The sequence below is a fragment of the Thalassospira sp. genome (genome assembly GCF_030690045.1).
Classification (GTDB): domain Bacteria; phylum Pseudomonadota; class Alphaproteobacteria; order Rhodospirillales; family Thalassospiraceae; genus Thalassospira.
This window is the reverse complement of the sequence record NZ_JAUYHK010000011.1, coordinates 171907-287249: the sequence shown is the minus strand read 5'-3', so window position 1 is coordinate 287249 and position 115343 is coordinate 171907. Positions and strand designations below refer to the sequence as shown.

Here is a 115343-nt window from a genome sequence, read left to right as displayed (position 1 = left end):
CCCTTTTCGGCAATGATGGTATCGCCTGTTATCGGGTTCTGTATCCAGGCGGCAACAGTTTCACCGCCCTGATAAAGGGCCACCATGCAGCGAAAGGGTTGTCGGTGATGGGCAAAGTTTTTGGTGCCATCGACCGGATCAATGATCCAGATCGGCGCATTTTGCGCAAAGGCGCGTTTTTGCAAACCATGATCATGATGGGCGGCTTCCTCGCCCAATGCGATGCTGCCAGGCAAAAGAGCGCATAACCGTTCGGTTAAAATCCGTTCGGCTTCGGTATCGGCAATCGTCACCAGATCATTGGCATCAATTTTGGTGTTGATATCGGCGGCTTCGAGCAACCCAAAGCGCGAGGCGATTTCCTGTTGAGCGACGTCATGGATAATGGCAGTAACTTTATCGATATCCAGAATCATAACGCAGGAAAGCCCCTTTGTGCGCGTGGGTTAAAGTGTATGCGGGTCCAGTTTGGTTCGGCGACACCAGTCTTCAAACCGGGTGATCCGAGCTTCTTCGAGGCGAATATGAACGGTAATCCCGTCTTCATCCTCGTGACGATGCAGAATCTCGCCCTGCTGATATAATTCGGCCAAAGCCTTGCCATTGGCAAAGGGCACAGAAACCGAAAAAACCGGCATTTCCGATGTCAGACGCTGTTCGATCAGTTTTAACAGGCTGTCGCAATTTTCACCGGTCACCGCCGAAATCGCGATGGTGTTCAGATGACGTACGCTGTGTTCCTTAATGGCAATCCGCCCTTCTGCATCCAGAAGGTCGCATTTGTTCAGAGCTTCGACCAGTTCCTCACCATCAATCGCCTGTTGCAAGCCCAGTTCCTTGAGGACTTCGAGAACGTCCTGTTTCTGGGCCGATGTTTCGGGCGAATGTACATCTCGGACATGAATGATCAGGTCGGCTTCCAGAACTTCTTCCAAAGTGGCGCGAAATGCGGCGACCAGATCATGTGGAAGGTCTGAAACAAACCCCACGGTGTCGGATAAAATCACCCTGCGCCCGCCCGGCAGTTCAAGCCCGCGCATCGTTGGGTCAAGGGTGGCAAACAGCATGTCTTCGGCAAAGACATCCGATGCCGTCAGGCGGTTAAACAGCGTTGATTTGCCTGAATTGGTATAACCGACAAGGGCGACAATCGGATAAGGTACGCGCCGCCGCGCCTGCCGGTGCAGGTCGCGGGTCCGTTTGACCTCGTCCAGTTCACGGCGCAATTTGGTCAGTTTGTCACTGATCAGGCGGCGGTCGATTTCGATCTGACGTTCGCCGGGACCGGCCAAAAAGCCGCGCCCGCCGCGTTGGCGTTCAAGGTGGGTCCATGTCCTTACCAGCCGGGATTTCTGATAGCTCAGCAAGGCCAGTTGAACCTGCAAACGACCTTCTCGCGTTCGCGCCCGGTCGGCAAAGATTTCAAGAATCAGGCCGGTACGGTCAATAACCTTGCATTCCCATTCACGTTCCAGATTGCGTTGCTGGATCGGGGTAAGCTGACCATTGACCACCACCAGATCGGCCTCTTCGGCCTTGATTTGGTCATGCAGCCGTTCGACCACGCCTGAACCAAACAGCGTCGCCGGGCGGATTTTGGCAATTGGCACAATATCGGCACCAACAACATCAAACTCCAGCGCACCGGTCAGACTGACTGCTTCGTCAAGACGTGATTGGGAATCGCGCCAGGATGCTGTCGCATCCGCACGTTTGGGTTCCGGGTGAAAAACCAGGACCCGGGGGCGTTCGTCATTGCCGTCCGCCCCCGTCGTCAGGGATTCGTTAGCTATTTTCTTCGTCCGTTGCAGGCTGGCTCGGATCAAACAGTTTAATCGGCGTCGTCGGCATCACTGTCGAGATCGCATGTTTGTAAACAAGCTGTGTGTGGGCATCGCGCCGCAGCAAAACAGAGAAATTGTCAAACCAGGTAATGATACCCTGCAATTTGACTCCGTTGACCAGAAACACGGTAACCGGCGTTTTGTTTTTACGGCAATAATTCAGGAATACGTCCTGAACATTTTGTGATTTTTCCGCCATTGGTTAGACCTAGCCTTCTTTTATGAGCGTTTTTTTGGTTTCGGGCGATCACGGAAATTCAGAACCGGTGACCGCAATTAGGCCTGAAACGATTCTGGTCCCACCTTATTTGTGACCTGATGGAACTATAAGGCTTTCCTGAAGCTTTTTACAACCCCTACAAGCGCTTCGCAATCACGGAAATGCCAATCGGGGGTCAGCAATGCAGAAACGCTGGTCTCGCCGTGGCCTGTCAGGTCTTCGCCAATCAGAATGGCCGTCGCCCCGACATTACGTGCGCATTGAATATCCACGACACTGTCGCCGACAAACCACATATTGGGATGCGGCAGCGCAACAGAACCACCCAGCGCCAGATGCACAGGATCGACGGCCGGTTTGTCATTTGCCGCATCGGTCGCCCCGACAATACCACCAAAAAAATGATCCCATTCCAGATGGCTGATCTCGGCGCGCAGGAAATCACCATTCTTGTTACTGACGACTCCCAGATAAATGCCCGACTCCTTTAACGCCGACAATAACTCGAACGCTGCGGGCAAGGGGGTGAGGCTTTCAAGATGAATGGCGTTGAAATGTGCATAGAATCTATCCCGCGCCAGTTCCCAGCGGTCGCCAAACAATTCCGGAAAACTGTCGCGCAAGGACCGCGCCACCCGGCTTTTGGTTTCGGCCATATCCCAGATATCGCGCCCGAAATCCGTAAAGGTCAGGTTCAGCGCGGTTTGAATGGTACCCCAACTGTCAACAAGGGTATTATCCCAGTCAAACAGGATGGCATCGGGGCGTGCCGGATGGGTTTGTGTCATAGCCGGTTACCGCCCTGCCCGCGTGGTTGCGGCAATTTGATCCATTGCATCGAAATAGGCAAGTCGCAGGGTTTTCGATACCGGGCCAATTTCGCCATTCCCAATCGCCACATCGTCAATTTGCGAAATTGGCATGACAAAGGTACTGGCGCTGGAAAGAAAGGCTTCTTTCGCCTGTTTTGCTTCGGTCACGCTAAAGGCGCGCTCTTCAAGCCGGAAACCGTTTTTATCGGCAAAATCCAGCAACGCCATACGCGTCACTCCGCGCAGAATATTGTGATCGGACTGACGGGTGACAATCACATTATCCCGGGTGACAATCCACGCATTCGATGATGATCCTTCGGTGACATATCCATCATCATCAACCTGCCATGCTTCATAGGCACCGGCTTCTCTGGCTTTTTGCTTGGCAAGGGCGGCAGGCAGCAACGCCACAGTTTTTATGTCGCGACGTGCCCAACGCTGATCGGGGGTGATGATCACCCGAACGGTTTTGACCTCGCGTCCCGGAAATGTTTTGTTGCGAGCCGTAATTACCAAAGTCGGCATGGCCGCATGGGGGAACGGAAAATCACGCGGTGCAACCCCGCGTGTGACCTGCAAATAAACCAGTCCTTCGGTTACAAGGTTCCGGCGCACCATCCGGCGCAAAATCTGCACCAGTGCCGCACGGGCAACCGGCATTTCAATGCGCAATTCCCCCAAGGAACGCTCCAGACGGTCCAAATGGCCTGCTTCGTCAATCAGAACGCCTTTGTATACTGCGAAAACTTCATAAACGCCATCGGCGAACTGAAAACCGCGATCCTCGACATGGACAGAGGCGTCGGCATGGGGAATGTAACGGCCATTGACATAAGCGATGCGCGACATTGTGTAACCTTTGGCGTCTTTTCCGGGGATAAACGTTATAAAGCAGCGATATCAGAAATATTCCAGCCGGACAGCAAACATCTTTTCAACTTTTTTGATTTGTTCGGACCCGGCAAAAACCACGATACGGTCATTGGCCTCGATCACGGTGTTGGCGCGTGGCATGACAACCACGCCGTCGCGCAAAATCGCCCCAAACACCACCCCGGCCGGCATGGCAATATCCTTGATTGCCTTGCCGACAATCGGCGCTGTTTCCAGAGCTTCTGCCTCCAGAACCTCGCCGAACCCTTCGGACAGGCTATGAACGGCACGAATACGACCGCGCCGCACATGTTGCAGGATGGTCGATACCGTCGTCATACGCGGGCTGATCACAACATCGATGCCCAGTTCGGATACCAGCGAATTATACGTGCTTTTATTGACCAGCGTCAGCGCCCGTGGGCAGCCATATCGTTTGGCCAGCAAGGATGCCAGAATGTTGGTTTCGTCGTCATTGGTCACGGCGACCACGGCCTCGGCATTGCCGACATTGGCTTCTTCCAGCAATTCCGGGTCCAGAACATCGCCCAGCAAGACCACGCTTTTCTTGGGTAGCTTCTGAGCGACATAGCGGGCACGTTCCGGGTCCTGTTCGATCAGGCGGGTGGTTACACCGGGGAAGTTATTGTTGATTTCCTCGGCCAGAAACAGGGCAATATTGCCGCCGCCAAAAATGACAATACGGCGGGCTTCCGGGTCGTCATGGCCAAAGGCCGACATCGCCCGTCCGACCTGATCGCTTGATACCGCCAGATAAACCAGATCCCCGGCCAGCATCTGGTCATCCCCCTTGGGATAAACCGGTTTGTCATTGCGAATCATGCCCAGAATGGAAATATTCAGGTCCGGGAACAACTGATGCAACTGGCGCAATGGCGTATTGATCACCGGGCAATCTTCGTTACAGCGCAACCCCAGAATTTTAACCATGTCATCGGCAAAGGGGATCATGTCAAACGCGCCGGGGGCCTGAAGGCGGCGGGCAACGGCACGCGCCACTTCCATTTCCGGCGAAATCACTACATCAATTGGCAATTTGTCGCGACCAAAAAGCCCGGCCCATTCCGGTTGCAAATAGGTCTGGCTACGAATACGGGCAATTTTGGTCGGCACATTAAACAGCGAATGCGCGACCTGACAGGCTGCCATATTCACTTCGTCGGCAAAAGTCACGGCAATCAGCATGTCGGCTTCTTCGGCACCGGCCTGCTGTAAAATATCGGGATGCGATCCGAAACCGATGATCCCCTTGACCTCAAGCGTATCGGAAATCTTGCGGATCAGTTCTTCGGACTGGTCAATAACTGTCACATCATTCTGTTCGGCAGCAAGATATTTGGCAATGTGGAAGCCCACCTGCCCTGCGCCGCAAATAATGACCTTCATAGATAATTCTCCTGTTCAAAAGGACCCGGTTGTCCGCGTATCGCCTAATCTGTCAGGCGGTCGCCATTGATTCCGAGGCTTTTGAGTTTCCGGTGCAGGGCGGACCGTTCCATGCCGATAAAACTGGCGGTTTTGGAAATATTGCCACCAAAACGATCCACCTGTGTTTGAAGATATTCACGTTCAAATAATTCCCGCGCCTCGCGCAGGGGCAAGGCCATGATTTCGCTGGTTTTATCGAAATTCAGCGATTCCGGCACATCCGAAAACAGTTCGGATGGCAACATCTTGCCACTGATCAGGTCATTGCTGCCGCCCGGTGCCATGATCATCAGGCGTTCAATGATGTTTTTAAGTTGCCGGACATTACCCGGCCATTCATAGGCATGCAGGGCTGCCATCGCCTCACCCGACAAGTGGCGTTTGGGCATGCCGGTTGCCTCGGCATAGCGCAGCAGGAAATATTCCGTCAGTTCAGGAATATCATCACGGCGATGATGCAGCGGCGGCACGTCAATCGGCACAACGTTCAGGCGGTAATACAAATCCTGCCTGAATTCCTGGGCTGCGATTTTTTCTTCCAGATTGCGCGATGTTGTGGCAATCACCCGGACATCGACACTGACCGGCACCGATCCGCCAACCCGCTCGAAAGTCTGATCCTGCAAAACACGGACAATTTTCCCCTGGGTTTCCAGTGGCATATCGCCAACTTCATCTAGCAATAATGTCCCGCCATGCGCCAGTTCCATTACCCCGGTTCGCGCTTCGCGCGTTGCACTGGCAACGGCCCCAAACAGGGATTCTTCCATGGTGTCGGGGGCAATATTGGCGCAATTGAGCACCACAAACGGGCCTTCGGAACGGGCCGAATGACGATGGATCAACCGCGCAATCACTTCCTTGCCCGATCCGGCCGGGCCGGAAATCATGATACGGCTACCGGTGCGCGCCACCCGATCAATGGCCTGGCGCAACGTATTGATGCTGGTCGATTTTCCCACCAGTTCGACATCGCCCCCTGCCCGCATCGTCAGTTCGCGATTCTCGCGGCGCAGACGCGCATCTTCAATCGCCCGTTCAACAACAAGCAGTAACCGTTCGGTATTAAACGGTTTTTCGATGAAGTCATAAGCACCGTTGCGCGATGCTTCCAGCGCGGTTTCGATATTGCCGTGGCCGGAAATCATCACAACCGGTACTTCGGGATGTTCGCGCTGAATCAGTTTCAGCGTTTCAATTCCGTCATGGTCGCTGTTTTCCATCCAGATATCGAGAACGACCAAAGTCGGCCGCCGTGCGGCGACTTCGGACAGCGTCTGCTGGCTGGATTTCGCCTGACGGGTCTTGTATCCCTCATCTTCAAGAATACCGGAAATCAAAGCCCGGATGTCTTCTTCGTCATCGACGATCAGAATGTCGTGCGCCATATTTCGCTCAAAGACCTTGGTTTCGGTGTTGCATCAGCAGACGTGATCAGGAAACCTGATTTTCAGGAGGAGCCTCTTCCGTCACAGGATAACAGGGAAAAGCCAGCGTGACTTTCGCCCCGCCTTTTTGCGCGTCGGCAAGTATAAGCTCTCCGCCGTGGTCTTCCATGATTTTCTTGACGATAGCAAGGCCAAGCCCGGTTCCCTTGCTGCGTGTTGTGATATAGGGCTCGGTCAGGCGTTCGCGGTTTTCAGACGGTAATCCCTTGCCGTTATCTTCAACAATAATAAAAACGCGATGGCGATCCATATCGGTTGACAGACGCATATCAATCTCGCCATCGGCAAGATTTTCGGTATTTTCATCGCGCCCTTCAATCGCCTCGGCGGCATTTTTCAGGATATTGGTCAGGCATTGTGTCACTTGTCGGGCATCGCACTGCACGGTGGTTTCGCTACCATCCTCGATGGTGAAATCATAATGGATGTCGGCATGCGCCTGTTTTTGCAGGAAAATGGCACTTTTGGCCAGCATCACCAGATTTTCATCGCGCATCGTCGGGCTGGGCATCCGGGCAAAGGACGAAAATTCATCAACCATCCGTCCGATGTCGGCAACCTGACGGATGATCGTATCGGTGCAAATCTGGAAAACTTCCGGATTGCTGGTGATTTCCTTCAGATATTTGCGTTTGAGTCGTTCCGCCGACAACTGGATCGGGGTTAGAGGATTTTTGATTTCATGGGCAATGCGCCGTGCCACATCGGCCCATGCCGCCATGCGTTGGGCATTTTGCAGTTCGGTCACATCATCAAATGTCACGACATAGCCAAATACTGTCCGGTCTGCGGCACGTTCGACCGTCACCCGAACCAACAGCATCAAATTCAAGCCGTCACGGTGAATTTCGATCTGGCGCGGTTTGGATCTGTCGCCGTCTTTCAGCCCGTCGTCAAATAATTGCGAAAATTCCGGGATGACTTCACAAACCGGATGTCCGATGGCCTCTTCCAGATTAATCCCCAAAAGTTCCGACGCACTGCGATTGGGCAAATTGATATGGCAATCGGCATCAAGCCCAACCACGCCGGCAGTCACCCCGCCCAGAATTGCTTCGGTAAAACGGCGGCGTTCATCATTCAGGCGGTTGGCGTCAATCAGTTCGCGGCGTTGGGTGTCCAGTTGCGATGTCATCCGGTTAAAGGCCAGACTCAGGGCGGCCAGTTCATCGCCCTGCTCGCCCACTGGCACCCGGATGGATAAATCGCCATCCCGGATTTTTTCTGCCCCGATGATCAGTTCTGAAATCGGCTGTACCAGCCGGGTTGCCACCGTCAGACCCAGCATCACCGCCGCCAGCAACAAAACAACTGAAATGATCACGAAAATCATCACAAAGGTAATGACGATACTGGAACGTTCGCCTTCCAGATTTTTATAGGCGGTTACCGCCTTGCGGGCACGGTCGATGCGATTCAGGACATTGGCATCGACAAACCGCCCGACCAGCAAAAATCCATCCAGAAAATGATCCAGTCGGACCACAGCCCGAATGCGGTCTTCGGTATCGCCCAGCATCAGAACCACATCATCCATGCGGGCGCGATCAAAAACCTCGACCGGGACCGGGGCGATTTCCGGATCATAGGAAAAACTGAAATCCGACTGGCCGATGACCGCCCCGCTGCCATCCAGAATAAGGGCTTCGGGCAGGCCGCGGGCTTCGGCCTGGGCGGTCAGTATCCGGTCAATCCGGTTGGGATCGGTGGCAAAACTGATACCCAGACGTTGCAGATCGCTGGCCGTTGCCAGCGCATCGGCACGGATCAGTTCCTGATGTTCCTGCAAATAGGCATCGGCGATCACCATGCTTTCTTCGACCGCAGTCCGAATGCGGTCGCTAAACCAGCCCTGAATGCCGAAATGCAGGAAAAGCGCCGAAAAAACCGCTACGATAATCGCCGGTGTTACCGCAACAAGGCTAAACAGCATTACCATACGGGTATGCAATTTGGCTCCGGCAGTACCCCGTCGTCTTTCGACCCAGATTTCCACCAGCTTGCGGGCGACAAGCATCGCAAGTGCCAGCAGCAAAACCAGATCAATATTCAAAAGAACAATGATCGTTCTGGGGTCCGGATGTAAGGGCGCGGTTCCCGTCATCGCCAGATAGGTTGCGATCACCGATATCAGCGCCGCAGACATCAGGAAAAAGGCCAGTTTGCGCGATTGGCTCAGCCGGGACAGCGCACGCACAAAACGGGATTGCAGCCAGCCGGAATCGGGCTGACGCTGTGTCGCGTTCATTTTGCGCCCCGTACCACTTCCAGCCCCAGATCACGGATTTTCTTGCGCAGGGTATTGCGGTTCAGCCCCAGAACCTCGGCCGCCTTGACCTGATTACCCCGCGTTGCTTCCAGCGTCACCGCCAGCAAGGGACGCTCCATTTCGCGCAGGATGCGGTCGTAAAGGCCGCTGGACGGCATATCATCGTCATGGGCGTCATAATATTCACGGACATGGCGTTCGATGGATTCCGCAAGGGATTGCGCCTCGCCCACCGGAGCGGAATCGGTTGCACCGGTTTCCGAAAATTCGGTTTCGATGACATCAACACCAATCACGTCATGCGAATAAAGTGCGGTCAGACGCCGCACCAGATTCTCCAGTTCGCGAATATTCCCCGGCCAGCGATGGGCCTTTAACCGTGCAATCGCCTCGCTTGACAGGGTTTTGCGTGGCAATCCTTCGTCACTGGCCTGTGACAGGAAATGATTGACCAGTTCGGGGATATCTTCCAGCCGTTCCCGCAGGCTGGGCAAACGGATAGGTACAACATTCAGGCGATAGAACAAATCCTCACGGAAAGTGCCTTCGCGGATCAGCTTGCGCAAATCACGGTGGGTTGCCGCCACAATACGCACATTGACGCGGATCGGGGTCCGTCCGCCCACACGGGTATATTCGCCTTCCTGCAATACCCGCAACAGCCGGGTTTGCGCTTCTAAAGGCATGTCGCCGATTTCATCAAGAAACAACGTGCCGCCTTCGGCCTGTTCAAACCGGCCAACCTTGCGTTCATTGGCTCCGGTAAACGCGCCCTTTTCATGGCCGAACAATTCGCTTTCGATCAGTTCACGCGGAATGGCCGCCATATTGATCGCCACAAACGGGCCATGACGGCGGGTGCCGTATTCATGCAGCGCACGCGCCACGAGTTCCTTGCCCGTACCGCTTTCGCCGGTGACCATCACCGTCAGATCGGTGTTCATCAACCGCGCCAGCGCCCGGTAAATTTCCTGCATCGCCGCCGACCGACCAATCAATGGCAGACGGTCATCGCCTTCCTCGCCGGTGCTTTTGGCTGCTTCGATATGCTGCGGTGTTTCAAGCGCACGATCAACAATGCTGATTAATTCATTAAGATCAAAAGGTTTTGGCAGATACTCAAAGGCCCCGCGCTGGGCAGCCTTGACCGCCGTCATCAGGGTGTTTTGGGCGCTCATGACAATAACCCGCAAATCAGGGCGCAATTTGCGAATGCGCGGCACCATATCAAGGCCATTTTCATCGGGCATCATGACGTCAGTAATCACCAGATCACCATCGCCATCAGCAATCCAGTCCCACAGGGTCTTGCCCTGTCCGGTGCTGCGCACTTCATGGCCCTGTCGTGACAGGGCCTGCGTCAATACGGTGCGGATTGCACGATCATCATCAGCAACAAGAATGCGGGCCGGGCTCGGGCTCATACGGTTTCTTCCTTATTTGTCGGCATGTCGGCAATGCTGGCCTGTTCGGCAATCACACGGTTATAGATAGGCAACATGATCTGGAATTCCGCCCCGCCACCGGGGGCATCCTTGACTTCGATAACGCCGCCATGATCGCTGATGATCTTGGCAACCAGTGCCAGACCAAGGCCCGATCCGGTCGGTTTGGTCGTCACAAACGGGTCAAACAGGCTTTCGCGCATATCGACCGGAATGCCGGGACCATTATCACGCACCGTAACCACCAATGGCAAATGCACGCGGGTATCCCCACCGGCAACGGCCAAGCGCACCCCATGCTGATAGCGGGTGGCAATCACAATATGACCGCCTTCCCCCTCAATGGCTTCACCGGCATTTTTAAACAGGTTGATAAACACCTGAACCAACTGGTCACGATTGCCAAATACCGGCGGCAAGGACGGGTCATAAATTTCTTCAAATACCACATGACGGCCAAAACCGTTTTCAGCCAGACGCCGCACATGTTCAAGTACGGTATGAATATTAACCGCACCGCGTTCCAGCGGTTTGTCGGAAAAAATATCCATCCGGTCTACCAGATCGACAATCCGGTCGGCCTCGTCACAAATCAGACGGGTCAGAACCCGGTCATCCTCGGTCGCGGTCTGTTCCAAAAGCTGTGCCGCGCCCCGAATACCCGACAGCGGGTTTTTGATTTCATGGGCCAGAATGGCGGCCATCGCACTGACCGACCGTGCTGAATTGCGGCTTAGCAACTGATTATCGATTTTATGGGCAATCGAGCGGCGATCAAAACTCATCACCGCCGAACCCGGTTCGTCTGGCATTGATCCCACTGTCAGATTGACGGAATGATGGCCGATTTTGGGGCTTTCTATCAGCAAATCATGATCGGCGACCATTGTCGCTTCGTCAATCGCCTGGGTCAGCAATGAGAAAACCGGACTGTCGGCAGGAATGAAATCCGACAGATTGCTACGGCATAAAACGGCGGCGCTGGTATTGAACAACTGTTCTGTCGCCTGATTGACAAAACGGATTTTTCCGTCCCGATCCGCAACAACAACCGCACTGGCGATTGCGTTCAGGATCCCTGTCGGATCGACACCGCTACTTTTGCCAAAGCCCAGTCTCATAGAAATTTCCCCGATTTATGTTCTGTTTGCTGAATGGAAGAAGACGAATTCAGGCGGCCTGATAGTGGTCTGATGCCTGAACCAGCGGTTCATAGAAAGTCCGAATGGCGTTTTTGACCTCTTCCGGTTCTTCAAGGACATTCACAATTCGGCGGAACTCTGTGGCGTCGCGCAGCCCATTGCAATACCACGATAAATGTTTGCGGGCGATCCGGCTGCCCTGTCGGTCGCCATGATGATCGATCATCGCATCATAATGACGCAAGATCGTCTCAAGCTGGCAGGTCATATCGGGGGCAGGCAATTTCTGGCCGGTGCGCAAATAATGCGATACCTGCGTCAGGAACCATGGGCGCCCTTGTGCTCCACGCCCGATCATCACTCCATCCGCACCGGACCGACGCAATAATTCGGCGGCATCTTCCTCGGTTTTGACATCGCCATTGCCAATCACCGGAATCGATACGGCATTTTTAACCTCGGCAATCGCGTCCCAGTCCGCACCCCCCTTGTAAAACTGGCAACGGGTCCGTCCATGAATGGTCAGCATTTGGATACCCAGATCTTCGGCGATTTTTGCCAGTTTGGGTGCATTGCGGTGATCATCGTCCCAGCCCAGCCGCATTTTCAGCGTCACCGGCACCGAAACAGCCCGGACCGTTGCCGCAATAATGTTGGCAGCCAGGGATTCCTGCCGCATCAGGGCCGATCCAGCATAGCCCTTGGTCACTTTTTTCGCCGGGCAGCCCATATTGATGTCAATGATCATGGCACCACGGTCTTCGTTCATTCTGGCGGCTTCGGCCATTTCGTCGGGATCGGTCCCGGCCAGTTGCACGGAAAGTGGGCTTTCGGCTGCACAATCGCCATGCATCTTGCGCACTTCCTTCTGGTGGCGTTGCAGGCGTGTCATGGCATCTGACGCAATCATTTCAGACACAACAAGATGCCCGCCAAAACGGCGGACCTGTTGACGAAATGGAAGGTCAGTGACACCAGACATCGGAGCCAGAATCACATTTTCCGGCACACACACCGAACCGATCTGCAAGGACATGGAGGAAACTCTTTTGCCTAAAACTTGGGCAGGTTAATGAATGTCTGCGCCAAGTGCAACAACTCTGCGCTTTTTGGCAACTTTGGTCTTAGAGGGATGCGTAAATCACGTCCCGACCAGATAGGCCGATACCAGCCGGACCCCCGGAAAGGCCAGCGTCAGCAACAAATACGCGCCCAGAACAAACCGCACGGCCATCCGGCCCCGCAAGGTTGATCTTTCATGAATCAGGATCAGGGCGCAAATCACCGCAAAGCCCAGCAAGGTCAGCATCATCTTGTGATCCACCGACCACAATGGCACCCCGTCCATCTGGCGCAAGGCAAATCCGGTAATGATGCCCGCCACCAAAATCCATGCCGACCATTTAAGGAAACTGACCAGCATCTGTTCGCTATCGCGCAAGGGTGGCAACCGGCGGCTCCAACGGTTTGGCTTGCGATTCTTAAGGGCATATTCCTGTATGACATAGCCCATCGCCGCAATCGCCGCCAACGTCACCAGCGCATACGTAACAAGCGAGGTGCCGATATGCACCCAAAGCCATGTCGAATAAAAAGACTCGTCACTTGCCGGGGCCGGAATGCGACTGTCGAATGCCCCGAAAACAGCGGCAATAACGCCCAGCAATAACAAATAAGACCCGATATAACCCGACAATCGCCAGATCTGGTGTTTGCCATCGCATCCGGCCAAACCGCCAAAAATCAGAACAACGGCAAGTTCCGACCAATGCAGGGCGGCACTGAAACCCCGCGACTGTGCCGCCTCGCCGCTTAACCCCAAAACCGCAATTGTCCCCAGAATGGCCGTACCAACCGAGGCAAACATCCAGATATCGCGTTGCGGGTCTTTGCGCAGGATTTGGGTGGCAAGGGGCAACAGGCTGAGGATATGAATGACGGTGGCAAGCATACAGGTTTTCCGATCTGTTATCGGCGCAGGGTGAAAAGATAGGGGCAAAACGCATTGCCATCTTGGCAAAGCCCGCATGGAAAGATAGCCTGCGGCGCACTTTGGACAAGTCACGGCATCATGTTTATGACCAAAAAAATATCGGTTGTCATCGTTGCAGCAGGCAGCGGTAGCAGATTTGGCGATCCAAGACCAAAACAATATCACGAAATTGGCGGCAAAAGCCTGCTGCGCCACTGTGTTGAACGGTTCATGGCATTCTGCCCGCAAGGTAATATTCAGGTGGTCATCCATCCCGATCACCGGGATATGTATGATACGGCAGTGGGCGATCTTGCTCTGCCGTCGCCTGTTGCCGGTGGGGCGACACGCCAACAATCGGTTCTGAATGGCTTGCAGGCACTGGCAAATTGTGACCCGCAACCCGACAATGTCCTGATCCATGATGCCGCCCGGCCCGGTATTTCAGATGAGGTGATTGCGCGGGTTCTCGCGGCACTGGCCCACCATGATGGCGCAATTCCGACCCTGCCGGTGCTTGATACCATCAAGCAATGCGATGGTGATGGCGTGATCCGGACGACCATTCCGCGCAGCACCTTGCACCGCGCCCAAACCCCGCAAGGGTTTCAGTTCGATAAAATTCTGGCCGCGCATTTGCGTCATGAAGGTCAGGAAATGACCGATGATGCCAGTTTGCTGGAGCAGGACGGATGTGATGTAGTGTGCGTTGAGGGCAGTGACGCCAATGACAAGATCACGCAGCGCGACGATATGATCCGCGCCCGTCAGATGATTTCCGACACCGATTTAAATCAGGACACATTTCTCATGACCCGCGAAGAATTCCGCACCGGCACCGGCTTTGACGTCCACCGGTTTGTACCGGGCACCGAATGTATTTTATGCGGGGTCGCCGTTCCCCATACGGCGCGGCTGGATGGGCATTCGGATGCCGATGTCGGCCTGCATACCCTGACCGATGCCTTGTTGGGCGCGATTGGTGCCGGGGATATCGGTCAACACTTCCCGCCCACCGATCCGCAATGGAAAGGGGCAGCATCAGACCAGTTTGTCCGCCATGCTGTTAATCTGATTGCGCAGCGCGGCGGGCGCATTGTCAATGCCGATATCACCCTGATCTGCGAACGCCCGAAAATCGGCCCGCACACCGAAAAAATGCGGGCCTGTGTGGCCGATATTCTGGGAATCGCGGTCGAACGGGTCAATGTCAAGGCGACGACAACCGAAAGAATGGGCTTTACCGGCCGCGAAGAAGGCATTGCCGCCCAAGCCGTTGTCAGCATCGCCCTGCCAATTGTCGGGGATTAAGCGGCGTCGGTCTCGTCGGCAAGCTGATGTTTCATCAGGACCGGCACCTGTGCCATGGCAAACAGCATGGTGATCGGCATGATGCCCCAGACCTTGAAGGTCACCCAGGCATCGGTGCTGAAATTGCGCCAGACGATTTCATTAACGACGGCCAGAAAGACAAAAAACAGACTCCAGCGCCATGTCAGAATGCGCCAGCCCTCATCCGTTGCCTTGAATGCCGATTCCAGAACCAGTTTCAAGAACAGCTTTCGCGCCATCAAACCACCCAACAGGATGGTCGCAAACAGCATATTGACGATGGTCGGTTTGATTTTGATGAATAATTCATCATCAAGATACAGCGTCAAACCACCAAACACGATGACGAAAACCCCGCCAATCAACGGCATGACCGGAATGGTGCGTGTCAGGGAAAAGGACGCCCCCAAGGCAATAATGGTTGCCACGACAAAAACAGCGGTTGCCGTCATCAGGTCGCGGGTGGCATTGACGGCAAAAAACAGGATCAGCGGCCCCATTTCAAGCGCCAGCTTGGTCATCTGGTTCATTGGTTTATCTTGTATCCATAATCATTGCTCGGCTTATCCTAATGACTGGTGGCCCGTGGTGCAATCCTCATCCCGATATCATGAATGCCTCGTTTGTTCGCCCAACCACGCAATATAGGCATCATGTCCGCGCCCCAGCGGTATTTCCAGAATGCAGGGTACCTCATAAGGATGGTCATCTGCGACCTTCTGCGCAAGCGTTGGGGCGAGTTCCTGTGACGTTTTCAGGATCATCACAAGTTCGTCCGATTGTTCGATTTTGCCGTCCCATTCATAAATTGCCTGCATCTGTGGCAGAATATTGGCGCAGGCCGCCAGTTTCTCGGTAATGGCCGCCGTGGCAAGGCGTCGGGCGCAATCGGCATCGGGGACAGTCACGTACAAAAACACCATCCCGGATTCTGTAAAACGGTCGATTGTCATCGAGATTGCTCCTTTGGCTATTATCCGCCACACTGATACCATCTGGGCGCAATATGTTTTACGGGGAATTCTGGATGGCTGGCAAAAAACAGATTCAACCGACCAAGGTACAATTGCAATGGCTGCGGCGCGGCCTGAGCCAACCCGGTGGTAAATTGCCGTTATTTGACGAAAATGGTCGCCAGATTGGCGAAAAGACCGTGCGCAGTTGCATCGAACATGGCTGGGCCGCCCCGTGGTTCGATAATCCGGTCAAACCCGACTGGCTGATCTGCAAACTGACCGATGCCGGTCGTCGGGCGGCCAACGCAGCACCATCTGACTGATCCGGAACAGGTGAATGCCACACAACATGGTTGCGTGGGCAAACAACAATAAGAATGTTTTGGGAAAATATTGGTCGGAGCGAGAGGATTCGAACCTCCGACCCCCTGCACCCCATGCAGGTGCGCTACCAGGCTGCGCCACGCTCCGACCGTATGTGCGCCTTGCAGCGCGGGACGATAAATAGCCCCGCTTTGCCACAGACGCAAATGGTTTTTAAGGATTTCCTCCGGAATTCTGTCGCGTTGCCTGCAAGAGCGATTGCAGGCTTTCCAATTCGCGCAGAACGTTTTCCAATGCCGTTCGATCACGAGGGCCGATAGCATCGACCGGGGCCTGATGGGCAATTGTTGCTGGTGGCATTTCCGGATCAACCGGGAAAGCGTCCGGTGCATCGCCAACAGGCAGATGGCCGTTATTCTGGGCAATCAGTTTCTGGACACCTTTGATGGTGTAGCCCTGATCATGCAACAATGATCGAATGGCTGCCAGCATCTCCAGATCTTCGGGGCGGTAATAGCGCCGCCCGCCTGCCCGTTTGAGCGGTTTGATCTGGCTGAATCTGGATTCCCAGAATCTCAACACATGCTGTTGCAGCCCAAGTTCGCTGGCCGCTTCGCTGATGGTGCGAAAAGCAGAGTCAGATTTACTGGTACGGCGATTTTCCGCCGTTTCCCCCAATTTCTTTTTCATGAATTCCGTACTTAGGCGTTAATGCGTGCTTTAAGCACCTGCGATGGTCTGAAAACCAGCACCTTGCGCGGCAGGATCGGAACTTCTTCGCCGGTCTTGGGATTGCGGCCAATGCGCTCGCCCTTTTTGCGGACAGAAAAACTGCCAAAAGAGGAAATCTTCACAACCTCATCACGGATGAGAGCCATCGAGATTTCATCAAGCACCGTTTCCAGAAGCTGAGCGGACTCGTTACGAGACAGCCCTACCTCCTGGTATACCGCTTCGGCAAGATCAGCTCGGGTTACCGTAGCATCCGACATGGCAGGTCGCCTCCTTACAACGGGACAATATACACAAGGTTATATCTGGTGGCGAAATCAGTCAATATCAACAAGATACGCAGAATTCCTCACAATCTTGTCAATTTTTCGGCAAATACCGGTTTTTATTTGGAAAAACGCGATTTCCCATGCCGGTTTTTACCAGCGAATCAGGCTCGCCCCCCATGTGAAACCGCCCCCCATCGCCTCAAGAATAATAATCTGCCCGCGTTTGATGCGGCCATCATGCACGGCTTCGCTTAGCGCCAGCGGAATCGATGCTGCCGATGTATTGGCATGCCGGTCAACGGTGATCACCACTTTATCGGGTGAAATGCCAAATTTCCGCGCCGTGCCATCCAGAATGCGGCGGTTGGCCTGATGCGGCACCAGCCAGTCAATATCATGAATATCCATGCCGGTATCGGCCAGAACCTCGTGGATCACGCTGGCAAGATTGGTCACCGCATGACGAAAGACTTCCTTGCCTTCCATCTGGACATGTCCAACCGTCTGGGTCGATGACGGGCCGCCATCGACATATAACAATTCGTATTTACTGCCATCCGAATGCAGGCGCGACGCCAGAATACCCTGATCGTCCGTGCTGCCGGTGCCGGTGGTGGCCTGAACGATCACCGCCCCGGCCCCGTCGCCAAACAAAACGCATGTCCGGCGGTCTTCCCAATCGAGAATGCGCGAAAATGTTTCGGCGCCAATCACCAGGGCGGTTTTGGCCTGCCCGTTGCGGATATACATATCCGCCGTGGTCAGGGCATAGATAAAGCCCGAACAAACCGCCTGAATATCAAAGGCAAACCCGGTAACGCCCAGGCGGGCCTGTACCTTGGTTGCGGTCGCAGGGAAGGTATTGTCGGGCGTTGCCGTGGCGACAATGATCAGATCAATATCCGCAGCCGTAATCCCGGCATGATCCATCGCCATCCGCGCGGCATTGACGGCCAGATCGCTGGTGGTTTCACCTTCGGCGGCAATATGGCGCTGCTTGATGCCGGTGCGGGCTGTAATCCATTCATCCGATGTATCGACCCGGCTGGCCAGTTCTTCGTTGGTAAGAATCGTTGACGGAAGATAAGAGCCGCAACCAATGATGCGCGAACGAACTGTCATGATTTCAAGACTGCCGGTTTATGAAGGGATAATGGGCGGATTTAATCGGCATTGCCTGCCATCGGAAGGATTTCATCCTCAAGATCGGTACGTGACATCGCTTCTTCAAAAGAGGCCAGTTCCTTTTTGATGCTATCATTGAGCCGGTTGGCAATCAGGTCATGACAGACACCAATCGCATTGGAAAAGCCCAAAGCATCTGTGCCGCCGTGGCTTTTGACGGCAATCCCGTTCAGGCCCAGCAACATGGCCCCGTTATAGCGGCGCGGGTCCATGCGGTCACGAAAACGCTGCAAGGAACGGCGGGCCAGGAGATAGCCAATTTTGGCGGCAAATGAACTTTGAAAGGTTTCGCGCAGGAAATGCACCAGAAGACGCGCCGTGCCTTCGGCCGTTTTCAGGGCGACATTGCCGGTAAAACCGTCGGTTACGATTACATCAACCGTGCCCTTGGCAAGATCATCGCCTTCGACGAACCCTTCAAACCGGATGGGCAAATCAATGGCGCGCAGGATGGCCGCGGCCTTTTTGACCGACTCATTGCCCTTGAGTTCCTCAATCCCGACATTGAGAATGCCGACAGACGGACGTTCAAGGCCAAACAGGGTGCGGGCAAAAACCTCACCCATCAGGGCGAATTGCACCAGATTATTCTCGTCACATTCAACATTCGCGCCCAGATCCAGCATCACGGTTTCCCCGCGCTGGGTCGGCATATAGGTAGCAATCGCCGGACGGTCGATCCCCTTGACGGTTTTAAGGACGAATTTCGCCATCGCCATCAGGGCACCGGTATTCCCGGCAGAAATGACGCCCTGCGCCTCACCGTCCTTAACGGCATTGATGGCAAGACGCATGCTGGAATCCCGGCGCTGGCGCAAGGCCACCGACGGCTTGTCATCCATCGTGACTTCCTGCGACGCATGACGAATTTGGGTGACCGCCTCAAGCTGGGAAGATGCGGCCAGCAGCGGTCGCAGCCGCGCTTCGTCGCCATACATCAAAAATGTCAAATGAGGCAATCGTTTCAGCGCGATTTCCGCACCCGCCACGACCATGTCGGGCGCGTGGTCTCCCCCCATCGCGTCAAGTGAAATGCAAACCTGTTCAGGCAATGTATTCTCTTATGGTTGTTTTGAACATCTGAACCGGGAAATACAGGCCCCGCAGCCCCGGTTCGTCCATGATCGCCAATGGTGCATCAGAACGCCCGTAATTACCGGAAATTCATGATCGACACAAGGCAAAGCAATAACAGCCTCAGCCTTTCGGCTCCAGCTTGTCTTTCAATGCGGCCAATTTTGCAAATGGATTTGGCTTTTCATCCTCGTCATTGTCGGCAAGCTGTACCGGTGCCTCGGCACCTTCCTTGCGCGGATACGGATTCATGGCAACCGCCAGATATTGCGCGACAATCTCGCCCAGATCAATCCGCCCATCCACCAACGGCTCGGGCTGATCAAGCAATGCCATCAATTCTTCTTCGCTCAGATTTTCAAGATCATCCGGGCTTGACGGCAAATCTGATTCGCTGACATGCGGCGAAAACAAAACTTCGATTTCATCGTCAATTACTTCGGGAACGGGATCGAGTGTGACCACACATTTTTGGGCAATTTCGGCATGCAGGGTGCCGCGCACGGCGACCTCGCCATTGCCATTGATGGTCAGTTTCAATTTGGCGTTCAGAACCGACAGATCGATCAGGTCAAACCGTTTTGCAAGGGCGGCTCGTTCGGCAGCATTTGATTCCAGTTCGATGGTGTTTTTCTTTTCCGTCAACTCGTCGATTCTGACGATCCGGGAAAATTCGGGGGTGATGTTTTTCGACATTATGGTCTCGTATGATTTCAGTTTTCAGGCGTACATTCCGGCGCGTCCGGAAATGCAATGATGCCCTTCATCAGGTCTTCGCTTTTTTGTGTGGCCAGCGCCGCATCGGCAAGATGCACATAACGGACCATCGCGGCAAGCTGTTCGGGTTTCACCTCGGTATCGGCATAAAGATTACGGTTCAGGGCTGCAGCAAGGGCGTCATCGCCATCGCGCAATCCTTCTTCATAGGCAACGATCCGCCCGTGATAGGACTCGGACATTTTGCGTACCCGCTTCAGAATACCAACATCGCCAATACCCATTTCCCGCATATTCTGATCCAGACCGGCGAACATTGCGTCAAAAACCTGCTGTGCCAGATCGCGACCAGCCTGATCCTGTTTCAGACGGCGAAACACCACAAAGGCATTGACCAGAATAAGATCGAAACGCCCTTCAATTGTATCGGCAACGCCAAGGCGCGCAAAAAAATCGGGTTGGCGGGACTGGGTCACAATGGACCGGTACAAATCCGCCGCCACACTTTGGTTTTTGCTTTTTTTCTTTAGCCAACCAAACAACCGTTACACTCCTTCGTTGACATTCCTGATATGGCACGCAAAATGCCGTTCAAATCCTGCGGCCATCCGGTCGTCCAATTGCCCGGCAATATCATGCGCCCTGCGCTGAAACTCAAGGCAATTCCTGAAGACTTTAACAAACGGATCGCTCCGGTGAATTTAATGCAATCGAAATCAAAGCGTTTCACCTTTCTTTTTCTGGCCGGTTTGGCAGTTGCTTTCGTCGCAGCATGCAGCCCACGGATCGCAGCACGGGGAAATTTGCCCGAACCCGAAACCCTTGAAAAAATTGTCGTCGGACAATCGACAAAGGGCGATGTCACTGACCTGTTAGGGTCCCCGTCCAGCATTGCGGCATTTGATGAAAATGTCTGGCTTTACATTTCACGTCGCACCGAAACTATTGCCTTTCTGGCCCCCGAAGTTGTCGATCAAAGGGTTGTCCTTGTCAGTTTTGACCACGCCAATCGCGTCGATATCCTGAGCGAATACACCCTTGAAGATGGCAAACCGGTTATTCCAAGCGACCGCATCACCCCGACATCGGGTAAAGAAATCACCATTCTGCAACAGCTTTTCGGCAATCTGGGCCGTTTCAGCGGCACAGAATAATCTTTCGTCCCAAAACACATCAACGTTCCGAAAAATGGTCGAAGCTGTGAGAAACGGCTTCGACCATTTTGCCATCCGGGCCCGTTATGAAAACTTTTCCAGCCTGATCAGTGACCCGACCGATGATGGTAACCTGATCGTCCAGTTGCGCCATGACATCATCCGGCGCACAGATCAGTAATTCGTAATCATCGCCCCCATCAAGGATGATATCCCACCAGTCATCCGCGTTTTTAACGCAATTTTGCGCCGCGTCGGACAAGGGAACTTTCGTCCGGTCAATCTCGATCCCGATGCCCGATGCCACGGCAACTTTGCGGGCATCACCCAACAAACCGTCTGAAATATCCATCGCCGCAATCCGCCTGCCAAGGGTGGCACAGATCTGCCCTGTGGCCATACGCGGACGGGGTAACCAGTATCGCCCGGTCAAATGATCCCGATCTGCGTCATTATCGGGCGTCAAACGATCCTGCAAAACGGCAAGACCCAGTGCGGCGTCGCCAATCGTGCCCGTTACGGCAACCAGATCACCGATGCGGGCATGGTCCCGTCGCAAGGCTTGTCCGCTTTTGACCGATCCAAAGGCTGTCAGGCTGAAAAAACTGGGTCCCGGCGTTGCCACCGTATCACCGCCCAGCAGGGCGACATCATATCGTGCGCAATCTTCGCCAAATCCTTTGGCAAAGGCGGCAATCCAGTCTTCTGAAACACCTCGGTTAAAACCGGTGGTCAGAACCACCCCTGACGGGGTTGCCCCCATAGCCGCCAGATCGGACAGATTGACCCGTAAAACCTTGCAGGCGATGTTGGCCGGGTCATCTTCGCTGCGGAAATGAACAGCGCCGACAAGGGCATCGGTGGTAACCACAATTTCATGGCCTTGAGGCGGGGAAAACACCGCCGCATCGTCGCGCAGCGCCAAAGACGCAGGCGAACGTGCCGCAATCGGGGCGAAATAACGGGCGATCAGGTCAAATTCTCCGGATCGCGCCGCCATTGTCAGACCTTGCCAGCTTCGTTCGGACGCAGGGTTTTGCCAATACGATCAAGCACCGCATTGACCAGTTTGGGTTCGGTTTCGTCAAAAAACGAATGGGCGACATCTACATATTCACTGATGACGACTTTCATCGGGACGTCTTCTCGCATCATCAATTCATAGGTTCCCGCCCGCATGATACAGCGCACAACGGTTTCCAGACGTTTGGTTGACCAGCCTTTTTCAAGGGCGGCATCAATCAGCCCGTCAATATCGACACGGCGCGCTTCAACACCCTGAACCAGATCGGCAAAAAAACCGCGATCCGGATCAATCAGATTGTCATTGGGTTCATCCAGATCGCGAATGCCATCCCCGTCCAGACGGAATTCCGAATATTCCCGCACGACAGTCCCGGCGGAATCCTGCGACAATTCAGCCTGATAAAGGGCCTGTATCGCGGCGAAACGTGCAGCACTGCGGCGCTGGGCGGCAGAAGCATTGGGTTTTTCGGTCATTGTTAGTGGTGTATTCCAAAATGATGTTGAACTTCGATCATCCGCAAAACGGCACGGGCGGCTTCGCCCCCTTTGTTCTTTTCGTCGGCTTTGGCGCGCGCAAGGGCCTGCGCCTCGTTTTCGACGGTCAGAATACCATTTCCGATGGCCAGTTTATAATCAAGGCATAGCTGCATCAGGGCGCGGTTGGCCTCGTTGCAAATATGATCATAATGCGTTGTTTCGCCCCGAATCACACAGCCCAGCGCCAGATAACCGTCATAACGCGGCCCGGTCGCCAGTTCCTGCATCGATTGTACAGCATAGCGAATGGCGACAGGTACCTCAAACGCCCCCGATACCGAAATCCGGTCCCAAGTGGCACCGGCAGCCTCAAGGGTTGCCGCGGCCCCCTTTACCAGATCGGTGACGATATGGGTGTAATAGGGTGCATCGACAATCAGAATATGCGGGGTATTGTTGTTGTTCATTTTGTCTCCGTGACGCTGAGCGGACGCTGATCAACCAGATTCAGACCAAAGCCGTCAAGTCCTACAATGTGTCTTTTGGTATTTGACAGTAAAATCATGTCACGAACACCCAGATCATGCAAAATTTGCGCCCCGACACCATAATCCCGCAGATCATTGTCGCCGGTGGCATGGCCACTTTGCTGACGCAAGGCCGTGCCATCGCCGCCCTGACGCTCGATCAGGCGGGCAACCGCCGATGACAGACTGTTGGGACGAGGTTCGCGGATCAGAACAATCACGCCCCTGCCCTCGTTTTCAATCATCTGCATGGCGGTCTGCAATTCGCCACCATGATCAGGTTGACGGTCACCCAGAACATCTTCAACCACATTAAGGGCATGAACACGGGTCAGAACCGGTTTTCCGTCCAGAATGTCGCCTTTGACCAAGGCAATATGTTCGGCATAATTGATGTTGTTGACATATAGGTGCAGGTCAAACATACCGCCGTGAATACTGTTGATTTTAGTAACCGCATTGCAACGCACCAGTTTATCGTGACGGCGACGATAACGGATCAGATCGGCAATTTGCGCAATCTTCAAATTGTGTTTTTTGGCAAATTCAACCAGTTCCGGCAAACGGGCCATTTCGCCATTATCATTCATGATTTCGCAAATCACGCCGGACGGATTAAGTCCGGCAAGGCGCGAAATATCAACCGATGCCTCGGTATGTCCCGCCCGCACCAAAACACCGCCATCACGGGCCCGCAGCGGAAAAACATGGCCAGGAGTCACAATTTCGTGGCGGTCGCACGCCGGATCAATCGCAACCGAAATGGTGCGGGCCCGATCCGGGGCGGAAATGCCGGTGGTTACACCGGTCCGCGCCTCAATGGATACGGTGAAGGCGGTTTCATGGCGGGTGCCATTACTGGCCGACATCAAAGGCAGGCCCAAATGATCACAACGCGATGATTCCAGCGCCAGACAAATCAGGCCGCGCCCGTGTGTTGCCATGAAATTGATGGCATCGGGTGTTGCCATCTGGGCCGGAATGACCAGATCACCTTCATTTTCGCGATCTTCATCATCGACAAGGATGAACATCCGCCCGTTACGGGCTTCTTCAATCACGTCTTCAATCGGCGAAAGATAACGATGCGGCATGATTGATTATTCCTTCCCCATCATGCGGGCGACATAACGCGCCAGCATGTCGATCTCGAAATTGATCGGATCACCGGGTTGTTTGGCCCCCAGTGTTGTTTCATTTTGCGTATGGGCAATCAGATTAATGCCAAAACAGTTACCGGTCACCTCATTGACGGTCAGCGACACACCATCAAGGGTGATTGATCCTTTCGACGCAACATACCGCGCAAATGCTTCGGGTAATTCAAAAACCATCCGGACGGAATCCCCTTCGGGTGTGCGCGAGACAAGTTTCGCTACACCATCGATATGGCCAGATACAATATGCCCGCCCAATTCATCACCAAGGCGCAAGGATTGTTCCAGATTGATGCGATCACCGACGGCAAGATTTCCCAGCGTGGTTTTATTCAGACTTTCGGCTGATGCCTCAATCGCGAACCAGTCATTGCCGGTTTCAACAACCGTCATGCAGGCCCCGTTACAGGCAATCGACGCGCCCAGAACGATCTTTGCCGTATCAAATTGCGTGGTGAACTCAAACCGTGTATCGCCCTTTTTCTGAATGGCACGCACGGTTCCAACATCGGTCACAATCCCGGTAAACATTCAGATTATTCCGTTTCTTTTTCATAGGTTATCATGAAATCTTCACCTGTTTTTTCAAAATCGGCACGGTGATAGCGCGGCATATCCACAAGATCATCCAGCATCAGATCGCCAATCACCGGCAATCCTTCTGCCCCGATGAAACCCGGTGCCGAAAAATGCACGATCCGGTCCACCAGACCAGCCCGAATAAACCCGGCGGCCAAACGCCCGCCGCTTTCAATCAGAATACGGGTCACGCCTTTGTCCGCCAGACGATGCAGGACATCTTTCAAATCAAGATGGTTCGCATCACATGTCGCCGCAATGACTTCGGCCTTGCTATTGGCAAAACGGTTGCGGCAGATGTCGGTATTTTCATCAGATGTCACCAACCATGTCGGAGTTTGGGTGGCAGTTTGCACCAGCTTGCATTCAGTCCCGACCTTGCCTGTGCGATCCAGAATGATACGAACGGGCGAACGATCCTCTATCCCGGCAATCCGGCAAGTCAGGTCGGGATCATCGGCAAGAACCGTATCCGCCCCAACCAGAATCGCATCATGGGTGGCGCGCAACATATGCCCCCGATTGCGGGCCTGCGCGCCAGTAATCCACTGGCTTTGACCATTGGCAAGGGCTGACCGGCCATCCAGCGTTGCCGCCAGTTTCAGGGTAACCAAAGGACGGTTTTGAGTGATGCGGGATAGAAAACCGGCATTAATGCGGCGGGCTTCATCATCCATCAGGCCAACATCGACCCGGATACCGGCGTCGCGCAACATTTGATGTCCGCGCCCGGCGACCCGCGGGTCCGGGTCTTCCAGCGCACTGACAACACGGCCCACACCTGCTTCAATCAGTCCGCGAGCACAGGGTGGTGTAACGCCATGATGACTGCAAGGTTCAAGGGTGACATAGACCGAGGCCCCCGATGCCCGATCACCGGCCATCGCCAGCGCCATGCGTTCGGCATGCGGGCGCCCCCCCTTTTGGGTCCAGCCGCGCCCGACGATTTCTCCGCCCCTGATGATGACACAGCCAACCGACGGATTGGGCCAAACAATGCCCAAACCCCGTTTGGACAGGCTTAATGCGACCCGCATGAAATGCTTGTCATCTTCCGAAAACGCGGCGACTGCCATTACGAAGTGCCCGCCTCTTCCTCGCCCTCTTGCATGTTTTCGACAAATTCCTCGAAATCACGCGCTTCGCGGAAATTCTTGTAAACCGAAGCGTAGCGCACATAGGCCACCTGATCGAGGGCATTAAGCGCCTCCATCACCATTTCGCCGATGGTATCGGTCGAAATGTCGCTTTCGCCGCTGCTTTCAAGACGACGCTGTACACCGTTCAGCGCCTTTTCAATGCGTTCATCGTCAATCGGACGTTTACGACAGGCCAGAAAAATCGACCGCGCCAGTTTATCTCGGTCAAACAACTGGCGCTGCCCATCCTTTTTGACCACCATCAGTTCACGTAATTGTACTCTTTCAAAGGTTGTGAACCGTGATCCGCAGGCCGGACAAAACCGCCGCCGCCGAATGGCATGATGCTCTTCGGTTGGACGCGAATCTTTCACCTGGGTATCGGTATGGCCGCAAAATGGGCAGCGCATGATATGTTACTCGTCTGTTTGGCGATCAGCCATAAATCGGAAAGCGCTGGCACAAATCACGCACGTTGGCCCGAACATCGGCTTCGATTTTCGGGTTGCCTTCGGGATTATCGACCATCGCATCCAGAACATCGGCAATCAGTTCGCCGATATAGGCAAATTCATCGGTGCCAAAGCCCCGAGTGGTTCCGGCAGGTGTTCCCAGACGGATGCCCGAGGTTACGGTCGGTTTCTCGGTATCAAACGGAATGCCGTTTTTATTGCAGGTGATCCCGGCCCGTTCCAGCGCGACTTCTGCTGTATTGCCTTTCAGGCCTTTGGGGCGCAAATCAACCAGAATCAAATGGGTATCGGTACCCTTGGTCACGATATCATAACCGCGTTTCAGCAGCACTTCGGCCAGAACGCTGGCATTATCAACTACCTGTTGCGCATAGGCCTTGAATTCCGGACGCAGAGCTTCGCCAAAGGCGACGGCCTTGGCGGCGATCACATGCATCAGCGGCCCCCCCTGCAATCCCGGGAAGACAGCAGAATTGATCTTTTTGCCGATTTCAAGATTGTTCGACAGGATCATGCCGCCACGCGGGCCGCGCAGGGTTTTATGGGTCGTGGTGGTCACCACATCGGCATAAGGAAGCGGGCTCGGATGCACACCACCGGCAACCAGACCGGCGAAATGCGCCATATCAACCATCAACCAGGCACCAACCTTGTCGGCGATATCGCGGAAACGCTTGAAATCGATCTGACGCGGAATGGCGGACCCGCCCGCAATGATCATTTTCGGCTGATGTTCAATTGCAAGGGCCTCGACCGCATCATAATCAACCCGCAAATCCTGTTCGCGCACACCATATTGAATGGCATTAAACCATTTGCCCGACTGTGCTGGACGCGCACCGTGTGTCAGATGGCCGCCAGCATCCAGTGACATGCCCAGAATGGTGTCTCCCGGCTGCAACAGGGCCAACATCACCGCCCCGTTTGCCTGTGCGCCGGAATGGGGCTGCACATTGACGAATTCACAGCCAAACAGTTCCTTGGCACGATTGACCGCCAGTTCTTCGGCGACATCAACGAATTCACACCCGCCATAATAACGACGACCGGCATAACCTTCGGCATATTTGTTGGTCAGAACCGAACCCTGCGCTTCCAGCACGGCTTTGGACACGATGTTTTCTGACGCAATCAGTTCGATCTGGTTTTGCTGGCGGTCAAGTTCATCAGTGATGGATTTAAACAAGTCCGGATCGCTGTCTGACAGGCTGTCAGAAAAAAAACCTTTAAAGGACATGATGAAGACCTTTCGGAATGCGGGGAATGGAAATGGAGCCCCTCTGGCCCCGGTTATCAAAAGGAAGGAAAGCCGTTATTTAGGGTTCGACAGTTTATCGATACGTCCCTGATGACGACCCCCTTCAAATTCGGTGGTGACAAAGGCCTTGACGCAATCAAGTGCGGTCGCTTCGCCCAACAGGCGTGCGCCCAGACACAAAACATTGGCGTTGTTATGTTGACGGCACAATTCTGCCGACAGGCGGTCATGAACCAAAGCTGCCCGGATTTCAGGATAACGGTTGGCCGCAATACTCATGCCAATCCCCGATCCACAAATCAGAATGCCGTGATCGGCCTTGCCCGATTTGATCGCATGGGCAACTGAATAGGCATAATCAGGATAGTCCACCGATGCACTGCCATCAGTGCCAAGATCTTGCACCTCATACCCCTGCCCTTGTAGCAGGGCGACAATCGAGGATTTCAGATCGACACCGCCATGATCAGCGGCGATGGCTATGGGTTTGGCGATCATCAATATGTCCTTGTCCATGTCTCATCCGATGAAATTTGAGCGCCTTTTAACACATAGCAGCGCAACTTGCCAACGCGCAGCATGCGCACCGGCCAGGTTAATTTGACATCCCAAGCAGCGGTGTGATTCATGATGTTTTCTGCTTGGGGAAATACACTTTTTAGAAAATACATATTGTCGCGTTACCTATCAAAACGCGAAAGTGCCGTAATTCAAACCGACAGGAAAAGATAATATTTTGAAACCTGTAATTTCATCTTTCAGGCTTGGTAAAAATCATTCGGCATCATGCAAATAATTATACATTTGAATAGTATGATAGCTGCCATTATTTCTCCAAAATTCTGGTATCTTTATCTAAAAAAGAAAAATGGTCGTTGTTCAAGTCAAGAGACAATTGACTGAACTGAACAAATACGGCATTAGTTAAGTTAGTTGGGGTAAATTTAAGGACGAATATAGAATGTCTGATATTGATAATGACGCTTTTGACCGCAATGAAATGTTGCAAATGACGGTTGATCTGGTTTCCGCCTATGTCAGCAATAATGCAATGGCATCGGCACAGATTCCGGAATTTATCGGTTCCGTATACAAATCCCTTTCCGATCTTCGTCAGGGTGACATCGAACCGGAAGCAGAACCGTTGAAACCGGCAGTTCCGATCAAAAAATCAATTGGCGATGATTTCATCATCTGCCTTGAAGACGGCAAAAAACTGAAGATGCTGAAACGCCACCTGCGCACGACCTATAATCTGACCCCCGAAGAATATCGTGCGAAATGGGGCCTTCCTGCTGATTATCCGATGGTTGCGCCGAATTACGCAAAACAGCGTTCGCAGTTTGCCAAGAAAATTGGTCTGGGTCGCAAGGCGAAATAATCAATATTTCCCTTCGTCAATGACAGCAAAAAACGCCTTCCTTGCCGGAGGCGTTTTTTTTGTTCTGTTTGCCCGGGTAAACAAAAAGCCCGGCAAACGGATTAGCCGGGCTTTCTGCTTGTCTGTCAGGCAGGATTAGTTGACGTAGTCGTACGCGCCACCTTCCCATTTGTAGATCACATAACCCGGAGCTGCGACGTCACCTTTGGCATCAAAAGCAATCGAGCCCAGAACGGTGTCAAAGCTGTCACCGCTTTTGAGGGCTTCGCTGACGGCTTCGCTATCAACGGTGCCTGCTTTTGCAACAGCCTGGGCCCATGCCTGAACTGCGCCATAGGTGTAAAGGGTGTAACCTTCCGGCACATAACCCTGACCTTCATAGTATTTGACCAGTTCGGCGTTGCGCGGATCATCTTCCAGTTTCGGACCGTTGGTGAACAACGTACCCGAACCGGCATCACCGGTGATGGCCCAATATTCAAGGGAGTTCAGAGCATCGCCCGACATAACGGCGGTATCCATGCCCTGGCTGCGCATCTGACGAACGATCAGGCCAAGTTCGGTGTGATAGCCGCCGTAATAGAGAATATCGATATTCTCGGATTTCAGCTTGGTCACCAGTGCCGAATAGTCTTTTTCGTTCGGGGTGATGGCTTCGTAAACAACTTCGGTAATACCCGCAGCGTTCAGGTTTTTCTTGGTTTCGTCGGCCAGACCTTTGGAATAGGCCTGTTTGTCATGAACGATGGCAATACGTTTATCGCCATAGTTTTCAGCCAGATATTTACCGGCAACTTCACCCTGCTGATCGTCACGACCACAAACACGGAACACATTGTCCATGTCACGTTCGGTCAGTTGCGGATTGGTTGAAGCCGGGGATATCTGAAGAATGCCTTCTTCAAAGTAAACTTCAGATGCCGGGATCGAAGAACCCGAGCAGAAGTGGCCGGCAACAAGGGCAACATTTTTGCTGACAAGCTGGTTGGCAACAGCAACAGCCTGTTTCGGATCGCAAGCATCGTCACCGATTTCCAGAACAACCGTCTCGCCCAGAACGCCGCCAGCAGCATTGAGGTCTTCAACAGCCTTCTGCGCACCCTTGGTCATCTGTTCGCCAAATGCGGCATAAGGACCGGTCATCGGGCCAACAGTCGCAATAACGATATCTGCCTTGGCGATGCCCATCGACATAACAAGCGCCGAAGCAGTTGCCAGAAGGCCGAGTTTGGTTTTCGACATAAGAGAAGTCTCCCTGTTCCAAAGGTTGGTCCCAACACCATGCCAGAACCATCTTTCCGGTTCCGAAACCGGCCCGGCTTTTGCGCCGATTACCGATTTCAGTTCCCCATACTGTAGCACCCCATTTCGAGTGCGCAACAGCACAAACGCATGTATTGCCAATAATTTAGCAATATAGCGGTGACGGCGAACCGTCACCGTCCAGATCAGAATGTCGCACCATCCCGCAGACGAAAAGCAAACGGGCTGACCCGTTCATAAAGCCACGGATATTGCGACAGCATCTTGTTGACACGGGTCATCCGGAAAGCTGCCGTGGCAATCACAAACAGGATAACTGTATCAAAAATATAGCCCGTGACCGACAGAAGTTCGCCCTCAAACAAGGCGTAAACAAGAAAACGGTCTGTCAGCCCCAACAGCAAGGCATAAGGCAACAACTGCGATGCGGATCGCCAGGTGTTGGCAATCGCCTGCCCGGTCATGAACGCACAGAATCCCATCAAAATAATGGTGATGCCGATGGTTACACCCAGGGTCGTTCCGGTAATTGCTTCCATAATGGCTCCTCCTAGTGGCCGCCTTCGAGATAGGCCGCACGCACTTCCGGGTTCGCAAGCAGTTCGGCCCCGGTCCCGGACATGGTGATATTGCCATTGACCATCACATATCCGCGATGTGCCAATTTCAAGGCGTGGAACGCATTTTGCTCGACCAGAAAAACCGTCACCTTGTTTTCCCGATTGATTGTCTTGATGGTCTCGAAAATCTGTTTGACGACCAGAGGGGCAAGCCCCAGCGAAGGTTCATCAAGCAGTAAAAGGCGCGGACGCCCCATCAGGGACCGCCCGATTGCCAGCATTTGTTGCTCGCCACCAGACATCGTTCCTGCACGCTGATTAATCCGTTCTTTCAGGCGCGGAAACAGATCACACACCATTTCAAGATCGGAATCAAAATGCTTGGGATCCTGAGTACAAGCCCCCATTTGCAGATTCTCGAAAACCGACATCCGCGGAAAAATGCGGCGGCCTTCGGGGGATTGCTGGATACCAAGATGGCAAATTTCGTGGGTCGGCATCCGGCTGATGTCCTTCCCTTCAAACAAAATCCGTCCCTTGCTGGCTTGCGGTGCGCCGCAACATGTCATCAAAAGAGTTGTCTTGCCGGCACCATTAGCACCAATCAGCGTGACAATTTCCCCTTCCTGAACATCCATATCAATGCCCTTGAGGGCCTCGATATTGCCATAGAAGGTGTGAACACCTTCAATTTTCAGCATGGTCATATCGAACTCCTCCCTCAATGCGCTTTGGGATCAAGATTAAGATCCGCAGCAACTTCCGGTGGCAATTCATCGTCCTCGTCTTCACCAAGATAAGCACGAATAACCGCCGGATCATTCTTGACCGCGTCAGGATTGCCGTCGGCAATTTTCTTGCCATAATCCAGCACGATGACATGGTCAGAAATCTTCATGACCACGCTCATGTCATGCTCGATCAACAACAAGCCAACACCTTCCTCGTCACGAATGCTTTGAAGCAGCACATTCAGTTCGGCCGACTCCCGCGGGTTTAACCCCGCCGCCGGTTCGTCGAGACACAGAAGCGAAGGATCAACGCACATTGCCCGTGCAATTTCCAGACGACGCTGTGACCCATAGGGCAGGTTTCCGGCATTCCAGTCGGCAAACTCATACAAGCCGATTTTGTTCAGCCAAAATTTTGCCTTTTCGACCGATTCTTTTTCCGCTTTGGCATAGCGCCCCAGATTAAAAAGACCGGCCAGCGAAAAGAACGATGCTTCCATCAGACGATTGTGTTGGGCAACCACCAGGTTTTCCAGAACCGTCATACCCGTAAACAAACGGATGTTCTGGAATGTCCGTGCCACACCGTTATTACGGGGAATACGGAACCCTTCGGTCCGTTCCAGCAAACGCGGCCCGTCATTGGCATGAAGGGTCAATCGCCCTTCGGTCGGGACATAAAACCCGGTCAGGCAATTGAAAACCGTGGTTTTCCCTGCCCCGTTCGGACCAATGATGGCGGTGATTTCACGCTTGCGTGCCGTGAAGGAAAGATTGTCGATCGCCACCAGACCGCCAAAGCGCATGGTGAGATGTTCAACTTCAAGCAGTTTGTTGTCGGTCATTTGGTTTCTCCGACAGCTTTTTCTTTTTGGGTCATATGCAGCAAGATTGTCGGATCACGGAATGACAGCAATCCACGCGGACGCCACAACATGATGGCAACCATCCCTGCCCCGAAAATCAGCATGCGATATTCGGCCAGTTCACGGAACATTTCCGGGAAGCCGATCATCACAAAAGCCGCCAAAACTACCCCGATCTGACTGCCCATGCCCCCCATCACAACGATGGCCAGAATGACGGCAGATTCAAGGAAGGTGAAACTTTCCGGGCTGATGAACCCCTGACGGGTGGCAAAGAAGGCACCGGCAAAACCGCCAAACATGGCCCCAATCGCAAAGGCCGACAGTTTGGTGTTGGTCGGATTGATGCCCAGTGAACGGCAGGCAATTTCATCTTCCCGCAGGGCTTCCCATGCTCGGCCAATCGGCAATTTACGCAACCGCAATGTCACGAAATTGGTGATCAGCGCCAAAACAAGGATCAGATAATACAGAAAAATCAGCCGGTGCATGGACGAATATTCAAGGCCAAACAGTTCGTTAAAGCCAACCATGCCTTCAGGAACACGCCGCCCGAAATCGGCCAGACCGAAAAAGGTCGGACGTTCAATAGAACCGATGCCATCCGGACCGCGGGTCAAATCATACCAGTTGATCAGAACGACACGGATGATTTCCCCGAAACCCAGCGTCACAATCGCCAGATAGTCGCCGCGCAATCGCAGAACCGGAAAACCAAGAATGATCCCGAACGATGCGGCAAACAAACCGGCCAAAGGCAGACATATCCAGAAACTCAGCCCGAAACTTTGCGACAGCAACGCATAGGAATAGGCCCCAACCGCATAAAATGCGACATAGCCCAGATCCAGCAAACCTGCCAGACCGACAACGATATTCAACCCCCAGCCCAGCATGACGTAAATCATCACCAGAGTAGCAAGGTCAATCGCCGAACGGTCTCCGGCAAAAAAGAACGGGAACATGATAAAGAAAGCAATCCCGAGAATGCCGATCTTTTTGGTGTTTGCCCGATAACCTACCTGCAGTTTGGCAGACAGTTTCGGTTTGCTGTCGTCTTCATTCGCACCGGGTTTGCGAACCGTAAAATAGGCAATTGAAAACACAATCGCCAACAGAATGATCGCAACAACAACGCTGGCAAAGCTGGAAAACGCCATGTCAAGCGTCACTGGTGGGGCCATACGGTCATCCATTTCGCGGAACCGCACGAACATTTCAAAAACCGTTGTGGCGGCAATCGTAATGAGGATGGCCTGACCAAGACGCGAAAGATGTTCACGCCGGACGATCAGGGCAAGCCGCCCGACAATCGTTGACAGGATGGCGATCACCACCAGATCCCAGCGAACGGCAAGCTCAAGGCCGGTCGGCCGGTCAACGGTTTTGACCCCAAGGATCATGACCGACATCATCAAGGCAATCACAGCAAAGAACGCAAGTTCCTTGACAATCTCGGAACCGGAAGTTCTCGAAGAGGTAAGTAAGGCTGACATTAGACTTTCTCCACCTCAGGCTTGCCCATCAGGCCCCACGGACGGAAAATAAGCACCAGAACCAGAATGCTGAATGTTGCAACATCCTTGTATTCAATGGTGAGGTATCCCGACCAGAAGGATTCGATAAGACCGATCAGCAACCCGCCCAGCATGGCGCCCGGCAAGGATCCGATCCCGCCCAGAACGGCTGCGGTGAAGGCCTTCACACCGGCAAGAAAGCCGATATAAAAGTCGATCACGCCGTAATAAAGCGTCACCATCATACCGGCAACCGACGCCAGAGCAGCACCCATGACAAAGGTTGTCGAAATTGTGCGGTCTACATTGATGCCGAGAAGGCCCGCCATGGTGCGATCCTGTTCGCAGGCCCGCTGGGCCCGGCCAAGCGATGTCTTGGCGATCAGCAGCGAGAACACCACCATCAGCGTAAAGGTCAGAAGGATGATGATGATTTGCATATAGCTGAGCCGAACATGAAAGTCCGTGCTGTCAAGCAGGGTAATACCGCCTTCAACCAGTGGCTGGATCGGTTTGACGCGCGCACCTTGCGAAATCTGTACGAAATTCTGCAAGAAGATCGACATTCCGATGGCCGATATCAGGGCTGCCAGCCGGAAGGACCCGCGTAAGGGCCGATAGGCTATTCGTTCCACGCCCCAGCCATATATCGAGGTCAGGACCATGGAAACAAACAGCATCAAAAGAAGAGTTAACGGCAGAATGCCGCTAATCCCTGCCGCCTGACAGATCAGGAAGGTAATCAGGGAGTGAAACGCGCCCAGCATATAAATTTCGCCATGCGCGAAGTTGATCATGCCGATGATGCCGTACACCATGGTGTAACCAATGGCGATAAGACCATAAATGGCCCCCAGCGTCAGACCGTTGATCAATTGTTGTAAAAAATAAGCCCAATCCATTGCTCAACCTTAGATTTGGCACAGACAAACGCCGTCTTCGACCGCAAGGCTGAAGGTACAAAACAAGGAAATGCTATTATCGATTGGTGAGACGTGCGTCTCCCAATTGCCCCCTCGCAAACCTCCGAAGCCTCCGTCTTTTTGTTATCGGGGTTCTCCCCGTTTTATGTTCCCGGCCACGACCATTCTGTATGTGGTTCTTTGTCCGAAAACGCGATTTAGTGTTGAAACCTTAGACACATGTGGTCTAAGGCTGCAAGTCAGTTTGAAAAATTGGTTGATTCTCCGGTTTTATCGCCTCCGATCAGCATATTTTGCCGTTCTTCGTGGCCGAACCACCATTTTTTATATTGTATACATTATCCCTTATTCAAAACATACTCAAGCTTTTGCAAGGCAACACGTTTCAACTGTTCCGGATTCCGGACAACCGGCCCGGCAACGGTGACTTCCGTTCCGGTCAGGGAATCAATCGCCGTACAGCGCAGATACATACCTATCTGTTTGATTTCAAAGTATATTTCACGCTGCGACATAGACTTTTGACTCATGGTGACTTCCGGTTGGGCCAAGGATCATCAAAGTGACCTTACGACATCGTTATATTTCACATCAGAATACCACTGATCGGGGCGAATCTGATTTAAAAAAATGCGGGCACCTTTTACAAGGTGCGCCGCCTTAAAATACCACCGGATAATCTGCGGTCAAATCCCAAACAAACAGGATTTATGCCCCATCAAGCATTTTGACGATAGCCGAGAAATCCTTATTGCCGTTACCGCTGTTGGAATACATCGCATACAGGCTTTCGGCCAGTGCCCCCATCGGGGTGGTTGCCCCGGCTGATGCCGATGCCAGTTGGGCCAGTTTCAAATCCTTAAGCATCATATCCACAGCAAACCCCGGCTGATAATCGCGGTTGGCCGGGGATGTCGGCACAGGCCCCGGCACAGGGCAATAGCTGGTCAGTGACCAGCACTGCCCGGACGCCTTCGATGAAATATCAAACAGTTTCTGGGCGTCCAGTCCAAGGCGTTTGGCCAGCATAAAGGCCTCGGAAACAGCGATCATGCTGATCCCCAGCACCATATTGTTACAAATCTTGGCCGCCTGCCCGGCCCCGCTGTCGCCGGCATGGATAATGTTGCTGCCCATGCCTTCCAAAACCATCCGGGCACGGTTAAAATCATCTTCGCGGCCCCCCACCATAAAAGTCAGGGTTCCGGCCGCGGCCCCGGCGACCCCGCCAGAAATCGGCGCATCGACCGCCCCAATACCTTTAGCCTTGGCCATATCGGCAACTTTGCGTGCCACATCAACTTCAATGGTGGAACTGTCGATCATAACGGTCCCCGGCGCGGCATGGGCCAACAACCCGTCCGGCCCATCATAAACCGACATCACATGCTTGCCTGCGGGCAAAACGGTTATGACAAATTCAACATCCCTGGCGACTTCGCCTGCGGTCGCAACCGCCCTTGCACCTTGGGCAACTGCCGTGTCCAATGCGGCTTTGGACAAATCAAAAACCCGAAGATCATGCCCGGATTTCAGTAAATTAGCCGCCATCGGCCCGCCCATGTTTCCAAGCCCGACAAATCCGATTTTCGCCATAACAGATGTCTCCTCTGACAGTGAACCGACATGAGTTTGCCGGAATTTTTTATGAATTAAATTACAGAACCAGCTCCCGATCCGCAGGCAACGGCGCGAAAAAATCGGCAACGCTTTGCCGGTCAACCTGGTTGATATTGGCATGCTGCCATTTCGGCGCGTGATCCTTGTCCACAATCACTGCCCTGACACCTTCAAACAAATCGGGCCGTTCTACCATGCGTTGCGACAGGCGGAATTCCATTTTCAGAACATCGTCAACCGACATATCACGCCCTTGCGATATCTGGTCAAAGGTCACACACAGCGCAAGCGGCGATTTTTGACGCAGCAATGCGGCTGCTTTTTTTGCGAAATCACTGGTTCCGGCATCAAGGGCCTGAATCACGTCCCTGATATCGGATGCCCCAAAAATACGATCGATTTCATCGCGTATCTGAACCAGTTCGCCATCATCAAAATCATGTGCGAACGACTGTAAAATACCACGCACGGTTTGGTGCGGGTCGGTGGACTTGTAATCACCCGCCGCCAGTTTCTCTTTTAATCGTCCAACATCTGCGGCCTGGATACCATCTGTCGCCAGACCGGCATAAAGACAATCCGCCGCCGCCAAACGTGCCCCGGTCAGTCCCAGATACATGCCAATCGCGCCGGGACAGCGCGGCAGGAAATAGCCGCCGCCGACATCGGGGAAAAAACCAATCCCGGTTTCCGGCATTGCAAACAGGGTTTTTTCGGTCACTACACGATAATCACCATGGATCGACACACCAACACCGCCGCCCATCGTGATGCCGTTCATGATCGCGATATAGGGTTTGGGATAATGGGCAATGAAATGGTTCAACTGATATTCACGGCGATAAAACGCATCGAGCAATGTAACATCATTGCGCTGCCTGGCATCATAGAGGCCTCGAATGTCACCCCCTGCACAAAACGCACGCTCGCCTGCCCCTTCAATCACAATAACGGCAATCGCCGGGTCCTTCTCCCACTGGCGCAATTGCGCCATCATGGCATCGACCATTGGCAAGTTCAGCGCATTCAACGCCTTGGGCCGATCCAGCAATATATAACCAACCGGGCCATGGATCAAAAATTGCACACCGCTATCGTTTGTTTCGGGCATTTGAGTCTCCTGCCTGTTGGGCATCAGTCTTTGAGGGCGGCGCGCGCGATGATGACACGCATGATTTCGTTGGTCCCTTCGAGAATCTGGTGAACCCGCAAATCACGCAACAGCCGTTCGACCGGATATTCCCGAATATAACCATAACCGCCATGCAATTGCAGGGCATCATTGCAGACCTGAAACCCGATATCGGTGGCAAGACGTTTTGCCATCGCACAAAATTGCGAGGCATCCGGGGCCTTATCATCCAGCTTGCAGGCCGCCTTGTGCAAGATCAGACGGGCTGATTCCAGTTCCGTCACCATGTCGGCATATTTGAATTGCAACGCCTGAAACTGATCCAGAGTTTTGCCAAACTGTTTGCGAACCCTGATATGGTCGCGCGCATGCTCCATCGCGGCCCGTGCCCCACCAATCGAACAGGCGGCAATATTCAGTCTGCCGCCATCCAGCCCCATCATGGCAAATTTAAATCCCTCGCCCTCGCCGCCCAGACGGTTGGACGACGGAATTTTGCAATTGGTGAAAATCACCGCCGATGTCGGTTGGCTGTTCCAGCCCATTTTTTCTTCCAGTTTGCCGAACGACAATCCTTCGGCATCTTTGGGTACGATGAAGGTCGAAATGCCTTTGGGGCTGTCATCGCCGGTTCGTGCCATCACAACATAAATATCGCTGCGCGATCCGCCGGAAATAAAAGCCTTTTCACCGTTCAGGATATAATGATCCCCTTCCCGCATGGCACGGGTCCGTAACGATCCGGCATCTGATCCGGCACCGGGTTCGGTCAGGCAATAGCTTCCGAAATGGGTCATCGTGACCAGATTTGGCAGAAATTCCCGCCGTTGGTGTTCTGTGCCAAAACGGTCGATCATCCAGCACACCATATTATGGATCGACAAATAGGCCGCAGTGGACGGACAGGCAGTAGCCAGTTCCTCAAAAATCACCGCCGCATCCAGCCGCCCCAATCCCGACCCGCCAACATCATCGCGGGTATAGATCGCAGCAAACCCAAGTTCGGCGGCCTTTCGCAGGGTTTCCTCGGGAAAAATATGACCCGCATCCCATGCCCCGGCATGTGGTGCCATTTCATTGCAGGCAAATTCCCGCGCCGCATCCTGAAATGCCAGTTGATCATCCGACAGGGTGAAATCCATGAAAACGCGCCTCCGCTGGGTATTTTATTTTCCTTTTACGTAGACGGAAATCCGCATCCCTGTCAATTCATTCGGTATAACAGTACCGAATTATGCAAATTAAGGCGCTGGCGCAGAACATCTTGTCGGAGAAATGATATTATGCCTTACTTCGGCGCATCGTAACGACCAAAACAAACAGGGGAAACGATATGACCAACAGCAAGAATCCGGAAACCATTGTCCTGCATGCCGGGTATCGCGCCGATCCAGCGACGGGTGCAGTTGCCGTGCCGATTTATCAAACCACCAGCTATCAGTTTCGCGACACGCAACATGCGGCCGATCTGTTTGCACTGCGTGAACTGGGCAACATCTATACCCGCCTGATGAACCCGACCAATGATGTTCTGGAAAAACGCATTGCGGCGCTTGAAGGCGGTGTTGCGGCTGTTGCCGTGGCATCCGGTCAGGCGGCATCGACCTTTGCCGTAATGAATGTCGCGCAGGCCGGTGACAATATTGTCAGTTCGACCGACCTTTATGGTGGAACATGGAACCTGTTTGCCAATACCTTCAAACAGATGGGAATCGAGGTTCGCTTTGCCGATCCGGCTGATCCGGAAAACTTTCGTCGCCTGACCGATGACAAGACCCGCGCCTATTACGCCGAAACCCTGCCCAATCCGAAATTGCAGGTTTTCCCGATCCGCGAAGTCGCCGATATCGGCGATGCACTGGGTATTCCGTTGATCATGGATAATACGGCGGCCCCGGTGCTGTGCCGTCCGATTGATCATGGCGCAAGTATCGTCGTTTATTCGACAACCAAATTCATTGCCGGTCACGGCACATCGGTTGGCGGGATTGTGGTCGATTCCGGAAAATTCGACTGGGAAAAGCATGCAAAACGCTTCCCCTTGCTCAATGAACCGGACCCCAGCTATCACGGCGCAATCTGGACCGAAGCCGTCAAGCCAATTGGCCCGGTGGCCTATGCCATCAAATTGCGCTGCACCTTGTTACGCGACATTGGGGCAGCCGCATCCCCACTCAGTTCGTTTCAGGTCATTCAGGGTATGGAAACCCTGACATTGCGCATGGAACGCCATTGTCAGAATGCTATCAAGGTTGCCGCCTTCCTGAAAGGTCACCCAAAGGTGACCAAGGTGATTCATCCCGGTTCGCAGTCGGGTGAAAACCGTCGACGCGCAGATGTCTATCTGAAAGGTGGTTATGGCTCGCTGATGGGTTTTGAACTGGGCGGTGGCAAAGAAGCAGGCGAACGCTTTATCAACAGCCTCGAACTGTTCTATCACGTCGCCAATATTGGCGATACGCGATCACTCGCCATTCATCCGGCCACAACGACACATTCACAGCTTTCTGTCGAAGATCGCCTGTCGTCGGGGGTTACCGATGGTTATGTCCGACTGTCGATTGGCATCGAACATATCAACGACATCATTGCCGATCTGAAACAGGCACTTGAAAAAGCCTGATATCCTAAAATCCCGACATCAAACCGGTCGCAGCCCCGTGTTGCGACCGGTTTTTTATTGACCCGGCCTGCCGCTCATCCTAAAACATGCAAAATCGTCAAAACAGGCAATTCATGCATTATGTCCAGCGTTGAAACCCGTCAGGCCGAAATTGAAAAACTGCTTCATCAACAGGGAACCCTGCGCGTTCCCGATCTGGCGCAGCAATTTCATGCGTCGCTTGATACCATCCGCCGTGACTTGCGGCAGATGGAGGAAAGCGGCTTGTTGCGCCGGATTCACGGCGGCGCGGTGCAGGTATCGGTATCCAATGGCCCCTATCAGACACGCTTGCAGGAATTATTACCGGAAAAAGGCGCGATTGCCCGCAAGGTTGCCCGCGACCTGATCCCCAATGATGCCATCGTGTTTTTCGATAGCGGTTCCACCATCCTTGAAATTGCCCGTCACTTGAAACTTTCCTTTTGCGGTATGGTCATTACGGTCAATCCGGCGGTGGCCGTCACCCTTGCCGAACACCCCCATGCAAAAATCATCATGATCGGCGGGTCGGTTTTAAAACAGGAAATGGTAATCCACGGCCCGACCGCGATGGACGAAATCCGGCGCTATCATGCCGACATCTGTATTATCGGCACCTGTGCGCTGCATCCCGAACAGGGATTGACCGCATCCTGCCTTGAAGAACGCACAACCAAAGCCGCCATGATTGCGCAATCGACTGAAACTATTGCGGTTGCAACCGCAGACAAGCTGGAAACCAGCCTGCCCCACCGGGTTTGCGGGCTGGATGAGATTTCCCGGCTGGTAACCGGGCGTAAATTGTCATCGGGTTATTTGCAAAATTATAAAAATCATGGCGTCGAAATCATTCTCGCCTGAGGCGATACGGGACATCACATCATGACATCTGCCCACAATTTGGTGCATAACCGCGTTCGCGGAATTTTCTTTTTGCATGGTGCCGGTTTTTCAAGCTGGGTGCCGCATATTCCCATGGTGCAGGACCGTCTTGGTCTGGGTCATGCAGATCTGGGCTGGGCGCTTTTGGCCGCCGCTGTTGGCGTTTTGGCTGTCATGCCGTTTGCCGGCCGCCTGACCGATCATTTTGGCAGCGACAGTATCGTTCGCCATACCAAATGGGCCTATTATCCGGCACTTGCCATTCCGCTTTTCATGAACAGCCTAACTACCTTGTCCATTGCTATGTTTGTCATGGGGTTTTCGGCTGCCTGTCTTGATATTGCCATGAATGCCAATGGCCTGAATGTGGAACGCGCCAAACGCAAAAGCCTGATGTCGGGTCTGCACGGGTTCTGGAGCCTTGGCGGCTTTGCCGGGGCCGGGTTTGCCGCCCTTTGGTTTGCCTTGCCTTTACCGATGACGCTGCATCTGCCTGTCAGTGTGACTTTGCTGCTGATCGTGCATTGCTATCTGCAAAATGGTTTGATGCGCGACCCGGTGCATGCGCAAAACACCGAAACTTATGGTGTAAAACAAAAAAGTATCTTTTTGATTTTGCTTCCTTTTGGCATTTGCGCCTTCATCGGGCAGTTCGGTGAAGGTGTCATTACCGACTGGGCGACGGTCCTGATGAACAGCAATCTGCAATCCGGACCGACACTGGCGGCCATCGGCTTTGCGCTTTATTCTGCGGCGATGGCCGCCGCCCGGCTGTCCGGTGACCGGGTGGTCGATAAAATCGGTCGCCCTGCCGTCCTGATCGTCAGTTCCGGGCTGGCATCAAGCGGGTATTTGCTGCTTGCCCTTGCGCCCAATATCATCATCGCCTGGATAGGGTGCTTTATCGCCGGAATCGGTCTGGCCGTTATTCTGCCGTTGCTGATTTCAGCCGCAGCACAGGCAACCGGCAAAAGCGGCGGATCGGTTGTCGCCACCATCGCTGCCACAGGATATAGTGCCTTGATGGCAGGCCCGCCCTTTATCGGTTTTATTGGTGAGCATTACGGTCTGGTGACTGCGTTTTTGATGACGTCTGTTTTTCTGGGGATGATCATTCCGGTTTACCTGCTTGGCATGCGCAAACGGTTTAAAATCATCAGCAACAGTTGATTGACGCGGGATTCTGTCCCATAACATCGTTCTTTGCGCCACCAGCCGAATGAGAGCGTCACATGTCCCATCCTGTTACCCACGGCACGTTTCCCCGTACCCGCCTGCGCCGTAACCGCATGACCGATTGGTCTCGTCGGATGGTGGCTGAAACCAGATTAAGCGTGGATGACCTGATCCTTCCGGTCTTTGTGATTGATGGCAAGGGACAACGGACCCCGATCCCCTCCATGCCAGGTGTGGATCGTCAGTCGGTTGATATCCTGATCGAAACGGCAAAACATGCCGAAAAGCTCGGCATTCCGGCGCTGGCGCTGTTTCCCTATATCGATCCAGCCCTGAAAACGACCGATGCGTGCGAAGCCTATAATCCCGATAATATCGTGTGCAGGGCAATCAAGGCAATCAAGGATTCCTGCCCCAATCTGGGGGTAATCACCGATGTCGCACTCGACCCGTTTAACGCCAATGGTCAGGATGGCGTGGTGGTGAATGGTGAAATCCTCAATGATGAAACCACCGAGGCGCTGGTGCGTCAGGCACTGGTACAGGCACAGGCGGGATGCGATGTTGTCGCGCCATCCGATATGATGGATGGCCGGATTGGAGCCATTCGCGATGTGCTGGAATCTGAAGGGCTGAAAAAAATCCAGATCATGGCCTATGCTGCGAAATATGCCTCAGCATTTTATGGTCCGTTCCGCGATGCCATTGGATCGGCCAGCGCACTGGGCAAGGCCGACAAAAAAACCTATCAGCTTGATCCCGCCAATACAGACGAGGCCCTGCGCGAAGTTGCCTATGACATTCAGGAAGGGGCGGATTCTGTTATCGTCAAACCCGGCCTGCCCTATCTTGATATCCTGCAACGGGTTCGCGAAAATTTTGGCGTGCCCGTTTTTGCCTATCAGGTGTCGGGCGAATACGCGATGCTGAAGGCCGCCGCCCAGAATGGCTGGCTTGATTATCAGACCTGTGCGCTTGAAACCCTGTCCTGCTTCAAGCGCGCCGGGGCATCCGGTATCCTGACCTATAGCGCAATTGACGTGGCAGAAGTGCTGTAAAATCACTCAAGGGAGCCCTCAATCAGGCTCCCTTGTCTCTCATTCAGGCAACATCAGCCTGTTCAAGACCATTGCCGATGGCGCGGGCCAGAAAATGTGGTCGCAAACCGGATCGGGCATAAAGCCCTTCCAAATCGCCATAGCCATCCAGAAACCCGCCATGCGTGACCAGCAATGTCTTGATCCCCGCAGCCAACCCGCCCAGAACATCAGTGTGCAAGGTGTCACCAACCATCAAAATACGGTCCGCGGCAACATCCGGATTGCGGCGCATGACTTCTTCAAATACTTCGACATACGGCTTGCCAACACATTGCGGCATCACACCGCACATATCAGCCGCCTTGTGGGCAAAATAACCGGCCTCAACCGACAGAAAATCCCCCATCGGGGCACAGATGTCCGGATTGCCAACCAGAATGGGCCGCCCCCGCCGCATCAGGCTTTGTTCCAGCAGATTCTGACGGTTCGGGGTCCAACCTTCGGAATCAATCAGCACGAACCCGTCAACACCATCATACAATTCCGGATCATCGCCCAGGGCATGAACCTGTCCGGGTAAAATATCAAACGGCCAGCTTGACGGCGCCATTGCCCCCCAAAGGCCAATTTCGGCATAGCCCGCCATCAGCGGCGCGACAAATTGCTGGCTGGAGATAAGAGATTCCCTGTCAAAGTCAAAACCCCGCCCCCGGTGACGCGCGATAATGGCATCGGCCGAACTGGACGCATCATTGGTAATCACCGCCAGACGCTTGCCCTGATCCTTAAGGGTTGCAACCGCCGTTACGGCACCCGGTATGGCCTGCTTGCCGGAATTCAGAACGCCAAAGGCATCAAAGACAATCAGATCAAACTGTCCGGCAATCGCCAGCAGGTTTGAAACATGCTGTGTTGCTGTCGGTACCACGGAAGGGTCAATTTGCGGCAGACGGGTTGCATATTGCAAATAGGCTGCTATCGCCTGCTCCCGGTCCAATCTTGGTCTGTTGTCACTCATCGGCGCGTGGTCTCCCTCGTCACTCTGCCCGGGAAAGAATCCGGTCCACTTTATTTTACCGGCGCAGCGTTAGCACAGTCGGCCTCGAAGAACCAGCAGCCAGAGCCTCAAACAAAACAGGTCGGCGGGTTTTGGGTGATTAAGGTCGAGTAATTTTATTAGTCATGCAATGAATGCATGGCAATAAATTACCATTATTTTCTGTTCTATTCGCCCATTTAGGGAGGAAACGTTGCATTTCTGTGACTTGCCGCGCTTTTTATGGCTCAGCCCTGCAAAAAACGCATTGGTGTTTCAGGCGTAGCAAGCATAAATTGTTTTTCAGAAGATAACAGCAGCCGATAACTGGGGCGATAAAGCATCGCCAGAATTTCAGCCGAGGCTGCGTAGCCAAACCGACAAGTCGAACCAGTCAGCATGTCCATTGCAGGACGTGAACGGTGAATACATGACGGTTTACTGTATGACAAAGCCCGGGACAATCCGGACGGTTTGAAATAGGTGATGAAATGTTCCTGACAAAAATTTTTGCTTATCTGCGTGCCCTGCGTATCCAGTACCAGACCCAGATCGCCTTGCAGAAGCTTGACGCCCGCGAACTGGCCGATATCGGCCTGAACCGCGACCAGATTGACGATGTTGCGCATCGCGTCGCATTCGGTCAGTAAGATATACGGTTTTGCAGGCGCGCCCTGCGCCTCATTCGTAAAAAGCCCGATCATCATGACCGGGCTTTTTTGATGTCGGGGGCATAGGATACCGGTCAAAACAGATTTTGATACTGATCGCGCAGTATGTTCTTTTGAACTTTGCCCATCGCATTACGCGGCAGATCCGGAACAAAAATCACCTTTTTCGGCACCTTGAAATTTGCCAACCTGCCCTTGATCGCATCAATAATCATTTGATCGGCAAGGCACGGGTCGGTTCGCACAACAATGGCAACGATCGCCTCGCCAAAATCGGGATGCGGCACACCAATCACCGCACTTTCCAAAACTCCGTCCAGATCATCAATCGCGGTTTCAATTTCCTTGGGATAAACGTTAAAACCGCCGGTGATCACCAGATCCTTGGCACGTCCGACAATATGGACATATCCGCGATCATCGATCAGGGCGATATCACCTGTGATGAAAAACCCGTCATCGCGAAATTCCTCGCGGGTTTTTTCCGGCATTTTCCAGTATCCGGCAAAAACATTAGGTCCCCGCGCCTCCAGTACCCCGACTTGACCGGCAGGTAATACCCTGCCTGCGTCATCTGTGACCCGGATGTCAACATCGGGCAAAGCCTGACCAACAGTATGCACAATCCTTTCACCATCCAGCGGATTGGATGTCGCCATGCCCATTTCCGTCATTCCATACCGTTCCAGCAAAGTATGGCCGGTGCGGCGCTGAAACGCCATGAAGGTTTCCGGCAGCAAAGGAGCAGACCCAGAAATAAACAACCGCATATTGCGCGTGGTTTCGGCGGTAAAATCATTCCCCGCCAGCAAACGGACATAAAAGGTCGGAACACCCATCATCACCGTGCAACACGGCAAAACTTTCAGGGCTTCGTCACGGTCAAAACGGGGGGCGAAATACATTTTCGACCCCGATAACAAAACGCAATGGCAGGCAATGAACAAGCCGTGGGTATGAAAAACCGGCAAGGCATGAAACAGCACATCCACGCGCGTGAAACCCCACAATTTTTCCAGTGTCGTAGCATTGGACCACAGATTAATCTGGGTCATCATCGCTCCTTTGGGCTTGCCGGTGGTGCCCGATGTATAAAGTATTGCCGCCAGATCGTCATCGGCACAGGCGACCGCCGGAAAATCAGTGGTCTGATCCTGGCTGGCGTCGATGATGCTGCCATCGCCTTCCGTACCCAGCGTCATGACCACGGCGACATCTTGTTCCCGGGCAATATGGCGCACCTCGTCTTCGCGACCGGGCTGACACACAAATACCACCGGGGCGGCATTATTCATGAAATAGGCCAGCTCTTCGGCCTGATAGGCCGTATTCAGCGGCAAATAAACCAGCCCGGCTCGGATACAGCCCAGATATAAAAACAGGGATTCCGGCGATTTATCGACCTGAACGGCGATCCGGTCGCCTTTTTGCGCCCCTAACGCCACAAGGGTCGCGGCAAAACGCGATGATTCTTGATCCGCATCGGCATAGCTATAAGTCCGCCCATCCGGTGTTTCCATCAGAACGCGGCTGGTATCTGCCGGGAACCGGTCCCGGATGCGCATAAAAAGGCTGGTCGTCACGTTTCTGATCCCCGATCACTATTGCGTCCGAACCCCATTCAGGCTGCCCGGTTGACCGGCACAATAAGGCAGATCATCGCAACGTGCAATTCGGTACTGATTTACCGGATGGCCGGGATATGAGGAATTATCCAACCTGTGGAAATTCGCCATCAATAAACGGAAACGCCTCGGAAACCGTCACCAGCAATTCAGGATAAAAGCCGTTAAAATGGGTCGCCAGCGCGTTACTATACGCCCCGATATGGCCGAATTCGATCCAGTCACCTTCCTCAATGTCGGCGGGCAACGTTACAGTTGCAGGTAGCACATCCATATTGTCGCAGGTCGGACCATATATCGTGAAATCAAGGGTATCTTCCTCGTTTTTAAAGTCTCCCTTGACCCGCATTGCCCGCACCGGATAGCGCAAATTACCGGTCACCGCCTCGGACAGACTGCCATAAATCCCGTCATTGATGAAAAGCTGATCCTCCTTGCGCAGATGGACTTGCGTAATCAACGACACACCGCTGGCAACAAGGGCGCGGCCCGGTTCGCACATATAGGTGACATCGGGATAATCCAGCCACCGGATGCAATCCTTGATTTCTTCCATAAAAACTTCAAGGTCCGGGGCGCGCTGGTTGATATATTGCCCCGGAAAACCGCCACCAACATCCAGATACCGCAAGGGAACACCGGCAAAATCCACCACCTGCCGGATCAGTTCAATCGCAATGCGATAACCGTTTGGTGTGGTGCATTGCGATCCAACATGAAAACACAGCCCGGTTTCATAGCCATAAGCATCGACCTTTTTCAACAATTCCGATGCTGTCATCGGCCGCGCCCCGAATTTGGCCGACAAATTATAGGTCGCCCCGGCCGGTGGGGTCGCCAGACGCACATGAATGACAATTTCCGGATCGCCATCGGTTTCAGTGCGAATTTTTTCCAGTTCGCTTTCTGTATCAATCACAAAATGCCGCACGCCAAACACCCGATGCGCGCTGCGGATGGCATCGCGGCTTTTGACCGGATGCATAAAATAGGCATCCATGCCAGGAAATTGACGCCGCACCAAGGCAATTTCTTCGGTCGAGGCAGTGTCGAAATGCCGCACCCCGCCTTCATGCAAATACCGCATAATTTCAGGATGTGGATTGCATTTCACCGCATACAAGACCCGACCGGGAAACATTTCAACAAACCGCTGGGCCGATTCCCTGAGGATATCTGGCCGCAAACAATAAACCGGATAGGACGGTTTCAATTCCCGGACAACATCAAGGCTTGTTTCAAAGTGGCGTGGCATCAAGGGCTCCGCAGTTTAGCAAGGTTTTTGCCGGAACATCTCTAACGATAAATATGTCGTTCCAACGGCGAGATGACTGATCAAGCCTAGCAACCCTGACCGTCCCTGTCATGCCTGAACAATCGGATCGCTCTTGCCAGACATACATACAGACGTTAAATTGGTAAACCAATACCAAATAACCATTTAAGCGGCGCAGGCGTTTTCCGCCTGACCCGCCTGCATACAATTCCACAGGGAGTCCTGAAATGTCCATCCGCCCGGTGCTTGATCCCTTTGCCCTGGTCCCCGAACTTGACAGTAGACACCTGATCAATGGCGAACTGGTCGCGCCGATATCGGGCAAATGCTTTGACGTATTTAATCCCGCCACGGGCAAGGTGATCGGCAAGGCCGCAGAAGGGAATGCCCGCGATGTTGATCTTGCCGTTATGGCCGCCAAAATCGCCCAGAAAGACTGGGCCGAACGCCCGGCGCGCGAACGCGGTAAACTGGTGGCGGAATGCGGTCGTGTCCTGACAGCGCATGTCGAGGAACTTGGCCGCCTGATCGCCCTTGAATCCGGCAAGGCCCTGCGTACGGAAAGCCGGGTCGAGGCATCGGTTCTGGCCGACATGTTTGTATTTTTTGGCGGACTGGCCTCGGAACTTAAGGGCGAAACCGTACCATTCAACCCCAATATGATGACCCTGACCACCCGCGAGCCAGTTGGTGTGGTTGGTGCGATTATTCCGTGGAATGTGCCATTATTGTTGATGGCGATCAAGGTTGCCCCGGCGCTGGTCGCGGGCAATAGTGTGGTGGTCAAATCCGCCGAAGACACGCCTTTTACCGTGCTGAGGGTTTGCCAGATCATGCAACAGGTCCTGCCCAAAGGTGTTTTGAACATTCTGTCGGGGTTTGGCCCCGGTTGCGGCGGGCCGCTGGTTGAACACAAGGACGTTAAAAAAGTATCCTTTACCGGATCGGTTGAAACCGGTCGCATTGTCTATCGGGCGGCTGCCGAAAAATTGATCCCGGTGACCCTTGAGTTGGGCGGTAAATCACCGATGATCGTGATGGCCGATGCCGATCTTGACAAGGCGATTAATGGAGCCGTCGGCGGCATGCGCTTTACCCGTCAGGGGCAAAGCTGTACGGCATCATCGCGCATTTTGGTGCATGAAAGCCTGCATGATGCCTTTGTTACCCGCCTCAAAGACCGGGTGAATGCCCTGAAAATGGGTGATCCGCTGGACGAAGAAACCGATATCGGCACCATCATCAATCGCAAACAGCGTGACAAGATCTGTGGTTATATCGACATTGGCGAACAACAAGGGGCAACCAAACACGAACTGAGCGCCCTGCCCGCCAATGACAGCCTGAAAGACAGATTGTTTGTGCGTCCGGTGATTTTTACCGACGTCAAACCCGATCATCGCATCGCCCGCGAGGAAATTTTTGGCCCCGTTGCCTGTATCTTCAAGTTCAAGACCTTTGAAGAAGCCCTTGAACTGGCCAATGACAGCGATTTTGGCCTTGCGGCGACTATCTGGACCACCGACCTGAAAACCGCCTTGCAGGCAACCAAACGCCTTGATGCCGGTTTTGTTCAGGTCAACCAGAATCTGGTGGTCCAGCCCAACCTGTCCTATGGAGGCGTTAAACTTTCCGGGTTGGGCAAGGAAGCATCGCTGGAAAGCATGCTGGAACATTACACCCACAAGAAAACCATCATCCTGAACATGGAATAATCCGGCATTCTGTTCCCTGATGAACCGGGTTGCACAGAATGCAACCCGGTTTTTTTGTCTGATCCCTTGACGTTGTGACAATCATCCGCAATGGTGCGGTGGATACCTGAATTCGTTCCTGAAAGTGTCTGGCAATGTCTGATTTTATTGGCATCAATCTGTCACCCGCGCCAACCCCTCTGTGGGTGGAATCGGTTGCAATGATGCCCGTTGCGGCGATTTCCTGCCTGCGAATGTGAACCCTGTCATTTGCGAATGACAGGTCTGGTTGATCTTTTTTTCTTCCCACATGAAACAAGTCGTTACCGTCCACCGGGGCGGAACGCAGCAGGAGTATGGAAATGACTGTTTCCTACCATGATATCGTCCGTGCGGCCCGCCTTCTCGAAGGCATCGTCAGCAAGACACCTTTGGTAAAATCGCAAACATTATCAAATATTTGCGAGGCAGAAGTTTATCTGAAACTGGAGAATCTGCAGTATACCGCCTCGTTCAAGGAACGCGGTGCCTATATCAAACTGACCAGCCTCAGCCCCGAAGAACGCGCCAAAGGTGTCATTGCCGTATCGGCGGGCAACCATGCCCAGGGTGTGGCCTATAACGCCAAACGCCTTGGCATCCCGGCCACCATCGTCATGCCCGAAAACACCCCCTTTACCAAAATCAAACATACCCGATCACACGGGGCCGAAGTGGTTCTTAAAGGATCGGTTCTGGCGGAATCGATGGCCGCTGCCCATGAAATCCGAGAAGAACGCGGCCTGACCTTTGTTCATCCGTTTGATGATCCGGACATCATCGCCGGTCAGGGCACGGTCGGACTGGAAATTCTGAATGAAGGTATTGATTTTGATACCATTATTGTGCCGATTGGCGGTGGCGGACTGGCGGCGGGTATTGCCACGGCGGTCAAATCGCGTCGCCCGGATATCGACGTGATCGGTGTTGAAACCCGCATGTATCCGTCGATGCATGAAGGCATCAATGGCCTGCCCTATAGCGGCAGCGGTGTGACCATTGCCGAAGGCATTGCCGTCAAACAACCCGGCGGGCTAACACTGGAAATCTGTAAAAAATATCTGGATGATGTGTTGCTGGTCGAAGAATCCGCAATTGAGCGTGCCATCCAGATGCTGATTGAAATTGAAAAAACCGTGGTCGAAGGTGCCGGGGCCGCCCCGCTTGCAGCCTTGCTGGATCATCCTGACCGGTTCCGGGGCCGCAAGGTTTGTATCATTGTCAGTGGCGGCAATATCGATTCCCGGCTGTTGGCACAGGTCCTGATGCGCGGCATGGCGCGCGAAGGACGTCTGGTGCGCATCCGGATCGAAATTCCCGATGTACCGGGTGCACTGGCACGCATCAGCACCCTGATCGGCCAATCCGAAGCCAATATTATCGAGGTCTATCACCAGCGATATTTTTACGATATTCCGGCCAAGCAAACCGATGTCGATATGGTGCTGGAAGTACGCGACACATCACACGCCGCCCAAGTCGTGGAATTCCTCAGGGAAAACGGTTATGGTGGACGATTGCTGGGCAATACGTCGCTGGACTGATATTTTCAAAACCCGGCGGGTTTTGCCTGCCGGGTTTTCATATCCCGCCTTTATGACAGGCGGGCGTAACCCCCACCATAATAGAGCAACGGGTCGCCGGTTTGTCCCAGGGTGATGTTTTCGACACGGCCCACAATGATGCTGTGATCCCCGCCATCATGCACCGCATGACGTGCGCAGGAAAAGGATGCGATATTTCCCACAAGCCTTGGTATTCCGTGGCCGTCATCCTCAAATTCCAAACCCTGCCAGCGATCATCAATCGGGGCAGCGAACCGTTCGGACAGGATGCGCTGTTCCTGCTGCAAGACATTGATGCAAAAATGTTTGGAATCGCCGATAAAAATCGCGTGTGAGGCGGCCATTCGATCTACTGAAAACAGCACCAAAGGCGGCTCCAGCGAGACCGAAGCAAAGGAATTGATTGTAATTCCCGCCTTGCTGCCATCCGTCGCGCGGGTCGTTACCACAGCAACACCAGTGGCAAACTGGCCAAGGCAATCGCGAAATTCACGCGGCGAAAATGACATCTTTGGACAATTCTTTCGTATATGGAATCAGGCAGGGAACATGGCGACAAATTGGAAAGCTGTCAAATACTGACATTAAGTGATTTATAAACAGGATGTTAAGCTATTTGGTCAGAAATAGAATGCTGCACTATGGATGTTTTGATAAAAGGCACCACATATGCATACTGGGGCATATTGCGTGTGCGAACCATGCAAGCGTATATCAGGGTTGGTAAGGGGTACTGAATGTTTCTGATCATTGGCTATCTTGTTGTGATTGGTGCCGTTTTGGGCGGATATATGCCGCATGGCGATATTGCCGTGCTGTGGCAACCGCTTGAAGTTCTGATCATTTTCGGTGCCGCTTTCGGGACGTTTTTGTCTGCCAACCCGCTTAGCGTTGTCAAACGCGGCTTTACCTATACATTGCGCGCGATGAAAGGGGCAAAGAAGAAAGCCCAGTATCTTGAATTACTGATTTGCCTTTATGCAGTCTTCCGACTGGCAAAATCCAAGGGCGATCTGGCCCTTGAGGCCCATGTTGAAAACCCTGAAAGCTCCAGCCTGTTTAATAATTTCCCCGGCGTCACCAAAGACCATCATGCCCTTGAGTTTCTCTGCGACTATTTGCGTCTTCTGACATTGGGAACCTCGAATTCCTATGAACTTGAAGCCGTTATCGATCAGGAGCTTGAGGCTCATCACGAAGAAGAGCACATGGTATCCGATGCCGTCCAGACAATTGGCGATGCTTTGCCTGCGTTGGGTATTGTTGCCGCGGTGCTGGGCGTGATTGTGACCATGAGTTCCGTGACCGAGCCGCCGGAAATTCTGGGTGGCCTGATTGCTGCGGCCCTTGTCGGCACCTTTCTCGGCATTCTGGCCGCCTATGGTTTCGTGTCGCCAACGGCGTCCGCCATCAAAAAAGTACTGGATGCCGATGCCAAATATTATAGCTGCATGAAGGTCGCCCTGATCGGTCATATGCAAGGATATGCACCACAGGTTTCCGTTGAATTTGCCCGCAAAATTTTGCCTCATGATGTGCGCCCCAGCTTCAAGGAAATCGACGAAGCCCTGCAAAATGCGCCGACAGCGTAATACCGAATAAACCGGCAAGGACTGATCGCGCGACATGCCAGATATTGTCATCAAGAAAATCAAAAAAGGCGGCCACGGTCATCACGGCGGCGCATGGAAGGTTGCCTATGCCGACTTTGTGACAGCGATGATGGCCTTTTTCCTGCTGTTATGGTTGCTGAGCAGCGCCACCGATGAACAGCTTCAGGGAATTGCCAATTATTTTTCGCCGGAAACAGTTTCCAGCAGCGATTCCGGTAGTGGTGGCATTCTGGGCGGCACCAGTCTGGCAGTCGAAGGGTCCTTGCGGTCGGAAATGGGGGCTCCTTCGGTCAGTATGCCAATCCCGCCACCCCAAACGCCGGAACAAGCAGCCGCCGCCCAACAGGCCCGCATCGAAGACAAGGAATTTGATCAGGCCGCCGAAGAATTGCGCGAAGCACTTAAAGATACCCCCGAACTGGCCGGGTTGTTTGACAATCTGATTATTGATGAAACCGACGAAGGTTTGCGCATCCAGATCGTTGATAAAGACGGTACGTCGATGTTTCCAAGCGGCAGTCCCGCGATGAACGACCATACCCGTCAATTGCTTGCCAAGGTGGCCGAAGCCATTGAAGGCATGCCGCAAGATATTGCCATTGACGGTCATACTGACAGCGTTCCGTTTGGCGACGGATCGGGTGATTACAGCAACTGGGAACTCTCGGCGGATCGGGCCCTTGCCACCCGTCGCGAACTGGGGGCGCTGGGCCTGCCCGACAGCCGATTTGGCAAGGTATCGGGACGCGCCGATACTGATCCCCTGCTTCCTGATGCACCTAACAATGAACAAAACCGCCGGATCAGCATCACCCTGTTGCGCGGCACTGGTGATCGTGCCGCCCTTGGGACAGAGCCGGATGGAACCGATGTGCAGCCGTCGTCGGGCACCGGCCTTTTGCCACCTGACACAACACCGCCGTCACAACAGACACCGGGAAGTGGTGGTGCCAACACGCCGATCACCCGACCGACATTCTCGGTGCCGTCGCGGCAATAGCAATCGACTATTTTTTCATGGATCAGGACACGCCCCTTTAAAGATTGCCCGCCCATCCCTACACTGAATATAATCTTTCAGGCCCCAAAACGGGAAACGGCAGAAATGACTGTCAACCACAGACGGCTGACCCAACATTATTTCATGACAGCCCCGATGCCCTGCCCTTATTTGCCAGGGCGGTTCGAGCGCAAACTGGTGACCGAATTGCGAGGGGCCGAGGCCAATAATGTGCATGACCTGTTGTCACGGGCCGGTTTTCGCCGCAGTCATTCCATTGCCTATCTTCCGGCCTGTGGTGATTGCGAAGCTTGCATCCCGGTTCGGGTTCGGGCAAAGGAATTCATCGATACCAAATCTTTTCGCCGGACCCGCAGCAAAAACAAGGATTTGAGACGTTCCATCAATGCCCCGGCGGCAACACAGGAACAGTTTCGCCTGTTTGGTCTGTATCAGGATGCGCGACATGGCAATGGCGATATGGCGCGCATGGATGCACGCGATTACCGCGCCATGGTCGAAGACAGCACGGTCGATACCTCTATTTTTGAATATCGGACGACAAATGGCCATCTGATTGCTGCCGCACTGGTGGATGCCCTGTCAGATGGATTGTCGGCGGTTTACAGTTTTTTTGATCCTGCTGCCGCCGAACGCGGACTTGGGACCTATGTCATTCTTGATCTGATTGACGAGGCACAGGCCCTTGGCCTGCCCTATGTCTATCTTGGCTACTGGATCGATGAATGCCGCAAAATGTCTTATAAAATGCGGTTTCAGCCTTTGGAAACTTTCCAGAAAGGGATCTGGGATATCCGTAACCAGACCTCATAAAACAAAAAGGGGCATCTACAAACGGATACCCCTTTTTCTTATCGGCAAGATTAAGATTTTACCTGAACAAAACACCCGGCAACCATGTTGCCAATGCCGGAAATGCGGCAATCAAACACAGGGCCAGCAACTGGATCATCACAAACGGAATGATTCCGCGATAGATGTCCCATGTCTTGATCACAGCGGGCGCAACACCACGCAGATAGAACAGTGCAAAGCCAAACGGCGGCGTCAGAAAGCTGGTCTGGAGATTGACGGCAATCATCACACCCAGCCAGACCGGATCGACACCCAGTTTCAGCAGGATCGGGCCGACAATCGGCACGACGACAAAGACGATCTCGATGAAATCAAGGAAAAATCCCATGACAAACATCAGTAACATAACCACCAGCATCGCCCCGAAAACCCCGCCGGGCAGATTATGCAGCCATTCTTCCAGCAGGTGATCCCCGCCAAGTCCACGAAACACCAGCGAGAAAATCGACGCGCCCAGCAAAATGACAAAAACCATCGCGCTGATCTGCACCGTCTGGCGGGTCACTACCTTCAGCACATTCCAGCTTAGTTTGCGGTAAAAAGCCGCCAAAACGGTTGCGCCAACACCCCCAAATGCCGCAGATTCCGTTGGTGTGGCAATCCCCATCAGGATTGATCCCAAAACGGCAATGATCAGGGTTGCGGGCGGCACAAGGGCGTGCATCACTTCGCGAAACAGGCCATCTGGTCGTTTGCCTTCCATCAGCGCCGGGGCCGATTTCGGATCAATAAACGCCTGAATGATCACCCAACTGATATACAGCCCAACCAGCAACAAACCCGGAATGAATGCACCGGCAAACAGATCCATGACCGATACCGGTTCCGGTGCCCAGTTGCCCAGCGACCGCTGCGCTTCGGCATAGGCCCCCTGCAAAATATCGCCCAGCAGAACCAGAACAATCGACGGCGGAATAATTTGGCCCAATGTCCCGGATGCGCAAATCACCCCGGTCGATAAACGCGGGCTGTAACCGGCCTTTTGCATGGCAGGCAGGCTTAAAAGCCCCATTGTCACCACTGTCGCCCCGACAATGCCGGTTGACGCCGCCAGCAACATGCCGACAATCACCACCGAAATCCCCAGGCCGGCACGCATGGAACCAAACAGCATCCCCATCGTCGTCAGCAATTTCTCGGCGATCCGGGATTTCTCCAACATGATCCCCATAAAAACAAACAACGGAACGGCGACATAAAGTTCGTTGGTCATCACCCCGAAATAGCGCGACGGCAATGACCCCAGCAGGGCCATATCAAAGAAACCCATCGCATTGCCAATCAGCGCAAAGGCCAATCCCACGCCAGCCAGCGAAAATGCCACGGGAAAGCCAAACAAAAGAACGCCGCAGGCCACCCCGAACATCAACAGACTTAAAATTCCACCTGACATCAGACGCCCTCGTGTTCTTCTTCTTTGGTTTCAAATTCGCGATGTCCGGTCAGGACCAGAACACTGCGGGCGGCAAGGGACAGGCCTTGCAAGGCCATCAGGACGCAAAAAACAAGAATGACGGATTTATACAGAAACAATCCCGGCAATCCGCCTGTCTGATTGGAACCTTCCAACCGCGACCAGCTGATCATCACATAGGGGTAGCTATAAATAAAAACCATCACCAAAACCGGCAGCATCAGGACCAGCGAACCGATCAAATCGACCCATGCCTTGAACCGCACTGTTGCCGGACGGTAGAACACATCCACCCGGACATGACCGCCATGCAAAAGCGTATAGCCCGCCCCGACCATGAAAACGATGCCGTGCAGCCACATATACCCTTCCTGCACCGACACCCAGCCAACAGAAAAGCCATACCGCATCGTCGCCACCAGAAACGTGATCACAACGATCGGAATCACCAGCCAGGCAACAGCTTTTCCCAGAAAGTCATTCAGGCCGTCAATCAACCGGACGAAACTTGCCAGAATGTTCAAGTTCCTCTCCTCTTACACATTATATTCTAAAACAGGCGATAATCCGCCCGTCAGCTGCGCCGCGCGACGGTAACGGCAAGGGTCACAAAACACCATTCTTTTTGCTGTCCAATTCAAGATGGCCGCTAAAATAGCTGTGTTGCGCCAACTGGCAACAAAAAACGGCCCCGCAGGGCCGCTTTCATCTCGCATCTTACATCGGCAACATTGATTGTTTCACGTCATTCAAAACGGTTGGATCGCGGGAAACCGGTTGGCGGCATGCGTCCGGCCCCTGCCCGTTTTCCAACCCATTCGGTCAGGTCAGTCACGGTGCGGGTTCGGCCTTCGCTGCCGCCCATGGTCCAGGTCAGACCATCGGCCAGATCAAACAACATCAAATCGGCCAAACCGCCCTGTTTGTATTTTTGCAGGATAACACCACGACCACGGGTCATTTCCGGTACTTCATCAACAGGATAAATCAGCAGTTTGCGGTTGTCACCCAAGACTGCGACATGGTCCTTTTCGACCGGCACGCAGAATTTGGCTTCTTCCTTGTCACCAAGGTTGAGGATTTGCTTGCCATTCCGGGTCTGGGCGACGACTTCGCTTTCAGCAACCTGAAAACCGCGTCCGGCCGAACTTGCCACCAGCAATTTGCGACCCGGTTTATGGACCACCATTTCGACAATGTCATGTTCCTGCGGCAAATCAATCGACAGACGTACTGGTTCGCCATGACCACGCCCGCCGGGCAATTTGTCACAACCCATCGTGTAACAACGGCCTGCTGTGCTCATGATCAGGATTTTATCGGTAGTGAATGCCTTGATCGCAAAACGGCTTTCATCGCCATCCTTGAATTTCAGATCACCAATTTCCGTGGTATGGCCCCGCAATGCCCGGATCCAGCCCATTTTGGAACAAATCACTGTCACCGGTTCACGTTCGATCAGGGCTTCCAGCGGCACGTCAATTTCTTCGGGTGCATCGCCAATTTCAGTGCGCCGTTTGCCCAGAACCGTTTTCTTGCCAAACTTTTCGCGCATTTCCTCGATTTCGTCGCGGATTTTTTTCCAGCGCATCTCCTCGCTGGCCAGCAAGGCTTCAAGTCCCTGCTTTTCTTCGGTCAGCTTGGCATGTTCGTTTTTAAGTTCCATTTCTTCGAGTTTGCGCAACGACCGCAAACGCATATTAAGGATGGCATCCGCCTGAATTTCCGTCAGACTGAAAACCTTCATCAATTCGTTTCTGGGTTCGTCCTCAAAACGGATGATCCTGATCACTTCATCCAGATTAAGATAGGCAATCAGATAACCATCCAGCACTTCAAGGCGATGGTTGATCTTTGCCAAACGATGGTTGGAGCGCCGGATCAGAACAACTTGCCGATGAGCCAGAAACGCCCGCAAAACTTCGCGCAAATTCATCACGCGCGGCGTATTATCGCCATCCAGAACATTCATGTTCAGGCCAAACCGGATTTCCAGTTCAGTATTCTTGAACATCATTTCCATCAGATGCTCCGGTTCGACCGCTCGTGTGCGCGGCTCAAACACCAACCGGATATCATCGGTCGATTCATCGCGCACATCATTCAAAAGCGGCAATTTTTTCGCCACCATCAAATCGGCAATACGTTCGACCAACTTGGCCTTTTGCACCTGATAGGGAATTTCTGTGACCACAATCTGATAAAGACCGTGGGTCATTTTTTCGACTTCCCAACGTGCGCGCAGACGGAACGAACCGCGCCCCGTGGCATAGGCCTCCAGAATATTTTCATGCGGTTCCACCAGAACGCCGCCGGTCGGAAAATCCGGCCCCGGTACACAGCGCACCAGTTCAGCAATCGAGGTCTCTGGCTTGTCAATCAGCTTGATCAGACCGGCGCATAGTTCCCCGGCATTGTGGGGCGGAATATTGGTGGCCATGCCAACCGCAATCCCCGATGCCCCATTGGCCAGCAAATTTGGAAAGGCGGCCGGCATGACAATCGGTTCGCTTTCCTCGCCATCATAGGTGGCGCGAAAATCAACCGCGTCTTCATCAAGGCCATCCATCAGGGCGGCGGCAACCGCCGTCATCCGGGCTTCGGTATATCGCATGGCGGCGGCATTATCGCCGTCAATATTGCCAAAGTTCCCCTGCCCGTCAACCAACGGGTAACGCACGGCAAAATCCTGTGCCAGGCGCACCAGCGCATCATAGACCGACTGGTCACCATGCGGGTGATATTTACCAATTACGTCACCGACCACGCGGGCGCATTTCTTGAACCCCTGTTCCGGATTCAGTTTGAGTTGCCGCATGGCATACAGCAGCCGCCGGTGAACCGGTTTCAGGCCATCGCGCACATCGGGCAACGACCGCGACATGATCGTCGACATCGCATAGGCCAGATAACGTTCGCTTAGCGCGTCTGACAATCGGGTTTCGCGGATTTGTCCTGCGTTGGACGGATCGGAAATCTTTGTGCTCATGAACAGTTTTTCTTGTTGTTTGACCGGGTGAACAACAGCGCACCGGAATGTGCAATCTGCCATGCGGGCAACATACTACGTTTCATACCGTTGCGGTCAACAGGTGACCGCCTTTGCATAGCAGGAATATTTTCATGTCGCCTCCAAACGCCAGACCAGACTGGTCAGACGGTCCCGTGCGGCAACCGGTTTCACCCCTTTGGCATCGAAAATATCCCGGTGAATAAAATGACCGGTCAATTGCATACCCTGACGATACTGATCGGCCATCGGGTATTCCCGCGCCGCCTCTGACGCCCTTCTTCCGGCCAAAAAGGCTGGCAAGGGCAGCATTTTGTCGCGATAGGGCATACCAGCCTGTTGTGAAACCGCACGACCACTTTTGGGCGAGACAAAATGCAGACCCGTCACATCGCCGGTTGCGGCACAGCATTGAAATTGCAGGCCATAGCCCAATTCTTCCAAAAGCCCGACTTCCCAGCGGATATAGGACGCCAGCCACTGATCGGTTTTAAGGGCACCAAGCAATGCAACAGTCCCATGATACAGGGCTGTATGGGATTCGCGTTCCGGCAAGGTGATTTCCAAGAGGGAACAAGCCGAACTCAGCGCCAGCAACGGCCCGGGAAACGGTAAAAGATCGGCCGCATGTGCCGCCGTCATTTCACTTTTGAAATGTCCCAGATGTTCAGACAGACGGGCGGACCAGCTTACCCGCACTTCATTGCCCGGTTCCAGTGTCCCACGCAGATTTTTGCCGGTCGCCCCGCGTACCAGTCCGTGGTAGCGGCCATAGTCGCGCGTCAAAACAGACAGACGGACCGAATTTTCACCAAGCTTGTGCGTCGAAAGGACAATGCCATCATCGCGCCAGTCCATAATGCGGTCCTGCCTGTCTGCCGTGTTCAGGCGTTATGGTCCAATCCCCACATGGCAAGCCGGTTGGGATCATCGCCCCAGTTTTCCCGGACTTTCACAAACAGAAACAAATGTACGCGGCGTTCAAAAATATGTTCAAGTTCCTTGCGCGCATCGGTACCCAATGATTTGATTCTCTTGCCATTTTTACCAAGAATGATGGCTTTCTGGCCTTCTCGTTCGACAAAGATGGTTTGTTCCAGCTTGACCGAACCATCCTGTCTTTCTTCCCACAATTCGGTTTCGACCGTTGCAGAATAAGGTAGTTCCTGTTGCAGTTGATAATACAGTTTTTCCCGGGTGATTTCAGCGGCCAGCAACCGAAGCGGCATGTCCGACACATCGTCTTCGGGGAACATCCACGGGCCTTCGGGCATCTTGGCCGCCAGAAAATTGACCAAATCCTGCGTGCCCGAGCCTTTTTTAGCCGAAATCATAAAGACATCGGTAAAAACGCCTGCGGAAAACAGGGCCTGCGATATCCCGAACAGCTTTTCCTTGTCCGGAACACTATCCACCTTGTTTAGCGCCAGCAACGCCTTGCGCTTTTCAGATTTTAACTGATCGACAATCGCCTGAACTTCTTCGGTGATGCCCTGTTCGGCGTCGACCACCAGAACAACGATATCCGCATCATTCGCCCCGCCCCACGCAGCCTTGACCATCGCCCGGTCTAGGCGGCGTTTCGGACGGAAAATACCGGGTGTATCAATAAACACGACTTGCGCGTCATCCACCATGACAATGCCGCGCACCCTGGTGCGGGTGGTTTGCACCTTGGGCGATACAATCGATACCTTGGTGCCAACCAACTGGTTCAGCAAGGTTGACTTGCCAGCATTTGGTGCGCCGACAAGGGCAACAAAACCACAGCGCGGCAGCGTAGTTGCGCGCCCTTCGGTCGCCGGGGCAGGAACCTCATTCATTATTTGACTTATCCAACATTAATTGTGCAGCGATTTGTTCGGCTTCACGTTTTGATTTACCCTCGGCCCGGACCTGAATGCCATCGCTGGTCGTTAGTTCGATGGTAAAAACCGGGGCATGGGCCGGGCCTTCACGGCCCACCATTTCATATTGCGGCAAGGCCTTGCCCTGTCCCTGTAACCATTCCTGCAAGCGCGTCTTGGCGTCTTGCGGCGGTTTTGGGTCTTCGTCCAGCAAAGGCAACCATAATCGTTCAATAAACTGGCGTGCCGGTTCCAACCCGCCATCCAGATAGAGTGCGGCAATCACCGCTTCCATGCAATCGGATAAAATCGCCGGGTTGGCATCTGCACCCGATGCCCGTTCGCCTTTGGCCATCTGGATATGATCGCCAAGTCCGATCTGCACGGCAATCCGCGCCAGCGTTTCGCGCCGTACCAAAGCAACAAACCGTTTGGCCATCGCCCCTTCGCGTTCCCGACCAAACCGGCGATACAGAATTTCGGCGACAACAAGGCCCAACACCCGATCACCCAGAAATTCCAACCGTTCATTGCCGCCGCTCAACGTATCCTTGCCTTTGGCCGCACTGCGATGCGTCAGGGCAATCCGCAGCAAGTCGGGCTGGGCAAAGTCATATCCAAGCGGCAAAACGGAAGGCTCATTTCCGGCCATCAGTTGACCCCTTTGAACAGACGCTCAAAGCGAATGCTGCTGAAATCATAAATCGGTTGACTGCTGTCTTTTGAATAAAACAGGAATTCGGCACGCCCGACCAGATTTTCAAGCGGCACAAACCGGAAGCGCGGCGAAAAGGCGCGACTGTCGGCAGAATTGTCGCGATTGTCGCCCATCATGAAATAATGGTCTGCGGGAACGGTAAACGGATCGGTATTATCACTGGGTCCCTGATCGCCAAAAATTTCCAAAATCGGGTGCATGGTCCCGTTCGGCAGGATTTCCATATATTGCGGAACAGCAATCGCCTGCCCGGTGCCATCGGTCAGAATATAATCCCCGATCCGTTCACGTGGCGCGACAACTCCATTGATATGCAAACGTCCTTCTATCACCTGCACCGTATCGCCGGGCAGACCAATGACACGCTTGATATAATCCTGTGACGGATCGGACGGCAATTTGAATACCACCACATCGCCCTGTTTGGGTTCCGTGGTCAGAATCCGGTTCGGGATCAGCGGCAAGCTGAACGGCAGGCTGTGTTTGGAATATCCATAGGAAAATTTCGACACAAACAGATAATCGCCGACCAGCAAGGACGGGATCATCGACCCGGACGGGATATTAAAGGGTTCATAGGCAAATGTGCGTACAAACAACGCAATGACGACTGCCCAGAAAACGGTCTTGAATGTATCGATGAAACCGCCGGTTTTCTTCTTCTGCACAATCTTTTCCATTCAGGATACAAACCAAATTATCGTTCAAAAAGTTCAATCTGCCGAAATCACGACGACAGCATTGGCCATCGGATATTCATCGGTCAAACTGACATGGACCGATGCACTTTTTCCATCCGGCGTCAGTTCCGTCAACCGTATCAGTGCCCCGTCCGTCAAAACCATATCCGGTTTGCCGCTGGGCTGATGGACAACGCCCATCGTATTATGATGGACACCGCGCCGAAACCCGGTCCCCAATGCCTTGGAACAGGCTTCTTTCGCCGCAAATGACATCGCCAGCGACGAAGCCATGCGATGCGGTCGTCTTTGGGCGCGGGTGATTTCCGTTACGGTGAAAACGCGTTTCAGAAACCGGTCGCCAAACCGCTCAAGCGCTGATTCAATGCGCCGGATATCACATAAATCCGTCCCGATGCCAATAATCATTAATTCTCGCTGTCCTTTTGGCGGGCCATATCCATCAAACGCCGCATTTCTGCAATGCTGTTTTCCAGTCCGGTGAAAATCGCCTCGCCAATCAGGAAATGCCCGATATTGAGTTCGGAAATCTCGACCATCGCCGCCACCGGGCTAACGGTTTCAAAACTTAAACCATGCCCGGCATGCATTTCCAGACCGATGCTGCGGCCATAGGTCACGGCGTCGGCAATCCGCGCCAGTTCATGATCGCGCAGCACACCTGCGGTGGCATCGCAATAGGCCCCGGTATGAATTTCAACCACTGGCGCGCCCAGATGAACGGCAGCATCCAGCTGTTCCTTTGACGCCTCGATAAACAGTGAAACCCGGATTCCGGCATTGCCCAGTTCATGCACGAACCGTTTCAAATGATTATGCCCGCCGACAACATCAAGTCCACCCTCGGTCGTGCGTTCCTCGCGTTTTTCGGGCACGATGCAGGCGGCATGCGGCTTGGATTTCAGGGCGATGGACAACATTTCATCGGTCGCCGCCATTTCAAAATTCAGCGGCAGGTCGATTTCTGCACGTAGCCGCGCAATATCCGGATCGGAAATATGCCGACGATCCTCACGCAGATGGGCGGTAATCCCGTCTGCCCCGGCACGGGCCGCCATCCGGGCGGCGCGCACCGGATCGGGGTGTGGGCCGCCCCGCGCATTCCGGATTGTCGCCACATGATCAATATTCACGCCCAACCGCAATTTTGATGTCATTTCTCGTCGTCTCGTTCCTGTCTGGCATGGCTGATTTTTAGTTTCGCCGCTTCAAGCATCGGTTTGAACCCCCGTCTTTCATGGACCTTCATTCTGCGCAAAATACGGTTATGGCGATAAATCACAACGGCCCGGTATACCGGGAAATAAAACAAGGCCCAAACCACCAGCATCGTCGGAATGCAGCCGATCACCATCGGCCAGATGATATGCACGATACCATCCCACAGAATACCAAGCTGGGTGTGATCCACATCGTCCCAATGCCCAAAAATCAGGCCACCCCCGACATAGTTCAATCCCAGCACGATGAAATCCCACAGGACCGCCATATTGAAATCAATTGCCACCGTCGCCGGATTGATCCCCAAAATCCACAGTCCGGAATGATAAAGCCACAACCAGATGAACGGAAACGTCCACGGGTTACCAACCACTGTCCCCAAAAGCGCGGCGACCATATTGCCCCGCAAAAGAAAGCTTAGCAGAATAGACAGGACAAAATGAAAACCGATAAACGGTGTAAATGATACCGCCGCCCCAACGGCAAACCCGGCAGCAATGCTATAGGGCGATCCGGGCAATCGTGCGACTCGGTGTGCAAAATACCGTGATGACCGCCGCCAGCCACCACGGGGCCAAAGGACATTGCGCAAACGTTGCAGTGATGTCGGTTTTATTCGGCGCTGAAACATAAGAACGTCAAACTGCTGGCAAAACGGGTGAAACCGGCGACAATCCGGGCCTTATGGGTAAGGGCAGAAAACCCGGTTGGCAAGGAAATAGCGCCTGTTACATCTAATTACCAATCATCCCCGCGCCCGCTCGACCGTATTGACCACCGGTGTCGCCCGCAAGGCGGCAATGATGTTGGTCAGATGCCGCACATCAACCACGTCAATATCAATCAACATTTCAAAAAAGTCCTGGGTGCGGTTGGTGAAACGCAGATTGGTGATGTTCCCCAGATTCTTGGCAATCACACTGGTAATTGTGCTCAATGCCCCTTTTTCATGGGCCACCGTCAGGCCCAGCCGCCCGACGAAATGTTCCGGTTCACCCTCATTGTCCCATCCCACATCCAGCCAGCGTTCCGGCTGATCGGCAAAGGTTTCCAGCGTATCGCAATCAATGGTGTGGATCGTCACCCCCTTGCCGGTGGTGACGATGCCAACGATGCGGTCCCCCGGCAACGGGTGACAACATCCGGCATAATGCACGGCCATACCGGGGATCAGCCCCTTGATCGGGATAGCATGGTCCCGCTTGCGATTGCGGGCGCGTTCCAGCGGTACAATCTTGCGCGCTGTTTCCGCATCCTTGGTGCCGGGGAAAACCGCATGAACAATTTCACGCCCAGTATGATTACCCGAACCGACTGCCGCCAAAAGGGAATCAACCGACGGCATCTTGAAAATTTTCAGAACGCCATCGATCGCCTTTTCGGAATATTCATATCCTTCCTGCCGGAAAGCCTTTTGCAAGATCGCCTTGCCCAGATCTTTATACTGTTTTTCCTGCTGCTGACGGATAAAGCGCCGGATCCGGGCCCGCGCCTTGCCCGTCATTACAAAGCGTTCCCATGTCGGATTGGGGGTTTGCGCCTTTGACGTGACGATTTCGACCTGATCGCCGTTATTTAACTGGGTGCGCAACGGCACCATTGCGCCATTGACCTTGGCCCCGACACAGGTATCTCCGATATGGGTGTGGATCATATAGGCGAAATCGACCGGTGTGGCATGTGCCGGCAGGGCAATCACATCACCCTTGGGAGAGAAACAGAAAACCTGATCCTGAAACATAGCCAGTTTGGTATGTTCCAGAAATTCTTCCGGTTCCGAGGCATGTTCCAGAATATCCAGAAGATCACGCAACCAACGATATTGTGTGCCTTCTTTTTGCAAGGCACTGCCCTGCTTGTAGGACCAGTGGGCCGCAACCCCGTTCTCGTTGACTTCGTGCATCTCGCGGGTGCGGATCTGGACCTCGATCCGATGGTTTTCCGGGCCGATCACCGTGGTGTGGATCGACCGGTATCCGTTGGGTTTCGGTGTCGAGATATAATCCTTGAACCGGCCCGGCACCACCTTGTAACCCGCATGCAGATATCCCAGCACTTCGTAGCATTGCGGCATGGTATCGACCAGCACCCGAAACGCCATGATGTCAGACAATTCACCAAAGGTGATGTTCTTGCGCTGCATCTTTTGCCAAATCGAATAGGGCCGTTTTTCCCGGCCATAAATTCTGGCGTTCAAGCCTTCGCCATTAATCGACTTGTCAAGCTGGCTGACAATACGGTCAACCACATTGTCATCTTTAAGCCGCAAGAATTCGAGGCGCGCCATGATCGATCCGCGCGCTTCGGGATTAAGATGCTCGAACGCCAGATCTTCGAGTTCTTCCTTGATATCGTGCATGCCGATGCGTTCGGCCAATGGCGCATAGATTTCAAGGGTTTCAGCCGCAATCCGAACCCGTTTTTCCGGTTTCAAAATATAATGCAACGTCCGCATATTATGCAGACGGTCCGCCAGCTTGACCAGCAACACCCGGATATCTTCGGACATCGCCAAAAGCAGTTTACGGAAATTTTCCGCCTGTTTTGAATCGGCGGATTTCAGTTCGATCTGCGTCAGCTTGGTAACGCCATCCACCAGCTTGAAAATATTGGCCCCGAATAATTTGATGATTTCTTCCGGGGTGGCGTCGGTATCTTCGATAGTGTCATGCAAAAGGGCCGTGATGATGGTATCACAATCCAGCTTGTAATGGGTCAGAATGCCTGCGACTTCAATCGGATGCGAAAAATACGGATCGCCTGATGCGCGTTTCTGCGAACCATGTTTTTGGGTTGCATACACATATGCCCGGTTCAGTGTGGTTTCACACGCATCGGGGTCATATGCTTTGACCCTTTCAACGAGTTCATATTGACGCATCATTCAGGGGCAGCTCCACTCTCTCATCGCAGGGACGCATTTTTGCGTCTTCTCTGAACATAGTATGCAGACAAAAAAAAGCCACGGAAGAGAAATACCGCGGCTTTTTTAATTCATATCGGTTTTGAAACGCGGTCGGATCGCAGCTTATTCGTCGTCTTCGTCTGCGCCCGCTGTCGCGATCACCGGCATGTCTTCGGCAATATCCACCGTCAGTTTCGGACCAAATTCGTCTTCGATATCTTCGGGTTCTTCGCTTTCGACATGGCGTTGCAGACCAGAAACCATGCCATTGCGCAAATCGTCGAAATTAACGGTTTCTTCGGCAATTTCGCGCAGCGCCACGACCGGGTTCTTGTCATTGTCGCGATCAATGGTCAGTTCGGCACCGGCCGAAATGTTGCGCGCACGCTGAGCTGCCAGCATGACAAGCTCAAATCGGTTCGGAATCTTATCGACGCAATCTTCGACGGTTACGCGGGCCATTAACTTCTCCAGAAAATCTTTTTGGGTGTATCCAGACCGGATGTTATAGCGCCGCTTTAACATTGTTGCAACAGCGAAGAACAGCCATTTTACGTGTTATTTGCAGACCTTTTTCAAGGCTTGCACCGGATTTCCTGTTCGCCGGGCAAATCTGCAATCAAATCATCAATATGACGGCCACTGACCGGATGGATCCAATCCGGGGCAACATCGCGCAATGGCAACAACACAAAGGCCCGGTCCGCCATGCGCGGATGGGGAACATGCATGCCGCCCGGTGTCGCAATGACCTCCTGCCGATAGGCAATCAGATCCAGGTCAAGCACCCGCGCCTCATTGCGTTCCCGGCGGGTACGGCCAAATTCGGCTTCAACGTCGTGCAGTCGCGCCAGAACTCCTGCAGGCGGCAGGTGCGTTTCGATCCGCGCCACACCATTGACATACCAAGGCTGATCGGACACCGGCACCGGGGCCGTTTCATAAAAGGGGGATATATCGGCAATAACAATATCCCCGCCATTGGCCAACCGCGCCAATGCTGCACGCAAGGTCGCATCGGGGGCGCCATATTGTACCGTCGGCAAATTGGCTCCCATCGCAATCAGGATCACGGCAGCCGGATCATTCATCAGGCCAGGCTGATATTTTTGCACAGGTCGAAATCCTTTTTACACCGTATAGACCATTTGGAAAAACGCACTATGTAAGGGAGCAGATACCCCTGTCCACGATATTTTCGGCCTTTCCTTGTCACCGATGGCGGGGTACAAACGGAACCGTTGATCTGATTATCGATAGTTTATTTTAAAAACGTTGTTTAAGGAATTTTCCAATGATCTTCTATCCGCAAGAACGGATCGGGTTGTTTATTGACGGCTCCAACCTTTATGCCGCAGCCCGTGCATTGGGTTTTGACATTGATTACAAGCGCTTGCTGGAACTTTTTGCGCAAAAAGGTCAGCTTATTCGCGCCTTTTATTACACCGCCCTGATCGAGGATCAGGAATATTCCCCGATCCGTCCGCTGGTCGATTGGCTTGATTACAACGGTTATACCATGGTCACCAAACCGACCAAGGAATTCACCGATGCCGCCGGCCGTCGCAAGATCAAAGGCAACATGGATATCGAACTGGCCATCGACGTGATGGAAATGGCACAACATCTTGATCATGTTGTTATTTTCTCTGGCGATGGCGATTTCCGTCGACTGGTGGATGCGGTTCAGCGCAAGGGTGTTCGGGTGACCGTAGTGTCTACCGTCAAATCAAATCCGCCGATGGTTGCCGATGAGTTGCGCCGTCAGGCCGATAATTTCATCGAACTGACCGAACTGGAAGGCACCATCGCCCGCAAGGCGCAACAACGCCGCGACGATGACCATCCTGATTTTTCGGGCCATCCTGCCCACCCCGAACTTGATGATGTCGATTTCGAATAATCATCGCGCCCACAAATCCTTAAAAACAGTCAGACCCGCCATGACCGACTTTTTACAACCGGCAGCCGATTGCCCGCTCTGCCCGCGCCTTGTGGAATTTCGCCAGAACAACCAGGTAAAATTTCCCCATTTTCATAACGGGCCCGTGTCGCCCTTTGGGCCATTGAATGCCCGTTTGCTGATCGTCGGTCTTGCGCCGGGGCTGAAAGGCGCCAATGCCACAGGTCGCCCCTTTACTGGCGATTATGCCGGTGATCTTTTATACAGCACTTTGAAAAAATTCGGATTTGCGCGTGGCACCTATGCCAAGCGGCCCGATGACGGGCTGGAACTGATTGATTGCCGCATTACCAATGCCGTTAAATGCGTCCCGCCGGAAAACAAACCAACCGGCGATGAAGCCAATACCTGCCGACCGTTTCTGATCAGTGAATTTGCGGCAATGAAGAATCTTTCGGCCATTCTGTGTCTGGGACAGGTTGCCCATCAAGCGATGGCGCGGACATTTGGGCAAAAGCTGTCCGCCCTGAAATTTTCCCATCAGGCCCGTCACAAAATGGATAACGGCATCACTTTGTTTGATAGCTATCACTGTTCGCGTTACAACACCCAGACCAACCGCCTGACCACCGAGATGTTTGAAAACGTCTTTACCGATATTCGCGCTCATCTGGACCGACATAGTGCCTGACACCGCCCCCTATCCTGACGATCTGTCCGCATCCTTCATCCCGCCGCAGCCGATCGCGGTTTTGCGGGATGTTTTTGGATATGGCAGTTTCCGGGGGCAACAGGCCGAAGTCATCGATCATGTGATCGCAGGAAAGGATGCATTGGTACTGATGCCGACCGGTGGCGGCAAATCATTGTGCTACCAGATTCCGGCCCTGTGCCGCCCCGGTGTTGCGATTGTGGTGTCGCCCCTGATCGCCCTGATGAAGGATCAGGTTGATGCCCTGACGCAATTGGGGGTGAAGGCGGCCTTTATCAATTCGACACTGGCCCCCGATGCGGCCCGCGAAATTGAAATCCGTGCCATCGAAGGCGATATCGATCTTTTGTATGTTGCACCGGAACGGTTTGCCACCGATCGGTTCCTGAACCTTTTGGACCGCATCCGTATAGCCCTGTTTGCCATTGACGAAGCACATTGCGTATCGCAATGGGGGCATGATTTTCGTCCGGAATATCGCCGTCTGGATTTACTGCCGACCCGTTATCCGCATGTGCCACGCATTGCCCTGACGGCAACCGCCGACACCCCGACCCGCAAGGACATCGCCGAAAGCCTGCATTTAACCGGGGCAAGGTGTTTTCTGACCGGGTTTGACCGACCCAACATTACCTATCGCATCGAAACCAAAGGCAATGCCAAACAACGTCTGTTGTCATTCCTGAATCGCGAACATCCCGAAGATGCCGGGATTGTCTATTGCCTGTCGCGGCGAAAAACCGAAGACATCGCGCAATGGCTGACCGAAAATGGTCGCCCGGCCCTACCCTATCATGCCGGATTACCTCAGGAAGTCCGTCAAAATCATCAGGACCGGTTTTTGAAAGAAGACGGCCTGATCATTTGTGCAACCGTCGCCTTTGGCATGGGAATTGACAAACCCAATGTGCGCTTTGTCGCCCACCTTAATTTGCCCAAAAGCATGGAAGCCTATTATCAGGAAACCGGGCGCGCCGGTCGTGACGGGCTTCCGGCCAATGCCTGGATGAATTATGATTTGTCCGACATCGTATCGATCCGCAGCATGTTGTCATCATCGGATGCACCCGACAGCCAGAAACGGATTGAATCGCGCAAGCTTGATGCGCTGGTCGGTCTTGCCGAAACCATAACTTGCCGCCGACAGGTGATTTTATCCTATTTTGGTGAAACCCTGCCGGAACCCTGTGGCAATTGTGATACCTGCTTGGAACCAGTCGAAACATGGGATGCGACCGATGCCGCACGCAAGGCATTATCGGCGGTTTATCGTACCGGGCAACGGTTTGGCCCGGCCCATATCATTGATGTTCTGACCGGTCGGCAGACCGAAAAAATCCGTCAGAACAATCATGACAAAACCACGGTTTATGGTATCGGCAAGGATATCGCCCAACCGCAATGGCGGTCGGTGTTCCGACAATTGCTGGCGATGGATTATTTGCAGGTCGATGTCGAAGGACATGGCGGGATTTATCTGACCGACACTTGTCGTCCGGTATTGCGCGGAGAAAAAACCGTGCAGATGCGCCTTGATCCGGGCGAAAGCAAACGCACGACAACCCGCCGCCTGCGGGATTTTGACACCAATTTCGATACCGAAGAAGATCGCGATTTGTGGGAACGCCTGCGCAGCCTGCGCCGCGAACTGGCCAGCCAGCAAAATGTCCCGCCTTATGTGATTTTCAGTGATCGCACCTTGTGGGAAATGGTCCGTTTCAAGCCGCGCAATCTGGATGACATGTCATCGATCAATGGCGTCGGCGTAAAAAAACTTGACCAATATGGTCTGGCTTTCCTTGATGTCATGGATGGCCGTCGCTGATCACGGTCGAGAAAGCGCGATGTCGATGGCATCCCAAATTACCGGATCATCCGGTGTGACCCGTGTTGCAAAACTGGCGACCAGATCGCCATTCGGCCCCACCAGATATTTATGGAAATTCCATTTCGGGGCCTGATCTTCGCCCAACTCGGCGCGGGCCCATTGATAAAACGGATGAGCATCCGCTCCGCTCACCTTTTCACGGGTGGTCATCGGAAAATCCACATCAAAATTGACATCGCAGAAGTCCTTGATTTCGGCCTCTGACTCATATTCCTGCCCGCCAAAATCCCCGGACGGTACGCCCAGAACGACCAGTCCCTGTTCACGCCGTTGGCTCCACAGCGCTTGAAGGGCGGTATATTGCCGAGTAAAACCACAAAACGATGCGGTATTCACCACCAGAACCGCCTTGCCGCGATACTGCGAAAGGGCAAAATCGCCGCCATCAATCGATGAAAATGTAAACTGATGGGCATTCATCGGGGCCTCTTGCGCAGTGGCGGGCATTATTGCGGAAAAGGTCATGATACAAGCCCCGATCAGGATTGCTGGTTTAACCATAACGTTCCTCCGCCCAGGGTTCTGCATTGTTATGATAGCCGCGCACTTCCCAAAATCCCGGATGGTCGGTCTCAGAAAAACTGATTTTTCGAATCCATTTCGCGCTTTTCCAGAAATAAAGTTTGGGAATCACGACACGCACCGGCCCGCCATGTTCGGCGGTAATCGGCTGATCTTCCCAATGATGGGCCAGCAACACATCGTCATCGAGAAACTGGTCGATCCGCACATTGGTCGTGTACCCGTCATGCGCGGTGAACAGGACATGCTTTGCCGCCGCCGTCGGGCGCACCAGACCGGTAAGTGCATGTGCCGATACACCCTGCCAGTGATTATCGTATCGCGACCAACTGGTGACACAATGAATATCGCTTTTATCATACATGGCAGGCAGGCGTAGCACCCCATCCATATCCAGCATCACCGGATTTTCCACTTCGCCATCAATGGTCAGACGAAATTCATCGGGCGTGATTTGCGGTGTAATACCCAGATCCAGTACCGGCCAATCTTTCACCTGACGTTGCCCCGGCGGCAATCGGTTTTCCTTGTCAGGGTCGGTGACACCGGTCAGAAGACGGCCATTTTCGGCCCATTTCTGTTTGGCCTCAATCAGTTTTTGCTTGATCTTGCCGCTAAACCCGTTGGCCATGCTGCCCCTCCTGTTCCTGTGTCATACGGAAAATGGCGCAGACACGTTCACCCTGTCTGCGCCATTTATGATGCCTTACCCGGAAATCAAGCCTGATCGCAGGGTTGTGACATGGTATTCAGCCATGATCGCGCAGGATTCGTGCCTTGTCACGTTGCCAGTCACGTTCCTTGACGGCATCGCGTTTGTCGGATTTCTTCTTGCCTTCGGCAATCGCAATTTCGATTTTGGCGATGCCCCGGTCATTGAAATAGATTTTGACCGGCACCAGCGTAATGCCCTTGCGGCCAACCGCATCCGACAGCCTGATTACCTCGCGTTTGCGCAACAATAATTTGCGTGGACGGCGTTCTTCATGCCCGAACGCCATCTTGCTTTGATATTCAGGAATATAGGCATTGATCAGCCAGATTTCGCCATTTTTTGGTTCGGCATAGGATTCCTGAATGTTGCCCTTGCCTGCCCGCAAGGATTTCACCTCGGTGCCCTGCAAAACCAGTCCCGCCTCGAATGTTTCCGTCAGGAAATAATCAAAACGGGCACGGCGGTTCTGCGCCACAACCTTGTTCGTCGTTATCGTCTCTTTTTTCGTCGCCATCACAAAAACTTACAGGCCGCACCTGTCCTGATCAAGACAGGATGCCGGCATTCCGCAACGCGGTTTCCACACGCTGCTTTGATTCATCGGCGATTTCGACCATCGGCAGTCGCATATGCGATCCACACAACCCCAAAAGCTCGGCGGCATATTTTACCGGCCCCGGATTGCCTTCACAGAACATCGCCTTGTGCACCGGCATCAGCCGGTAATTCAATTGCTGTGCGCGCGCGATATCACCGGCCTGCCATGCCGCATGCAAATCCGAACACAGTTTCGGGGCAATATTGGCCGTCACCGAAATGCAGCCATGACCGCCCTGTGCCAGAAAGGCAAGGATCGTGGCATCTTCGCCCGAAAGTTGGCAAAAATCAGGGCCTGCCGCCAGACGGGTCAAGGCTGGACGTTCCAGATCGCTGGTGGCGTCCTTGACCCCGACGATGCGCGGTAATTTCGCCAGTTGCGCCATGGTATCGACTGACATGTCGATCACTGAACGGCCCGGAATATTATAAATAATAATCGGAATGTCGGTGGCGTCATGTATCGCCTTGTAATGTGCAAACAGGCCGCGCTGGCTGGGCTTGTTATAATAAGGTGTCACAACAAGCGCAGCATCGGCCCCGGCATTCTGGGCATGACGGGTCAGCGAAATCGCCTCGACCGTTGAATTGGAACCGGTACCGGCAATCACCGGGCCACGCCCCTTGGCAACTTCGAGGGTCAATTCGACCACACGATGATGTTCGGCATGGCTGAGAGTCGGTGACTCTCCGGTAGTGCCAACCGGCACAACCCCCGTCGTTCCCTGTTTAAGTTGCCAATCCACAAAAGACAGGAACGCTTTTTCGTCGATCGCACCATTCGGCGTGAATGGGGTGATCAAAGCGGTAATCGAACCTTTAAACATCGATATCTCCAAATCTTGGCGTGGATTAAAGCGGAGGCGAAAATAGCCGCTGTTCGGCAATACGGCAAGCACCAGAACGCATATGATGCAGACTGTTTGGCATTTGACCATTTCACTGCCATAATACGTATGGTCTTGAGCGTTTTTCGCCCGGGGACATAAGGGGTTTTATTCGATGGCGTTTCCTATATCCGGTCGGCTTTCTATCTGTGCTGCCGTCCTTGGTGCATCTTTTTTTCTCGCAGGCCCGGCAAGTGCGGCACAGGAAGAATCGCCGTTGCTGATCGCACCGCCGTCACCGGCATTTTCCAGTATCAGCCGGGCACGCCTGAACGTCTTTCTTGCCGCTCTTGAACAGGGCAGCACCAAAAAGGTGCAACAATTTCTTCCGGCCTTTGATGACCCCCTGATGCAAAAGGCGATTGAGTGGATGTGGCTGGTCAGCCCCAATTCCGGGCGGTCCTTTGCCGAAATCACCCATTTCATCGACGCCAACCCAACATGGCCCAGTCAGGCACTTTTACGCCAGCGTGCAGAAGAAGTCATGACCGATGCCGTGCCTGATGCAGACATTCTGGAGTGGTTCAAGCGATCCTCGCCGGTGACGGCTGATGGCGCTACCCGCCAGATTTCGGCATTGCTCTCTGCCGGTCAGGAAGAAGCCGCCATTCAGCTGATCACCCATAGCTGGGTGCATGAAAATTTCGGCTCTGGTCAGGAAAAACGTTTCATTGACCGCTATGGCAAATATATCGATCAAACCGTCTATCAGCAGCGACTTGACCGCCTGTTGTGGGAAGGCCGAACCGGCCCTGCCGAACGCACGATGAAGTATGTCAACGAGGATTACCGCCGTCTGGCACTGGCGCGCATGGCCCTGCGGGCCGATGCCGGGGGGGTGGATGGTGCCCTTGCCCGCGTTCCTCAGAAATATCAGAATGATCCCGGCCTTGTGTATGAACGGGTTCGCTGGCGGCGCATCAAGGGGCGCGATCAGGAAGCCCGTGATATGCTTCTGAATCAGGCCAATGACCTTGCCTATATTTCCATCCGTCCTGAATACTGGTGGCTTGAAAAGGCCATTCTTTCGCGGCGCGCCTTGCAAAAAGGTCACATCACCGACGCCTATCAGCTGGTTGCCAATCACGGGCAGACCCAGGCGGCCGATATTGCCGATGCCGAATGGCTTGCAGGCTGGATTGCGCTGCAATTCCTTGGGGATTCGCGCATTGCCTTGGCGCATTTCCAAAACCTGTACGAAGTTGTCCAGTTTCCCATCAGCAAATCGCGCGGGGCCTATTGGGCAGGACGTGCGAGCAAGGCAGCTGGGGATAGTCAACAGGCACAGGAATGGTTCCAGATCGCGGCAACCCATGCCCATACCTATTATGGGCAACTGGCCAATGATGAATTGGGCGGGGCCATCAGTTATTCCGTTGAACAGCCTGTTCCAACCCCGGAACAACGGGATGAATTCGAGAAAAATGAACTGACAATTGTTTCGCGCACGCTGGGCAATATGGGGCTTGGTAATGTGATCCGGCCATTTGTCATGGCGCTTGTCGAACAGGGCAACAGCCCGGAAATGCTGGCAATGGCCACTGAAATGGCGCGGGAATATGGCCGCACCGATCTGGCCGTGCTGGCGGCAAAGCGTGGTATTCAATCTGGCGGGGCATATCTTGATGCCGCCTACCCGGTCCATGATCTGGTGCCGCTGGGCAAAAAACCTGACCCCGGTCTTGTCCATGCCATCATCCGGCAGGAAAGCCTGTTCAGCACAACCGCCGTTTCCCATGCCGGCGCACGCGGTCTGATGCAAATCATGCCTGCGACAGCGGTGCGGTTGGCGCAATCGCTGAAACTTGATTACGAAGTTGACCGCCTGACCGAAGATCCGGCGTTTAACATTCAGTTGGGTCGGGAATATCTGTCATGGCTTCTGGATCGCTGGAATGGCGAGGAAATCCTGACGATTGCCTCTTACAACGCCGGACCGACACGGGTGCGCGAATGGATCAATGAATATGGGGATCCACGCGACCCGGATGTCGATGCCATCGACTGGATCGAGATGATCCCCTATAAGGAAACCCGCAATTATGTTCAGCGCGTGCTGGAAGGCACCTATGTCTATCGTCGCCGCTTTGCCCGCGACGAAGTCGCGATGAACACCGAAGAAGAGTAACGTTCACGGCAACAATCAGGAGGCAAGAACACATGTCCGAGAACGTATTTTCGTCCTGCCGCGCATTCGTATTCGATGCTTATGGTACCCTGTTTGATGTGGGATCGGCTGTTGCCCATCACCGCAGCCGCATTGGCAACGAGGCCGACCGCCTTTCGACCCTGTGGCGACAAAAACAGCTTGAATACACCTGGTTGCGATCATTGATGGGCGATTTTGTCGATTTCTGGTCGGTCACCGGGGATTCTCTGGACTACGCCATGGCGGCCACCGGGCGCACCGACCCTGCCCTGCGGGCGAAATTGATGGAAACCTATCTGTCTCTGGATATTTTTCCCGATGTTACCGCCACCCTGACCTCTTTGAAAGAACGCGGTCACAAGATTGCCATCCTGTCCAACGGGGCACGGCATATGCTGATTTCGGCGGCAAAGGCATCGGGCATTTTACCGCTTCTTGACGCCATTCTATGCGTTGATGACATCAAAACCTATAAACCACACCCGACTGTTTACAAACTTGCGTCCGATGCACTTGAACTTGATCCCGGTGAAATTGCCTTTCAGTCGTCCAATGGCTGGGATATTGCAGGAGCCGGGCATTACGGTTTTAAAACCGCATGGATCAACCGGGCGCAACAACCGGTCGAAATGCTGTCCTATCAGGCCGATGCCACATTATCGCAACTTGATGAATTATTGCCGCTGATCGGCCAATCATCCTGATCTGTTATCTGGCAAAGAAAAGAGGCGGTCTGCAAAACAGGCCGCCTCTTTGATATTCTGGTCTGCAATCATCTGTCTTACGACAGCTTTATGTCTTTCTTGACATTGGATGCAACAATTTGTCCGGCCTGAATCACGGTCAAACCACCTTCTTCGGCCATCGCGCTTTCAACGCGGCGACAGTGACCTTCAAGATGGGCACCCGGTTCGATCGACAGGCTTTCATGCAGAATATCGCCAATTACCTTGGCGCTATCGGCCAGTGACACATCCTTGGCTCGTATCTGACCATGAATGGTGCCACAAACGCGAATACGGTCCGCAACGATCTCGCCGCGAACTTCGCCTGTTTGACCAATGGTAAGATTGCGTGTCCGGATGTCGCCATCGACAAATCCATCGACCTGCACATCGGAATCCGAAATCAGATCCCCCGATACGCGCAGATCGGCATTGATGATTGACAGGCCTCCCTTGGCAGAAGAACCTGATGCATGGGTCGTGCTTTTAGTTGTCTGTGTTGTTTTGCTCGGCTTTGAAAACATAGCGTCCCGCCTCAATAAACTTGATGGGATCAACCTCCTTGCCGTTCACCAGCACCTCGTAATGCACATGGCTGCCGGTACTGCGACCCGAGGTTCCCATCAATGCGATTTTATCCCGATAATTCAAATCCTGACCCTTCTTGACGAGGATCTTGTTAAGATGGGCGTATCTGGTTGTGATGCCGCCCCCATGGTCTATATCGACCATTTTTCCGTATGTTTCGCTCCAGCCCGCAAAGGTAACCTTGCCCGGACCAGTCGAATAGATCGGCGTTTTCAGGGGGGCCGCAAGATCCACCCCAGAATGATAGGCCCATTTGTTGTTGAACGGGTCCTTGCGTTTGCCAAACAGGCTTGACACATAATAAGTGTCTGCCGGGTCGCCTAGCGGCATGCGCTTGATCACATTTTGTAAACTGGCAAGCTGGTTCATGCGGCTGCCAACAGCAAGAGCCGCATTCAAAAACACTTCGTCTTCCGGTGTTTCCGGGCGAAATTCGATAAAAGGTCCGCCAACACCGGGCGGTGAAACATCGTCAAAAGAGTCGCCAAGCAGCGATTCAACCGGCAAGCCCGTCATTTTCAAAACGGATTCAAGTTCGGAAATCGAACTGTCAGCATGCTCGGCCACACGCTCCATCGCCTGTTTTTGCACCGTATGCAGATCGACAATTCTTTGTCTGGCGTCGGCAAGGTCGCGCTGAAGGTTTTTGCTGCGTTCAACCGCCTGATCGCGTTCACGCATCACCCGTGACATCACGGTTTCAACCGTTTCCAGTTCATCGCGCAATGCCAGATTGCGGTTGGTAATACCGTCGATTTGTTGCTGCAAGGCCCCCATCTGGTTATCCATTGAGGTGCGCAGAACTGAAATCCGGACTTTTTCTTTCTCGCTGTCGGCCAGCTTGACGCTGAAATCCTGAACGCGGGCCTGAAGACGCTGATTGGTTTCGGCCATCTGCAACAGATTGCGATGGGTGCCTTCGATCTGGGTGGTAATTTCGCCAAACCGGCGCTGGCTTTCGGTAACGCGATTGATCAGTTCGTTATAGGCCAGTTCGCTGCGGAACAATTGTTCTTCACGCAGACTGAGCCTTTGATCCATATACCAAGAATATCCGGTAACACCCACCGTCCACGTCAAGACCATCGCCCCGATGATCGTCAGGGCTAATTGTTTGAATTTCCCAAAGCGTAACTGGATGACGGCATCGTTCGACCGGACCAGAACCTCGCGGTAAGGAAACCATTTATCAATACGGCGGCGAATGCGTGTCAGCACCGACATCTGCGCGTCTTACCCCTACTACCCGTGTCACAATGACAATTATCAACCCACACACTCTTGATTTTAACCAGCGTCCCCCATATCGCAATCAGAGCGATCCAGAGCCAGTCATCTATTTTTCTTTACGCTACCTGTTACGCAGCAATCAGGCAAGCCCGTTAACGCAAGATTAATCGCAAAAAAGCACCCGTTTCAATCTTGCTTGTGTTAGTTGGAAGAAACAGCCCCTTCTCACAATCAGAAAATCCATGCGCATTTCCCAACTTGCCCTCACCATTGCCGCCACATGGTTTTACAGTGGCAAGTTTCCCAAAGCCCCCGGAACCATGGGGTCACTGGCGGCCCTGCCCCTTGGCTGGATTCTTGCCCTTTATGGCACGCCTTGGCTTTTCGGGGCGGCGGCAATCCTGTTTCTGATCGGCCTTTATGTATCGCATCATTACAGCAAAATGATCGGACAACACGATGCCGGGGAAATCGTCATTGACGAGGTGGTTGGCCAATGGCTGTGTCTGTTGCCCTTGCCGCTGATCGGTGAAATTTCCGATCTTGGTTGGCTGCTTGCCGGATTCGTTCTGTTTCGTATTTTTGATATTCTCAAGCCCTGGCCAATTGGCTGGGTTGATCGCCGGGTCAGTGGCGGGATGGGAATCATGCTGGATGATGTTCTGGCTGGATTGTTTGGGATGGGGGTTCTCATTGTCGCACGCCTGTTGATCGGGGGATTCTGATCATGTCGGATGCCGAAATGCAAGATGCCGCCCGCCACCTGATCGCATTGGCCAAACGCCATGCCGAAATGATCGCAACCGCCGAATCCTGCACGGGCGGGCTGATTGCAGCCACCCTGACCGCCATTGACGGCAGTTCAGCCGCCGTGGACGGTGGCTTTGTTACCTATTCCAACGCCGCCAAGATGGCGATGCTGGGGGTCGACCCGGCCTTGCTGGCGGAATTCGGGGCGGTTTCTGAACCCGTGGCCCGCGCCATGGCCGAAGGAGCCCTGCGCCATGCTCCAGAGGCCACCATCACGGTCGCGGTTACCGGCATTGCCGGTCCGGGCGGTGGTTCGCCGGAAAAACCGGTCGGGCTGGTGCATCTGGCCTGTGCCGCGGAGAAACATCCGACATTGCATCGGCGCAAGATATTTGATGGTGACCGTCATCAGGTCCGCCGTGCCACGGTGCTCGAAGCCTTTGCCCTGATTGAAGACATGATGGCCCGCAATGATCAGGAATTCGGTTCGCCATAAACCTGATGGGCACGGGTTTCAAAGGCCCCCACCATTAATTTGACGGCTTCATTAAACACCATGCCGATCATTTTTTGCAAAATTGACGACTTGAATTCAAAATCGACATAAAAATCAAGCCAGGTACCGCCGTCTTCCGCCGGTTCAAAAACCCAGTGATTGTTCAGATATTTGAACGGTCCCTGCAAATATTCAACATCCACCCGGTTCGGGTGCTGCAAGGTGACCTTCGATGTGTACTTTTCCCGAAACATTTTAAAACCGATCACCAGATCAGCATGCAGGACATCGCCTTCGCGTTTGCGAACCCTTGATGCCGCACACCACGGCAAAAATTCGGAATAGGAATCGATATCTGCGACCAGATCGAACAACTGTTCCGGCGTATAGGGCAGCTTCCTGCGCTCCGCATGCGTCGGCAAGGCTGTTTTCTCCTGTCTTTTTTGCGTAATCGCCGCTTATTCGGCGGCGGTTGCCGTGGTGGCCAGTTTCTTTTCACGCGCAGCGCGCAGTTCTTCAAAGTCCCGATCCGCATGATAACTTGACCGGGTCAGCGGCGTGGATGCCACCAGCAAGAACCCCTTGCCGCGTGCCATCGAGGCATAATCGCGAAATTCATCCGGGGTCACAAACCGATCCACCGGCGCATGTTTCAGGGTTGGCTGCAAATATTGCCCGATGGTCAGAAAATCGACATCGGCGACCCGAAGGTCGTCCATCACCTGCCCCAGTTCATGGCGCTGTTCGCCCAGACCAACCATCAAGCCGGATTTGGTGAAAATCGTCGGGTCAAGTTGTTTGACCCGGTCCAGAATACGCAGGGATTGATAAAACCGCGCACCAGGGCGAATGGTTGGGTAAAGCCGAGGCACGGTTTCCAGATTGTGGTTAAACACGTCCGGGCGAGCCTTGACGACAATTTCGACCGCACCGGGTTTGTCGCGGAAATCCGGGGTTAGAATTTCAATGGTGGTTTGCGGGGCCTTGAAACGGATGGCTTCGATCACACGGGCAAAATGCGTCGCCCCGCCATCGGGTAAATCGTCACGGTCAACCGAGGTGATCACCACATGCTTCAACTGCATATCGGCAACCGCCATCGCCAGATTTTCCGGCTCGAACGGGTCCAACGCACCGGGCATACCGGTTTTGACATTACAAAAGGCGCAGGCACGCGTGCAGGTATCGCCCATAATCATGAACGAGGCATGTTTCTTCTGCCAGCATTCACCGATATTCGGACAGGCAGCTTCTTCGCACACTGTATGCAGTTTCAGCCCTCGCGCCAGATCGCGGGTCTCCTGATAACCCTTGGAGGTCGGCGCCTTGACGCGAATCCACTCGGGTTTGCGCCCGGACGGACGGTCCGGGTTCTTTTGCTTTTCCGGGTGGCGCAGAGCCTGGGCTTCGGTGCGCGTCGTTGACATGATAACCTCCGAAGGATGAGACGGGCGGCAATGTGCCGCCCTGTCACAGTTTTGTCAAACCGACATTCGTCATAGCCGGTCTGAAAGACATAGCCGGACCGCTATCCTAGAAGTGGATCGCCCGGCCATAGGCGTCAAGCACCGATTCATGCATCATTTCCGACAGGGTCGGATGCGGGAACACCGTATGCATCAAATCTTCTTCAGTGGTTTCAAGACCCATCGCCACTACAAAACCCTGAATCAGTTCGGTAACTTCGGTCCCGACCATATGTGCGCCCAGCAATTCACCGGTTTTTGCATCAAAAACAGTTTTGACCAGACCTTCGGCCTCACCCAGCGCCACGGCCTTGCCATTACCGATAAACGGGAATTTGCCAACCTTGACCTCATACCCGGCATCTTTGGCCTTGGCTTCGGTCAGGCCAACACTGGCAACCTGCGGATGGCAATATGTGCAACCCGGAATCTTGTGCGGGTCAATCGGATGCACATTTTTGACACCGGCAATTTTTTCAACGCAAATCACGCCTTCATGTTCGGCCTTGTGGGCCAGCATCGGCGGACCGGCAACATCGCCAATCGCATAAATGCCCGGTTCCGCCGTTCGTGAATATTCATCGGTCTCAATGACATTGCGATCAACCTTGACCTTGGTGCTTTCAAGGTTCAGCCCCTCGGTATTGCCGATCACACCAACGGCGGAAATCACCCGGTCCACCGTCAGTTCCTGTTTCTTACCATCCTTGGTCTCGATGGTCACCACGACATTGTCAGCATTGCGGTTCAGACCGGCAACCTTGGCTTCGGTCATTATTTTCATACCGTCCTTGGTCATCATCTTTTGCGCAAGGGCAGAAATATCCTTGTCTTCAACCGGCATGATCTGCGGCATGATTTCCACCACGGTCACATCGGCACCCATGGTGTGGTAGAAACTGGCAAATTCAATACCAATCGCGCCCGACCCGATCACCACAAGGCTTTTGGGCATTTTATCGGGCGTCATCGCCTTTTTATATTCCCAGACCACCTTGCCATCGGGCTCAAGCCCCGGGAACGAACGCGAACGCGCACCGGTCGCAATGATGTAATGTTTGGCCGTGTAAGTGCCTGCGTCCTTACCTTCAACAACGATTTTTTTCGGGCCGTCAAATTTGGCCTCGCCGGTAATCACCGTCACCTTGTTCTTTTTCAAGAGATGACCGACACCGCCGGCAAGCTGTTTGGACACGCCGCGCGACCGTTCCACAACCGCAGCCAGATCAAATCCCGGTTTTTCACAGCTCAGGCCGTAATTCTTGGCATGCAACATATTGCGATAAACTTCGGCCGAACGCAGCAGGGCCTTGGTCGGGATACAACCCCAGTTTAGGCAAATTCCGCCCAGATGTTCACGTTCGACAATGGCCGTTTTCAGGCCAAGCTGTGCCGAACGAATGGCCGTTACATAGCCACCAGGACCTGCCCCAATGATGATTACGTCGAATTGATTGTCCGCCATTTTGCGATCTCCCTAACCTGTTATCACGGAGATAACAGGTATTGAAATTCAAAAGCTTGCGGGGACTTACTAAAGCCCCCGCGCAACAAAAACCTCAGAGCAGCATGCTCAGTGGGTCTTCAATCAGCTTCTTGAATTCAGCCATGAATTCAGCACCGACCGCCCCATCGACCACACGATGGTCAACCGACAGGGTGCAACTCATGACGGTGGCGATGGCAAGTGCCCCATCCTTGACCACGGCGCGCTGTTCACCCGCCCCGACAGCCAGAATACAGCCTTGCGGCGGATTGATGATGGCGGCAAATTCCTTGATGCCAAACATCCCCAGGTTGGAAACCGAGAAGGTCCCACCCTGGAATTCCTCGGGCTTGAGTTTGCCGCTGCGGGCCTTGCCCGCAAGGTCCTTCATTTCGGTCGAGATTTCAGCAAGCCCCTTGCCGCCCGCATTGCGGATCACGGGGGTAATCAGACCGCCGTCAATCGACACGGCCACCGAAATATCCTGCTGCTTGCAGCGCAGAATGGCGGCATCGGTCCAGACGGCATTGGCCGCCGGAACCTTTTTCAGGGCAAGCGATACGGCGCGAATGACAATGTCATTGACCGAAATCTTGACCCCGTCTGCCGCCTTGTCGTTCAACTGCTTGCGGATCGCCAACAATTTGTCGATTTCGCAATCCACCGTCAGATAGAAATGCGGAACCTGCTGTTTGGATTCCGTCAGGCGACGGGCAATTACCTTGCGCATCGAACTATTCGGGATTTCCTCATATTCCGGCAAACCGGTCAGATCCGGGTTCCAGCCACTTGCAGCCGGTGCCGATTTGGCCGAAGCAACCGGGGCTTCGCCAGCCGTCTTGGACGGTGCCGCTGCGCTGGCCGGTTTGGCGGACATGGAGGCTTCGATATCGCGTTTGACGATGCGCCCCCGCGGGCCAGAACCATCGACATCTGACAAATCAACACCTTCCTGTGCCGCTATCCGGCGTGCCAGCGGGCTGGCCTTGACGCGATCAGTCGGTGATTTTGCCGCCGCAGGGGCCGGTTTTTCTACCGGGGCTGCTTTGGCGTCTTCGGTAGCTGGGGCCTTATCGACGGCCACTTTGGGCGCGACGGTATCAGCACCATCAAGTGCGCCCTTGTCCTCACCTTCTTCCAGCAACAGGGCAATCACGGCATTAACCGCAACTCCTTCACTACCTTCGGAAACAAGGAGCTTCCCGACCGTACCTTCATCAACGGCTTCGACTTCCATCGTTGCCTTGTCGGTTTCAATTTCAGCGATGACATCGCCGGATTCGACGGTATCACCTTCTTTAACATGCCATTTGGCCAGTGTGCCTTCGGTCATGGTCGGCGACAGGGCCGGCATCAGAACTTGGATCGGCATAAACGCAATCTCCCGGTAGCGGGGCGGCGCACTGTAACCGGCGCCTGCCCCTGTCCGTTTTCAATCAGCGATAGCAAACGGCCTTGGCCGCATCGACGATATGCTGGTCCTGCGGCAATGCCAGAACCTCAAGATTTGCCGCATAAGGCATCGGCACATCTTCGCCCGTGACACGCGCCACCGGCGCATCAAGATAATCGAACGCATGTTCCATGATCACGGTTGCAATCTCGGCCCCGATCCCGGCGAAATGCCAGCCTTCCTCGCATGTCACAAGGCGATTGGTTTTCATCACCGAACGCACAATCGTGTTGACGTCCAAAGGACGAATGGTGCGCAAGTTGATGACTTCGGCAGAAATGCCTTCTTCGGCCAGTTTTTCCGCCGCTTTCAGCGCCTTACCAACCATGATCGAGAAGGCAACGATGGTCACATCCGTTCCTTCGCGTTCAATCTTGGCCTGCCCGATCGGCAGGACAAAATCGTCATCATCGGGCACGTCAAAACTTTGCCCGTACAGCATTTCGTTTTCAAGAAACACCACCGGGTTCGGATCTCGGATCGCAGCCTTCAGAAGGCCCTTGGCATCGGCAGCCGACCACGGCGATACCACTTTCAGTCCCGGGCAATGCGCATACCACGAAGCATAGCATTGCGAATGCTGGGCACCGACGCGCGATGCCGCCCCATTGGGTCCCCGGAATACAATCGGGCAGCCCAACTGCCCACCGGACATATAAAGGGTCTTGGCGGCCGAATTGATGATGTGGTCAATCGCCTGCATGGCAAAATTGAAGGTCATGAATTCAACAACCGGCCGTAACCCCATAAAGGCCGCCCCGGTCGCCAGACCGGAAAACCCGTATTCGGTAATCGGCGTATCGATCACGCGCTTGTCGCCAAATTCGTCAAGCAACCCTTGGGTAACCTTATAGGCCCCCTGATACTGTGCGACTTCTTCGCCCATCACCAGAACATCACCATTGGCCCGCATTTCTTCGGCCATGGCATCGCGCAAGGCTTCGCGCACGGTCTGGGTTTTAAACGAGCTATAGGTTTTTTCGTCGCGGGTTTCGTTCATCACGCTCATGGCGCGCGGATCGCCCGATGCCCGTTCAATCGCACCGGATGCCGCCATCGGGGCCGCAGATACGCTTGCCGCAGCAGGTTCAGCTTTCTTGGGTTCATCAGCAGACTTTGCGTCGGCCTTGGAAGCCTGTGCACTGGCCGAAACACCATCAAGTGCCGATGCGTCTTCGCTTTCTTCAAGAATATAGGCAATCACGGCATTAACCGCGACATTTTCGGTTCCTTCGGCAATAACCAGTTTGCCGATCTTGCCTTCATCGACGGCTTCGACTTCCATCGTCGCCTTGTCGGTTTCAATTTCGGCAATTACGTCACCGGAGGCAACCGTGTCACCTTCCTTAACGTTCCATTTGGCAAGAGTGCCCTCGGTCATGGTCGGCGATAGCGCCGGCATCAAAACTTCAATCGGCATGATTCCCTCTCTTTCGGGAAATTATATGGTCAAAAGCGGTTTGCGCGACAGCCTGATCAGGCGTCAATCAGAATATCGGTGAACAGTTCCGAAATATCGGGTTCCGGACTGTTCTGGGCAAATTCAGCCGCCTTGGCGACTTCCGCTTTCACGGCCTTGTCGATCTCTTTCAGACCGGCTTCATCAACGATAGAGGCATCGATCAAAAGCTTTTTGACCATGTCAATCGGATCATGCTCCTTGCGCATCGTATCGAGTTCTTCTTTTGTCCGGTATTTGGCCGGATCGGACATCGAATGTCCGCGATAACGATAGGTTTTCAGCTCAAGGATATACGGCCCCTTACCTTCACGACAATGCGCAACGGCACGTTCACCGGCTTCCTTGACGGCCAGAACATCCATGCCGTCAACCTGTTCACCCGGAATGCCATAGGCCGAACCGCGCATATATAAATCCGGGCTGGCGGAATGGCGCTGGGCCGAAGTGCCCATGGCGTACTGGTTATTCTCGATGCAATAAACCACCGGCAATTTCCAGAGTGCGGCCATATTAAAGGCCTCATAGACCTGCCCCTGATTGACGGCACCATCGCCCAGATAGGTCAGACACACTTTGTCTTCACCACGATATTTGTAATTGAAGGCAATACCGGTTCCCAGCGGCACCTGACCGCCGACAATGCCGTGCCCGCCATAGAAATTTTTCTCTTTCGAGAACATATGCATCGAACCGCCCTTGCCGCGGGAATATCCGCCTTCGCGGCCAGTCAGCTCGGCCATCACCCCGGCGGGGTCCATGCCGCAGGCCAGCATATGCCCGTGATCGCGATAACTGGTGATCACACCATCATCGCCGGTAATTGCGGCCTGCATGCCGACAACCACTGCTTCCTGACCGATATACAGGTGACAAAAACCACCAATCAGTCCCATGCCGTAAAGTTGACCGGCCTTTTCTTCAAATCGACGGATCAGCAGCATGTCACGGTAATAGTTCAGGAGATCGTCACTGCTCGCCTGATTGTCGGCGCGCGTTGTGGCGCGTTTGCGTTTTGTGGTCGCCATATTTCCTCCCGATGGATGGCTTTGGCTTAAGCTTGCACTCCGAAGAGCCGCTTAATTCGGTACTTTACCACCGAAATGAGTACCCCAAACACCCTGCTCAGGCAAGGGGTCAGACACCCCTTAAGGCATTGTTTTGCAACGCACAATCGATTATAAACCGAAATGTGGTTATTTTTTGTATTTCTAACAAAACCGATATTCTCAGGCTTTTCAGCAACTTGCCGAATTGTTCTAAATCTCTCTCGTGATGATCTGGCACAAATGATGTGCTTTTATGAATATAATTTCACGAATTTGGCAAAACTATCTCGCACCCGCCATATAAACGGCCCACCGGATTTGACAGACCGTCAGACCGGGTTGTTATCATGGGGAAATAAGGAAAGTGCGCTGCACTCAGGGCAGATCATACCCATTGTGATGAAAAATAATCAGATCATCGCGGTGCGCGGTATTAAGCATGATCCGCGCCCGTTCATCGAGTAAATCGGGGTCAAGACTGTTGGAACGCAGGGCGCGCACCTGCCGTTCACGGTCCTTCCGCAACAGCACAACATCGTCCAGGACATGTGAAATCTCACTGACACGATCCTGCATGGACCAGTACGCCAGCACACCCCGATTACCTTCGATACTGTGGAAAATAAAATAAACCATGATGGTAAAGGCAATAACCGGGGCAACAGCCTGTCGGAACCGACGAAAAATCGAAGATGAAGACGACATCAGCTACCCTGCCCCTGCCATGCCAGAAAAAATTGTCTTGCGTCGTACGTAAACATATCGAAACGAAAAAACAACATGCGTTATTTCATAACGATTCTCTATATTTGCCGTCAGGACGTTTTCGGAAACACGGCGAGAATAGTTTTGATTTAGTCACACTAAGGTAAAAAGACCCTTAAAATCAGGACTTGTTATTTATCGCCATTATCATCAGCCAATGATACCTGAATGCAAAAAAGCCACCCCGGTATGATGCGGGATGGCTTTTTGTATCTGCGTCGCAGAAGCGACGAAATGCTGTTATCGCAGGATCGCACGCCCTGGGAAATAGGCCGAAACGCCCAATTGTTCCTCGATCCGGATCAGCTGATTGTATTTGGCCAGACGGTCCGACCGGGACAGCGAACCGGTTTTGATCTGTCCGCAATTGGTTGCCACGGCAAGATCGGCAATTGTCGAATCTTCAGTTTCGCCTGAACGGTGCGACATCACCGCCGTATAACCGGCGCGGTGCGCCATTTCGACGGCTTCCAGCGTTTCGCTTAACGATCCGATCTGATTGACCTTCACCAGGATCGAATTGGCAACCCCCTGCTTGATGCCATCGGCAAGACGTTTCGGGTTGGTAACAAACAAATCATCACCGACCAACTGAACTTTCTTGCCGACTTCCGCCGTCAATGCCGCCCAACCAGCCCAGTCGTCTTCGGCCATACCATCCTCAATCGAGAAGATCGGATATTTGCCTACCAGATCGGCCCAATAACGCACCATGCCATCGGCATCAAGGGTCTTGCCCTCGCCCGCCAGCACATATTTATTGTCCTTGTAGAATTCGGTCGAGGCCGCATCCAGCGCCAGCAACACATCTTCTTCCGGGCGATAACCGGCCGCTTCAATCGATTTCATGATGTAGCTGATGGCGGCTTCGGTAGAACCGATATTGGGCGCAAAACCGCCCTCATCACCAACCGAGGTATTCAGGCCATCTGCCGACAGGGCCTTTTTCAGGTTATGGAAGATTTCCGCACCCATGCGAATGGCATCCGCACCGGTTTCGGCGGAAACCGGCACCACCATGAATTCCTGAACATCAATGGGGTTATCGGCATGTTCGCCGCCATTGATGATATTCATCATCGGCACCGGCAGGGTGCGCGCAAACGCGCCACCGATATACCGATACAGCGGCAAACCCGATTCCTGTGCAGCAGCCTTGGCAACGGCCAGCGACACACCCAGAATGGCATTTGCACCCAGACGGCTTTTGTTCGGGGTACCGTCCAGATCGATCATCGCATGGTCAATTTCGATCTGTTCTTCGGCATCCATACCGGCCAGTGCTTCAAAAATCTCGCCATTGACAGCGGCGACAGCCTTGGTCACGCCCTTGCCAAGATAACGTTCTTCCTTGTCTCGCAATTCAACAGCTTCATGCGCCCCGGTCGAGGCCCCCGAAGGAACGGCAGCACGACCAAAGGCGCCAGTTTCGAGGGTCACATCAACTTCAACAGTCGGGTTGCCACGACTGTCGAGGATTTCGCGGCCGCGGATGTCAATAATGGCGGTCATGACGAAACAATTCTCCTTACTGATAGTATGGACGTCCCGTTCGGGACGCATCGGTTACAGCATAAAGAAATGCCGCCATGATATCACGGCGGCATTTTGATCAGGCGTCAAACATATCCAGACGAACCGGATGTGCCTTCGCGATGGCGTCAAGTTCCTTAAGCACGGCAAGTATTTCAGGAAGTTTGCCAAGAGGAATCATATTCGGACCGTCGCTGACGGCTGTGGCCGGATTGTCCGTTGTTTCGATGAACAGGGCGGCAACGCCAACCGAAACAGCCGCACGGGCCAGAACCGGGGCAAATTCCTTTTGCCCGCCCGATGTTCCGCCCTGCCCGCCGGGCTGTTGCACGGAATGGGTGGCATCAAAGACAATCGGATATCCCTGTTTCGCCATGATCGGCAAACCGCGAAAATCGGTTACCAGCGTGTTATAGCCGAAACTGGTGCCGCGCTCACACAGCATGACATTCGGATTTCCGGCTTCGGCAATTTTGTTGACAACGTTTTCCATGTCCCAGGGTGCTAGAAACTGCCCCTTTTTGACATTGATTGCCCGCCCGGTTTTGGCGGCAGCAACCAGAAGGTCGGTCTGACGGCACAAAAAGGCCGGGATTTGTAAAATATCGGCAACTTCGGCCACGGCCGCGCACTGATCGGGCAAATGAACATCCGTCACAATCGGTAAACCGGTGGTCGATTTGACGTCGGCAAGGATATCAAGTCCCTCGCCGATGCCGACTCCGCGTCGGGAACTGTTGCTGGTCCGGTTGGCTTTGTCGAACGAACTTTTATAAACCAGCCCGATGCCCAGCGCCGTTGTCAGTTCCTTGAGTGCAATCGATATTTCCAGCGCATGCTGGCGACTTTCAATCGCGCAAGGTCCGGCCAGAATGGCAAAGGGTTTGTCATTGGCGAATTCAACATTGCCGACCCTGACAGTTTTGATTTCGGTCATCATTCAATCCTTGGCAAATGACGCGCCATCACACCAGACGGCTGCGTTCCTTGGCGGCTTTGATAAAGGACACAAACAGAGGATGCGGGTCAAGCGGACGCGACCGCAATTCCGGATGGAACTGAACGCCAATGAACCACGGGTGATCCGGATATTCGATAATTTCCGGTAACCGGCCATCCGGCGACAGACCCGAAAATTTCATACCCTTGTCTTCAAGCTGTTTCATGAAGTTGATATTGACTTCATAACGGTGACGATGGCGTTCCTGCACGGTGTCCGAACCATAAATGCGCCGGGCGTGGGTCCCCTCGACCAGCTTGCATTCATAATTTCCCAGACGCATGGTGCCGCCCAGATCATCCTGCCCGGTCCGACGTTCTACATCGCCGCCATCGGTCGCCCATTCAGTCATCAAACCGACCAATGGCGTTTTGGCCGGGCCAAATTCCGACGATGACGCATCGGTGATTCCTGCCAGATGGCGTGCAGCTTCAAGAACAGCCATCTGCATGCCAAAACAAATGCCAAAATATGGTACTTTTTGTTCACGGGCATAACGGGCTGCGGCAATTTTGCCTTCGGCACCGCGTTCACCAAACCCGCCAGGCACCATAATCGCGTCCAGGTGACTCAGCATTTCGCCAAGATTGCCACCCTTTTCAAGTTCGTCGGATGCAATCCATTCAAACTTGATCCGCACCTTGTTGGCAATGCCGCCATGAATCAGAGCTTCGGTCAGGGATTTATAGGCATCGGGCAACTGGATATATTTGCCAACAACCCCGATGGTAACCTCGCCTTCCGGGTTACGAACAATATTGCAGATATTTTCCCACGGTGCCAGATCAGGATCTTGAGCCTGCAAGCCGAAATGATGCAAGACTTCATCATCCAGACCATAGGTGTGATAGCTGATCGGCACCTGATAGATATTATCGACATCATAGGCCGGAATAACGGCGGCTTCGCGCACGTTACAGAACCGGGCAATCTTGCGCAGTTCATTGATCGGAATTTCACGGTCACAACGGCACAGCAAAATATCGGGCTGAATGCCGACACTTTGCAGTTCCTTGACAGAATGCTGGGTCGGTTTGGTTTTAAGTTCACCTGCCGACGGGATATAAGGCACCAGTGTCAGATGTAAAAACAGCGTGCGACCATCGCCCAGTTCGTTACCCATCTGGCGGATCGCCTCAAGAAACGGCAGGCTTTCGATATCGCCAACGGTCCCGCCGATCTCAACCAGCACGAAATCTTCGGTCACGTCATTCTGGACGAATTCCTTGATCGCGTCGGTAATGTGCGGAATGACCTGTACCGTCCCACCCAGATAATCTCCACGACGTTCGCGGGCAATCACCGTCGAATAAATCCGGCCAGTGGTCACATTGTCTGAACGGCGGCACGATACGCCGGTAAAGCGTTCATAATGTCCCAGATCAAGGTCGGTTTCTGCCCCGTCTTCCGTGACATAAACCTCGCCATGCTGATAAGGGCTCATGGTGCCCGGATCAACATTGATATAGGGGTCAAGCTTGCGCAAACGCACCGAAAATCCGCGTGCCTGCAACGAGGCACCCAGTGCAGCCGAGGCAAGACCCTTGCCCAGCGAAGAAACCACGCCACCAGTAATAAAAATATAACGGGTCATGTCTTTGCCTCATTTCAAAGCACAACGCCTCGGTCCACTGAATCATGAACCGGGGATCACAACAATCAAAAAGTGAGGCGGCAATTTTGCCGCCTCTGGTATCGGTTTAAATGTTAGCGGGTCGGGGCCGCCGGGCCGGTGTCTTCGACCGGCTGTTCGACGGCCGGTGCGGGCACCTGATCCAGAATGGACCCCGGTTGGGATTGCGTATTGGACAACAGCGCCAAAGCAAGACTGGTCACCATAAAGGCCGCCGCCAGAATGCCGGTTGTGCGGGTCAGAAGGTTGGCCGCACCGCGCGAGCTCATGACACCAAAATTGCCACCGCCGCCACCGCTGCCGCCAATGCCCAGACCACCACCTTCGCTGCGCTGGATCAGAATGACACCGATCATGCTAAGGGCGAGAAGCAGATGAATTACCAGAATGACAGTTTGCATTGTCTCGAAACTCTTGTCCTTTTGTCCGCCGCACATTCGCAAATGTCCGACAGGCGATCATAAATTTGAAGGCTATTTAACGTGTTTTATTGCGATTGGCTAGGCGCAACTTTCAATAATTTGCCAAAAATCATCCAGCTTGAGGCTCGCCCCGCCCACCAGTGCGCCATCGACATCCTTAACCGCCATCAATTCACGGGCATTCGACGGCTTGACCGAACCGCCATACAGAATGCGAAAACCATCACCATCGGTAAAACGTATTTTCAGTTCCGCCCGGATCGCAGCATGGACTTCGGCCACTTCGGTCACACTGGCCGTCCGGCCCGTTCCAATCGCCCAGACCGGTTCATAAGCAATCACAGTATTTTGCGCGGTTGATCCTTCGGGCACCGACACGGCAAGTTGCCCATTAACCACGGCCAGCGTCGCACCCAGATCGCGTTCCTGTTCGGTTTCACCAACGCAAATCACGGTCTGCAATCCAGCCTTGTGAGCCGCCATCGCCTTCAGGCGCACAAGGGTCGAACTCTCGGCATGATCGGCGCGCCGTTCGGAATGCCCCAGAATAACATGGGATGCCCCCAAATCGCCCAGCATGGACGCGGCAACATCGCCGGTATGGGCACCCGATGCGGCAAAATGGCAATCCTGCCCACCCACAGAAACCGCACTACCATCCGTCACCGTCACAATATCGGAAATCAGGGTTGATGGCGGGCAAATCAGAATATCACAGCCCAGATCACCCTTTGCATTGGCTTTTTCAGCCAACCCACTGGCCAACGCAACACCGTCGGTGCGCAGGCAATTCATTTTCCAGTTTCCGGCGACCAAGGGGCGAATTTGCGACATAATCTTTATTGCCTTTCATATTTGGCGTCATTATAGCGCGGTTCTAGCACGCAAATCCGTTCGGGCCAAGTCCGTGAAGGCCGCTTGCGGCTTCAGACGCAAGGCGACCTGCAATCGGGTGTTGCCGCCCTATCCTCTCATCATTATGATGCGCCTCCAATCCCGATGGATTGTTTCGCACAATACGTTGCCGGTGACGCTGCACCGGTCCAAAACAACGACTTGTTAGGCTCTTGATATGCTTGTTGGCATTCGCAAATTTTCCCGATCCATTTTCGCCAAAATTCTGTTTAGCCTTATTGCGATCAGTTTCGTGATCTGGGGGCTGAATGCTTCCATGCTGGATCTTGGCAATGCCCGCGATGTTGCTGAAATCGGCCAACAAACGGTTTCGCCCGCAGAACTTGACCGCGCCTTTCAGCGCGACATTCAGAATATGCGTCGTGTTTTCGGACCGAATTTTGATCGTTCGCAGGCCATCCAAATGGGCATGCTGAACAACACGGTCGAAGGTCTGGTATCGCAGAAACTGTTACTGGAAAATGCCCGCGAACTGGGCATTGGCATCAGCAACGACAAGGTTCGTGAAACTGTCTTTGCGACCGAAAGTTTTAAAAACGAAACCACCGGTCAGTTTGACCGCGAACAGTTTTTGCAGGTTCTTTACAGCAATGGCTATACCGAACCCGAATTCATTGAAGGCGTTCGTGGCGATCTGATGGGGCAGCAAATCATCACCAGTCTGGGCGGCGCGGTTGCTGCACCGGCAGCGATGACCCGACAGATTGCCGCGTGGCGCAACGAACAGCGTGCCGGACAGTTTTTTGAATTGAATGCTGATGATCTGGGCGACGTGGCCACCCCCGGTGATGCGACCCTGCGCACTTATCATCAGGAAAACCCGGCCCCCTTCACCGCCCCTGAAACCCGTTCGTCCACCTTGGTGCTTTTGACCGTTGATCAGATCGCCGAAACGATTGGTGTCAGCGATGACGAAATTCTCGATGCCTATAACCAGCGTCTGGCCGAATTCCAGACCCCGGAAAAACGGGCGGTCGAACAGATTTTGTTTGCTCCCAATGAAAAGGAAACCGCCAGCGATGCGGTAACCGCTATTCGCAATGGTGCCGATTTCATGTCGGTTGCCATTGAACAGGCAGGCATGACGGAATCGCTGGTCAAACTGGGGGAATTTACCGCAGACAATATCCTGCCCGATCTGCGCGACGCGGTTTTCAACCTGCCGGAAGGTGAAGTTTCCGATCCGGTTGAAACGGCACTTGGCTGGCACATTTTGCGGGTCAGCAAAATCACCCCGGAAACCGTCAAGGGGCTGGATGAAGTCCGTGACGCAATCACCCGCGATGTCAAACGCCAAAAGGCCGCCGATCAGATTTTCGATATTGCCGCCACTCTTGATGACGAACTGGGTGCAGGCACCCCTCTGGACGAGGCCGCCGCCAACGTTAATGCCCGTCTGATCCGGATTGAAAATGTTGAACAGGGTGCTGATCTTGGCAACGACATTGCCGACAGTAATGAAATCAATGCCAAAATTTTTGAACTGGCCGAAGGCGAGGAAAGCTTCCTTGAAGAAACCCTCAATGGCGACCGGTATGTGGTGCGTGTTGATACGGTAACTCCATCCACCCTGCGCCCGTTTGAAGATGTGCGCGAAGATGTTTTGGCGGCATGGACGCAGGATGAAAAACACCGTCTACTGGTGGAACAGGCAGAACAGCTTGCTTCTGACATCAATGCCGGTGGTCAAAACATTACAACACAGGCTGAAAATCTTGGTCATAGCGTCGTGGAAACCGGCCTGACCCGCCGCACCGGCGAAGGCTTGGCCCCGGATGTCAGCCCGGCCGTTGCCGCAACCCTGTTCCAGTTGGAAAAGAGCAAGGCACAGGTCGTTCAGTCGGATGATCGCATTCTTGTCGTGACCCTGACGGACATCAATGAAGCACAGATTGACGGACTGGCCACCGACCCGGTCAGTACTGAACTGCGCAATGCCCTTAATCAGGATTTGCTGTCGCAATATCTGAATTATTTGCGTGACGATATTTCGGTGACGGTCAACAACAGTGTTGTCAATAATCTGTACGCACCACAACCGGCCGCCAATTAGGCCGGATATCTAAGGGCGGCCCGGTGATCGGGTCGCCCTTTTTGCTGTCTTCGGGATGTTTCGGGAAAAACACCATGGAAATCAAACCTGATTTCGACACATTCGCCAAAGCCTATCAGGATGGTACGCCGCAGGTGTTATGGACGGCCCTGACCGCCGATCTGGATACGCCGGTATCGGCCTTTCTCAAACTGGCCGAAGGCATGCCCAATGCCTATTTGCTTGAATCTGTCGAAGGCGGTGCAGTTCGCGGGCGGTATTCTTTTCTGGGTTTCAAGCCCGATCTGATCTGGCGTTGTTTTGGCGACCAGGCAGAACTGAACCGTCGTGCCCTTGCCGATGCTGACGCCTTTGTCACCGAAGAATCCAAACCGCTTGACAGCCTTAAAAAACTGATCGCCGAAAGCCATATTACCCTGCCCGAAAATCTGCCACCGATGAGTGCCGGTCTGGTTGGATATATGGGGTATGACACAGTACGACTGATGGAAAGGCTGCCGGACAATAATCCCGATCAACTGGGCGTGCCTGATGGCATTTTCATCCGCCCGACCGTGACCGTCAGTTTTGATACCATCGAGGATACCGTCACCGTCGTCACCCCGGCCCGCCCGCAAGGTGGGATGGATGCCCGGGCGGCCTATGATCTGGCCTGTGCGCGCCTGAATGATGTGGTATTAAATTTTCAGCGCAACCTGTTCATTGATCGCCGGTCACGGGCGATGCCCGATAGTCTGCCGGAACCGACCGTCAGCGTTGACGAAGCCGGGTATCACCAGATGGTCGAAAAGGCACGGGATTATATCCGCGCCGGGGATATTTTTCAGGTGGTGCTGTCACAACGCTATTCACTGCCCTATCGCCTGCCGCCCTTTGCCTTTTACCGGGCCTTGCGCCGGATCAATCCGTCACCTTTCATGTTTTATCTTGATGTCGGCGGTTTTCAGGTGGTCGGGGCCAGCCCGGAAATTCTGGTGCGCCTGCGCGATGGTGAAGTCACCATCCGGCCAATTGCCGGCACCCGCCGTCGCGGTAAAACACCCGAAGACGACAAGGCCATGGCGCAAGAGCTGTTGGATGATCCCAAGGAACGTTCAGAACATCTGATGTTGCTTGATCTGGGCCGCAATGATGTTGGGCGGGTGGCCAAACCGGGCACTGTGCGCGTTACCGACCGCGAAACCATCGAATATTATTCCCATGTCATGCACATCGTTTCCAATGTTGTCGGCGAACTGGATAACACGCGATTTGATGTGATGGATGTACTGAAAGCCGGTTTCCCGGCCGGAACGGTTTCCGGTGCGCCCAAGGTCCGGGCGATGGAAATCATTGATGAACTGGAACCTGTACGACGCGGCATTTACGCCGGATGCATCGGTTATATTTCGTCCGATGGATCAATGGATACCTGCATCGCGTTGAGAACAGCGGTGATCAAGGATGAAACAATCCATATCCAGGCCGGTGCCGGAATTGTCGTCGATAGCCAGCCGGAACTGGAACATCTGGAATGTCGCAACAAAGCCGGGGCTCTGATGGCCGCCTGCCGCGAGGCCCATCGCTTCGCCTGATTGCAAATTTTCATAAAAAAGCCGGAGCATGTCATATGACTGCCCCGGCTTTTTTGCGTCTTGCCTATATCACTCAGCCGGTGGCGTTCACACCATTACGCCGCAGGATGTTTGTTGCCGGAACAAACACAAACCCCTTGGCCTGCATTTCCGGAATCCAGCGTTGCAAGGCGTCAAGCGTCAGGTCGCGTGGATGGCCAATGGCAATGGCATAGCCTTGCTTGCTTGCGACTCTTTCAATCCGCTGCAACATACCGGCAATTTTTTCGGCATCGTCGGCATCATCGATAAAAACATCACGTTCCAGAGCCGGAATGCTGTTTTCCCGGGCCAGACCATATCCCACCGACTTGGCACTGGTTTTGGAATCCAGAAACAACAACCCACGGGATTTCAAAACATCCATTAATACTTGCATCCCTGCCGGGTCAGATGTGAATTTGCTGCCCATATGGTTGTTAATACCGACATAACCATCAAACTGTTCCAGCATCCACGATATTTCAGACAGGATCGCCACCCTGTCATACTCGGTTTTCAAAACATGTGGCCCCGGATCAACAAAGGCCGATGATGGTTCCATCGGCATATGCAACATGACTTCATGCCCTTTGGCACGGGCATCATTTACCTGACGCTGTAAATCACGGGCATAGGGCAGATATGAAATCGTCACCTGCCCCGGTAAATCCAGCGTACGTGCCGTACGTGCCTGATCCAGACCAGCATCGTCAATCACAATGGCAATCACCGGTGCCGGGCCTGTTTGCGGCGTCAGGGCAGCATATTTGCGCCACGGCAGATCTTCGGAACCAGACATTACGTCAGGTACCGGCGCAACAGATGGTGGAAGATCGTCCGGAATCGCGGCGGTTTGGGCTTGAGGTTCTACCGCCGGAGAATCTTTGCGGGGCGCAGGCCGTCCGACCATATAGCCGGTGCGGTTTTCCCGGCCCGTGCCATTGGAAAAATCATATTCCCTGGAAGGTTGTTCACGCGGTGTCACCTGAACCGGGTCTGTCGAGGCCGGTGTTACCACGGTTTGCCGTGAGGCCCGATCCAGTTCCAGAAGGCTGCCCGCGGCAATCACCGCCGAAAGAGCCCCGGCAAAAATCGCCCCACCCAGCATCAGGCGGCGCAAGCCCCCGGTTTTTTTCGGGTTGCGCTTTGCTGTGCCGCTGCGTTTTACAGGTTTTTTCTTTTTTGTCGGTGTTGGACGCCGTGCCACGCCATATCTCCAGTCGCGATAAACGGGTCTTGATGCCCGTCTTTTTAAGAATAACAGACACCCTGTCTGTCCTGTTGGATCGGTATTGTTAAACCATGTCGGGTTAGCAGGCTGTTAAAGCGGACAAACAGCCCCTGCAATCGCTTGACGTAGCGGCAAGGCTGTTTATTCTCGGCCACCTCCGTAACACTGGTGGCCCAAGACGCGATGTATCTGCTCATCGACAATTATGACAGCTTCACCTTTAATTTGTGGCATTATTTGCGTGAACTCGGCCCCGAGGTCGAAGTGCGACGCAATGACGAGATCACGGTGGCCGAAGCACTGGCCCGTAATCCCGAAGGAATCGTCATTTCACCCGGCCCCTGTGATCCGGACAAGGCAGGCATTTGCCTTGATCTGATCCGGGCCGCCGCAGGAAAAGTCAAATTGCTGGGGGTCTGTCTGGGCCATCAGGCTATCGGACAGGCCTTTGGCGGCAAGGTGATTCGCGCCCCTGAATTCATGCATGGCAAAATTGATCTGATCCATCATCGCAGCGACAGCGTTTTTGCGGGCCTGCCCACCCCGTTCGAGGCAACACGCTATCACTCCCTAGTGGTGGAACGCGCCACCCTGCCCGACTGCCTTGAAATCACCGCGGAAAACAAGGACGGACTGATTATGGGGCTGCGTCATCGTCACCATCAGATTCACGGGGTGCAATTTCATCCCGAAAGCATTGCCTCGGCCCACGGTCATGAATTATTGAAGAATTTCATCGATTTTTCCGCCAGCTAGGGTCACAAGCAGGATCGGAACGAAAGCAGGGAGGAATATCATGTCCGCAGAATATGATCTGAAACCGGTATTGGCCAAAGTTGCCACCGGCACCACCCTGAACGAACAGGAAGCAGAACAGGCCTTTGATGTCCTGATGTCCGGCCATGCCACCCCATCGCAAATGGGGGCCTTTCTGATGGCGTTGCGCCTGCGCGGTGAAACCATAGAGGAAATCACCGGTGCCGCCCGCGTCATGCGTGCCAAGGCCACCGGTCTGACGGCCCCGGATCGCGCGGTGGATACCTGTGGCACCGGCGGTGATGGCACGGGGACCTATAATATATCCACCGGTGCGGCGATTGTTGCGGCGGCCTGTGGGGCCATTGTTGCCAAACATGGCAATCGCGCCGCCTCGTCCAAATCCGGTTCAGCCGATGTTTTGATGGCGCTGGGCGTTAATCTGGATGCCGATATGGCGTTGCTGGAAAAATCGCTACGGGAAAACAATCTGTGTTTCATGATGGCCCCGCGTCATCATTCGGCGGTACGCCATGTCATGCCAACCCGGGTAGAAATGGGAACACGCACCATTTTTAACCTGCTGGGACCTCTGGCCAATCCGGCCAAAACCAAACGACAGGTCATTGGGGTTTTTGCCCGCGAATGGGTTGAACCTGTCGCCCATGTACTAAATCGTCTGGGATCGGAACATGCCTGGGTCGTTCACGGCCATGGTGGCCTTGACGAAATTTCGACCACCGGCCCAACCTTTGTCGCCGAGGTCAAAGACGGCAAAGTCACCACCTTTGACATCAATCCGCAAGATTACGGCTTTGCCCTTTCCGACCTTGAGGATCTTCGCGGTGGAGATGCCAATGTGAATGCCCAAGCGATCCGTGATTTGCTGGCCGGGCAGAAAAATGCCTATCGCGATATTGTCGTTTTGAATGCCGCCGCAGCCCTGATTGTCTCCGGACAGGCCCACGATCTTCAGGATGGCGTCACACAGGCGATTGCCGCCATTGACAGCGGCAAAGCCGCAACTACCTTGCAAAATCTGGTGACGATTTCCAATCAGGAGCTTCCGGCGTGAGCGACGTACTTGACCGCATCTGCAACGACAAACGTGATCATATTGCCGCCTGCAAGGCACGCACATCGTTGTCGGAACTTGAATCTGCTGCCAATGCACAAACTGCGCCGCGCGGTTTTATTGCCGCCTTGGAAAAAACCGTTGCGGCGGGCCGATACGGCCTGATTGCCGAAATCAAGAAAGCCTCGCCCAGTAAAGGATTGATTCGGGCGGATTTTGATCCATCCTTGCTGGCAAAGGCCTATCAGGCTGGTGGGGCAAGTTGCCTGTCGGTTTTGACCGATATTCCCTATTTTCAGGGCGATGACAGCTATCTGGTGGCGGCAAGAGCAGCGATTGAATTACCGGTCCTGCGCAAGGATTTTATGTTGGACCCCTATCAGGTGACCGAGGCGCGCGCGTTGGGTGCCGATTGCATTTTGTTGATCATGGCCGCCCTTGACGATACGCAGGCGAGCGAACTGGAACAGGCAGCCAATGCCCTTGGCATGGATGTCCTGATCGAGGTTCACAATGCCCCGGAACTTGAGCGCGCTCTTAAACTGAAATCAAAATTGATTGGTGTAAACAACCGAAATCTAAAGACTTTGGAGATTTCACTGACCACCACCGAAGAACTGGCATCGCTGGTTGATGCAGGCCGGATGCTGGTTGCCGAAAGCGGCCTGTTTGGCCCCGACGATCTGGCTCGGATGGCAAAGGTCGGGGCGCAATGCTTTTTGATCGGCGAAAGCCTGATGCGGCAGGATGACGTCACAGCGGCCACCCGCGCCCTGCTGTCCAAAACTAACTGAGACAAACGTTCCATCCACTGTTCCATTACGGGGATTATCATGGCCGATACACTTTCGCATATTGATGCCAGCGGCAATGCCGTGATGGTGGATGTGTCGGCCAAGGACGTGACCGCCCGCATTGCCATTGCCAAGGGCCGGGTTTTAATGGCTGCGGAAACCGCCCGCCTGATTGCACGGCACGGACATAAAAAGGGCGATGTTCTGGCGATTGCGCAACTGGCTGGCATTATGGCAGCCAAAAAAACATCCGACCTGATCCCGCTGTGTCATCCCCTGCCGCTGGATGCGGTCGAGGTCAAACTGGCGCTGGCCGATGATGGCGATGCGGTTGATATCATCGCCACCTGCAAGACATCTGGCCGCACCGGGGTGGAAATGGAAGCCCTGACCGCCGTTTCTGTCACCGCCCTGACCATCTTTGACATGTGCAAGGCCGTAGATAAAACCATGCGCCTGACTGACATCCGGGTTGTTTACAAGGATGGTGGCAAATCCGGGACATTTCAGGCCGATTGACACCGGCGTTCCGGCCCGGAAATCCGCAATATTTCATTCCTGCCCCGAAAGAATCCTCGAAATCCGTTATTTTTGCACCATGACGCTTGACCAGAGGTCAGAACCAAAGTAGAACATTTATGTATTCGGTTTGTTCTGTTTTCGGTCCGGGGGAAAATCATGCTGACGCGCAAGCAATATGAGTTGCTGGTCTATATCGACAATTATCTTCGCGATACTGGCATCTCGCCTTCTTTTGACGAGATGAAAGAAGCCCTGAACCTGAAATCCAAATCCGGCATTCATCGCCTGATTACCGGGCTTGAAGAACGTGGATTTATTCGCCGCCTAGCGCACCGCGCCCGTGCCCTTGAAGTCCTGCGCCTGCCCGACAATAATGATGACAGCGCCGCCCCCGCCACGGCAAAGGTAACATCGCTGGCCGCAGCACGCAAAACCACCCATCGGTCGGCAACCGTGCCTTCGGCCTTTTCCGAAGTCCGGGAATCGCTTTCCTTGCCGCTTTATGGCCGGATTGCTGCCGGAACGCCGATCGAGGCCCTGCGCGATCAAAGCACCCATGTACAAGTTCCAGCATCCCTACTGGGCAGCGGAGAACATTACGCCCTTGAAGTTTCGGGTGATTCGATGATTGACGCCGGTATTCTCGATGGCGACACCGTACTGATCCAGAAATGTGAACAGGCCCATGATGGCACCATTGTTGTCGCCCTTGTCGATGAAAGCGAAGCCACCCTCAAACGCCTGAAACGTGGTCGGGGCGAAGTTTTGCTGGAACCGGCCAATGCCAAATATGAAACCCGCGCCCTGTCGCCGGACCGGGTGCGTATTCAGGGGCGTCTGGTCGGGTTGTTGCGTCAGTACTGAGCCATGATGCTTTATCGCCCGCCGATGATTACCCACGGCCAATCCCCAGCATCCTGACGCACCGTCCGGTACCACGGCTTGGTCGTTGCCATGTCATAAATGGCTACCCCACCCTGATGCCATAACACATCATCATCAATAATCATCCGGTCCCCCGCGCAGGCATTGACCGGCATATCCGCCTTTAAATTCACCACAATATCGGCATGACGACAGGCATAGAATGGATCGGTCAGGATATTCGCAATCAGGATTGTCTTGCCTCCACTGCCCAGACGACAGATATCACTGTCACAATGGATCGTCGCCCGGTCCGGATGATCGGGATCAATCCCATAACGCGCCAGCCATAACGAATGATGAAAATCTGATATCCCCTTGGGAACAATAATTTTTTGATCCTCACGCATCCAAACAGACCAACCTTTCTGATCCCCGGACACCAGCATATCTGGCTGATTGTGTAACACCCCAAGAACAATGGCAATACAGGCCGGGATCATTGAAAGGACCCGCATCCGGTTGTTTTGCCAGATAATCAACCATGTGACGGCCAGCACCATCGCCCCGATTGCCACGCCATCAGGGCGTGACAGATACCATAATCCCCATGATTGCGCCGCCACCCGATCCGCAAGATATAGCAGGGCTTCCAGCCCCGGCTCCATCACCTGTAACGGCACAGATGCCAATCCGAAGGGCATGGCAATCATCGCCAGAACCATCACCGGCATCACCCAGAATGCCATCAGGGGAATCGCCGCCAGATTGGCAAAAATCCCCAACAGTGATATCCGCCCAAAATGAAAGACAATGATTGGGGCTGTTGCAGCCGTCACCAGCAAACTGGTAATCAGCAAGGCCAGAAAATACCGGGATAATCGCCCGCCGGGGCCCAAATCTGCGGCCCCGGTAAACCAGCGCCGCCCGATCCCGTTATAAAACGCCACCAAAACGACCACAGCGGCAAAGGACAACTGAAAACTGGGTCCCAGAATGGCATCGGGCCGCACGATCAAAACCACAAGGGCGGCAAGGGCAACCAGCCTCAATGAAATTGCCCGCCGGTCCACCAGCACTGCAAACAACACAATACCGGTCATGACATAGGCACGCTGGGTCGGAACCGTTCCCCCCGACAGAACCAGATAAAAGGCCCCGGCAATCATCGCGGCACAGGCCGCCCATTTCTTGATCGGATAGCGTAATGCCAACGGTGGAATCGCCGCCAGCACCAGGCGGACAAAAAAGAATACCGTCCCGCACAACAACCCCATATGCAGGCCGGAAATCGCCAGCAAATGCGCCAACCCTGACTTACGCAAATCCTCGGCAATTTTGGGGGATATATCCCCCCGTTCCCCGACAATCAGCGCACTGGCAACACTGGCGTGATCCGGGGCCATCGCACGGTTAACTTCCGCCATAATGGTGTGACGAACATCGCTGATCCTGTCGCTCCATCCATGCAAAAAGCCGGATGTCGCGATTTGTGTCACCTGATAATTGCGGCCAAAGACAAACCCGGTCGCCCCGATTCCATCCAGATAAAGTCTGCGGGCGAAATCCGGGTCCCCCGGCACCGCGGGCGGGCGCAAGGGAAACAAACGTCCGGATACCGTAATGACATCCCCTGCCCCAAAATCCGGCGTTCCGGGCATCGATATCCTGACCTTGCGCGGGTGGTTCTCCGGTTCCATCCCCTCTATCATTATCGGCGCAAGGATAATGCGGGTCCGTCTGGCTTGGGGTTCAATCGCGATCACCCTGCCGGAAAGTGCGGCACTGTATAATGTGCGCTTCAAGGTCGGACCGCCATCCGCCCAAAGGTGAAAAGCACTGATCGCCATACCACAACAAACTGCCAACAGCAGGACGGCACCGAAAAACAGCAGGATATGTCGCCGGGAAAACCAAAGAATCAGCAGCGAAAGAATCAGGACCGCGCCAACAATTTCAGGGGTCGGTTGCGCAGGAAGCGAAAAATACCAGGCACACCCCAACCCAAAGAAGAGGGTGCAAGCCAAAATCCAGCGCCCGCGATCTTCGGCAAGGGCTGTTGAAAATGAATCAGATAGCGTCCAAACCCTTTGAATAAAAGAATATTTTCCGGGCGAAATACGACGAATGTTCAATAGCCTGTCACGCTGACTGTTCCTATCTATCATCGGCTGTGGTGCAACGGGGTCCCTTATGTGTTATAGCCTGCACGCCAAATGCTTAATCGACAAGCAACAACATCCAGATAACGGACAGATTGAATGACGGTTGTTACCCGTTTTGCCCCGTCCCCGACCGGGTTCCTGCATATCGGCGGTGCACGCACCGCCCTTTATAACTGGCTTTATGCCAAACATACCGGCGGCAAATTTCTGATACGGATCGAGGATACCGACCGCGAACGGTCGACCCCTGAAGCCGTTGACGCCATTTTTGACGGCCTGAAATGGCTGGGCCTGAATGCCGATGAAGAACCGGTGATGCAGTTTGCCCGGCGCGACCGCCATGCCGAAGTCGCCCACAGTCTGGTTGCCGCAGGCAAAGCCTATTTCTGTTACTGTTCGCCCGAAGAATTGCAGGAAATGCGCGAAACCGCCCGCGCCGAAGGCCGCCCGATGAAATATGACGGTCGCTGGCGTGACCGCGATGCATCCGAAGCCCCGGAAGGTATCAAGCCCGTGGTGCGTCTAAAATGCCCACAGGAAGGCGAATCGATCATTTCCGATCAGGTTCAGGGCGATGTCCGCGTCGCCAATGATCAGTTGGATGATTATATCATTCTGCGCGGCGATGGTACCCCGACCTATATGCTGTCGGTGGTGGTTGACGATCATGACATGAACATCACCCACGTTATTCGTGGGGACGACCACCTGACCAATGCCTTTCGTCAAAAAGCGCTGTATGACGCGATGGGTTGGGATGTCCCGGTCTTTGCCCATATTCCGTTGATCCACGGCCCGGATGGAGCCAAGCTGTCGAAACGCCACGGGGCGCTGGGAGTTGATGCCTATCGCGATGAAATGGGCTTCCTGCCCGAGGCCATCAATAATTACCTGCTGCGTCTGGGCTGGGGTCATGGTGATGATGAAATCATCTCGCAGGAACAGGCGATTGAATGGTTTGACGTCAAGGATGTTGGCAAAGGCGCATCGCGTTTTGATTTCGCCAAACTGACCAATCTGAACGGTGTCTATATCCGTCAGGCCGATGATCGCCGACTAGCATCCGATATCGCGCCGCTGATTGCACGCAATATCGGGCTGGCCGAACTGAATGCCGATCAGGTTGAAAGCCTTGTCAAGGGTATGTCGGGCCTTAAGGAACGGGCCAAAACCCTGATTGAACTTGCCGATTCTGCGGCCTTCTATGTCACGGACGGTGTTCTGACCTTTAATGAAAAGGCCCAGCCCCTGATCGACGAAGCCCCGCAAGGCTTGTTCCCGGCATTGGTGAGCGCACTTGATGCCGTTACGATCTGGGAAGAAACCACCATCGAGGAAGCCGTCCGTCAGGTTTCCGAAACCCTTGATGTGAAGCTGGGAAAAGTGGCACAGCCCTTGCGGGCCGTACTGACCGGATCCAATTCATCACCGGGTATTTTCGAGGTCATGCAAGTCCTTGGAAAGACCGAAACTCTGGTGCGTATCCAGCGTTTCTGTGCGAAATAACGGAATGACACTAAAGCTTTAATTAGTCTATTTGCGCTTTTTGCATTGCGGCATTATGCTGCGTCCAACCTGGGGGCCAACCTCATTTAAAGAGACAATTCTGTTTGAATGAGTTTGGTCCCTGAAACCGTCTTTTAAAAGGGAAGGAAAAAAGTCATGGCACACAATACCAAGGCTTCCCATACCGTGACGTTAACTGACAATTCCAATGGCAAGACCATTGAGCTTCCGGTGCTTCAGGGAAGCATCGGACCGTCGGTTATCGACATTCGTAAACTTTATGCTGATACGGGCTATTTTACCTATGATCCGGGTTTCACCTCGACCGGCAGTTGCGAATCTACCCTGACCTATATTGATGGTGATGTTGGCATTCTGCGCCATCGCGGTTACGCGATTGACGAACTGGCAGAAAATGCAGACTTCCTCGAAGTCTGTCATCTGCTACTCTATGGCGAACTTCCCAATGCAACCGACAAGAAACAGTTTGAAAATGACATCACCATGCACACGATGGTGCATGAACAGATGCGCAATTTCTATAACGGTTTCCGCCGCGATGCCCATCCGATGGCGATCCTGTGCGGTGTTGTTGGTGCCATGTCGGCCTTTTATCATGACAGTACCGACATCAATGACCCGAATCAGCGTCTGATTTCGGCCTATCGCCTGATTGCGAAAATGCCGACAATCGCCGCCATGGCCTATAAATATTCTATTGGCCAGCCGTTCCAGTATCCGCAGAATGACCTGCCCTATGCAGCGAACTTCCTGTCGATGATGTTTGCCGTCCCCTGCCAGAAATACGAAGTCAATCCGATTCTTGCCAAGGCAATGGACCGCATTCTGATTTTGCATGCCGACCACGAACAGAATGCATCGACTTCGACCGTCCGTCTGGCCGGGTCATCCGGTGCAAATCCGTTTGCCTGTATTGCCGCGGGCATAGCCTCGCTTTGGGGGCCTGCGCATGGCGGTGCGAACGAAGCTGTTCTGAAAATGCTCAATGAAATCGGTGATGTCAAAAACATCCCGGCTTTCGTTGCCAAGGCCAAGGACAAGGATGATCCCTTCCGTCTGATGGGTTTTGGTCACCGGGTTTACAAAAACTACGATCCGCGCGCCAAGGTCATGCAGGAAACCTGTCACGAAGTTCTCAAGGAACTCAATGTTCAGGATCCGCTGCTTGACGTTGCCCAGGAATTGGAACGTATCGCCCGCGAGGACGAGTATTTCATCGAGAAAAAACTCTATCCGAACGTCGATTTCTATTCCGGTATCATCTTCAAGGCGATGGGTATTCCCGAAAGCATGTTTACCGTGCTGTTCGCGGTGGCCCGCACCGTCGGCTGGATCGCCCAGTGGAAAGAAATGATCGAGGATCCGTCGCAGAAAATCGGCCGTCCACGTCAACTTTTCACCGGTATTATCGAACGTCCGTTTGTCCCGGTCGACAAACGCTAAAATATCGGCACATCAGCCAAAATCAAAAGGCCCGGAATTTTCCGGGCCTTTTGTCGTTCTGTTGCAGAATCGGAGATTACCAGTTGCCGGTATTGGCCATGCTGACCCACGGTTCAGCCGGGGCAAGGGACTCTCCCTTTTGCAGGAACTCGATTGAAATCCCGTCGGGGGAACGGACAAAAGCCATATGGCCATCACGCGGTGGGCGGTTGATCGTCACGCCGCCATCCTGCAATTTCTGGCACGTCGCATAGATATCATCGACTTCATAGGCCAGATGACCAAAATTACGCCCGCCGGTATAGTCTTCCGGGTCCCAGTTATAGGTCAGTTCCAAAAGCGGAGCCTGGGTTTGACCCGCCAGTTCCCTGTCTGCGGGGGCCGCAAGATAGATCAGGGTAAAACGGCCCTTCTCGCTTTCATAACGGCGGGTTTCAATCATGCCCAGCAGGCCGCAATAAAAATTCATCGACGCATCAACATCTTCGACACGTACCATAGTGTGCAGATAACGCATTGGGTTCATCTCCGTCAGTGCGGGTTTCAATGCCCCAAACTAGCGTTTTACCCCACCCGGTTACCAGCCTGTTTGAGTTTATTTTTTGCAATGACATCCAAAACAACATCAGCGGCCTTGTCACTGGGCGGAATATCGCCAAATCCCAGAAAACGCGATGCCGTTTCAAACCCCTGCTTGTGAACGGTTCTGGTTGCTTCGTCAAAAATCATCTTTTCCAGAACCGGCAATATCTGATCCGCCTTACAGTTTTCCTGCAAAAATTCAGGCACCAGTTTATTTCCCAGCACCAGATTCACAATCGTTGCCGTATCAATCCGCACCAGCCGTCGCACCAGCCACGCCGTCACCGGATGAACACGATAGGCAATCACATGCGGCACCCCGGCAATCGCCAGTTCCAAAGACACCGTTCCAGATGCCGCCAATGCGGCATGGGACACAGAAAATGCATCACGGCGATCCTGATCCCCCAAAACCACAATCGGTTTGCACGGCCATTTTCCAGCCTCTGCCGTCACCATATCGGCAACCTTGCTGACGGTGGGGATCACAATCTTGCACTCGGGGTATCTGGCAGTTAACTGCTCCACCCCTTCGGCAAAAACCGGTAGCAGTTTTTTAACTTCAGAATGGCGGCTGCCGGGCAATACCGTCACGATTTTCTCATCTTGGCCGATGCCGTGCACATCGCGAAACCGGGCGGCATTGCCATCATGGCGTTCTTCAACGGCGGAATGGCCGATAAAACTGGTCGGCAGGCCTTCTTTCTCGAAATACGGGGGCTCGAATGGCAAAATAGCCAACAGATGATCCAGAAAACCGGCAATCTTCTTTGCCCGCCCCGGTCGCCACGCCCAAACCGATGGCGCAACATAATGCACAAGCGGGATTCCCGACCCAGCCAGCCTTTTGCCAACCCGAAAACTGAAATCCGGCGCATCGATGGTAATGACAACATCCGGACGTTGGTCACGGGCATAATCGGCGGTCTGACGGATGCGGCGCAACAAATGCGGAATATGGGGAATAATTTCGGCCAGCCCCATCACCGACATTTCATCCATCGGAAAAAGGCTTTCCATCCCCTCGGCAATCATACGCGGGCCCCCAACGCCAATGAATTGGATATCGGAGTTTTTACGCCGAAGCGCCGCCATCAGACGACCGCCCAGTTGATCGCCAGACGCCTCGCCCGCCACCAGCATGATTTTAACGGAATCATTCAGGATCATTGGCTTCGTCCAGCGTCATGCCAACAACAAATAGGTCATATTGATTGGCAAGATCAACAACATGGTCGCGATCAATGATCAGTGTGCCGCCTGCCAGCAACGCTACCCCGCGCAATCCCGCCTTATGGGCGGTTTCGATGGTGATCGTGCCAATCGCGGGCAAATCAAGGCGTTTGTCCTGTTGGGGCTTGCTGGACTTGATCAGCACACCACCAACACCATCCCGGGCATACAGGGCTGAACGCCGCACCATTTCATCTGTGCCTTCAATCGCTTCAAGGGCCAAAACCAGCCCCTGCTGGACAACACATCCCTGCCCGACATCAGCCGAACCCAGCAACCGCGCAATTTTCAAGCCATGCATAGCATCGCGGATTGCCTGATCATCAGGTTTGACACGCCCCAGAACACCTTCGGGTGTCACAAGGTCTGTCAGAATGTCATGCACTCCGACCAGACGAAAACCTTCTTTTTCCAGTTCCTGCCCGACCAGACGCAACAAATCGTCATCGCCCAATGCGCGCAGCCCCATTTTCATCAGCATACGTGCCCCGCGCCAATCAGGCCGGATTCCGGCAAGTGATGGTCGCCGGACCTTACCCGCCAGAACCACATCCTCGCACTTCTCGGCTTTCAGGCTCCCCAAAATCCGAGAAGCAGCCCCAAGGCGAACGACGGTGTGTGGAACGGTTTGCAGCATCGGGTCATTGGCATGCCCTTCCAGCGCAACAACGAATACCGCCCGCCCCGAGGCCTGTGCGGCTTCGATAAGGCGGGCAGGAAGATCTCCACCCCCGGCAATGATGCCGAGTTTACCCTGCTGAGCTGTCATATTTCGGCGTACAGACCGAGCGCATGCTCTCGGCTTTCAAAAAACTGATGATTTCCATCACCGGACCGACGCCGTCGAAATCCTTGGAGACTTCTTCGACCCGTTCGGCCAGCGTGCCTTCCTGTGCAAATAAAAGCCGATAGGCCTTGCGCAGAGAATGAATGGTCTCACGGTCAAATCCCCGGCGTTTCAAACCGACAATATTCAAACCCGAAAGATAAGCACGGTTCCCGATGACCGAACCATAGGGAATAACGTCACTTTCAACCCCGGTCATGCCGCCAATCATGGCGTGACGCCCAATGCGCACAAACTGGTGAACTGCAGATAGACCACCGACAATCGCAAAATCATCGACCAGAACATGCCCGCCCAGTGTGCCGTTATTCACAATGATGCAATGATTGCCAATATGACAGTCATGGCCGACATGGGATCCGGTCATAAACAGGCAGTCATCCCCGATCGAGGTCAACATTCCGCCACCCTCGGTTCCCGGATTCATGGTCACACCCTCGCGGATATTGGCTCGCTTGCCAATCACCAGTCGCGATGGTTCCCCCTTGAATTTCAGATCCTGTGGGGCATGCCCGATGGATGCAAACGGGAAAACCGCACTGTCATCACCAATTTCGGTAATGCCGGTCACCACAACATGCGAATGCAGCCGGACCCGGTCACCCAGTGTTACCGCCGCGCCGACCGTGCAATAAGGGCCGATTTCAACGTCGGCACCGATCTTTGCACCATCTTCGACAATGGCCGTCGGATGCACCTTTGACATTATTAATTGCCCCGGATCATGGCTGCGATGGTTGCCTCGGCAACGACTTGTCCGTCAACCCGCACTTCACTTTCAAATTTCCAGACCGGCCCGCGGCTTTGTTTCTTTTTGACATGAATATGCATCACATCGCCAGGCACCACCGGTTTGCGGAAACGGGCATTGTCGATACTCATGAAATAAACCAGCTTGCCTTCGGACTCCCCGCCCAAAGTATGCACAACAAGGATCGCTGCCGTCTGGGCCATGCTTTCGATGATCAAAACACCAGGCATGATCGGCTGTTGCGGGAAATGACCGGTAAATTGCGGTTCATTCATCGTGACATTCTTGATGCCCGTGGCTGATTCCCCGGCATCAATATCAATCACCTTGTCGATCAGCAAGAACGGATAACGATGTGGAATCATTTCCAGAATGCGCTGGATATCAACATTTACCAGTTCGGTCATTCGTGCAGTCCTTATTGCTTTTTTCGTATCAACCGTGACAGCGCCACGGTCTGTTTATGGAATTCCATCATCGGGACAGCAGGGCTGCCACCCACGACTTCCCCCGCCTTGACATTACGCATCACACCGGCCTGCGCTGAAATCCGTGCGCCATCACCAATTTCAAGATGCCCGGCAATGCCTGCCTGTCCGCCGACAACGACAAAACGGCCCAGTTTGGTTGAACCGGAAATACCGACATTGGCAACAACCACACAGCCCATGCCCAATTCGACGTTATGTCCGATCTGCACCAGATTGTCGATCCGGCACCCATTGCCAATCACCGTATCCGGACCAGCCCCGCGATCAATCGTGGAATTGGCCCCGACTTCAACATCGTGGCCAATAATCACCCGGCCCAGCTGCGGCACTTTCAAATGTCCCTGTGCGCCCATGGCAAAGCCAAAACCATCCTGCCCGATCCGCGCACCGGAATAAATGATGCACAAATTGCCAATCATGCAATGGCTCAAGGCGGCACCGGCACCAATATGGCACCCGTCGCCAATCACAACGCCCCTGCCGATCACCGCATTGGCCGCAATATGCGTCCCGGCCCCGATTTCGACACCGGCTTCGATCACTGCACCGGGATCAACCTGCACCCCTGTGGCCAAAACGGCTGACGGATCAACAAAAGCCCGGTCAGAGATAACCCCATTGGCATCAGGTGCCTGATAAAAGGCACGCGCCGCCTTGGCATAGGCACGGTAAGGATCATCCGACAAAAACAGAACCATGCCCGAAGGTGCCCGGCTGGCAAATTCTTCACGGACAAAACAGGCCCCAGCCTTGCTTGCGGCAAACGCATCAAGATATTTGCGGTTATCAAAAAAGCTCAGACAGTTTTCATCGGCAGTTTGCAGCGGAGCCACATCGGAAACACTCAGATTTTCAGGGCAGCCATCAGCAATCATGGCACCGGAAATTTCTGCAATTTCGGCAATGGAAAACGGGCCTTTACGCTCGAAAAAACGCCCATCCGCCATCAGGATGCTTCCTTGAATTGCACCGTAAAGGTTGGCATAGCCGCATTGACACGATCAAATACTTCCTTGCTCGCATCCATCGCATTTGCATGAAGGATAACCTGGCTTTTATGCAAAACCAGTGTTGCGCTTCGTTCTTCGGCAACATCGGCAATGATTTCAATCAGCTTTTTCTGAAACGCTACACGCGCCTCATTGAGGGATTCATCCAGAACCTTGTTGCGTGCCTGGGCAAATTTCTGAAATTCGGCCACTTTTTGTTGAAATTCTTGGCGTTTTTGTTGCAGGACCTCAGCACTCAGCAAGGTTCGCTGCTGGGCGATCTTCTGATCTTCCTCCCGTAGCTCCTGCTGCCGCTTTTCGATTTCCTGCTGATAGCCATTGCGGCGTTCTTCAACCTGTTTGCGAATATCTTGTGGTGCGGATGCTTCACGCATGATGCCTTCAAAATCGACAATCATGACAATTGCCGACGTTTCAGGGTTTGCTTCCTGTGCCGTAACCGGGGCATAGCTGGCGCTGGCGGCCAAAAGAGTAACCGCAACCAGCATTTTTTTTGCAATATTCATGATATCCATCAGAATCTGGTTCCGAAGTTCAGACGGAACACTTCCTCTTCGTCAAAATCTTCTTTCATGATCGCCTGTGAAAGATCGACGCCAATCGGTCCAAACGGCGATTCCCAACCAACGCCAACCCCTACAGAACTGCGTAGTGAGCCGGTATCATAGATTTCCCCCGGACGGGCTCCATCGACATCCCGCGAAGAACCGAAATCGCTAAAGACGCGCCCGGTAATCGCAAATTCGGATGGCAGACCAAGCGGGAAATCAAGTTGCACTGACCCCGTGTAAAACATCTTGCCACCGACAGCATCGCCTGACGCAATGTCACGCGGGCCAACCCCCGATGCGGCAAAACCGCGCAAATTGCTGCCCCCAACAAAGTACCGCTGGGAAACGCGGGTATCATCGCCAATGCCAAAAATATAACCCGACGATCCCTTTGCGCTCAACACCCATTCCTTTTCCCGATCCATCGGAATGTAATATCCGCCAGATACACGGGAATTCAGATAAGTTTCGGATCCGCCAACCCCTGCAAAATCATTGGAAAGCTGAACGAAATACCCATCTTTAGGCGACACCGCACTGTCACGCTGATCATAGGTCAAAGTGTGGCCAACTGATGACACTGAAAATTCGGGGTCTTCTTCACGGATAAGGCGCGATGCATCACTGTCGATATCGGAATATTCGTTGAATTCCAGACCATAACGCACCGACTGGCTCAACTGTTCCGAATACCGAAATCCACTGCGCAAGCCAAAGCCGGTTTTCTGTTCATCATACGAACTTTCATCCTGATTGTCGATTTCGCGCCGGAAAATGTCAAACCCGGCACTGACATCGCGATCCAGGAAATAGGGTTCGGTAAAGGACAGGTCAATCTGGCGGTTCGTCGATCCCAAGGTAAAGCCAAGCCGCAAATCCTGCCCTTTGCCCAGCAGGTTCCGTTCCCGGATACCAGCCTGACCAAAAGCCCCCTGATCGGTACCGTAACCGGCCCCGATCGAAAATTCGCCGGTCGATTTTTCCTCGACATCGACTTCAAGAATTGTCTGATCCGGCGCATCACCGGGCAAAGTCTTGACATCAACCGTTTTGAAAAAATTCAGGTTTTCAACGCGCTGACGGGACCTCTTCAACCCGGAACTGCTAAAGGCATCACCTTCAACCAGACGGAATTCACGCCGAACCACTTCGTCAAGCGTGCGGCTATTGCCCACCACATCAATCCGCTGGACATAGACCTTCGGCCCTTCGGTAATGGTCAGGGTCACGTCAATCACATTCTCATCGCGATTTCGCTGCAAATCCGGGCGCACTTCGATAAAGGCATACCCCTGATCGCCGACATGATCGGACACGGTCGCAATCATGTCTTCAACATAATCGGCGTTGTACCACTCGCCTTTTTCAAGCTGAATCAGAGGATAAAGTGTCTCGGGATCAACCTTGTCGATCTGGGAAACAATATTGATGTCGCCGAAACGGTAACGGCTACCCTCGGTAACGGTATAGGTAATAAAAAAATCCGAACGGTCCGGTGTTAGTTCAGCAACCGACGACATCACCTGAAAATCGGCATAACCCGCGGAAAGATAAAACCGGCGCAGCAATTCGCGGTCAAAGGTCACGCGATCCGGATCATAATTGTCGTCCGATGTCAGAATACGCCACCAAGCCGTTTCGGTGGTGCGGACAACTTCGCGCAATTCGCCATCACTGAACGCCTGATTGCCGACAAAATTGATGCGGCGAACGCCGGTGGCGTCCCCTTCGGTAATTTCAAAAACCAGATCGACACGATTTTGTTCAAGCTGAATGACTTTTGGCTCAACCGTGGCGGCAAACCGCCCGGAACGCCGATAAAGTTCCAGAATCCGCTGAACATCGGCCTGAACCTTGGTGCGGGTATAGACCACACGCGGGCGCAACTGAACTTCGGATGACAGAACATCATCCTTCAGGCGCTGGTTTCCTTCAAAGGCGATCTGATTGATGATCGGGTTTTCGACCACCTGAATCCGCATCACGCCATTGTCAAAAGCAATCGAAACATCGGCAAAAAGACCGGTTGCGAACAAAGCCTTGAGCGATTCGTTGATCTTTTCAGGATCGTAAGAGTCTCCCTCACGAACCGAAAGATAAGCATTCACCGTACCAGCTTCGATACGGTTATTGCCATCAACGGCAATTTCGCGAATGGCGGGAAAGGTCTGCGCCTGTACCGAAACCGGAACAATCGCAGAAACGGCACCGCTCGCAAGCGCTGACAAAATAACGGCTATTCGTACTTTACGCAGCAAAACCAACCCCCAGATATTCGCCGTCATCAGCCCACAAGGCCCTTGAAGAAATTCCAGACGCCCAATTGCGCCAGATCATTCCATGTCGCAAAAATTATCAAGCTGAATATCAAACCTGCGCCCACTCGGAAACCATATTCTTGTGCGCGGGCTCCCATTGGTTTGCCCCTAATGGCTTCGATGGCATAAAAAACCAGATGTCCGCCATCCAGAACCGGCACCGGCATCAGGTTTATTAACCCCAGACTGATCGACAGATACCCCATAAAAAACAGCAACGGCGCAAGACCGCCTTCCGCAACTTCACCCGACATCTGGGCAATACGGATCGGCCCACCCAGTTCGCTGCTGTCGCGCTGGCCGGAAATCATTTCACCTAACGCGCCAAGTGTCTGTGCCGTCAGATTATATGTCGAGGAAAAAGCCTTGCCAATCGCTTCGACAGGGCCA

The 115343-nt window shown here is 53.7% G+C and carries 115 protein-coding genes and 1 tRNA gene (2 of these 116 only partly in view); 30 read left to right on the top strand and 86 right to left on the bottom strand.

All coding sequences use genetic code 11. The annotated features are described in order from the left end of the window. From Q8O73_RS07255 to Q8O73_RS07200, 12 genes are all read right to left on the bottom strand, one after another. Positions 1 to 416, bottom strand: the 5' portion of a protein-coding gene (locus Q8O73_RS07255; RefSeq protein WP_305556925.1) for an inositol monophosphatase. 406 nt of this gene lie to the left of the window's left edge; 416 of the gene's 822 nt are visible here — the first part of the coding sequence; it begins with the start codon at positions 414 to 416; its stop codon lies off the left edge, out of view. Positions 417 to 446: 30 nt separating this feature from the next. Beyond that, complete coding sequence (hflX, locus tag Q8O73_RS07250; RefSeq protein WP_305556924.1) at positions 447 to 1826, bottom strand: GTPase HflX; 1380 nt, start codon at positions 1824 to 1826, stop codon at positions 447 to 449. Continuing rightward, a complete protein-coding gene (gene hfq, locus Q8O73_RS07245; protein ID WP_007089557.1) occupies positions 1786 to 2043 on the bottom strand; it encodes an RNA chaperone Hfq in 258 nt (85 codons plus the stop codon). The genes hflX and hfq overlap by 41 nt, the downstream gene beginning before the upstream one ends. A 125-nt stretch (positions 2044 to 2168) precedes the next feature. Beyond that, a complete protein-coding gene (locus tag Q8O73_RS07240) occupies positions 2169 to 2852 on the bottom strand; it encodes an HAD family hydrolase (RefSeq protein ID WP_305556908.1) in 684 nt (227 codons plus the stop codon). 6 nt (positions 2853 to 2858) lie between these two features. Then, positions 2859 to 3728: a D-amino-acid transaminase gene (locus Q8O73_RS07235; RefSeq protein WP_305556905.1), complete on the bottom strand. Its 870-nt coding sequence runs from the start codon at positions 3726 to 3728 to the stop codon at positions 2859 to 2861. Between the two features lie 51 nt (positions 3729 to 3779). Continuing rightward, the gene (gene trkA, locus Q8O73_RS07230; RefSeq protein ID WP_305556903.1) at positions 3780 to 5159 is read right to left on the bottom strand and encodes a Trk system potassium transporter TrkA; all 1380 of its coding nucleotides are present in this window, start codon (positions 5157 to 5159) and stop codon (positions 3780 to 3782) included. A gap of 44 nt (positions 5160 to 5203) precedes the next feature. Then, a complete protein-coding gene (locus Q8O73_RS07225; protein WP_305556901.1) occupies positions 5204 to 6589 on the bottom strand; it encodes a sigma-54 dependent transcriptional regulator in 1386 nt (461 codons plus the stop codon). A 46-nt stretch (positions 6590 to 6635) separates the two neighbouring features. Then, positions 6636 to 8897, bottom strand: coding sequence for a PAS domain-containing sensor histidine kinase (locus Q8O73_RS07220; RefSeq protein WP_305556899.1), 2262 nt, complete (start codon positions 8895 to 8897; stop codon positions 6636 to 6638). Then, on the bottom strand, positions 8894 to 10342 hold the full coding sequence (ntrC, locus tag Q8O73_RS07215; RefSeq protein ID WP_305556897.1) for a nitrogen regulation protein NR(I): 1449 nt from the start codon (positions 10340 to 10342) through the stop codon (positions 8894 to 8896). Before ntrC ends, Q8O73_RS07220 begins: the two co-directional genes overlap by 4 nt. Then, positions 10339 to 11484, bottom strand: a complete 1146-nt coding sequence (locus Q8O73_RS07210) for a nitrogen regulation protein NR(II) (protein WP_305556895.1) — start codon at positions 11482 to 11484, stop codon at positions 10339 to 10341. Before Q8O73_RS07210 ends, ntrC begins: the two co-directional genes overlap by 4 nt. 49 nt (positions 11485 to 11533) lie before the next feature. After that, positions 11534 to 12541, bottom strand: a complete 1008-nt coding sequence (gene dusB / locus Q8O73_RS07205) for a tRNA dihydrouridine synthase DusB (protein WP_305556893.1) — start codon at positions 12539 to 12541, stop codon at positions 11534 to 11536. Between the two features lie 105 nt (positions 12542 to 12646). Then, positions 12647 to 13456 carry an inner membrane protein YpjD gene (locus tag Q8O73_RS07200; protein ID WP_305556890.1) on the bottom strand — a complete coding sequence of 270 codons (810 nt, stop codon included), beginning with the start codon at positions 13454 to 13456 and terminating at the stop codon, positions 12647 to 12649. A gap of 126 nt (positions 13457 to 13582) precedes the next feature. Here Q8O73_RS07200 and Q8O73_RS07195 point away from each other — a divergent pair, with 126 nt between their 5' ends. Then, entirely contained in the window at positions 13583 to 14788 is a 1206-nt protein-coding gene (locus tag Q8O73_RS07195) for a bifunctional 2-C-methyl-D-erythritol 4-phosphate cytidylyltransferase/2-C-methyl-D-erythritol 2,4-cyclodiphosphate synthase (RefSeq protein ID WP_305556887.1), read from the top strand. Here the strand turns inward: Q8O73_RS07195 and Q8O73_RS07190 are convergent. Both Q8O73_RS07190 and cutA read right to left on the bottom strand, forming a co-directional pair. Then, entirely contained in the window at positions 14785 to 15339 is a 555-nt protein-coding gene (locus tag Q8O73_RS07190; protein ID WP_305556885.1) for a septation protein A, read from the bottom strand. The genes Q8O73_RS07195 and Q8O73_RS07190 overlap by 4 nt on opposite strands. 78 nt (positions 15340 to 15417) lie before the next feature. Further along, positions 15418 to 15762 (bottom strand): divalent-cation tolerance protein CutA, encoded by a 345-nt coding sequence (gene cutA, locus Q8O73_RS07185; RefSeq protein WP_305556883.1) that lies wholly within the window; start codon positions 15760 to 15762, stop codon positions 15418 to 15420. Positions 15763 to 15836: 74 nt separating this feature from the next. Between cutA and Q8O73_RS07180 the strand changes: the two genes are divergently transcribed. Further along, positions 15837 to 16088: a hypothetical protein gene (locus Q8O73_RS07180; RefSeq protein WP_305556881.1), complete on the top strand. Its 252-nt coding sequence runs from the start codon at positions 15837 to 15839 to the stop codon at positions 16086 to 16088. 71 nt (positions 16089 to 16159) lie between these two features. Here the strand turns inward: Q8O73_RS07180 and Q8O73_RS07175 are convergent. The 7 genes from Q8O73_RS07175 to Q8O73_RS07145 form a co-directional block, all read right to left on the bottom strand. Further along, positions 16160 to 16236 (bottom strand) — tRNA-Pro (locus tag Q8O73_RS07175). A gap of 66 nt (positions 16237 to 16302) precedes the next feature. Next, a complete protein-coding gene (locus Q8O73_RS07170) occupies positions 16303 to 16779 on the bottom strand; it encodes a MerR family transcriptional regulator (RefSeq protein WP_305556879.1) in 477 nt (158 codons plus the stop codon). A gap of 11 nt (positions 16780 to 16790) precedes the next feature. Continuing rightward, entirely contained in the window at positions 16791 to 17081 is a 291-nt protein-coding gene (locus tag Q8O73_RS07165; protein ID WP_305556877.1) for an integration host factor subunit alpha, read from the bottom strand. A gap of 159 nt (positions 17082 to 17240) precedes the next feature. Next, a complete protein-coding gene (locus Q8O73_RS07160; RefSeq protein ID WP_305556875.1) occupies positions 17241 to 18212 on the bottom strand; it encodes a beta-ketoacyl-ACP synthase III in 972 nt (323 codons plus the stop codon). 41 nt (positions 18213 to 18253) lie between these two features. Next, the gene (plsX, locus tag Q8O73_RS07155; protein ID WP_305556873.1) at positions 18254 to 19327 is read right to left on the bottom strand and encodes a phosphate acyltransferase PlsX; all 1074 of its coding nucleotides are present in this window, start codon (positions 19325 to 19327) and stop codon (positions 18254 to 18256) included. 145 nt (positions 19328 to 19472) lie between these two features. Then, positions 19473 to 20045 carry a DUF177 domain-containing protein gene (locus tag Q8O73_RS07150; protein WP_305556871.1) on the bottom strand — a complete coding sequence of 191 codons (573 nt, stop codon included), beginning with the start codon at positions 20043 to 20045 and terminating at the stop codon, positions 19473 to 19475. Between the two features lie 17 nt (positions 20046 to 20062). Beyond that, positions 20063 to 20542, bottom strand: coding sequence for a ubiquinol-cytochrome C chaperone family protein (locus tag Q8O73_RS07145; RefSeq protein WP_305556869.1), 480 nt, complete (start codon positions 20540 to 20542; stop codon positions 20063 to 20065). Positions 20543 to 20770: 228 nt separating this feature from the next. Here Q8O73_RS07145 and Q8O73_RS07140 point away from each other — a divergent pair, with 228 nt between their 5' ends. Continuing rightward, positions 20771 to 21220 carry an outer membrane protein assembly factor BamE gene (locus tag Q8O73_RS07140; protein WP_305556867.1) on the top strand — a complete coding sequence of 150 codons (450 nt, stop codon included), beginning with the start codon at positions 20771 to 20773 and terminating at the stop codon, positions 21218 to 21220. 19 nt (positions 21221 to 21239) lie between these two features. On the opposite strand, the gene thiL is transcribed toward Q8O73_RS07140, so the two are convergent. The 9 genes from thiL to rpiB form a co-directional block, all read right to left on the bottom strand. After that, positions 21240 to 22220: a thiamine-phosphate kinase gene (gene thiL / locus Q8O73_RS07135; protein WP_305556865.1), complete on the bottom strand. Its 981-nt coding sequence runs from the start codon at positions 22218 to 22220 to the stop codon at positions 21240 to 21242. Between the two features lie 2 nt (positions 22221 to 22222). Continuing rightward, on the bottom strand, positions 22223 to 22720 hold the full coding sequence (gene nusB, locus Q8O73_RS07130; RefSeq protein ID WP_305556863.1) for a transcription antitermination factor NusB: 498 nt from the start codon (positions 22718 to 22720) through the stop codon (positions 22223 to 22225). 2 nt (positions 22721 to 22722) lie between these two features. Next, entirely contained in the window at positions 22723 to 23190 is a 468-nt protein-coding gene (locus Q8O73_RS07125) for a 6,7-dimethyl-8-ribityllumazine synthase (RefSeq protein WP_305556861.1), read from the bottom strand. Beyond that, the gene (gene ribB / locus Q8O73_RS07120; protein WP_305556859.1) at positions 23187 to 24344 is read right to left on the bottom strand and encodes a 3,4-dihydroxy-2-butanone-4-phosphate synthase; all 1158 of its coding nucleotides are present in this window, start codon (positions 24342 to 24344) and stop codon (positions 23187 to 23189) included. The genes Q8O73_RS07125 and ribB overlap by 4 nt, the downstream gene beginning before the upstream one ends. 6 nt (positions 24345 to 24350) lie before the next feature. Next, entirely contained in the window at positions 24351 to 24938 is a 588-nt protein-coding gene (locus Q8O73_RS07115; RefSeq protein ID WP_305556856.1) for a riboflavin synthase, read from the bottom strand. Between the two features lie 5 nt (positions 24939 to 24943). Further along, entirely contained in the window at positions 24944 to 26062 is a 1119-nt protein-coding gene (gene ribD / locus Q8O73_RS07110; RefSeq protein ID WP_305556853.1) for a bifunctional diaminohydroxyphosphoribosylaminopyrimidine deaminase/5-amino-6-(5-phosphoribosylamino)uracil reductase RibD, read from the bottom strand. Continuing rightward, positions 26062 to 26535 (bottom strand): transcriptional regulator NrdR, encoded by a 474-nt coding sequence (nrdR, locus tag Q8O73_RS07105; protein WP_305556850.1) that lies wholly within the window; start codon positions 26533 to 26535, stop codon positions 26062 to 26064. The genes ribD and nrdR overlap by 1 nt, the downstream gene beginning before the upstream one ends. Positions 26536 to 26560: 25 nt before the next feature. After that, positions 26561 to 27835: a serine hydroxymethyltransferase gene (glyA, locus tag Q8O73_RS07100; protein WP_305556848.1), complete on the bottom strand. Its 1275-nt coding sequence runs from the start codon at positions 27833 to 27835 to the stop codon at positions 26561 to 26563. Positions 27836 to 27910: 75 nt separating this feature from the next. Continuing rightward, positions 27911 to 28354 carry a ribose 5-phosphate isomerase B gene (rpiB, locus tag Q8O73_RS07095; RefSeq protein WP_305557920.1) on the bottom strand — a complete coding sequence of 148 codons (444 nt, stop codon included), beginning with the start codon at positions 28352 to 28354 and terminating at the stop codon, positions 27911 to 27913. 463 nt (positions 28355 to 28817) lie between these two features. Between rpiB and Q8O73_RS07090 the strand changes: the two genes are divergently transcribed. Then, complete coding sequence (locus Q8O73_RS07090; protein WP_305556846.1) at positions 28818 to 29237, top strand: MucR family transcriptional regulator; 420 nt, start codon at positions 28818 to 28820, stop codon at positions 29235 to 29237. A gap of 135 nt (positions 29238 to 29372) precedes the next feature. Here the strand turns inward: Q8O73_RS07090 and Q8O73_RS07085 are convergent, their stop codons facing one another. The 10 genes from Q8O73_RS07085 to Q8O73_RS07040 form a co-directional block, all read right to left on the bottom strand. Further along, a complete protein-coding gene (locus Q8O73_RS07085) occupies positions 29373 to 30479 on the bottom strand; it encodes a branched-chain amino acid ABC transporter substrate-binding protein (protein ID WP_305557919.1) in 1107 nt (368 codons plus the stop codon). 206 nt (positions 30480 to 30685) lie between these two features. Then, positions 30686 to 31039 carry a DUF6867 family protein gene (locus Q8O73_RS07080; protein WP_305556843.1) on the bottom strand — a complete coding sequence of 118 codons (354 nt, stop codon included), beginning with the start codon at positions 31037 to 31039 and terminating at the stop codon, positions 30686 to 30688. A gap of 11 nt (positions 31040 to 31050) precedes the next feature. Continuing rightward, positions 31051 to 31761, bottom strand: a complete 711-nt coding sequence (locus Q8O73_RS07075) for an ABC transporter ATP-binding protein (RefSeq protein ID WP_305557918.1) — start codon at positions 31759 to 31761, stop codon at positions 31051 to 31053. A gap of 20 nt (positions 31762 to 31781) precedes the next feature. Further along, complete coding sequence (locus Q8O73_RS07070) at positions 31782 to 32636, bottom strand: ABC transporter ATP-binding protein (protein WP_305556841.1); 855 nt, start codon at positions 32634 to 32636, stop codon at positions 31782 to 31784. Further along, entirely contained in the window at positions 32633 to 34153 is a 1521-nt protein-coding gene (livM, locus tag Q8O73_RS07065) for a high-affinity branched-chain amino acid ABC transporter permease LivM (RefSeq protein WP_305556839.1), read from the bottom strand. The genes Q8O73_RS07070 and livM overlap by 4 nt, the downstream gene beginning before the upstream one ends. Continuing rightward, positions 34153 to 35076, bottom strand: a complete 924-nt coding sequence (locus Q8O73_RS07060; protein ID WP_305556837.1) for a branched-chain amino acid ABC transporter permease LivH — start codon at positions 35074 to 35076, stop codon at positions 34153 to 34155. Before Q8O73_RS07060 ends, livM begins: the two co-directional genes overlap by 1 nt. 359 nt (positions 35077 to 35435) lie before the next feature. Further along, entirely contained in the window at positions 35436 to 35627 is a 192-nt protein-coding gene (locus Q8O73_RS07055) for a hypothetical protein (protein WP_305556835.1), read from the bottom strand. A gap of 178 nt (positions 35628 to 35805) precedes the next feature. Further along, positions 35806 to 36693 (bottom strand): 3-hydroxyisobutyrate dehydrogenase, encoded by an 888-nt coding sequence (gene mmsB, locus Q8O73_RS07050; protein ID WP_305556833.1) that lies wholly within the window; start codon positions 36691 to 36693, stop codon positions 35806 to 35808. A 61-nt stretch (positions 36694 to 36754) separates the two neighbouring features. After that, entirely contained in the window at positions 36755 to 37828 is a 1074-nt protein-coding gene (locus Q8O73_RS07045) for an enoyl-CoA hydratase/isomerase family protein (RefSeq protein ID WP_305556831.1), read from the bottom strand. A 23-nt stretch (positions 37829 to 37851) separates the two neighbouring features. Next, entirely contained in the window at positions 37852 to 38991 is a 1140-nt protein-coding gene (locus Q8O73_RS07040) for an acyl-CoA dehydrogenase family protein (protein WP_305556828.1), read from the bottom strand. Positions 38992 to 39182: 191 nt separating this feature from the next. Here Q8O73_RS07040 and Q8O73_RS07035 point away from each other — a divergent pair, with 191 nt between their 5' ends. From Q8O73_RS07035 to hemB, 4 genes are all read left to right on the top strand, one after another. Next, on the top strand, positions 39183 to 40472 hold the full coding sequence (locus tag Q8O73_RS07035; RefSeq protein WP_305556825.1) for an O-acetylhomoserine aminocarboxypropyltransferase/cysteine synthase family protein: 1290 nt from the start codon (positions 39183 to 39185) through the stop codon (positions 40470 to 40472). Between the two features lie 120 nt (positions 40473 to 40592). Beyond that, positions 40593 to 41354 carry a DeoR/GlpR family DNA-binding transcription regulator gene (locus Q8O73_RS07030; RefSeq protein WP_305556822.1) on the top strand — a complete coding sequence of 254 codons (762 nt, stop codon included), beginning with the start codon at positions 40593 to 40595 and terminating at the stop codon, positions 41352 to 41354. Between the two features lie 21 nt (positions 41355 to 41375). After that, a complete protein-coding gene (locus Q8O73_RS07025; RefSeq protein WP_305556820.1) occupies positions 41376 to 42545 on the top strand; it encodes an MFS transporter in 1170 nt (389 codons plus the stop codon). A 62-nt stretch (positions 42546 to 42607) separates the two neighbouring features. Further along, entirely contained in the window at positions 42608 to 43609 is a 1002-nt protein-coding gene (gene hemB / locus Q8O73_RS07020; protein WP_305556818.1) for a porphobilinogen synthase, read from the top strand. A gap of 43 nt (positions 43610 to 43652) precedes the next feature. Here hemB and Q8O73_RS07015 read toward each other — a convergent pair whose 3' ends face one another. Beyond that, positions 43653 to 44609, bottom strand: a complete 957-nt coding sequence (locus Q8O73_RS07015; protein ID WP_305556815.1) for an HAD-IIA family hydrolase — start codon at positions 44607 to 44609, stop codon at positions 43653 to 43655. Positions 44610 to 45118: 509 nt separating this feature from the next. Between Q8O73_RS07015 and Q8O73_RS20145 the strand changes: the two genes are divergently transcribed. Beyond that, complete coding sequence (locus Q8O73_RS20145; RefSeq protein ID WP_371135054.1) at positions 45119 to 45277, top strand: DUF1127 domain-containing protein; 159 nt, start codon at positions 45119 to 45121, stop codon at positions 45275 to 45277. A 95-nt stretch (positions 45278 to 45372) separates the two neighbouring features. Here Q8O73_RS20145 and Q8O73_RS07005 read toward each other — a convergent pair whose 3' ends face one another. Together Q8O73_RS07005 and Q8O73_RS07000 are read right to left on the bottom strand one after the other, a co-directional pair. Further along, the gene (locus tag Q8O73_RS07005; protein WP_371135053.1) at positions 45373 to 46881 is read right to left on the bottom strand and encodes a malonyl-CoA synthase; all 1509 of its coding nucleotides are present in this window, start codon (positions 46879 to 46881) and stop codon (positions 45373 to 45375) included. A 127-nt stretch (positions 46882 to 47008) separates the two neighbouring features. Next, a complete protein-coding gene (locus tag Q8O73_RS07000) occupies positions 47009 to 48178 on the bottom strand; it encodes a type III PLP-dependent enzyme (protein ID WP_305556811.1) in 1170 nt (389 codons plus the stop codon). Between the two features lie 248 nt (positions 48179 to 48426). On the opposite strand from Q8O73_RS07000, the gene Q8O73_RS06995 reads away from it, so the two are divergent. After that, positions 48427 to 49914: an aldehyde dehydrogenase family protein gene (locus Q8O73_RS06995; protein ID WP_305556809.1), complete on the top strand. Its 1488-nt coding sequence runs from the start codon at positions 48427 to 48429 to the stop codon at positions 49912 to 49914. A gap of 341 nt (positions 49915 to 50255) precedes the next feature. Then, on the top strand, positions 50256 to 51476 hold the full coding sequence (locus Q8O73_RS06990) for a threonine ammonia-lyase (protein WP_305556807.1): 1221 nt from the start codon (positions 50256 to 50258) through the stop codon (positions 51474 to 51476). A 50-nt stretch (positions 51477 to 51526) separates the two neighbouring features. Here the strand turns inward: Q8O73_RS06990 and Q8O73_RS06985 are convergent, their stop codons facing one another. Then, the gene (locus Q8O73_RS06985; protein WP_305556805.1) at positions 51527 to 52006 is read right to left on the bottom strand and encodes a flavin reductase family protein; all 480 of its coding nucleotides are present in this window, start codon (positions 52004 to 52006) and stop codon (positions 51527 to 51529) included. 228 nt (positions 52007 to 52234) lie between these two features. Here Q8O73_RS06985 and motA point away from each other — a divergent pair, with 228 nt between their 5' ends. The 3 genes from motA (at position 52235) to Q8O73_RS06970 (ending at position 54944) form a co-directional block, all read left to right on the top strand. After that, positions 52235 to 53089 (top strand): flagellar motor stator protein MotA, encoded by an 855-nt coding sequence (gene motA, locus Q8O73_RS06980; RefSeq protein ID WP_305556803.1) that lies wholly within the window; start codon positions 52235 to 52237, stop codon positions 53087 to 53089. A gap of 34 nt (positions 53090 to 53123) precedes the next feature. Beyond that, entirely contained in the window at positions 53124 to 54110 is a 987-nt protein-coding gene (locus Q8O73_RS06975) for a flagellar motor protein MotB (RefSeq protein WP_305556801.1), read from the top strand. A gap of 105 nt (positions 54111 to 54215) precedes the next feature. After that, entirely contained in the window at positions 54216 to 54944 is a 729-nt protein-coding gene (locus Q8O73_RS06970; RefSeq protein WP_305556798.1) for an arginyltransferase, read from the top strand. Between the two features lie 58 nt (positions 54945 to 55002). Here the strand turns inward: Q8O73_RS06970 and Q8O73_RS06965 are convergent, their stop codons facing one another. From Q8O73_RS06965 to folK, 13 genes are all read right to left on the bottom strand, one after another. Continuing rightward, complete coding sequence (locus Q8O73_RS06965) at positions 55003 to 56379, bottom strand: TRAP transporter large permease subunit (protein ID WP_305556796.1); 1377 nt, start codon at positions 56377 to 56379, stop codon at positions 55003 to 55005. Further along, on the bottom strand, positions 56379 to 56924 hold the full coding sequence (locus tag Q8O73_RS06960; RefSeq protein WP_305556793.1) for a TRAP transporter small permease subunit: 546 nt from the start codon (positions 56922 to 56924) through the stop codon (positions 56379 to 56381). Before Q8O73_RS06960 ends, Q8O73_RS06965 begins: the two co-directional genes overlap by 1 nt. Before the next feature lie 221 nt (positions 56925 to 57145). Continuing rightward, a complete protein-coding gene (gene parC / locus Q8O73_RS06955) occupies positions 57146 to 59389 on the bottom strand; it encodes a DNA topoisomerase IV subunit A (RefSeq protein WP_305556790.1) in 2244 nt (747 codons plus the stop codon). A gap of 132 nt (positions 59390 to 59521) precedes the next feature. Beyond that, a complete protein-coding gene (gene recO / locus Q8O73_RS06950; protein ID WP_305556788.1) occupies positions 59522 to 60268 on the bottom strand; it encodes a DNA repair protein RecO in 747 nt (248 codons plus the stop codon). A 26-nt stretch (positions 60269 to 60294) separates the two neighbouring features. Next, positions 60295 to 61233, bottom strand: a complete 939-nt coding sequence (gene era, locus Q8O73_RS06945; protein WP_305556786.1) for a GTPase Era — start codon at positions 61231 to 61233, stop codon at positions 60295 to 60297. Continuing rightward, complete coding sequence (gene rnc / locus Q8O73_RS06940) at positions 61226 to 61909, bottom strand: ribonuclease III (RefSeq protein ID WP_305556784.1); 684 nt, start codon at positions 61907 to 61909, stop codon at positions 61226 to 61228. Before rnc ends, era begins: the two co-directional genes overlap by 8 nt. Next, positions 61909 to 62643, bottom strand: a complete 735-nt coding sequence (gene lepB / locus Q8O73_RS06935; protein ID WP_305556782.1) for a signal peptidase I — start codon at positions 62641 to 62643, stop codon at positions 61909 to 61911. Before lepB ends, rnc begins: the two co-directional genes overlap by 1 nt. Before the next feature lie 45 nt (positions 62644 to 62688). Further along, the gene (acpS, locus tag Q8O73_RS06930; RefSeq protein ID WP_305556780.1) at positions 62689 to 63084 is read right to left on the bottom strand and encodes a holo-ACP synthase; all 396 of its coding nucleotides are present in this window, start codon (positions 63082 to 63084) and stop codon (positions 62689 to 62691) included. Further along, positions 63084 to 63833: a pyridoxine 5'-phosphate synthase gene (locus Q8O73_RS06925; RefSeq protein ID WP_305556779.1), complete on the bottom strand. Its 750-nt coding sequence runs from the start codon at positions 63831 to 63833 to the stop codon at positions 63084 to 63086. Before Q8O73_RS06925 ends, acpS begins: the two co-directional genes overlap by 1 nt. Next, positions 63830 to 64528, bottom strand: coding sequence for a DUF2062 domain-containing protein (locus Q8O73_RS06920; protein ID WP_305556777.1), 699 nt, complete (start codon positions 64526 to 64528; stop codon positions 63830 to 63832). Before Q8O73_RS06920 ends, Q8O73_RS06925 begins: the two co-directional genes overlap by 4 nt. Positions 64529 to 64642: 114 nt before the next feature. Beyond that, positions 64643 to 66781, bottom strand: a complete 2139-nt coding sequence (locus tag Q8O73_RS06915; protein WP_305556775.1) for a bifunctional (p)ppGpp synthetase/guanosine-3',5'-bis(diphosphate) 3'-pyrophosphohydrolase — start codon at positions 66779 to 66781, stop codon at positions 64643 to 64645. Between the two features lie 144 nt (positions 66782 to 66925). Beyond that, positions 66926 to 67264 (bottom strand): DNA-directed RNA polymerase subunit omega, encoded by a 339-nt coding sequence (gene rpoZ / locus Q8O73_RS06910; RefSeq protein ID WP_305556773.1) that lies wholly within the window; start codon positions 67262 to 67264, stop codon positions 66926 to 66928. Between the two features lie 113 nt (positions 67265 to 67377). After that, positions 67378 to 67917 carry a 2-amino-4-hydroxy-6-hydroxymethyldihydropteridine diphosphokinase gene (folK, locus tag Q8O73_RS06905; protein WP_371135051.1) on the bottom strand — a complete coding sequence of 180 codons (540 nt, stop codon included), beginning with the start codon at positions 67915 to 67917 and terminating at the stop codon, positions 67378 to 67380. Positions 67918 to 68096: 179 nt separating this feature from the next. Here folK and Q8O73_RS06900 point away from each other — a divergent pair, with 179 nt between their 5' ends. From Q8O73_RS06900 to recQ, 3 genes are read left to right on the top strand one after another with little or no spacing between them, the layout of a single operon-like run. Next, complete coding sequence (locus Q8O73_RS06900; protein WP_305556771.1) at positions 68097 to 68705, top strand: NYN domain-containing protein; 609 nt, start codon at positions 68097 to 68099, stop codon at positions 68703 to 68705. A 40-nt stretch (positions 68706 to 68745) separates the two neighbouring features. After that, positions 68746 to 69396 carry a uracil-DNA glycosylase gene (locus Q8O73_RS06895; protein WP_305556768.1) on the top strand — a complete coding sequence of 217 codons (651 nt, stop codon included), beginning with the start codon at positions 68746 to 68748 and terminating at the stop codon, positions 69394 to 69396. After that, positions 69389 to 71242 carry a DNA helicase RecQ gene (gene recQ, locus Q8O73_RS06890; RefSeq protein WP_305556765.1) on the top strand — a complete coding sequence of 618 codons (1854 nt, stop codon included), beginning with the start codon at positions 69389 to 69391 and terminating at the stop codon, positions 71240 to 71242. The genes Q8O73_RS06895 and recQ overlap by 8 nt, the downstream gene beginning before the upstream one ends. Here the strand turns inward: recQ and Q8O73_RS06885 are convergent, their stop codons facing one another. The 4 genes from Q8O73_RS06885 to dapA form a co-directional block, all read right to left on the bottom strand. After that, positions 71243 to 71806 (bottom strand): glutathione peroxidase, encoded by a 564-nt coding sequence (locus Q8O73_RS06885; protein WP_305556762.1) that lies wholly within the window; start codon positions 71804 to 71806, stop codon positions 71243 to 71245. It abuts the gene before it with no gap. Beyond that, positions 71799 to 72458 (bottom strand): sulfite oxidase-like oxidoreductase, encoded by a 660-nt coding sequence (locus Q8O73_RS06880; RefSeq protein WP_305556760.1) that lies wholly within the window; start codon positions 72456 to 72458, stop codon positions 71799 to 71801. The genes Q8O73_RS06885 and Q8O73_RS06880 overlap by 8 nt, the downstream gene beginning before the upstream one ends. Positions 72459 to 72576: 118 nt before the next feature. Continuing rightward, a complete protein-coding gene (gene smpB, locus Q8O73_RS06875) occupies positions 72577 to 73056 on the bottom strand; it encodes an SsrA-binding protein SmpB (RefSeq protein ID WP_305556758.1) in 480 nt (159 codons plus the stop codon). A gap of 31 nt (positions 73057 to 73087) precedes the next feature. After that, positions 73088 to 73966: a 4-hydroxy-tetrahydrodipicolinate synthase gene (gene dapA / locus Q8O73_RS06870; protein ID WP_305556757.1), complete on the bottom strand. Its 879-nt coding sequence runs from the start codon at positions 73964 to 73966 to the stop codon at positions 73088 to 73090. Positions 73967 to 74141: 175 nt separating this feature from the next. Between dapA and Q8O73_RS06865 the strand changes: the two genes are divergently transcribed. Next, positions 74142 to 76154, top strand: coding sequence for a lytic transglycosylase domain-containing protein (locus tag Q8O73_RS06865; RefSeq protein ID WP_305556755.1), 2013 nt, complete (start codon positions 74142 to 74144; stop codon positions 76152 to 76154). 32 nt (positions 76155 to 76186) lie between these two features. After that, entirely contained in the window at positions 76187 to 76879 is a 693-nt protein-coding gene (locus Q8O73_RS06860) for a haloacid dehalogenase type II (protein ID WP_305556754.1), read from the top strand. A 77-nt stretch (positions 76880 to 76956) separates the two neighbouring features. Here the strand turns inward: Q8O73_RS06860 and Q8O73_RS06855 are convergent, their stop codons facing one another. Next, positions 76957 to 77424 (bottom strand): polymer-forming cytoskeletal protein, encoded by a 468-nt coding sequence (locus Q8O73_RS06855; RefSeq protein ID WP_305556753.1) that lies wholly within the window; start codon positions 77422 to 77424, stop codon positions 76957 to 76959. Next, positions 77387 to 78712, bottom strand: coding sequence for a M23 family metallopeptidase (locus Q8O73_RS06850; RefSeq protein WP_305556752.1), 1326 nt, complete (start codon positions 78710 to 78712; stop codon positions 77387 to 77389). The genes Q8O73_RS06855 and Q8O73_RS06850 overlap by 38 nt, the downstream gene beginning before the upstream one ends. Positions 78713 to 78960: 248 nt before the next feature. Between Q8O73_RS06850 and Q8O73_RS06845 the strand changes: the two genes are divergently transcribed. Next, a complete protein-coding gene (locus tag Q8O73_RS06845) occupies positions 78961 to 79443 on the top strand; it encodes a phosphatidylglycerophosphatase A (RefSeq protein WP_305556750.1) in 483 nt (160 codons plus the stop codon). A gap of 2 nt (positions 79444 to 79445) precedes the next feature. Beyond that, positions 79446 to 79964 carry a CinA family protein gene (locus Q8O73_RS06840; protein ID WP_305556748.1) on the top strand — a complete coding sequence of 173 codons (519 nt, stop codon included), beginning with the start codon at positions 79446 to 79448 and terminating at the stop codon, positions 79962 to 79964. Here the strand turns inward: Q8O73_RS06840 and Q8O73_RS06835 are convergent. The 12 genes from Q8O73_RS06835 to tpiA form a co-directional block, all read right to left on the bottom strand. After that, positions 79943 to 80386 (bottom strand): type II toxin-antitoxin system RatA family toxin, encoded by a 444-nt coding sequence (locus tag Q8O73_RS06835; RefSeq protein ID WP_305556746.1) that lies wholly within the window; start codon positions 80384 to 80386, stop codon positions 79943 to 79945. The genes Q8O73_RS06840 and Q8O73_RS06835 overlap by 22 nt on opposite strands. A gap of 36 nt (positions 80387 to 80422) precedes the next feature. Further along, a complete protein-coding gene (gene lipA / locus Q8O73_RS06830; RefSeq protein WP_305556744.1) occupies positions 80423 to 81391 on the bottom strand; it encodes a lipoyl synthase in 969 nt (322 codons plus the stop codon). A 106-nt stretch (positions 81392 to 81497) separates the two neighbouring features. After that, complete coding sequence (gene lpdA, locus Q8O73_RS06825) at positions 81498 to 82895, bottom strand: dihydrolipoyl dehydrogenase (protein WP_305556742.1); 1398 nt, start codon at positions 82893 to 82895, stop codon at positions 81498 to 81500. 94 nt (positions 82896 to 82989) lie between these two features. Further along, positions 82990 to 84288 carry a pyruvate dehydrogenase complex dihydrolipoamide acetyltransferase gene (locus tag Q8O73_RS06820; RefSeq protein ID WP_305556740.1) on the bottom strand — a complete coding sequence of 433 codons (1299 nt, stop codon included), beginning with the start codon at positions 84286 to 84288 and terminating at the stop codon, positions 82990 to 82992. A gap of 64 nt (positions 84289 to 84352) precedes the next feature. Beyond that, positions 84353 to 85789: a pyruvate dehydrogenase complex E1 component subunit beta gene (locus Q8O73_RS06815; protein WP_305556738.1), complete on the bottom strand. Its 1437-nt coding sequence runs from the start codon at positions 85787 to 85789 to the stop codon at positions 84353 to 84355. Between the two features lie 56 nt (positions 85790 to 85845). Next, on the bottom strand, positions 85846 to 86856 hold the full coding sequence (gene pdhA, locus Q8O73_RS06810) for a pyruvate dehydrogenase (acetyl-transferring) E1 component subunit alpha (protein ID WP_305556735.1): 1011 nt from the start codon (positions 86854 to 86856) through the stop codon (positions 85846 to 85848). 396 nt (positions 86857 to 87252) lie between these two features. Further along, positions 87253 to 87582 (bottom strand): septum formation initiator family protein, encoded by a 330-nt coding sequence (locus tag Q8O73_RS06805; RefSeq protein ID WP_305556732.1) that lies wholly within the window; start codon positions 87580 to 87582, stop codon positions 87253 to 87255. Positions 87583 to 87882: 300 nt separating this feature from the next. Then, positions 87883 to 89154 (bottom strand): phosphopyruvate hydratase, encoded by a 1272-nt coding sequence (gene eno, locus Q8O73_RS06800; protein WP_305556730.1) that lies wholly within the window; start codon positions 89152 to 89154, stop codon positions 87883 to 87885. Between the two features lie 100 nt (positions 89155 to 89254). Then, positions 89255 to 90112: a 3-deoxy-8-phosphooctulonate synthase gene (kdsA, locus tag Q8O73_RS06795; protein ID WP_305556728.1), complete on the bottom strand. Its 858-nt coding sequence runs from the start codon at positions 90110 to 90112 to the stop codon at positions 89255 to 89257. A 28-nt stretch (positions 90113 to 90140) separates the two neighbouring features. Further along, positions 90141 to 91769 carry a CTP synthase gene (locus Q8O73_RS06790; protein WP_305556726.1) on the bottom strand — a complete coding sequence of 543 codons (1629 nt, stop codon included), beginning with the start codon at positions 91767 to 91769 and terminating at the stop codon, positions 90141 to 90143. Between the two features lie 113 nt (positions 91770 to 91882). Then, on the bottom strand, positions 91883 to 92209 hold the full coding sequence (gene secG, locus Q8O73_RS06785) for a preprotein translocase subunit SecG (protein WP_305556725.1): 327 nt from the start codon (positions 92207 to 92209) through the stop codon (positions 91883 to 91885). Positions 92210 to 92308: 99 nt separating this feature from the next. Then, positions 92309 to 93064, bottom strand: a complete 756-nt coding sequence (gene tpiA, locus Q8O73_RS06780) for a triose-phosphate isomerase (protein WP_305556723.1) — start codon at positions 93062 to 93064, stop codon at positions 92309 to 92311. A gap of 238 nt (positions 93065 to 93302) precedes the next feature. Here tpiA and Q8O73_RS06775 point away from each other — a divergent pair, with 238 nt between their 5' ends. Together Q8O73_RS06775 and trpE are read left to right on the top strand one after the other, a co-directional pair. After that, positions 93303 to 95198 carry a SurA N-terminal domain-containing protein gene (locus Q8O73_RS06775; RefSeq protein ID WP_305556722.1) on the top strand — a complete coding sequence of 632 codons (1896 nt, stop codon included), beginning with the start codon at positions 93303 to 93305 and terminating at the stop codon, positions 95196 to 95198. 74 nt (positions 95199 to 95272) lie between these two features. Then, positions 95273 to 96772, top strand: a complete 1500-nt coding sequence (gene trpE / locus Q8O73_RS06770; RefSeq protein ID WP_305556721.1) for an anthranilate synthase component I — start codon at positions 95273 to 95275, stop codon at positions 96770 to 96772. Between the two features lie 73 nt (positions 96773 to 96845). Here trpE and Q8O73_RS06765 read toward each other — a convergent pair whose 3' ends face one another. Beyond that, on the bottom strand, positions 96846 to 98000 hold the full coding sequence (locus tag Q8O73_RS06765) for a divergent polysaccharide deacetylase family protein (protein WP_305556720.1): 1155 nt from the start codon (positions 97998 to 98000) through the stop codon (positions 96846 to 96848). A gap of 207 nt (positions 98001 to 98207) precedes the next feature. On the opposite strand from Q8O73_RS06765, the gene Q8O73_RS06760 reads away from it, so the two are divergent. From Q8O73_RS06760 to lexA, 5 genes are all read left to right on the top strand, one after another. Next, positions 98208 to 98780 (top strand): aminodeoxychorismate/anthranilate synthase component II, encoded by a 573-nt coding sequence (locus Q8O73_RS06760; protein ID WP_305556719.1) that lies wholly within the window; start codon positions 98208 to 98210, stop codon positions 98778 to 98780. Between the two features lie 40 nt (positions 98781 to 98820). After that, positions 98821 to 99855, top strand: coding sequence for an anthranilate phosphoribosyltransferase (gene trpD, locus Q8O73_RS06755; RefSeq protein WP_305556717.1), 1035 nt, complete (start codon positions 98821 to 98823; stop codon positions 99853 to 99855). Next, positions 99852 to 100649, top strand: a complete 798-nt coding sequence (gene trpC, locus Q8O73_RS06750; protein ID WP_305556715.1) for an indole-3-glycerol phosphate synthase TrpC — start codon at positions 99852 to 99854, stop codon at positions 100647 to 100649. The genes trpD and trpC overlap by 4 nt, the downstream gene beginning before the upstream one ends. A gap of 39 nt (positions 100650 to 100688) precedes the next feature. Further along, the gene (gene moaC, locus Q8O73_RS06745) at positions 100689 to 101168 is read left to right on the top strand and encodes a cyclic pyranopterin monophosphate synthase MoaC (RefSeq protein ID WP_305556713.1); all 480 of its coding nucleotides are present in this window, start codon (positions 100689 to 100691) and stop codon (positions 101166 to 101168) included. Positions 101169 to 101327: 159 nt separating this feature from the next. Continuing rightward, positions 101328 to 102035 carry a transcriptional repressor LexA gene (gene lexA / locus Q8O73_RS06740; protein ID WP_305556711.1) on the top strand — a complete coding sequence of 236 codons (708 nt, stop codon included), beginning with the start codon at positions 101328 to 101330 and terminating at the stop codon, positions 102033 to 102035. Positions 102036 to 102046: 11 nt separating this feature from the next. Here the strand turns inward: lexA and Q8O73_RS06735 are convergent, their stop codons facing one another. Further along, positions 102047 to 104038 carry a ComEC/Rec2 family competence protein gene (locus Q8O73_RS06735; RefSeq protein WP_305557915.1) on the bottom strand — a complete coding sequence of 664 codons (1992 nt, stop codon included), beginning with the start codon at positions 104036 to 104038 and terminating at the stop codon, positions 102047 to 102049. Positions 104039 to 104296: 258 nt separating this feature from the next. Between Q8O73_RS06735 and gltX the strand changes: the two genes are divergently transcribed. Together gltX and Q8O73_RS06725 are read left to right on the top strand one after the other, a co-directional pair. Continuing rightward, the gene (gene gltX / locus Q8O73_RS06730) at positions 104297 to 105706 is read left to right on the top strand and encodes a glutamate--tRNA ligase (protein WP_305556708.1); all 1410 of its coding nucleotides are present in this window, start codon (positions 104297 to 104299) and stop codon (positions 105704 to 105706) included. Between the two features lie 156 nt (positions 105707 to 105862). Continuing rightward, entirely contained in the window at positions 105863 to 107170 is a 1308-nt protein-coding gene (locus Q8O73_RS06725; RefSeq protein ID WP_305556706.1) for a citrate synthase, read from the top strand. 76 nt (positions 107171 to 107246) lie between these two features. Here Q8O73_RS06725 and Q8O73_RS06720 read toward each other — a convergent pair whose 3' ends face one another. The 9 genes in view from Q8O73_RS06720 to rseP are tightly spaced (at most 47 nt apart) and all read right to left on the bottom strand, a layout consistent with a single transcriptional unit that may run on beyond the window. Next, positions 107247 to 107687: a VOC family protein gene (locus Q8O73_RS06720; RefSeq protein ID WP_305556703.1), complete on the bottom strand. Its 441-nt coding sequence runs from the start codon at positions 107685 to 107687 to the stop codon at positions 107247 to 107249. Between the two features lie 47 nt (positions 107688 to 107734). Continuing rightward, on the bottom strand, positions 107735 to 108922 hold the full coding sequence (lpxB, locus tag Q8O73_RS06715) for a lipid-A-disaccharide synthase (protein WP_305556701.1): 1188 nt from the start codon (positions 108920 to 108922) through the stop codon (positions 107735 to 107737). Next, the gene (locus Q8O73_RS06710) at positions 108909 to 109754 is read right to left on the bottom strand and encodes an LpxI family protein (RefSeq protein WP_305556699.1); all 846 of its coding nucleotides are present in this window, start codon (positions 109752 to 109754) and stop codon (positions 108909 to 108911) included. The genes lpxB and Q8O73_RS06710 overlap by 14 nt, the downstream gene beginning before the upstream one ends. Next, positions 109735 to 110538, bottom strand: coding sequence for an acyl-ACP--UDP-N-acetylglucosamine O-acyltransferase (gene lpxA, locus Q8O73_RS06705; protein ID WP_305556697.1), 804 nt, complete (start codon positions 110536 to 110538; stop codon positions 109735 to 109737). Before lpxA ends, Q8O73_RS06710 begins: the two co-directional genes overlap by 20 nt. 2 nt (positions 110539 to 110540) lie before the next feature. After that, on the bottom strand, positions 110541 to 110990 hold the full coding sequence (gene fabZ / locus Q8O73_RS06700; protein ID WP_305556694.1) for a 3-hydroxyacyl-ACP dehydratase FabZ: 450 nt from the start codon (positions 110988 to 110990) through the stop codon (positions 110541 to 110543). Between the two features lie 11 nt (positions 110991 to 111001). Then, positions 111002 to 112021, bottom strand: coding sequence for a UDP-3-O-(3-hydroxymyristoyl)glucosamine N-acyltransferase (lpxD, locus tag Q8O73_RS06695; RefSeq protein WP_305556692.1), 1020 nt, complete (start codon positions 112019 to 112021; stop codon positions 111002 to 111004). Next, on the bottom strand, positions 112021 to 112590 hold the full coding sequence (locus Q8O73_RS06690) for an OmpH family outer membrane protein (protein WP_305556690.1): 570 nt from the start codon (positions 112588 to 112590) through the stop codon (positions 112021 to 112023). Before Q8O73_RS06690 ends, lpxD begins: the two co-directional genes overlap by 1 nt. An 8-nt stretch (positions 112591 to 112598) precedes the next feature. After that, positions 112599 to 114920 carry an outer membrane protein assembly factor BamA gene (gene bamA / locus Q8O73_RS06685; RefSeq protein ID WP_371135049.1) on the bottom strand — a complete coding sequence of 774 codons (2322 nt, stop codon included), beginning with the start codon at positions 114918 to 114920 and terminating at the stop codon, positions 112599 to 112601. Beyond that, positions 114920 to 115343: the 3' end of an RIP metalloprotease RseP gene (gene rseP / locus Q8O73_RS06680; protein WP_305556687.1), read on the bottom strand. 680 nt of this gene lie beyond the right edge of the window; 424 of the gene's 1104 nt are visible here — the last part of the coding sequence; its start codon lies beyond the right edge, outside the window — the gene reads right to left on this strand; it ends in the stop codon at positions 114920 to 114922. Before rseP ends, bamA begins: the two co-directional genes overlap by 1 nt.

Coding starts and splice junctions, on each gene's coding strand:
- Q8O73_RS06860 (WP_305556754.1), top strand. CDS start 76,187: ATGTCCGAGAACGTATTTTCGTCCTGCCGCGCATTCGTATTCGATGCT.
- nusB (WP_305556863.1), bottom strand. CDS start 22,720: ATGACCGAAAAACCCAATGCTTCTGCCGCCCAGCGCCGCAGTGCTGCA.
- nrdR (WP_305556850.1), bottom strand. CDS start 26,535: ATGCGCTGCCCATTTTGCGGCCATACCGATACCCAGGTGAAAGATTCG.
- parC (WP_305556790.1), bottom strand. CDS start 59,389: ATGAGCACAAAGATTTCCGATCCGTCCAACGCAGGACAAATCCGCGAA.
- ribD (WP_305556853.1), bottom strand. CDS start 26,062: ATGGCAGTCGCCGCGTTTTCGGAAGATGACAAGCATTTCATGCGGGTC.
- Q8O73_RS07140 (WP_305556867.1), top strand. CDS start 20,771: ATGCAATCGAAATCAAAGCGTTTCACCTTTCTTTTTCTGGCCGGTTTG.
- lpxD (WP_305556692.1), bottom strand. CDS start 112,021: ATGGCGGATGGGCGTTTTTTCGAGCGTAAAGGCCCGTTTTCCATTGCC.
- Q8O73_RS06965 (WP_305556796.1), bottom strand. CDS start 56,379: ATGTCAGGTGGAATTTTAAGTCTGTTGATGTTCGGGGTGGCCTGCGGC.
- recO (WP_305556788.1), bottom strand. CDS start 60,268: ATGGACTGGCGCGATGATGGCATTGTCCTTTCGACGCACAAGCTTGGT.
- dusB (WP_305556893.1), bottom strand. CDS start 12,541: ATGTCCTTGCAGATCGGTTCGGTGTGTGTGCCGGAAAATGTGATTCTG.
- Q8O73_RS07035 (WP_305556825.1), top strand. CDS start 39,183: ATGACCAACAGCAAGAATCCGGAAACCATTGTCCTGCATGCCGGGTAT.
- Q8O73_RS06990 (WP_305556807.1), top strand. CDS start 50,256: ATGACTGTTTCCTACCATGATATCGTCCGTGCGGCCCGCCTTCTCGAA.
- Q8O73_RS06975 (WP_305556801.1), top strand. CDS start 53,124: ATGCCAGATATTGTCATCAAGAAAATCAAAAAAGGCGGCCACGGTCAT.
- eno (WP_305556730.1), bottom strand. CDS start 89,154: ATGACCGCCATTATTGACATCCGCGGCCGCGAAATCCTCGACAGTCGT.
- Q8O73_RS07045 (WP_305556831.1), bottom strand. CDS start 37,828: ATGCCCGAAACAAACGATAGCGGTGTGCAATTTTTGATCCATGGCCCG.
- hemB (WP_305556818.1), top strand. CDS start 42,608: ATGTCCCATCCTGTTACCCACGGCACGTTTCCCCGTACCCGCCTGCGC.
- Q8O73_RS06690 (WP_305556690.1), bottom strand. CDS start 112,590: ATGAATATTGCAAAAAAAATGCTGGTTGCGGTTACTCTTTTGGCCGCC.
- Q8O73_RS06790 (WP_305556726.1), bottom strand. CDS start 91,769: ATGACCCGTTATATTTTTATTACTGGTGGCGTGGTTTCTTCGCTGGGC.
- Q8O73_RS07225 (WP_305556901.1), bottom strand. CDS start 6,589: ATGGCGCACGACATTCTGATCGTCGATGACGAAGAAGACATCCGGGCT.
- dapA (WP_305556757.1), bottom strand. CDS start 73,966: ATGTTTAAAGGTTCGATTACCGCTTTGATCACCCCATTCACGCCGAAT.
- lipA (WP_305556744.1), bottom strand. CDS start 81,391: ATGTCAACGACGCGCACCGAAGCCCAGGCTCTGCGCCACCCGGAAAAG.
- Q8O73_RS06915 (WP_305556775.1), bottom strand. CDS start 66,781: ATGATGCGTCAATATGAACTCGTTGAAAGGGTCAAAGCATATGACCCC.
- Q8O73_RS06865 (WP_305556755.1), top strand. CDS start 74,142: ATGGCGTTTCCTATATCCGGTCGGCTTTCTATCTGTGCTGCCGTCCTT.
- ribB (WP_305556859.1), bottom strand. CDS start 24,344: ATGCCGCATCGTTATCTTTCGCCGATTGAAGACGTGATTGAAGAAGCC.
- Q8O73_RS06720 (WP_305556703.1), bottom strand. CDS start 107,687: ATGCGTTATCTGCACACTATGGTACGTGTCGAAGATGTTGATGCGTCG.
- Q8O73_RS07070 (WP_305556841.1), bottom strand. CDS start 32,636: ATGACCGACAACAAACTGCTTGAAGTTGAACATCTCACCATGCGCTTT.
- Q8O73_RS07170 (WP_305556879.1), bottom strand. CDS start 16,779: ATGAAAAAGAAATTGGGGGAAACGGCGGAAAATCGCCGTACCAGTAAA.
- Q8O73_RS07200 (WP_305556890.1), bottom strand. CDS start 13,456: ATGCTTGCCACCGTCATTCATATCCTCAGCCTGTTGCCCCTTGCCACC.
- Q8O73_RS06840 (WP_305556748.1), top strand. CDS start 79,446: ATGTCGGATGCCGAAATGCAAGATGCCGCCCGCCACCTGATCGCATTG.
- Q8O73_RS06895 (WP_305556768.1), top strand. CDS start 68,746: ATGACCGACTTTTTACAACCGGCAGCCGATTGCCCGCTCTGCCCGCGC.
- mmsB (WP_305556833.1), bottom strand. CDS start 36,693: ATGGCGAAAATCGGATTTGTCGGGCTTGGAAACATGGGCGGGCCGATG.
- Q8O73_RS07055 (WP_305556835.1), bottom strand. CDS start 35,627: ATGAGTCAAAAGTCTATGTCGCAGCGTGAAATATACTTTGAAATCAAA.
- acpS (WP_305556780.1), bottom strand. CDS start 63,084: ATGATTATTGGCATCGGGACGGATTTATGTGATATCCGGCGCATTGAA.
- Q8O73_RS07115 (WP_305556856.1), bottom strand. CDS start 24,938: ATGTTTACCGGGATTGTGACCGATGTTGGAACCGTGCGTGCCATTCAG.
- Q8O73_RS07160 (WP_305556875.1), bottom strand. CDS start 18,212: ATGACAGTTCGTTCGCGCATCATTGGTTGCGGCTCTTATCTTCCGTCA.
- secG (WP_305556725.1), bottom strand. CDS start 92,209: ATGCAAACTGTCATTCTGGTAATTCATCTGCTTCTCGCCCTTAGCATG.
- Q8O73_RS07180 (WP_305556881.1), top strand. CDS start 15,837: ATGGCTGGCAAAAAACAGATTCAACCGACCAAGGTACAATTGCAATGG.
- trpE (WP_305556721.1), top strand. CDS start 95,273: ATGGAAATCAAACCTGATTTCGACACATTCGCCAAAGCCTATCAGGAT.
- Q8O73_RS07165 (WP_305556877.1), bottom strand. CDS start 17,081: ATGTCGGATGCTACGGTAACCCGAGCTGATCTTGCCGAAGCGGTATAC.
- trkA (WP_305556903.1), bottom strand. CDS start 5,159: ATGAAGGTCATTATTTGCGGCGCAGGGCAGGTGGGCTTCCACATTGCC.
- Q8O73_RS07015 (WP_305556815.1), bottom strand. CDS start 44,609: ATGAGTGACAACAGACCAAGATTGGACCGGGAGCAGGCGATAGCAGCC.
- cutA (WP_305556883.1), bottom strand. CDS start 15,762: ATGACAATCGACCGTTTTACAGAATCCGGGATGGTGTTTTTGTACGTG.
- Q8O73_RS07235 (WP_305556905.1), bottom strand. CDS start 3,728: ATGTCGCGCATCGCTTATGTCAATGGCCGTTACATTCCCCATGCCGAC.
- Q8O73_RS06845 (WP_305556750.1), top strand. CDS start 78,961: ATGCGCATTTCCCAACTTGCCCTCACCATTGCCGCCACATGGTTTTAC.
- Q8O73_RS20145 (WP_371135054.1), top strand. CDS start 45,119: ATGTTCCTGACAAAAATTTTTGCTTATCTGCGTGCCCTGCGTATCCAG.
- Q8O73_RS07220 (WP_305556899.1), bottom strand. CDS start 8,897: ATGAACGCGACACAGCGTCAGCCCGATTCCGGCTGGCTGCAATCCCGT.
- motA (WP_305556803.1), top strand. CDS start 52,235: ATGTTTCTGATCATTGGCTATCTTGTTGTGATTGGTGCCGTTTTGGGC.
- tpiA (WP_305556723.1), bottom strand. CDS start 93,064: ATGTCGCAAATTCGCCCCTTGGTCGCCGGAAACTGGAAAATGAATTGC.
- Q8O73_RS07000 (WP_305556811.1), bottom strand. CDS start 48,178: ATGCCACGCCACTTTGAAACAAGCCTTGATGTTGTCCGGGAATTGAAA.
- lpxB (WP_305556701.1), bottom strand. CDS start 108,922: ATGATCCTGAATGATTCCGTTAAAATCATGCTGGTGGCGGGCGAGGCG.
- Q8O73_RS07210 (WP_305556895.1), bottom strand. CDS start 11,484: ATGAGACTGGGCTTTGGCAAAAGTAGCGGTGTCGATCCGACAGGGATC.
- thiL (WP_305556865.1), bottom strand. CDS start 22,220: ATGGCGGCGCGATCCGGAGAATTTGACCTGATCGCCCGTTATTTCGCC.
- rpoZ (WP_305556773.1), bottom strand. CDS start 67,264: ATGGCCCGCGTAACCGTCGAAGATTGCGTCGATAAGATTCCGAACCGA.
- Q8O73_RS06885 (WP_305556762.1), bottom strand. CDS start 71,806: ATGGTTAAACCAGCAATCCTGATCGGGGCTTGTATCATGACCTTTTCC.
- lpxA (WP_305556697.1), bottom strand. CDS start 110,538: ATGTCAAAGGTGCATCCGACGGCCATTGTCGAAGATGGTGCAAAGATC.
- kdsA (WP_305556728.1), bottom strand. CDS start 90,112: ATGACCGAAATCAAAACTGTCAGGGTCGGCAATGTTGAATTCGCCAAT.
- Q8O73_RS06760 (WP_305556719.1), top strand. CDS start 98,208: ATGTATCTGCTCATCGACAATTATGACAGCTTCACCTTTAATTTGTGG.
- Q8O73_RS07195 (WP_305556887.1), top strand. CDS start 13,583: ATGACCAAAAAAATATCGGTTGTCATCGTTGCAGCAGGCAGCGGTAGC.
- ntrC (WP_305556897.1), bottom strand. CDS start 10,342: ATGAGCCCGAGCCCGGCCCGCATTCTTGTTGCTGATGATGATCGTGCA.
- hfq (WP_007089557.1), bottom strand. CDS start 2,043: ATGGCGGAAAAATCACAAAATGTTCAGGACGTATTCCTGAATTATTGC.
- era (WP_305556786.1), bottom strand. CDS start 61,233: ATGAATGAGGTTCCTGCCCCGGCGACCGAAGGGCGCGCAACTACGCTG.
- Q8O73_RS06820 (WP_305556740.1), bottom strand. CDS start 84,288: ATGCCGATCCAAGTTCTGATGCCGGCCCTGTCGCCGACCATGACCGAA.
- fabZ (WP_305556694.1), bottom strand. CDS start 110,990: ATGACCGAACTGGTAAATGTTGATATCCAGCGCATTCTGGAAATGATT.
- Q8O73_RS07040 (WP_305556828.1), bottom strand. CDS start 38,991: ATGGATTTCACCCTGTCGGATGATCAACTGGCATTTCAGGATGCGGCG.
- pdhA (WP_305556735.1), bottom strand. CDS start 86,856: ATGGCGACCACAAAACGCAAACGCGCCACAACGCGCGCCGACAATCAG.
- Q8O73_RS06900 (WP_305556771.1), top strand. CDS start 68,097: ATGATCTTCTATCCGCAAGAACGGATCGGGTTGTTTATTGACGGCTCC.
- Q8O73_RS07030 (WP_305556822.1), top strand. CDS start 40,593: ATGTCCAGCGTTGAAACCCGTCAGGCCGAAATTGAAAAACTGCTTCAT.
- Q8O73_RS06725 (WP_305556706.1), top strand. CDS start 105,863: ATGGCACACAATACCAAGGCTTCCCATACCGTGACGTTAACTGACAAT.
- Q8O73_RS06850 (WP_305556752.1), bottom strand. CDS start 78,712: ATGTCGGTGCTGACACGCATTCGCCGCCGTATTGATAAATGGTTTCCT.
- rnc (WP_305556784.1), bottom strand. CDS start 61,909: ATGGCCGGAAATGAGCCTTCCGTTTTGCCGCTTGGATATGACTTTGCC.
- Q8O73_RS07085 (WP_305557919.1), bottom strand. CDS start 30,479: ATGTCGAAAACCAAACTCGGCCTTCTGGCAACTGCTTCGGCGCTTGTT.
- Q8O73_RS06920 (WP_305556777.1), bottom strand. CDS start 64,528: ATGTTTCAGCGCCGAATAAAACCGACATCACTGCAACGTTTGCGCAAT.
- glyA (WP_305556848.1), bottom strand. CDS start 27,835: ATGTCCTTTAAAGGTTTTTTTTCTGACAGCCTGTCAGACAGCGATCCG.
- Q8O73_RS07060 (WP_305556837.1), bottom strand. CDS start 35,076: ATGGATTGGGCTTATTTTTTACAACAATTGATCAACGGTCTGACGCTG.
- Q8O73_RS06985 (WP_305556805.1), bottom strand. CDS start 52,006: ATGTCATTTTCGCCGCGTGAATTTCGCGATTGCCTTGGCCAGTTTGCC.
- Q8O73_RS07090 (WP_305556846.1), top strand. CDS start 28,818: ATGTCTGATATTGATAATGACGCTTTTGACCGCAATGAAATGTTGCAA.
- trpD (WP_305556717.1), top strand. CDS start 98,821: ATGTCCGCAGAATATGATCTGAAACCGGTATTGGCCAAAGTTGCCACC.
- Q8O73_RS07025 (WP_305556820.1), top strand. CDS start 41,376: ATGACATCTGCCCACAATTTGGTGCATAACCGCGTTCGCGGAATTTTC.
- Q8O73_RS07125 (WP_305556861.1), bottom strand. CDS start 23,190: ATGAACAACAACAATACCCCGCATATTCTGATTGTCGATGCACCCTAT.
- moaC (WP_305556713.1), top strand. CDS start 100,689: ATGGCCGATACACTTTCGCATATTGATGCCAGCGGCAATGCCGTGATG.
- lexA (WP_305556711.1), top strand. CDS start 101,328: ATGCTGACGCGCAAGCAATATGAGTTGCTGGTCTATATCGACAATTAT.
- Q8O73_RS06995 (WP_305556809.1), top strand. CDS start 48,427: ATGTCCATCCGCCCGGTGCTTGATCCCTTTGCCCTGGTCCCCGAACTT.
- Q8O73_RS06925 (WP_305556779.1), bottom strand. CDS start 63,833: ATGACATCAAAATTGCGGTTGGGCGTGAATATTGATCATGTGGCGACA.
- bamA (WP_371135049.1), bottom strand. CDS start 114,920: ATGACGGCGAATATCTGGGGGTTGGTTTTGCTGCGTAAAGTACGAATA.
- Q8O73_RS06805 (WP_305556732.1), bottom strand. CDS start 87,582: ATGTCGTCTTCATCTTCGATTTTTCGTCGGTTCCGACAGGCTGTTGCC.
- Q8O73_RS07080 (WP_305556843.1), bottom strand. CDS start 31,039: ATGGAAGCAATTACCGGAACGACCCTGGGTGTAACCATCGGCATCACC.
- livM (WP_305556839.1), bottom strand. CDS start 34,153: ATGTCAGCCTTACTTACCTCTTCGAGAACTTCCGGTTCCGAGATTGTC.
- Q8O73_RS06775 (WP_305556722.1), top strand. CDS start 93,303: ATGCTTGTTGGCATTCGCAAATTTTCCCGATCCATTTTCGCCAAAATT.
- lpdA (WP_305556742.1), bottom strand. CDS start 82,895: ATGGCGGACAATCAATTCGACGTAATCATCATTGGGGCAGGTCCTGGT.
- smpB (WP_305556758.1), bottom strand. CDS start 73,056: ATGGCGACGAAAAAAGAGACGATAACGACGAACAAGGTTGTGGCGCAG.
- Q8O73_RS06970 (WP_305556798.1), top strand. CDS start 54,216: ATGACTGTCAACCACAGACGGCTGACCCAACATTATTTCATGACAGCC.
- gltX (WP_305556708.1), top strand. CDS start 104,297: ATGACGGTTGTTACCCGTTTTGCCCCGTCCCCGACCGGGTTCCTGCAT.
- Q8O73_RS07075 (WP_305557918.1), bottom strand. CDS start 31,761: ATGCTGAAAATTGAAGGTGTTCACACCTTCTATGGCAATATCGAGGCC.
- rpiB (WP_305557920.1), bottom strand. CDS start 28,354: ATGATCGCCAAACCCATAGCCATCGCCGCTGATCATGGCGGTGTCGAT.
- Q8O73_RS06880 (WP_305556760.1), bottom strand. CDS start 72,458: ATGGCCAACGGGTTTAGCGGCAAGATCAAGCAAAAACTGATTGAGGCC.
- Q8O73_RS06855 (WP_305556753.1), bottom strand. CDS start 77,424: ATGTTTTCAAAGCCGAGCAAAACAACACAGACAACTAAAAGCACGACC.
- Q8O73_RS06815 (WP_305556738.1), bottom strand. CDS start 85,789: ATGCCGATTGAAGTTTTGATGCCGGCGCTATCGCCGACCATGACCGAG.
- Q8O73_RS07150 (WP_305556871.1), bottom strand. CDS start 20,045: ATGTCGAAAAACATCACCCCCGAATTTTCCCGGATCGTCAGAATCGAC.
- Q8O73_RS07190 (WP_305556885.1), bottom strand. CDS start 15,339: ATGAACCAGATGACCAAGCTGGCGCTTGAAATGGGGCCGCTGATCCTG.
- Q8O73_RS06710 (WP_305556699.1), bottom strand. CDS start 109,754: ATGACAGCTCAGCAGGGTAAACTCGGCATCATTGCCGGGGGTGGAGAT.
- Q8O73_RS07240 (WP_305556908.1), bottom strand. CDS start 2,852: ATGACACAAACCCATCCGGCACGCCCCGATGCCATCCTGTTTGACTGG.